This is a genomic window from Bacillus sp. FJAT-50079 (genome assembly GCF_018343515.1).
In the GTDB taxonomy this organism is placed as follows: domain Bacteria; phylum Bacillota; class Bacilli; order Bacillales; family Bacillaceae_C; genus Lederbergia.
Map to the genome: position 1 here is coordinate 1 of NZ_JAGYPD010000009.1, position 115,343 is coordinate 115,343.

Annotated in this window: 117 protein-coding genes, 2 rRNA genes, 4 pseudogenes and 2 other annotated features (1 of these 125 running past the window's edge); of the genes and pseudogenes, 115 read left to right on the top strand and 8 right to left on the bottom strand. The window is 40.2% G+C overall.

Annotated features, from left to right (window positions below; genetic code table 11):
- Both KHA95_RS20835 and rrf read left to right on the top strand, forming a co-directional pair.
- Nucleotides 1–2,932: ribosomal RNA gene (locus KHA95_RS20835) — 23S ribosomal RNA — on the top strand.
- Nucleotides 2,933–3,063: 131 nt separating this feature from the next.
- Nucleotides 3,064–3,179 (top strand): 5S ribosomal RNA (rrf, locus tag KHA95_RS20840).
- A 353-nt stretch (nucleotides 3,180–3,532) separates the two neighbouring features.
- Here the strand turns inward: rrf and KHA95_RS20845 are convergent.
- A complete protein-coding gene (locus KHA95_RS20845) occupies nucleotides 3,533–3,964 on the bottom strand; it encodes a GNAT family N-acetyltransferase (RefSeq protein WP_213139505.1) in 432 nt (143 codons plus the stop codon).
- 237 nt (nucleotides 3,965–4,201) lie between these two features.
- Between KHA95_RS20845 and KHA95_RS20850 the strand changes: the two genes are divergently transcribed.
- From KHA95_RS20850 to rpsI (KHA95_RS23415), 69 genes are all read left to right on the top strand, one after another.
- Nucleotides 4,202–4,663, top strand: coding sequence for a CtsR family transcriptional regulator (locus KHA95_RS20850; protein WP_213139623.1), 462 nt, complete (start codon nucleotides 4,202–4,204; stop codon nucleotides 4,661–4,663).
- Nucleotides 4,664–4,680: 17 nt separating this feature from the next.
- The gene (mcsA, locus tag KHA95_RS20855; RefSeq protein WP_213139506.1) at nucleotides 4,681–5,226 is read left to right on the top strand and encodes a protein-arginine kinase activator protein McsA; all 546 of its coding nucleotides are present in this window, start codon (nucleotides 4,681–4,683) and stop codon (nucleotides 5,224–5,226) included.
- The gene (gene mcsB, locus KHA95_RS20860) at nucleotides 5,223–6,296 is read left to right on the top strand and encodes a protein-arginine kinase McsB (protein WP_213139507.1); all 1,074 of its coding nucleotides are present in this window, start codon (nucleotides 5,223–5,225) and stop codon (nucleotides 6,294–6,296) included. The genes mcsA and mcsB overlap by 4 nt, the downstream gene beginning before the upstream one ends.
- Nucleotides 6,297–6,307: 11 nt before the next feature.
- Complete coding sequence (gene clpC / locus KHA95_RS20865; protein ID WP_213139508.1) at nucleotides 6,308–8,746, top strand: ATP-dependent protease ATP-binding subunit ClpC; 2,439 nt, start codon at nucleotides 6,308–6,310, stop codon at nucleotides 8,744–8,746.
- A 205-nt stretch (nucleotides 8,747–8,951) separates the two neighbouring features.
- Entirely contained in the window at nucleotides 8,952–10,328 is a 1,377-nt protein-coding gene (gene radA / locus KHA95_RS20870; RefSeq protein ID WP_213139509.1) for a DNA repair protein RadA, read from the top strand.
- Between the two features lie 188 nt (nucleotides 10,329–10,516).
- The gene (locus KHA95_RS20875; protein WP_213139510.1) at nucleotides 10,517–11,608 is read left to right on the top strand and encodes a PIN/TRAM domain-containing protein; all 1,092 of its coding nucleotides are present in this window, start codon (nucleotides 10,517–10,519) and stop codon (nucleotides 11,606–11,608) included.
- A 19-nt stretch (nucleotides 11,609–11,627) separates the two neighbouring features.
- Nucleotides 11,628–12,317 carry a 2-C-methyl-D-erythritol 4-phosphate cytidylyltransferase gene (gene ispD, locus KHA95_RS20880; RefSeq protein ID WP_213139511.1) on the top strand — a complete coding sequence of 230 codons (690 nt, stop codon included), beginning with the start codon at nucleotides 11,628–11,630 and terminating at the stop codon, nucleotides 12,315–12,317.
- 18 nt (nucleotides 12,318–12,335) lie between these two features.
- Nucleotides 12,336–12,815, top strand: a complete 480-nt coding sequence (gene ispF, locus KHA95_RS20885) for a 2-C-methyl-D-erythritol 2,4-cyclodiphosphate synthase (protein ID WP_213139512.1) — start codon at nucleotides 12,336–12,338, stop codon at nucleotides 12,813–12,815.
- Nucleotides 12,816–12,892: 77 nt separating this feature from the next.
- On the top strand, nucleotides 12,893–14,350 hold the full coding sequence (gene gltX / locus KHA95_RS20890) for a glutamate--tRNA ligase (RefSeq protein WP_213139513.1): 1,458 nt from the start codon (nucleotides 12,893–12,895) through the stop codon (nucleotides 14,348–14,350).
- A gap of 133 nt (nucleotides 14,351–14,483) precedes the next feature.
- Nucleotides 14,484–14,720: a binding site (T-box leader), on the top strand.
- A gap of 151 nt (nucleotides 14,721–14,871) precedes the next feature.
- Nucleotides 14,872–15,525, top strand: a complete 654-nt coding sequence (gene cysE, locus KHA95_RS20895; protein WP_213139514.1) for a serine O-acetyltransferase — start codon at nucleotides 14,872–14,874, stop codon at nucleotides 15,523–15,525.
- Nucleotides 15,522–16,928: a cysteine--tRNA ligase gene (gene cysS / locus KHA95_RS20900; RefSeq protein ID WP_213139515.1), complete on the top strand. Its 1,407-nt coding sequence runs from the start codon at nucleotides 15,522–15,524 to the stop codon at nucleotides 16,926–16,928. The genes cysE and cysS overlap by 4 nt, the downstream gene beginning before the upstream one ends.
- Nucleotides 16,925–17,347 (top strand): Mini-ribonuclease 3, encoded by a 423-nt coding sequence (locus tag KHA95_RS20905; protein ID WP_213139516.1) that lies wholly within the window; start codon nucleotides 16,925–16,927, stop codon nucleotides 17,345–17,347. Before cysS ends, KHA95_RS20905 begins: the two co-directional genes overlap by 4 nt.
- Nucleotides 17,344–18,087, top strand: coding sequence for a 23S rRNA (guanosine(2251)-2'-O)-methyltransferase RlmB (gene rlmB / locus KHA95_RS20910; RefSeq protein WP_213139517.1), 744 nt, complete (start codon nucleotides 17,344–17,346; stop codon nucleotides 18,085–18,087). Before KHA95_RS20905 ends, rlmB begins: the two co-directional genes overlap by 4 nt.
- Before the next feature lie 4 nt (nucleotides 18,088–18,091).
- Nucleotides 18,092–18,601 (top strand): NYN domain-containing protein, encoded by a 510-nt coding sequence (locus KHA95_RS20915; RefSeq protein WP_213139518.1) that lies wholly within the window; start codon nucleotides 18,092–18,094, stop codon nucleotides 18,599–18,601.
- Nucleotides 18,602–18,671: 70 nt separating this feature from the next.
- The gene (sigH, locus tag KHA95_RS20920) at nucleotides 18,672–19,322 is read left to right on the top strand and encodes an RNA polymerase sporulation sigma factor SigH (RefSeq protein WP_481748465.1); all 651 of its coding nucleotides are present in this window, start codon (nucleotides 18,672–18,674) and stop codon (nucleotides 19,320–19,322) included.
- A gap of 97 nt (nucleotides 19,323–19,419) precedes the next feature.
- Entirely contained in the window at nucleotides 19,420–19,569 is a 150-nt protein-coding gene (rpmG, locus tag KHA95_RS20925) for a 50S ribosomal protein L33 (RefSeq protein WP_213139519.1), read from the top strand.
- A gap of 53 nt (nucleotides 19,570–19,622) precedes the next feature.
- Nucleotides 19,623–19,808 carry a preprotein translocase subunit SecE gene (gene secE / locus KHA95_RS20930; RefSeq protein WP_213139520.1) on the top strand — a complete coding sequence of 62 codons (186 nt, stop codon included), beginning with the start codon at nucleotides 19,623–19,625 and terminating at the stop codon, nucleotides 19,806–19,808.
- 199 nt (nucleotides 19,809–20,007) lie between these two features.
- Nucleotides 20,008–20,541 carry a transcription termination/antitermination protein NusG gene (nusG, locus tag KHA95_RS20935; RefSeq protein WP_213139625.1) on the top strand — a complete coding sequence of 178 codons (534 nt, stop codon included), beginning with the start codon at nucleotides 20,008–20,010 and terminating at the stop codon, nucleotides 20,539–20,541.
- A gap of 146 nt (nucleotides 20,542–20,687) precedes the next feature.
- Nucleotides 20,688–21,113, top strand: a complete 426-nt coding sequence (gene rplK, locus KHA95_RS20940) for a 50S ribosomal protein L11 (RefSeq protein WP_213139521.1) — start codon at nucleotides 20,688–20,690, stop codon at nucleotides 21,111–21,113.
- Between the two features lie 113 nt (nucleotides 21,114–21,226).
- Nucleotides 21,227–21,919 carry a 50S ribosomal protein L1 gene (gene rplA / locus KHA95_RS20945; protein ID WP_213139522.1) on the top strand — a complete coding sequence of 231 codons (693 nt, stop codon included), beginning with the start codon at nucleotides 21,227–21,229 and terminating at the stop codon, nucleotides 21,917–21,919.
- A gap of 51 nt (nucleotides 21,920–21,970) precedes the next feature.
- Nucleotides 21,971–22,119: a sequence feature (ribosomal protein L10 leader region), on the top strand.
- A 36-nt stretch (nucleotides 22,120–22,155) separates the two neighbouring features.
- A complete protein-coding gene (gene rplJ / locus KHA95_RS20950; protein ID WP_213139523.1) occupies nucleotides 22,156–22,656 on the top strand; it encodes a 50S ribosomal protein L10 in 501 nt (166 codons plus the stop codon).
- Nucleotides 22,657–22,740: 84 nt separating this feature from the next.
- Nucleotides 22,741–23,106 (top strand): 50S ribosomal protein L7/L12, encoded by a 366-nt coding sequence (gene rplL, locus KHA95_RS20955; protein ID WP_213139524.1) that lies wholly within the window; start codon nucleotides 22,741–22,743, stop codon nucleotides 23,104–23,106.
- A gap of 108 nt (nucleotides 23,107–23,214) precedes the next feature.
- Nucleotides 23,215–23,817, top strand: a complete 603-nt coding sequence (locus KHA95_RS20960; protein ID WP_213139525.1) for a class I SAM-dependent methyltransferase — start codon at nucleotides 23,215–23,217, stop codon at nucleotides 23,815–23,817.
- A 244-nt stretch (nucleotides 23,818–24,061) separates the two neighbouring features.
- Nucleotides 24,062–27,616 (top strand): DNA-directed RNA polymerase subunit beta, encoded by a 3,555-nt coding sequence (gene rpoB, locus KHA95_RS20965; RefSeq protein ID WP_213139526.1) that lies wholly within the window; start codon nucleotides 24,062–24,064, stop codon nucleotides 27,614–27,616.
- 52 nt (nucleotides 27,617–27,668) lie between these two features.
- Nucleotides 27,669–31,268: a DNA-directed RNA polymerase subunit beta' gene (rpoC, locus tag KHA95_RS20970; protein ID WP_213139527.1), complete on the top strand. Its 3,600-nt coding sequence runs from the start codon at nucleotides 27,669–27,671 to the stop codon at nucleotides 31,266–31,268.
- A 188-nt stretch (nucleotides 31,269–31,456) separates the two neighbouring features.
- Nucleotides 31,457–31,705, top strand: coding sequence for a 50S ribosomal protein L7ae-like protein (locus KHA95_RS20975; protein WP_213139528.1), 249 nt, complete (start codon nucleotides 31,457–31,459; stop codon nucleotides 31,703–31,705).
- A 100-nt stretch (nucleotides 31,706–31,805) separates the two neighbouring features.
- Complete coding sequence (rpsL, locus tag KHA95_RS20980) at nucleotides 31,806–32,225, top strand: 30S ribosomal protein S12 (protein ID WP_213139529.1); 420 nt, start codon at nucleotides 31,806–31,808, stop codon at nucleotides 32,223–32,225.
- A gap of 48 nt (nucleotides 32,226–32,273) precedes the next feature.
- Nucleotides 32,274–32,744: a 30S ribosomal protein S7 gene (rpsG, locus tag KHA95_RS20985; protein WP_213139530.1), complete on the top strand. Its 471-nt coding sequence runs from the start codon at nucleotides 32,274–32,276 to the stop codon at nucleotides 32,742–32,744.
- Between the two features lie 51 nt (nucleotides 32,745–32,795).
- The gene (fusA, locus tag KHA95_RS20990; RefSeq protein ID WP_213139531.1) at nucleotides 32,796–34,874 is read left to right on the top strand and encodes an elongation factor G; all 2,079 of its coding nucleotides are present in this window, start codon (nucleotides 32,796–32,798) and stop codon (nucleotides 34,872–34,874) included.
- Nucleotides 34,875–35,003: 129 nt separating this feature from the next.
- Complete coding sequence (tuf, locus tag KHA95_RS20995) at nucleotides 35,004–36,191, top strand: elongation factor Tu (protein ID WP_213139532.1); 1,188 nt, start codon at nucleotides 35,004–35,006, stop codon at nucleotides 36,189–36,191.
- A gap of 351 nt (nucleotides 36,192–36,542) precedes the next feature.
- On the top strand, nucleotides 36,543–36,851 hold the full coding sequence (gene rpsJ / locus KHA95_RS21000) for a 30S ribosomal protein S10 (protein WP_044747018.1): 309 nt from the start codon (nucleotides 36,543–36,545) through the stop codon (nucleotides 36,849–36,851).
- A gap of 35 nt (nucleotides 36,852–36,886) precedes the next feature.
- On the top strand, nucleotides 36,887–37,516 hold the full coding sequence (gene rplC / locus KHA95_RS21005) for a 50S ribosomal protein L3 (RefSeq protein WP_213139533.1): 630 nt from the start codon (nucleotides 36,887–36,889) through the stop codon (nucleotides 37,514–37,516).
- A 28-nt stretch (nucleotides 37,517–37,544) separates the two neighbouring features.
- Nucleotides 37,545–38,168 (top strand): 50S ribosomal protein L4, encoded by a 624-nt coding sequence (gene rplD / locus KHA95_RS21010; protein ID WP_213139534.1) that lies wholly within the window; start codon nucleotides 37,545–37,547, stop codon nucleotides 38,166–38,168.
- Nucleotides 38,168–38,452 (top strand): 50S ribosomal protein L23, encoded by a 285-nt coding sequence (gene rplW / locus KHA95_RS21015; protein ID WP_249317162.1) that lies wholly within the window; start codon nucleotides 38,168–38,170, stop codon nucleotides 38,450–38,452. Before rplD ends, rplW begins: the two co-directional genes overlap by 1 nt.
- A gap of 37 nt (nucleotides 38,453–38,489) precedes the next feature.
- Nucleotides 38,490–39,323 (top strand): 50S ribosomal protein L2, encoded by an 834-nt coding sequence (gene rplB, locus KHA95_RS21020; protein ID WP_213139535.1) that lies wholly within the window; start codon nucleotides 38,490–38,492, stop codon nucleotides 39,321–39,323.
- Nucleotides 39,324–39,380: 57 nt separating this feature from the next.
- Nucleotides 39,381–39,659 carry a 30S ribosomal protein S19 gene (gene rpsS, locus KHA95_RS21025; RefSeq protein WP_213139536.1) on the top strand — a complete coding sequence of 93 codons (279 nt, stop codon included), beginning with the start codon at nucleotides 39,381–39,383 and terminating at the stop codon, nucleotides 39,657–39,659.
- 18 nt (nucleotides 39,660–39,677) lie between these two features.
- The gene (rplV, locus tag KHA95_RS21030; protein ID WP_213139537.1) at nucleotides 39,678–40,019 is read left to right on the top strand and encodes a 50S ribosomal protein L22; all 342 of its coding nucleotides are present in this window, start codon (nucleotides 39,678–39,680) and stop codon (nucleotides 40,017–40,019) included.
- Nucleotides 40,020–40,022: 3 nt separating this feature from the next.
- A complete protein-coding gene (gene rpsC, locus KHA95_RS21035) occupies nucleotides 40,023–40,679 on the top strand; it encodes a 30S ribosomal protein S3 (protein WP_213139538.1) in 657 nt (218 codons plus the stop codon).
- Between the two features lie 2 nt (nucleotides 40,680–40,681).
- Nucleotides 40,682–41,116 (top strand): 50S ribosomal protein L16, encoded by a 435-nt coding sequence (rplP, locus tag KHA95_RS21040; RefSeq protein ID WP_213139539.1) that lies wholly within the window; start codon nucleotides 40,682–40,684, stop codon nucleotides 41,114–41,116.
- Nucleotides 41,106–41,309 (top strand): 50S ribosomal protein L29, encoded by a 204-nt coding sequence (gene rpmC / locus KHA95_RS21045; RefSeq protein ID WP_213139540.1) that lies wholly within the window; start codon nucleotides 41,106–41,108, stop codon nucleotides 41,307–41,309. The genes rplP and rpmC overlap by 11 nt, the downstream gene beginning before the upstream one ends.
- Before the next feature lie 20 nt (nucleotides 41,310–41,329).
- Nucleotides 41,330–41,593, top strand: a complete 264-nt coding sequence (gene rpsQ / locus KHA95_RS21050) for a 30S ribosomal protein S17 (RefSeq protein ID WP_213139541.1) — start codon at nucleotides 41,330–41,332, stop codon at nucleotides 41,591–41,593.
- 42 nt (nucleotides 41,594–41,635) lie between these two features.
- Nucleotides 41,636–42,004 carry a 50S ribosomal protein L14 gene (gene rplN / locus KHA95_RS21055; RefSeq protein WP_213139542.1) on the top strand — a complete coding sequence of 123 codons (369 nt, stop codon included), beginning with the start codon at nucleotides 41,636–41,638 and terminating at the stop codon, nucleotides 42,002–42,004.
- Between the two features lie 37 nt (nucleotides 42,005–42,041).
- Nucleotides 42,042–42,353, top strand: a complete 312-nt coding sequence (gene rplX, locus KHA95_RS21060; protein WP_213139543.1) for a 50S ribosomal protein L24 — start codon at nucleotides 42,042–42,044, stop codon at nucleotides 42,351–42,353.
- A gap of 26 nt (nucleotides 42,354–42,379) precedes the next feature.
- A complete protein-coding gene (gene rplE, locus KHA95_RS21065) occupies nucleotides 42,380–42,919 on the top strand; it encodes a 50S ribosomal protein L5 (protein WP_213139544.1) in 540 nt (179 codons plus the stop codon).
- Between the two features lie 24 nt (nucleotides 42,920–42,943).
- Complete coding sequence (locus tag KHA95_RS21070) at nucleotides 42,944–43,129, top strand: type Z 30S ribosomal protein S14 (protein WP_213139545.1); 186 nt, start codon at nucleotides 42,944–42,946, stop codon at nucleotides 43,127–43,129.
- 29 nt (nucleotides 43,130–43,158) lie between these two features.
- On the top strand, nucleotides 43,159–43,557 hold the full coding sequence (gene rpsH / locus KHA95_RS21075; protein ID WP_213139546.1) for a 30S ribosomal protein S8: 399 nt from the start codon (nucleotides 43,159–43,161) through the stop codon (nucleotides 43,555–43,557).
- Between the two features lie 30 nt (nucleotides 43,558–43,587).
- Complete coding sequence (gene rplF / locus KHA95_RS21080) at nucleotides 43,588–44,124, top strand: 50S ribosomal protein L6 (protein ID WP_213139547.1); 537 nt, start codon at nucleotides 43,588–43,590, stop codon at nucleotides 44,122–44,124.
- Between the two features lie 32 nt (nucleotides 44,125–44,156).
- Nucleotides 44,157–44,519 (top strand): 50S ribosomal protein L18, encoded by a 363-nt coding sequence (gene rplR, locus KHA95_RS21085; RefSeq protein ID WP_213139548.1) that lies wholly within the window; start codon nucleotides 44,157–44,159, stop codon nucleotides 44,517–44,519.
- A gap of 23 nt (nucleotides 44,520–44,542) precedes the next feature.
- Nucleotides 44,543–45,043, top strand: coding sequence for a 30S ribosomal protein S5 (gene rpsE, locus KHA95_RS21090; protein WP_213139549.1), 501 nt, complete (start codon nucleotides 44,543–44,545; stop codon nucleotides 45,041–45,043).
- Between the two features lie 13 nt (nucleotides 45,044–45,056).
- A complete protein-coding gene (gene rpmD / locus KHA95_RS21095) occupies nucleotides 45,057–45,239 on the top strand; it encodes a 50S ribosomal protein L30 (RefSeq protein WP_213139550.1) in 183 nt (60 codons plus the stop codon).
- A 28-nt stretch (nucleotides 45,240–45,267) separates the two neighbouring features.
- Nucleotides 45,268–45,708, top strand: coding sequence for a 50S ribosomal protein L15 (gene rplO / locus KHA95_RS21100; protein ID WP_213139551.1), 441 nt, complete (start codon nucleotides 45,268–45,270; stop codon nucleotides 45,706–45,708).
- Nucleotides 45,708–47,000 (top strand): preprotein translocase subunit SecY, encoded by a 1,293-nt coding sequence (gene secY, locus KHA95_RS21105; protein WP_213139552.1) that lies wholly within the window; start codon nucleotides 45,708–45,710, stop codon nucleotides 46,998–47,000. Before rplO ends, secY begins: the two co-directional genes overlap by 1 nt.
- A gap of 65 nt (nucleotides 47,001–47,065) precedes the next feature.
- Nucleotides 47,066–47,716: an adenylate kinase gene (locus KHA95_RS21110; RefSeq protein WP_213139553.1), complete on the top strand. Its 651-nt coding sequence runs from the start codon at nucleotides 47,066–47,068 to the stop codon at nucleotides 47,714–47,716.
- Nucleotides 47,716–48,462 carry a type I methionyl aminopeptidase gene (gene map / locus KHA95_RS21115; protein WP_213139554.1) on the top strand — a complete coding sequence of 249 codons (747 nt, stop codon included), beginning with the start codon at nucleotides 47,716–47,718 and terminating at the stop codon, nucleotides 48,460–48,462. Before KHA95_RS21110 ends, map begins: the two co-directional genes overlap by 1 nt.
- Before the next feature lie 15 nt (nucleotides 48,463–48,477).
- On the top strand, nucleotides 48,478–48,789 hold the full coding sequence (locus tag KHA95_RS21120; protein WP_213139555.1) for a KOW domain-containing RNA-binding protein: 312 nt from the start codon (nucleotides 48,478–48,480) through the stop codon (nucleotides 48,787–48,789).
- Nucleotides 48,789–49,007 (top strand): translation initiation factor IF-1, encoded by a 219-nt coding sequence (gene infA, locus KHA95_RS21125; protein WP_018708754.1) that lies wholly within the window; start codon nucleotides 48,789–48,791, stop codon nucleotides 49,005–49,007. The genes KHA95_RS21120 and infA overlap by 1 nt, the downstream gene beginning before the upstream one ends.
- 36 nt (nucleotides 49,008–49,043) lie before the next feature.
- Nucleotides 49,044–49,157, top strand: a complete 114-nt coding sequence (gene rpmJ / locus KHA95_RS21130; RefSeq protein ID WP_016205879.1) for a 50S ribosomal protein L36 — start codon at nucleotides 49,044–49,046, stop codon at nucleotides 49,155–49,157.
- A gap of 20 nt (nucleotides 49,158–49,177) precedes the next feature.
- Entirely contained in the window at nucleotides 49,178–49,543 is a 366-nt protein-coding gene (gene rpsM, locus KHA95_RS21135) for a 30S ribosomal protein S13 (protein ID WP_213139556.1), read from the top strand.
- Between the two features lie 25 nt (nucleotides 49,544–49,568).
- The gene (gene rpsK, locus KHA95_RS21140; protein ID WP_213139557.1) at nucleotides 49,569–49,958 is read left to right on the top strand and encodes a 30S ribosomal protein S11; all 390 of its coding nucleotides are present in this window, start codon (nucleotides 49,569–49,571) and stop codon (nucleotides 49,956–49,958) included.
- A 184-nt stretch (nucleotides 49,959–50,142) separates the two neighbouring features.
- The gene (locus tag KHA95_RS21145) at nucleotides 50,143–51,087 is read left to right on the top strand and encodes a DNA-directed RNA polymerase subunit alpha (RefSeq protein ID WP_213139558.1); all 945 of its coding nucleotides are present in this window, start codon (nucleotides 50,143–50,145) and stop codon (nucleotides 51,085–51,087) included.
- A 40-nt stretch (nucleotides 51,088–51,127) separates the two neighbouring features.
- Nucleotides 51,128–51,490 carry a 50S ribosomal protein L17 gene (gene rplQ / locus KHA95_RS21150; RefSeq protein WP_213139559.1) on the top strand — a complete coding sequence of 121 codons (363 nt, stop codon included), beginning with the start codon at nucleotides 51,128–51,130 and terminating at the stop codon, nucleotides 51,488–51,490.
- A 457-nt stretch (nucleotides 51,491–51,947) separates the two neighbouring features.
- On the top strand, nucleotides 51,948–52,823 hold the full coding sequence (locus tag KHA95_RS21155; RefSeq protein ID WP_213139560.1) for an energy-coupling factor ABC transporter ATP-binding protein: 876 nt from the start codon (nucleotides 51,948–51,950) through the stop codon (nucleotides 52,821–52,823).
- Nucleotides 52,799–53,668, top strand: a complete 870-nt coding sequence (locus KHA95_RS21160) for an energy-coupling factor ABC transporter ATP-binding protein (protein ID WP_213139561.1) — start codon at nucleotides 52,799–52,801, stop codon at nucleotides 53,666–53,668. The genes KHA95_RS21155 and KHA95_RS21160 overlap by 25 nt, the downstream gene beginning before the upstream one ends.
- The gene (locus tag KHA95_RS21165; RefSeq protein WP_213139562.1) at nucleotides 53,665–54,462 is read left to right on the top strand and encodes an energy-coupling factor transporter transmembrane component T family protein; all 798 of its coding nucleotides are present in this window, start codon (nucleotides 53,665–53,667) and stop codon (nucleotides 54,460–54,462) included. The genes KHA95_RS21160 and KHA95_RS21165 overlap by 4 nt, the downstream gene beginning before the upstream one ends.
- A 17-nt stretch (nucleotides 54,463–54,479) precedes the next feature.
- Nucleotides 54,480–55,223, top strand: a complete 744-nt coding sequence (gene truA / locus KHA95_RS21170) for a tRNA pseudouridine(38-40) synthase TruA (protein WP_213139563.1) — start codon at nucleotides 54,480–54,482, stop codon at nucleotides 55,221–55,223.
- A gap of 150 nt (nucleotides 55,224–55,373) precedes the next feature.
- A complete protein-coding gene (gene rplM, locus KHA95_RS21175) occupies nucleotides 55,374–55,811 on the top strand; it encodes a 50S ribosomal protein L13 (protein ID WP_213139564.1) in 438 nt (145 codons plus the stop codon).
- A 19-nt stretch (nucleotides 55,812–55,830) separates the two neighbouring features.
- Nucleotides 55,831–56,223, top strand: a complete 393-nt coding sequence (gene rpsI, locus KHA95_RS21180) for a 30S ribosomal protein S9 (RefSeq protein ID WP_213139565.1) — start codon at nucleotides 55,831–55,833, stop codon at nucleotides 56,221–56,223.
- Nucleotides 56,224–57,088: 865 nt separating this feature from the next.
- Nucleotides 57,089–60,220: a hybrid sensor histidine kinase/response regulator gene (locus KHA95_RS21185; RefSeq protein ID WP_213139566.1), complete on the top strand. Its 3,132-nt coding sequence runs from the start codon at nucleotides 57,089–57,091 to the stop codon at nucleotides 60,218–60,220.
- Nucleotides 60,221–60,309: 89 nt separating this feature from the next.
- Entirely contained in the window at nucleotides 60,310–60,378 is a 69-nt protein-coding gene (gene rpsI, locus KHA95_RS23415) for a 30S ribosomal protein S9 (protein ID WP_481748469.1), read from the top strand.
- A gap of 635 nt (nucleotides 60,379–61,013) precedes the next feature.
- On the opposite strand, the gene KHA95_RS21190 is transcribed toward rpsI (KHA95_RS23415), so the two are convergent.
- The gene (locus KHA95_RS21190) at nucleotides 61,014–61,730 is read right to left on the bottom strand and encodes a dihydropteridine reductase (RefSeq protein WP_213139567.1); all 717 of its coding nucleotides are present in this window, start codon (nucleotides 61,728–61,730) and stop codon (nucleotides 61,014–61,016) included.
- Between the two features lie 987 nt (nucleotides 61,731–62,717).
- Between KHA95_RS21190 and KHA95_RS21195 the strand changes: the two genes are divergently transcribed.
- From KHA95_RS21195 to KHA95_RS21265, 16 genes and pseudogenes are all read left to right on the top strand, one after another.
- Nucleotides 62,718–64,121 carry a sigma-54 interaction domain-containing protein gene (locus tag KHA95_RS21195; protein WP_213139568.1) on the top strand — a complete coding sequence of 468 codons (1,404 nt, stop codon included), beginning with the start codon at nucleotides 62,718–62,720 and terminating at the stop codon, nucleotides 64,119–64,121.
- A 247-nt stretch (nucleotides 64,122–64,368) separates the two neighbouring features.
- Complete coding sequence (locus KHA95_RS21200; protein WP_213139569.1) at nucleotides 64,369–65,562, top strand: iron-containing alcohol dehydrogenase; 1,194 nt, start codon at nucleotides 64,369–64,371, stop codon at nucleotides 65,560–65,562.
- A gap of 12 nt (nucleotides 65,563–65,574) precedes the next feature.
- A complete protein-coding gene (locus KHA95_RS21205; protein ID WP_213139570.1) occupies nucleotides 65,575–67,035 on the top strand; it encodes a CoA-acylating methylmalonate-semialdehyde dehydrogenase in 1,461 nt (486 codons plus the stop codon).
- A 108-nt stretch (nucleotides 67,036–67,143) separates the two neighbouring features.
- A complete protein-coding gene (locus tag KHA95_RS21210; protein ID WP_213139571.1) occupies nucleotides 67,144–67,590 on the top strand; it encodes a 3-isopropylmalate dehydratase small subunit in 447 nt (148 codons plus the stop codon).
- The gene (locus tag KHA95_RS21215; protein WP_213139572.1) at nucleotides 67,578–68,600 is read left to right on the top strand and encodes a ketopantoate reductase family protein; all 1,023 of its coding nucleotides are present in this window, start codon (nucleotides 67,578–67,580) and stop codon (nucleotides 68,598–68,600) included. Before KHA95_RS21210 ends, KHA95_RS21215 begins: the two co-directional genes overlap by 13 nt.
- 27 nt (nucleotides 68,601–68,627) lie before the next feature.
- A complete protein-coding gene (locus KHA95_RS21220; protein ID WP_213139573.1) occupies nucleotides 68,628–69,893 on the top strand; it encodes a 3-isopropylmalate dehydratase large subunit in 1,266 nt (421 codons plus the stop codon).
- A 25-nt stretch (nucleotides 69,894–69,918) separates the two neighbouring features.
- Complete coding sequence (locus tag KHA95_RS21225) at nucleotides 69,919–70,692, top strand: N-acyl homoserine lactonase family protein (protein WP_213139574.1); 774 nt, start codon at nucleotides 69,919–69,921, stop codon at nucleotides 70,690–70,692.
- Nucleotides 70,693–70,751: 59 nt separating this feature from the next.
- Nucleotides 70,752–71,987: an ABC transporter substrate-binding protein gene (locus KHA95_RS21230; protein WP_213139575.1), complete on the top strand. Its 1,236-nt coding sequence runs from the start codon at nucleotides 70,752–70,754 to the stop codon at nucleotides 71,985–71,987.
- Nucleotides 71,988–72,093: 106 nt separating this feature from the next.
- Nucleotides 72,094–73,092: a branched-chain amino acid ABC transporter permease gene (locus KHA95_RS21235; protein WP_213139576.1), complete on the top strand. Its 999-nt coding sequence runs from the start codon at nucleotides 72,094–72,096 to the stop codon at nucleotides 73,090–73,092.
- A 21-nt stretch (nucleotides 73,093–73,113) separates the two neighbouring features.
- Entirely contained in the window at nucleotides 73,114–73,905 is a 792-nt protein-coding gene (locus KHA95_RS21240) for an ABC transporter ATP-binding protein (RefSeq protein ID WP_213139627.1), read from the top strand.
- Nucleotides 73,883–74,596 carry an ABC transporter ATP-binding protein gene (locus tag KHA95_RS21245; protein WP_213139577.1) on the top strand — a complete coding sequence of 238 codons (714 nt, stop codon included), beginning with the start codon at nucleotides 73,883–73,885 and terminating at the stop codon, nucleotides 74,594–74,596. Before KHA95_RS21240 ends, KHA95_RS21245 begins: the two co-directional genes overlap by 23 nt.
- 60 nt (nucleotides 74,597–74,656) lie before the next feature.
- On the top strand, nucleotides 74,657–75,532 hold the full coding sequence (locus KHA95_RS21250; RefSeq protein WP_213139578.1) for a branched-chain amino acid ABC transporter permease: 876 nt from the start codon (nucleotides 74,657–74,659) through the stop codon (nucleotides 75,530–75,532).
- Nucleotides 75,533–75,562: 30 nt separating this feature from the next.
- Nucleotides 75,563–76,342 (top strand): fumarylacetoacetate hydrolase family protein, encoded by a 780-nt coding sequence (locus KHA95_RS21255; protein ID WP_213139579.1) that lies wholly within the window; start codon nucleotides 75,563–75,565, stop codon nucleotides 76,340–76,342.
- 260 nt (nucleotides 76,343–76,602) lie between these two features.
- A pseudogene (gene rpsI, locus KHA95_RS23420) lies at nucleotides 76,603–76,662 on the top strand (30S ribosomal protein S9); the annotation flags it as partial.
- 567 nt (nucleotides 76,663–77,229) lie between these two features.
- Nucleotides 77,230–77,384: pseudogene (locus tag KHA95_RS21260) on the top strand (YwbE family protein).
- A gap of 16 nt (nucleotides 77,385–77,400) precedes the next feature.
- On the top strand, nucleotides 77,401–77,877 hold the full coding sequence (locus tag KHA95_RS21265; RefSeq protein WP_213139580.1) for a hypothetical protein: 477 nt from the start codon (nucleotides 77,401–77,403) through the stop codon (nucleotides 77,875–77,877).
- Nucleotides 77,878–78,113: 236 nt separating this feature from the next.
- On the opposite strand, the pseudogene KHA95_RS23045 reads toward KHA95_RS21265, so the two are convergent.
- Nucleotides 78,114–78,305, bottom strand: a pseudogene (locus tag KHA95_RS23045) (YhgE/Pip domain-containing protein); the annotation flags it as partial.
- 184 nt (nucleotides 78,306–78,489) lie between these two features.
- Between KHA95_RS23045 and KHA95_RS21270 the strand changes: the two are divergent.
- Complete coding sequence (locus tag KHA95_RS21270; RefSeq protein WP_213139581.1) at nucleotides 78,490–79,233, top strand: pirin family protein; 744 nt, start codon at nucleotides 78,490–78,492, stop codon at nucleotides 79,231–79,233.
- Between the two features lie 107 nt (nucleotides 79,234–79,340).
- Here the strand turns inward: KHA95_RS21270 and KHA95_RS21275 are convergent, their stop codons facing one another.
- Nucleotides 79,341–79,646 (bottom strand): monooxygenase, encoded by a 306-nt coding sequence (locus KHA95_RS21275; RefSeq protein ID WP_213139582.1) that lies wholly within the window; start codon nucleotides 79,644–79,646, stop codon nucleotides 79,341–79,343.
- Between the two features lie 427 nt (nucleotides 79,647–80,073).
- Here KHA95_RS21275 and adhE point away from each other — a divergent pair, with 427 nt between their 5' ends.
- From adhE to tnpB, 4 genes are all read left to right on the top strand, one after another.
- Nucleotides 80,074–82,677: a bifunctional acetaldehyde-CoA/alcohol dehydrogenase gene (adhE, locus tag KHA95_RS21280; RefSeq protein ID WP_213139583.1), complete on the top strand. Its 2,604-nt coding sequence runs from the start codon at nucleotides 80,074–80,076 to the stop codon at nucleotides 82,675–82,677.
- A 223-nt stretch (nucleotides 82,678–82,900) separates the two neighbouring features.
- Nucleotides 82,901–83,212, top strand: a complete 312-nt coding sequence (locus tag KHA95_RS21285) for a KGG domain-containing protein (RefSeq protein ID WP_481748466.1) — start codon at nucleotides 82,901–82,903, stop codon at nucleotides 83,210–83,212.
- A 174-nt stretch (nucleotides 83,213–83,386) separates the two neighbouring features.
- Nucleotides 83,387–83,947, top strand: a complete 561-nt coding sequence (locus tag KHA95_RS21290) for an integrase (protein WP_213139585.1) — start codon at nucleotides 83,387–83,389, stop codon at nucleotides 83,945–83,947.
- 868 nt (nucleotides 83,948–84,815) lie between these two features.
- Nucleotides 84,816–85,955 carry an IS200/IS605 family element RNA-guided endonuclease TnpB gene (gene tnpB, locus KHA95_RS21295; RefSeq protein WP_213139586.1) on the top strand — a complete coding sequence of 380 codons (1,140 nt, stop codon included), beginning with the start codon at nucleotides 84,816–84,818 and terminating at the stop codon, nucleotides 85,953–85,955.
- A gap of 345 nt (nucleotides 85,956–86,300) precedes the next feature.
- Here tnpB and KHA95_RS21300 read toward each other — a convergent pair whose 3' ends face one another.
- Nucleotides 86,301–86,615 carry a KGG domain-containing protein gene (locus tag KHA95_RS21300; RefSeq protein ID WP_213139587.1) on the bottom strand — a complete coding sequence of 105 codons (315 nt, stop codon included), beginning with the start codon at nucleotides 86,613–86,615 and terminating at the stop codon, nucleotides 86,301–86,303.
- A 434-nt stretch (nucleotides 86,616–87,049) separates the two neighbouring features.
- Here KHA95_RS21300 and KHA95_RS21305 point away from each other — a divergent pair, with 434 nt between their 5' ends.
- From KHA95_RS21305 to KHA95_RS21345, 9 genes are all read left to right on the top strand, one after another.
- A complete protein-coding gene (locus tag KHA95_RS21305) occupies nucleotides 87,050–87,562 on the top strand; it encodes a ribonuclease H-like YkuK family protein (protein ID WP_213139628.1) in 513 nt (170 codons plus the stop codon).
- Between the two features lie 227 nt (nucleotides 87,563–87,789).
- Complete coding sequence (locus KHA95_RS21310) at nucleotides 87,790–88,203, top strand: BlaI/MecI/CopY family transcriptional regulator (RefSeq protein WP_213139588.1); 414 nt, start codon at nucleotides 87,790–87,792, stop codon at nucleotides 88,201–88,203.
- 3 nt (nucleotides 88,204–88,206) lie between these two features.
- Entirely contained in the window at nucleotides 88,207–89,055 is an 849-nt protein-coding gene (locus KHA95_RS21315; RefSeq protein WP_213139589.1) for a M56 family metallopeptidase, read from the top strand.
- A gap of 44 nt (nucleotides 89,056–89,099) precedes the next feature.
- Nucleotides 89,100–89,753 (top strand): DsbA family protein, encoded by a 654-nt coding sequence (locus tag KHA95_RS21320; RefSeq protein ID WP_481748467.1) that lies wholly within the window; start codon nucleotides 89,100–89,102, stop codon nucleotides 89,751–89,753.
- Nucleotides 89,746–90,147, top strand: a complete 402-nt coding sequence (locus KHA95_RS21325) for a disulfide oxidoreductase (RefSeq protein ID WP_213139629.1) — start codon at nucleotides 89,746–89,748, stop codon at nucleotides 90,145–90,147. Before KHA95_RS21320 ends, KHA95_RS21325 begins: the two co-directional genes overlap by 8 nt.
- 296 nt (nucleotides 90,148–90,443) lie before the next feature.
- Nucleotides 90,444–90,680 (top strand): heterocycloanthracin/sonorensin family bacteriocin, encoded by a 237-nt coding sequence (locus tag KHA95_RS21330; protein WP_213139591.1) that lies wholly within the window; start codon nucleotides 90,444–90,446, stop codon nucleotides 90,678–90,680.
- Nucleotides 90,681–90,873: 193 nt separating this feature from the next.
- The gene (locus KHA95_RS21335; RefSeq protein WP_213139592.1) at nucleotides 90,874–92,811 is read left to right on the top strand and encodes a putative thiazole-containing bacteriocin maturation protein; all 1,938 of its coding nucleotides are present in this window, start codon (nucleotides 90,874–90,876) and stop codon (nucleotides 92,809–92,811) included.
- Nucleotides 92,811–94,751 (top strand): TOMM precursor leader peptide-binding protein, encoded by a 1,941-nt coding sequence (locus KHA95_RS21340; RefSeq protein ID WP_213139593.1) that lies wholly within the window; start codon nucleotides 92,811–92,813, stop codon nucleotides 94,749–94,751. Before KHA95_RS21335 ends, KHA95_RS21340 begins: the two co-directional genes overlap by 1 nt.
- Nucleotides 94,752–94,773: 22 nt before the next feature.
- Nucleotides 94,774–96,357, top strand: coding sequence for a SagB family peptide dehydrogenase (locus KHA95_RS21345; protein ID WP_213139594.1), 1,584 nt, complete (start codon nucleotides 94,774–94,776; stop codon nucleotides 96,355–96,357).
- An 881-nt stretch (nucleotides 96,358–97,238) separates the two neighbouring features.
- Here KHA95_RS21345 and KHA95_RS21350 read toward each other — a convergent pair.
- The gene (locus KHA95_RS21350) at nucleotides 97,239–98,147 is read right to left on the bottom strand and encodes a nuclease-related domain-containing protein (protein ID WP_213139595.1); all 909 of its coding nucleotides are present in this window, start codon (nucleotides 98,145–98,147) and stop codon (nucleotides 97,239–97,241) included.
- Between the two features lie 263 nt (nucleotides 98,148–98,410).
- On the opposite strand from KHA95_RS21350, the gene KHA95_RS21355 reads away from it, so the two are divergent.
- From KHA95_RS21355 to KHA95_RS21395, 9 genes are all read left to right on the top strand, one after another.
- Nucleotides 98,411–99,349 (top strand): ring-cleaving dioxygenase, encoded by a 939-nt coding sequence (locus KHA95_RS21355; protein ID WP_213139596.1) that lies wholly within the window; start codon nucleotides 98,411–98,413, stop codon nucleotides 99,347–99,349.
- A 21-nt stretch (nucleotides 99,350–99,370) separates the two neighbouring features.
- Nucleotides 99,371–99,979: a flavin reductase family protein gene (locus KHA95_RS21360; RefSeq protein ID WP_213139597.1), complete on the top strand. Its 609-nt coding sequence runs from the start codon at nucleotides 99,371–99,373 to the stop codon at nucleotides 99,977–99,979.
- 158 nt (nucleotides 99,980–100,137) lie between these two features.
- Entirely contained in the window at nucleotides 100,138–101,412 is a 1,275-nt protein-coding gene (locus tag KHA95_RS21365) for a diguanylate cyclase domain-containing protein (protein ID WP_213139598.1), read from the top strand.
- Between the two features lie 324 nt (nucleotides 101,413–101,736).
- Nucleotides 101,737–102,348 (top strand): NAD(P)H:quinone oxidoreductase, encoded by a 612-nt coding sequence (gene wrbA, locus KHA95_RS21370; protein WP_213139599.1) that lies wholly within the window; start codon nucleotides 101,737–101,739, stop codon nucleotides 102,346–102,348.
- Between the two features lie 273 nt (nucleotides 102,349–102,621).
- Nucleotides 102,622–103,617, top strand: a complete 996-nt coding sequence (locus KHA95_RS21375; RefSeq protein WP_213139600.1) for a TRAP transporter substrate-binding protein — start codon at nucleotides 102,622–102,624, stop codon at nucleotides 103,615–103,617.
- A gap of 32 nt (nucleotides 103,618–103,649) precedes the next feature.
- Complete coding sequence (locus KHA95_RS21380; protein WP_213139601.1) at nucleotides 103,650–104,138, top strand: TRAP transporter small permease; 489 nt, start codon at nucleotides 103,650–103,652, stop codon at nucleotides 104,136–104,138.
- 15 nt (nucleotides 104,139–104,153) lie between these two features.
- Complete coding sequence (locus KHA95_RS21385) at nucleotides 104,154–105,434, top strand: TRAP transporter large permease (RefSeq protein WP_213139602.1); 1,281 nt, start codon at nucleotides 104,154–104,156, stop codon at nucleotides 105,432–105,434.
- A 124-nt stretch (nucleotides 105,435–105,558) separates the two neighbouring features.
- Complete coding sequence (locus tag KHA95_RS21390; RefSeq protein ID WP_213139603.1) at nucleotides 105,559–106,710, top strand: acyl-CoA dehydrogenase family protein; 1,152 nt, start codon at nucleotides 105,559–105,561, stop codon at nucleotides 106,708–106,710.
- A gap of 242 nt (nucleotides 106,711–106,952) precedes the next feature.
- Nucleotides 106,953–107,990 (top strand): metal ABC transporter solute-binding protein, Zn/Mn family, encoded by a 1,038-nt coding sequence (locus KHA95_RS21395; RefSeq protein WP_213139604.1) that lies wholly within the window; start codon nucleotides 106,953–106,955, stop codon nucleotides 107,988–107,990.
- Between the two features lie 135 nt (nucleotides 107,991–108,125).
- On the opposite strand, the gene KHA95_RS21400 is transcribed toward KHA95_RS21395, so the two are convergent.
- The gene (locus KHA95_RS21400) at nucleotides 108,126–108,665 is read right to left on the bottom strand and encodes a CPBP family intramembrane glutamic endopeptidase (RefSeq protein ID WP_249317165.1); all 540 of its coding nucleotides are present in this window, start codon (nucleotides 108,663–108,665) and stop codon (nucleotides 108,126–108,128) included.
- Nucleotides 108,666–109,083: 418 nt separating this feature from the next.
- On the opposite strand from KHA95_RS21400, the gene treP reads away from it, so the two are divergent.
- The 5 genes and pseudogenes from treP (at nucleotide 109,084) to KHA95_RS23430 (ending at nucleotide 115,160) form a co-directional block, all read left to right on the top strand.
- Nucleotides 109,084–110,520 carry a PTS system trehalose-specific EIIBC component gene (gene treP, locus KHA95_RS21405; RefSeq protein WP_213139605.1) on the top strand — a complete coding sequence of 479 codons (1,437 nt, stop codon included), beginning with the start codon at nucleotides 109,084–109,086 and terminating at the stop codon, nucleotides 110,518–110,520.
- A 76-nt stretch (nucleotides 110,521–110,596) separates the two neighbouring features.
- Nucleotides 110,597–112,279, top strand: a complete 1,683-nt coding sequence (treC, locus tag KHA95_RS21410; protein WP_213139606.1) for an alpha,alpha-phosphotrehalase — start codon at nucleotides 110,597–110,599, stop codon at nucleotides 112,277–112,279.
- A 14-nt stretch (nucleotides 112,280–112,293) separates the two neighbouring features.
- Nucleotides 112,294–113,010: a trehalose operon repressor gene (treR, locus tag KHA95_RS21415; RefSeq protein WP_213139607.1), complete on the top strand. Its 717-nt coding sequence runs from the start codon at nucleotides 112,294–112,296 to the stop codon at nucleotides 113,008–113,010.
- A gap of 1,046 nt (nucleotides 113,011–114,056) precedes the next feature.
- Nucleotides 114,057–114,221 (top strand): annotated as a pseudogene (locus KHA95_RS23425) (HAMP domain-containing protein); the annotation flags it as partial.
- A gap of 120 nt (nucleotides 114,222–114,341) precedes the next feature.
- Complete coding sequence (locus KHA95_RS23430; protein ID WP_481748470.1) at nucleotides 114,342–115,160, top strand: methyl-accepting chemotaxis protein; 819 nt, start codon at nucleotides 114,342–114,344, stop codon at nucleotides 115,158–115,160.
- A gap of 84 nt (nucleotides 115,161–115,244) precedes the next feature.
- Here KHA95_RS23430 and pflA read toward each other — a convergent pair whose 3' ends face one another.
- A protein-coding gene (gene pflA / locus KHA95_RS21425; RefSeq protein ID WP_213139609.1) for a pyruvate formate-lyase-activating protein crosses the window boundary here: on the bottom strand, nucleotides 115,245–115,343 show its final stretch. 639 nt of this gene lie beyond the right edge of the window; only the last 99 of its 738 coding nucleotides appear in the window; its start codon lies beyond the right edge, outside the window; its stop codon occupies nucleotides 115,245–115,247.

Here is a 115,343-nt window from a genome sequence, read left to right on the forward strand (position 1 = left end):
GATTAAGTTAATAAGGGCGCACGGCGGATGCCTTGGCACTAGGAGCCGATGAAGGACGGGACTAACACCGATATGCTTCGGGGAGCTGTAAGCAAGCGTTGATCCGGAGATTTCCGAATGGGGAAACCCACTGCTCGTAATGGAGTAGTATCCATTTCTGAATACATAGGAAATGGAAGGCAGACCCGGGGAACTGAAACATCTAAGTACCCGGAGGAAGAGAAAGAAACATCGATTCCCTAAGTAGCGGCGAGCGAAACGGGAAGAGCCCAAACCAAGAGGCTTGCCTCTTGGGGTTGTAGGACACTCTACACGGAGTTACAAAGGAACGAAGTAGATGAAGCGGTCTGGAAAGACCCGCCAGAGAAGGTAACAGCCCTGTATTCGAAACTTCGTTCCCTCCAGAGTGGATCCTGAGTACGGCGGGACACGTGAAATCCCGTCGGAAGCAGGGAGGACCATCTCCCAAGGCTAAATACTCCCTAGTGACCGATAGTGAACCAGTACCGTGAGGGAAAGGTGAAAAGCACCCCGGAAGGGGAGTGAAAAAGATCCTGAAACCGTGTGCCTACAAGTAGTCAGAGCACATTCATGTGTGATGGCGTGCCTTTTGTAGAATGAACCGGCGAGTTGCGATTTCATGCAAGGTTAAGTTGAAGAGACGGAGCCGCAGCGAAAGCGAGTCTGAATAGGGCGAATAAGTATGAGGTCGCAGACCCGAAACCAGGTGATCTACCCATGTCCAGGGTGAAGGTAAGGTAACACTTACTGGAGGCCCGAACCCACGTACGTTGAAAAGTGCGGGGATGAGGTGTGGGTAGCGGTGAAATTCCAATCGAACCTGGAGATAGCTGGTTCTCTCCGAAATAGCTTTAGGGCTAGCCTCAAGGTAAGAGTGTTGGAGGTAGAGCACTGTTTGGACTAGGGGCCCTCATCGGGTTACCGAATTCAGACAAACTCCGAATGCCAATTACTTGTCCTTGGGAGTCAGACTGCGAGTGATAAGATCCGTAGTCGAGAGGGAAACAACCCAGACCGCCAGCTAAGGTCCCAAAGTATACGTTAAGTGGAAAAGGATGTGGAGTTGCTTAGACAACCAGGATGTTGGCTTAGAAGCAGCCACCATTTAAAGAGTGCGTAATAGCTCACTGGTCGAGTGACTCTGCGCCGAAAATGTACCGGGGCTAAACGTATCACCGAAGCTGCGGATTGACACCTTCTGGTGTCAATGGTAGGAGAGCGTTCTAAGGGCTGTGAAGCCAGATCGTAAGGACTGGTGGAGCGCTTAGAAGTGAGAATGCCGGTATGAGTAGCGAAAGAAGGGTGAGAATCCCTTCCACCGAATGCCTAAGGTTTCCTGAGGAAGGCTCGTCCGCTCAGGGTTAGTCGGGGCCTAAGCCGAGGCCGAAAGGCGTAGGCGATGGACAACAGGTTGATATTCCTGTACCACCTAATTTCCGTTTGAGTAATGGGGGGACGCAGGAGGATAGGGTAAGCGCGCTGCTGGATTAGCGCGTCCAAGCAGGTAGGCTGGGAGTGAGGCAAATCCTTACTCCTAAGGCTGAACTGTGATGGCGAGGGAAATATAGTACCGAAGTTCCTGATTCCACACTGCCAAGAAAAGCCTCTAGCGAGGAAATGGGTGCCCGTACCGCAAACCGACACAGGTAGGCGAGGAGAGAATCCTAAGGTGATCGAGAGAACTCTCGTTAAGGAACTCGGCAAAATGACCCCGTAACTTCGGGAGAAGGGGTGCTCCCGCGAGTGAAAGCTTGCGGAAGCCGCAGTGAATAGGCCCAGGCGACTGTTTAGCAAAAACACAGGTCTCTGCGAAGCCGTAAGGCGAAGTATAGGGGCTGACGCCTGCCCGGTGCTGGAAGGTTAAGAGGAGCGCTTAGACTTCGGTCGAAGGTGCGAATTGAAGCCCCAGTAAACGGCGGCCGTAACTATAACGGTCCTAAGGTAGCGAAATTCCTTGTCGGGTAAGTTCCGACCCGCACGAAAGGCGCAACGATCTGGGCACTGTCTCAACGAGAGACTCGGTGAAATTATAGTACCTGTGAAGATGCAGGTTACCCGCGACAGGACGGAAAGACCCCGTGGAGCTTTACTGCAGCCTGATATTGAATGTTGGTGCAGCTTGTACAGGATAGGTAGGAGCCTTGGAAACCGGAGCGCCAGCTTCGGTGGAGGCATTGGTGGGATACTACCCTTGCTGTATTGACATTCTAACCCGCAGCCGTGATCCGGCTGGGAGACAGTGTCTGGCAGGCAGTTTGACTGGGGCGGTCGCCTCCTAAAATGTAACGGAGGCGCCCAAAGGTTCCCTCAGAATGGTTGGAAATCATTCGCAGAGTGTAAAGGCACAAGGGAGCTTGACTGCGAGACCTACAAGTCGAGCAGGGACGAAAGTCGGGCTTAGTGATCCGGTGGTTCCGCATGGAAGGGCCATCGCTCAACGGATAAAAGCTACCCCGGGGATAACAGGCTTATCTCCCCCAAGAGTTCACATCGACGGGGAGGTTTGGCACCTCGATGTCGGCTCATCGCATCCTGGGGCTGTAGTCGGTCCCAAGGGTTGGGCTGTTCGCCCATTAAAGCGGTACGCGAGCTGGGTTCAGAACGTCGTGAGACAGTTCGGTCCCTATCCGTCGTGGGCGCAGGAAATTTGAGAGGAGCTGTCCTTAGTACGAGAGGACCGGGATGGACGCACCGCTGGTGTACCAGTTGTTCCGCCAGGAGCATCGCTGGGTAGCTATGTGCGGACGGGATAAGTGCTGAAAGCATCTAAGCATGAAGCCCCCCTCAAGATGAGATTTCCCATAGCGCAAGCTAGTAAGATCCCTGAAAGATGATCAGGTTGATAGGTCCGGTGTGGAAGTGTGGTGACACATGGAGCTGACGGATACTAATCGATCGAGGACTTAATCAATTTATTACATGGTTTACCTTCTCATTTATCTAGTTTTGAGAGAACGAACATTTTCTCAAGCAGAAAAGGATCTTCTGTTAAGATCGCTCACGTCCTGTGAGCAACACAGAAGCCAGTACATCCTGTATAAGTCTGGTGGCGATAGCGAAGAGGTCACACCCGTTCCCATCTCGAACACGGCAGTTAAGCTCTTCAGCGCCGATGGTAGTTGGGGGTTTCCCCCTGCAAGAGTAGGACGTTGCCAGGCAAGCAAAAAGACATTCTCAAAAGAGGGTGTCTTTTTTGATTCTTTCCTTTATCTATGTCGAAGACATAAAAAAACACGACAGAAGTGAGGATTAGGACGAGGAACCAAGGGAGCGAGACTCGGAATGGGCGATGCCCGTAAGAATCGAGCGAAAGTGACGAAGAGATTCGCCGGTTATCTTGATCCGCAGCACGAATACGGCAGGTTAAGCTCGAGCGCCGATGGTAGTTGGGGGGATTCTCCCTGCAAGAGTAGGGGCGTTCCCAGGCAAAAGCACCCATGAATAAAAGTGCTTTTTTGAATGGAAAATCGGTACTCGACTTGTTTAAATGCATAGAATACTCTAAATCGCTTTAGATTAGACTTTTAGCAAATCCAATACTTCTTTCTACATAGCCTCGACTTGTGTAAAATTTATGTGCATTCGTTCTTTCTGGTCGCTTTCCACTGTTTAATATAATTCCAATAGCCCCAATATTCTTAGCCCAACTTTCAGCTTCTTCTAATAATTTATTACCTATCCCTTTATTTCGATAATCTGTATGGACAACAAGGGCTACTATCCGAACATAGATCCCATCCCATTCATAATAATGACCTTTAACTAAGCCAACCATTCCGACCATTTTATTATCATAAGAAGCTAATAGAGTATGATAATCTGGATTTGCTTTAATATGAGTAAACCGTTTAATCATATTTTCAGTTTTAGTTGGATAACCAAGATGGAACATTAGTGTAGTTAATTCATGGATGTCATCCATTGTTGCTACTCTAATTTTCATTATTAACACTCCCCCAATTGCTTTTCTTTTTTATTCAATTTGTGTTATTGATTTCCTTCACTTCATCTAGTTCGTTTTTTTATCGAGGCATAAATTTTTTTTATAGGTTTGATCTTTGGTAGCAATGGTTAATATTAAATATAATAAATTCATCTAATTGCAACAATCATCTATTTTCATGTATAATTAAAGTCAAATATAGTCAAAGTCAAGCGTTATGTAAGGAGGTGCTTGATGATGCGGAATATATCCGATATTATTGAAAATTATTTAAAAAAAGTGATTGAATTAAGTGAAGGCGAGATTGTAGAGATTAAGAGAAGTGAAATGGCAGATAAATTCCAATGTGTTCCCTCACAAATTAATTATGTTATAAATACCCGTTTTACGATGGAAAGAGGTTATATGGTTGAGAGTAAGCGGGGTGGAGGGGGGTATATTCGGATTACAAGGGTGAGGATTCATGATAAAGCCCATTTAATCGATCAATTAAAGGTACTAATAGGGAATAAAATTAGTCAATCCAATGCTCAAGATGTCATTGTTAGGTTACATGAAGAAGGCATGGTCACTGAAAGAGAAGCGAAGTTAATGTTAAGTGTCATCGATCGTTCTGTTCTCTATATTGACTTGCCTGACCGCGATGTATTGAGGGCACGGATGTTAAGAGCGATGCTTCAAGCGATTAAATATGAATAAAAGGAAAGGTGAAGTCGATGATCTGCCAAGATTGTAATGAAAGACCGGCTACCTTACATTTTACAAAGGTGGTAAACGGGGAGAAGTCTGTCATTCATCTTTGCGAAAGATGTGCGCAAGAAAAAGGAGAATTTTTTATGTTTGATGGAGCCGCCAATTTTTCGGTTAATGATTTGCTTGCCGGTTTATTAAATATAGATCCAGTACATCAAAAGCAATCTCACCATTCTAGCGCTCAGGAAATTATTCAATGTGATAAGTGTAAAATGACTTTTCAACAGTTTATTAAGATTGGCCGCTTTGGTTGTGCTCATTGCTATACCTCCTTTAAAGGGCATTTAACTCCACTTTTAAAGAGATTGCATAGCGGAAATATTACACATGGTGGCAAGGTTCCAGAAAGAATTGGAGGCTCTATCCATGTGAAGAAGAAGATCGAGCAACTCCGGGCTGAGTTGAATTCATTAGTTACACGGGAAGAATTTGAAAAGGCGGCGGATGTACGGGATCAAATTCGCTCCCTCGAAAGTAATTTAGCGAGTGGGGAGGGAAATAACATATGAGTCTGGAAAAATTTCTAAATAAGGCTGTTAGCTCTTGGATGTGTGGGGACGGACCAGATTCTGATATTATTCTTAGTTCAAGAATTCGCTTAGCTAGAAATTTTCGTGATTATAAATTTCCAACTGTGTTTACAAATGAAGAAGCGAAAGAAATTATTAATAAGGTAAATGATTTGGTGGAGTCTAATGCTTTTGAGCAATACGGGCCAATGGAGTTTTTACAAATTGAAGAGTTAAAATCATTACAGAAAAGGGTACTCGTGGAAAAGCATTTGATCAGTCCTCGACTTGCAGATCATGCATCACATAGTGCGGTTCTTCTATCGGAAAATGAAGATATTAGTATTATGATTAATGAAGAGGATCATATAAGGATTCAATGCTTATTTCCGGGGTTGCAAATAAAAGAGGCTTTGGAGAGAGCGAGTGAGATCGATGATATTTTAGAAAAGCATGCTGACTATGCTTTTGAAGAAGACCTCGGTTATTTAACAAGTTGTCCAACAAATGTAGGAACTGGACTTAGAGCTTCGGTAATGGTTCATTTACCAGCTTTAATTTTAACACGACAAATGAATCGGATTATTCCAGCAATTAATCAATTAGGTCTTGTTGTTCGGGGAATTTATGGCGAAGGTAGCGAGGCATTGGGTAATATTTTCCAAATATCCAATCAGATTACGCTTGGTAAATCTGAAGAGGATATTGTTAATGATCTATCGAGTGTTGTTCAGCAAATTATTGCTCAGGAGCGTTCTGCGCGCGAGGCACTCGTGAAGACGTCTAACATACAATTAGAAGATAGAGTGTTTCGTTCGTATGGAATTTTGACCAATAGCCGAATTATTGAAACAAAAGAGGCCTCAGAATGTTTATCTGACGTCAGATTGGGAATAGATGCAGGATATATAAAACATTTATCGAAAAATATATTAAATGAATTAATGATTTTGACACAACCAGGATTTTTACAGCAGTATGCAGGTGGACCACTCCGGCCTGCCGAACGCGATATAAAAAGAGCGACATTTATTCGCGAACGTTTGCAACTTGAAGAGAGAGAGAGTTAGGAGGAGATCGTATGATGTTTGGACGTTTTACTGAAAGGGCACAGAAGGTATTGGCGTTGTCACAAGAAGAAGCAGTCCGTCTTGGTCATAGCAATATAGGGACGGAGCATATATTATTAGGCCTTGTTCGAGAAGGCGAGGGAATTGCGGCAAAGGCCTTATATGGTCTAGGCCTTGGTCCTGAAAAAATTCAAAAAGAAGTAGAAGATTTAATCGGCCGTGGAAAAGATAAAGCAGAATCGATTCATTATACACCGAGGGCGAAAAAGGTGATTGAGCTTTCGATGGATGAGGCAAGAAAGCTAGGTCATTCTTATGTAGGTACTGAGCATGTTCTTTTAGGGTTAATCCGAGAAGGTGAGGGTGTTGCGGCACGAGTACTTACCAATCTTGGCGTTGGCTTAAATAAAGCAAGACAGCAAGTGCTGCAGCTATTGGGAAGCAATGAGGCAAGTCTAAATGCAAGTGGAAATGGCTCCACTGGTGCAAGTACACCGACGCTTGATAGCCTTGCGAGAGATCTAACGGCGATTGCGAAGGAAGGAAGCCTTGACCCTGTTATCGGCAGGAATAAGGAAATACAAAGGGTAATTGAAGTGTTAAGCAGACGGACGAAAAATAATCCGGTCTTAATCGGAGAACCGGGTGTTGGTAAAACAGCGATTGCAGAAGGGCTCGCTCAACAGATCATTAACAATGAGGTCCCTGAAACATTAAGGGACAAACGGGTAATGACTCTAGATATGGGGACGGTTGTTGCTGGTACGAAATATCGCGGTGAGTTTGAAGATCGATTGAAAAAGGTAATGGATGAAATCAGACAGGCAGGAAATATTATCCTGTTCATTGATGAGCTTCATACATTAATCGGTGCGGGTGGAGCAGAAGGAGCGATTGATGCTTCCAATATTTTAAAACCATCACTAGCTCGTGGAGAATTGCAATGCATTGGTGCAACCACACTTGATGAGTATCGCAAATATATTGAAAAAGACGCAGCACTTGAACGTCGTTTCCAACCGATTCAAGTTGATGAACCGACAATGGATGAATCGATTCAAATATTAAAAGGACTTCGTGATCGCTATGAAGCCCATCATCGAGTATCGATTACAGATGATGCAATTGAGGCAGCAGTAAAATTATCTGATCGTTATATTTCGGACCGATTTTTGCCAGATAAAGCAATTGATTTAATTGATGAAGCAGGCTCGAAAGTAAGGTTGCGCTCTTATACGACACCTCCAAATTTAAAGGAATTGGAAGTGAAGTTGGAGTCGGTTCGTAAGGAAAAAGATGCAGCAGTCCAAAGTCAAGAGTTTGAAAAAGCAGCCTCATTACGTGACTCTGAACAACGACTTCGTGAAGAGTTAGAAGAAACAAAGAAAACATGGAAAGAGAAGCAAGGACAAGAGAACACAGAAGTAACAGTTGAGGACATTGCAACGGTTGTTGCAAGTTGGACTGGAATTCCTGTCTCTAAGCTTGCCTCGACTGAAACGGAAAGATTGCTTAAGCTTGAAGAAATATTACATTCTCGCGTGATTGGTCAAGAAGAAGCAGTCAAGTCGATCGCAAAAGCGGTGCGCCGTGCACGTGCTGGTCTTAAGGATCCTAAACGCCCAATCGGCTCATTTATCTTCCTTGGTCCTACGGGTGTTGGGAAGACGGAACTTGGTAGAGCGCTCGCGGAAGCAATGTTTGGTGATGAAGATGCCATGATCCGCATTGACATGTCTGAGTATATGGAAAAACATTCAACATCAAGACTCGTTGGATCACCACCAGGATATGTAGGATATGAAGAGGGCGGTCAATTGACAGAAAAAGTACGCCGTAAACCTTATTCGGTTATTTTACTTGATGAAATTGAAAAGGCTCATCCAGATGTTTTCAATATTTTACTTCAAGTACTTGAAGATGGTCGCTTAACTGATTCTAAAGGACGAACGGTTGATTTCCGCAATACTGTATTGATTTTAACGTCCAATGTAGGTGCCGAGGCATTGCGTACGAACAAATATGTTGGATTCAGTATTCAAGATGGAAAACAGGATTATAAAGATATGAAGGGGAAAGTGATGGAAGAATTGAAAAAGGCTTTCCGGCCGGAATTTTTAAACCGGATCGATGAAACGATCGTCTTCCATGCGCTTGAAAAACCTCATTTGAAAGAAATTGTTTCATTGATGGCAGATGAACTTGTGAAACGCTTGAAAGAGCAAGAGATGGATCTTGACTTTACAGAGGCAGCCAAGGAAAAAATTGCTGAGGAAGGCTATGATCCTGAGTATGGAGCAAGACCATTAAGAAGAGCGTTGCAAAAGTTTGTAGAAGATCGTTTATCTGAGGAATTACTAAAAGGAACGATTGCAACCGGGCAGCATGTACTAATTGATGTTGAAGATGGACAATTTACGGTGAAAGCGACGGAACAATCTGTCTCATAATAAATAAAGTTAACGGGGTTCGTGGATTTCTAGCCGCGTAACCCCGTTTCTACATAATTTTCCTTTGTAAGTTAGAAAGGAGTTGGTCAAGCTTTAAACGCCCAGCGACAACGCATTTTCCTAAAATGCTTTTATTGCGTGCTATACGATGGAAGGCCGCATGTTGAAAACCGGGCGCGAGTTTTAATGTGTTAGGGGGAAGAATATGTCTAAGAAAAAAACAAAATTTATGTGTCAAGCATGTGGCTATGAGTCTCCGAAATGGATGGGGCGATGTCCGGGTTGTGGTGAGTGGAATCAAATGATCGAGGAAGTTTCGATTATTGGAAAGCAACCGAAAAGATCCTTTCAGCATTCGGCACCAGGGGTTGCCTCGAAAGCGGCTCCTATCACGATGATTAAAACAGAGCAAGAACCACGGGTAACAACGGAAATGAAAGAGTTAAATCGGGTGCTTGGTGGTGGAGTCGTTCCCGGCTCACTTGTTTTAATTGGAGGGGATCCAGGAATTGGGAAATCGACACTACTTTTACAAGTATCAGCCCAATTAGCGGTAGCAAATCGAAAAGTACTGTACATTTCTGGTGAAGAGTCTGTCAAACAAACAAAATTAAGAGCTAATCGTCTTCATGTCTCCTCCCAATCATTGTATATTTACGCTGAAACTAATTTGGAATCCATTCATCATACGATCGGTGAATTATCCCCTGATTTTGTCGTTGTTGATTCCATTCAGACGGTTTACCATCCAGAGGTTACTTCAGCTCCAGGCAGTGTATCGCAAGTGCGTGAATGTACAGCTGAGTTAATGCGGATTGCAAAAACGAAAGGAATTGCAATTTTTATCGTTGGTCATGTAACTAAAGAAGGGGCGATTGCTGGTCCACGTCTTTTAGAGCATATGGTTGATACGGTACTTTATTTCGAAGGAGAGCGACACCATACGTATCGAATATTAAGGGCTGTAAAAAACCGTTTTGGCTCAACGAATGAAATGGGGATATTTGAAATGAGGGAGGCGGGCTTGGAAGAAGTAGCAAATCCGTCGGAAATCTTCCTTGAGGAAAGGTCAAAAGGTGCCGCAGGATCGACCGTTGTTGCATCTATGGAAGGAACGCGTCCCGTGCTTGTTGAAATTCAAGCGCTCATTTCTCCGACAAGCTATGGAAACCCAAGGAGAATGGCGACAGGGGTTGATCATAATCGAGTGTCATTGTTAATGGCTGTACTAGAAAAACGAGTTGGGATGTTGTTACAAAACCAAGATGCGTATTTAAAAGTAGCCGGAGGAGTTAAACTTGATGAACCGGCAATTGATCTAGCCGTAGCGGTCAGCATTGCTTCAAGCTTTCGTGATAAACCGACAAGAGCAACGGATTGTATTATTGGTGAAGTTGGACTAACAGGCGAAGTTCGACGTGTTTCTAGAATTGAACAGCGAGTGCAAGAAGCAGCAAAGCTCGGCTTTGAAAGGGTAGTTATTCCCGCTAATAATATTGGCGGTTGGAAAATCCCTGACGGCATCGAAGTAATAGGAGTAGATACAGTTAGTGAAGCATTGCAACAAGTGTTTTTACCTTGATAAGTGACTTGTTTTAAAATTGACTTTACGTGTATTTGTTGCTACGTTTTAGGAAAGAGTTAAAGAGTAAATGTTATATCGGAATAATATTTTTTCCTTTATTTGTTTAAATTTATAATTTTTTGCTTTTCATACGTTATAAAATGCGTTTCATGTTTATAATTACTAATAAGGAGGTGGTGGAATCAATGTTAAAAAGGATTGTGCAAGCGTGTTTTCTTCTGCTCGGAGGTACGCTTGGCATTTTTCTCATTCCCGAATTATTGAAGTTAGTAACGCTTGACGGTATTATTTGGGTAAATAACCCGTATGTTTCTGCTATTATAGGTGCTATTATCTTTTATTTCCTTACTTTTTGGGCTGTTGATTACATTGTAAACATCGTAAAATGGTTGGAGGACTTGCTTATTAAGGCACCCGTAACAGATATTATCTTTGGCAGCCTCGGTCTTACGTTTGGACTTATCCTTGCTTTTTTGGCTGGACTTGCTATTAATCAAATGGAAATACCAATCCTAAATACATTTGTTCCAATCTTATTAACTTTATTGCTCGGTTATCTTGGATTCCAAGTAGGCTTTAAGAAAAGAGATGAACTCACCAATTTATTTTCAATTAATCGTGCAGGAAAGAAGCGAATGGAAGGGCTAGAGGAAGAACAGAAGCCTGTTAAAAGCTTAAAAATTCTCGACACGAGTGTGATTATAGACGGAAGAATCGCAGATATTTGTCAAACGGGATTTCTTGATGGCATTATTGTTATTCCTCAGTTTGTATTAGAAGAGCTTCAACATATCGCAGATTCCTCTGATGCGTTAAAGAGAAATCGTGGGCGAAGAGGGCTTGATATATTAAACAGAATTCAAAAAGAGATCGATATTGAAGTTGAAATGTATGAAGGCGATTTTGAAGATATCCAAGAGGTGGATTCTAAACTTGTGAAGTTAGCGAAGATTACAAATGGAATTGTCGTGACAAATGATTATAATTTAAATAAAGTATGCGAATTCCAAAATGTAAGTGTGCTGAATATTAATGATTTGGCTAATGCAGTCAAACCTGTCGTTCTTCCAGGCGAAGAATTAAATGTTCAAGTGATCAAAGATGGAAAAGAATATAATCAAGGCGTTGCGTACTTGGATGATGGAACGATGATCGTCGTTGAAGAAGGACGAAATTATATTGGAAAAAGAATAGATGTGATCGTTACAAGTGTTCTTCAAACATCAGCCGGGCGAATGATTTTTGCCAAGCCCAAATTATTAGAGAAAGCTTTATAAGATAAGGGGATAAAGGAAAATGAATTACCAAGTGATTATTCCGGCTGCCGGATCTGGGAAAAGAATGGGAGCTGGATTTAATAAAGTGTTTTTAAAGTTGGATTCCCGGCCAGTGATTCTTCATACGTTAGACGTTTTTGGACTAGATCCGGCATGTAAACAAATCATCTTGGTGATCCAGCGCAGTGAAAGAGATGCTTTTGCTGAGCTGTTGCAAGAGGTTCGTTATTTATCAAAGATCAAGCTCGTTGATGGAGGGGCTGAGCGGCAATATAGTGTGTATAATGGGCTAGATGCGGCACATGAATGTGAAATCATTCTCGTACATGATGGCGCCCGCCCGTTTATTCAATCGAGCATAATTGAAAACTTAGTGACCGCAGCTGCTGAGAGTGGAGCTGCAATTGCAGCTGTTCCAGTAAAAGATACGATTAAAAGAGCAGTCGATTTAGAAGTGGTCGAGACAGTGAATCGATCAGGCTTGTGGCAAGTGCAAACTCCACAAGCTTTTCGCTTTTCTATTTTGAAAGAAGCTCATGAAAAGGCTGTAATTGACCAATTTCTAGGTACTGATGAAGCTTCTTTAATAGAGAGAATGGGGCAACGGGTAGCAATCGTTGAAAGTGACTACGACAATATTAAATTAACAACAAAGGAAGATATTTATTTTGCTGAGGCGATTATTGCCAAACGTCGGCGGGACCAATAGCTGGGAGGAGTAAAGAAAATGTTGAGAATTGGACAAGGGTTTGATGTGCATAAATTTGCCGAAAATCGGCCGTTAATTATTGGTGGAGTTGAAATTCCATATGAAAAAGGATTGATTGGTCATTCCGATGCAGATGTCCTACTTCATACAGTGACTGATGCTTGTCTTGGAGCGATTGGGGAAGGAGATATTGGTCGTCATTTTCCTGATACAGATCCGGAGTTTAAAGATGCAGATTCAGCAAAATTACTTATACACGTATGGGAGCTTGTAAAAGAAAAAGGCTATGAACTTGTAAATATTGATTGTACAATTATGGCACAAAAGCCTAAAATGGCCCCACATATTGAGAAGATAAGAGGGCGAATTGCCCAACTGCTTGATGCAAATATCGATCAAGTGAATGTAAAGGCAACAACAACAGAAAAGCTCGGCTTTGTAGGAAGAGAAGAAGGGATTGCCTCTCAAGCGGTCGTGCTACTCCAAAAAAAAGCTTAATGTCGCCCACTTTATCGATTTGCGATACTATTGTAAAATAGAGAGAATAAATTGGAGATATTTGAGGAGGATGGACAATGTCTAAAGATATTCGTGTACGTTATGCGCCAAGTCCAACCGGGCATTTACATATCGGTAACGCAAGGACTGCGCTTTTCAATTATTTATTTGCCCGTAACTTAGGCGGAACATTTGTTATTAGAATTGAGGATACGGATCAAAAACGTAATATCGAGGGTGGCGAGCAAAGCCAGCTTCAATATTTACAATGGCTTGGAATTGATTGGGATGAAAGTATTGATAAAGGTGGAGAATATGGCCCATACCGTCAATCGGAGCGAATAGATATTTATAAAAAGTATTATGAAGAGCTACTTGAACGCGGTTTAGCATATAAATGTTACTGCACGGAAGAGGAGCTTAATGATGAACGTGAGGCACAGGCAGCACGTGGAGAAATGCCGCGTTATTCTGGGAAATGTGCCAACCTTTCAAAAGAAGAACAAGAGCGCTTAGAAGCGGAAGGTAGACAGCCAAGTATTCGCTTTAAAGTTCCTCAAGGGAAAGTGTACACGTTCGACGATATCGTCAAAGGTGAGGTTTCTTTTGAGTCCGATGGCATCGGTGATTTTGTCATTGTGAAAAAGGATGGTTTTCCTACGTATAATTTCGCGGTCGCCATCGATGATCATCTTATGAAAATTAGTCATATTTTACGTGGAGATGACCATATTTCTAATACGCCGAGACAGCTCATGATTTTCGAAGCATTTGGATGGGAAGCTCCGGTTTATGGACATATGACGCTCATCGTGAATGAAAGCCGTAAGAAATTAAGTAAGCGTGATGAGTCGATTATTCAATTTATCGAACAATATGCTGAGCTTGGATATTTACCAGAAGCATTATTTAACTTTATCGCTTTACTCGGATGGTCTCCAGAAGGGGAAGAAGAGATTTTCTCTAAAGAAGAATTCATTCAAATTTTCGATGCTAATCGTCTATCGAAGTCACCTGCTTTATTCGACCAACAAAAGCTTGCTTGGACGAATAATCAATATATGAAAAAGCTTGACCTCGATAAAATCGTTGAATTAGCCTTACCACATCTCATTAAAGCGGGGTGTGTGAATGAGGAAATGAGCGATGAAGAAAAAGCGTGGGCAAGAAATCTAATCGCCCTTTATCAAGAACAGATGAGTTTCGGTGCGGAAATTGTACAATTATCGGATCAGTTCTTTAAGGAAGATATTGACTATAACGAAGAGGCAAAAGCGGTATTAGAGGAAGAGCAAGTACCTGAAGTGATTCGTGCTTTCTACGATGAGGTAGACGCATTGGAGCCATTTGATGCCGGCGGTGTGAAAAAGGCGATTAAATTGGTTCAGAAAGCGACTGGCCAAAAAGGGAAAAAACTTTTCATGCCAATCCGCGTTGCTGTAACTGGGCAAACTCAAGGACCTGAGTTACCAAATGCGATTGAATTACTTGGGAAAGAAAAAGTAAAAAGCCGTCTTGAACGATTAAAAGGTTAACATTTATAAAAAAATGTAATATATTAAGGTTATCAAAATAAGTGTAGATGTTCAAAATGAAAATAAAAGGATAGAGAACTTCAAAATGTAGCGAAATTCCGATGTGCCCTTTTATTTGATAGTTGAACAGCCTCTATAAGCGTTGACAAGGAAAAGTAAAAAAACGGTGCCAATCAGAGAGAGTCGCCATAGGCTGAGAGCGATTCAGGCCTCCCGTTTTTTGAAGTGCCCCTTTGAGCTCCTGCCCGAACGGCTTTAAACCAATTAGGCGTAGGCGGAACCTTACCGTTATGAAGGTGAGTTGGGATGTTGTGCATCTAATTTGTGCATAATCCAAACAGAGTGGAACCGCGCCATAGGCGTCTCTGATTTTTTCAGAGACGCTTTTTGTTTTTTAAAAATAGAATTAGCGGAGGTCACCAAAAGTATGGATTTACGTTACCATCTATCCCATTTTCCCCTCATCGAACGTGTAGGAAATGGCACTTCTTTATTGAAAATATGAGGAGAGGAACATTCATATGTTCAAAACGATGAAAGAGGATATTGAGACGGTTTTTGATCAAGATCCGGCTGCACGCAGTAATTTTGAAGTCATTCTTACTTATTCAGGATTGCACGCAATATGGGCGCACCGAATTGCCCATTTTTTTTACAAAAGAAAGATGCTTTTTCTTGCTAGATTGATTTCCCAAGTGAACCGCTTTTTTACCGGCATTGAAATTCATCCAGGAGCAAAAATAGGTAGGCGCTTTTTTATCGACCATGGAATGGGTGTAGTCATTGGCGAAACATGTGAAATTGGGAATGATGTTACTGTATATCAAGGGGTTACACTTGGAGGTACAGGAAAAGAAAAAGGCAAGCGACATCCGACGATCAAAGATGGAGCACTAATTGCGACAGGTGCCAAAGTGTTGGGCAATATAACAATTGGGGAAAACTCCAAAGTCGGCGCCGGTTCAGTCGTACTTAAAGATGTTCCGGAAAACTCGACCGTTGTTGGAATCCCCGGGAGAATTGTTATTCAAAATGGTGTGAAGATGAAAAGGGATTTAAATCATAGTGACTTGCCGGATCCGATTTCGGATCGATGCACAGAGATTGAAAAGCGAGTCTCCATGCTTCAAAAGGAACTCGATCGGTTGAAAAATGAAAGGAGTGAAGGGCAATGACAATTAAGATTTACAATACATTAACGCGGCAAAAAGAAACGTTTATTCCTTTGGAAGAAGGCAAAGTGAAAATGTATGCCTGCGGCCCGACTGTTTATAACTATATTCATATTGGTAACGCAAGACCAGCAATCGTTTTTGATACGGTTAGAAGATATTTTGAGTATCGTGGCTATGATGTTAACTATGTTTCTAACTTTACTGATGTCGATGACAAACTCATCCATGCCGCAGAGGAGCTTGGTACGAATGTACCGGCTGTTGCGGAACGATTTATAAAAGCCTTTTTTGATGATGTAGGAGCTCTTGGGTGTAGACGGGCAAATACTCATCCGCGTGTGACAGAGAATATCGATGAGATCATCGAATTTATCAAAACATTAATCGAAAATGGGTTTGCATACGAATCGTCTGGAGATGTTTATTATCGAACGCGGAAATTTTCCGATTACGGCAAGCTCTCGCAGCAATCAATTGATGAATTAAAAGTAGGAGCACGGATTCAAGTAGGTGAGAAGAAGGAAGATGCACTTGATTTTGCCTTATGGAAAGCGGCTAAGGAAGGCGAAATTTCTTGGAATAGCCCGTGGGGAGAAGGAAGACCAGGATGGCATATTGAATGCTCAGCGATGGCGCAGAAATATTTAGGAAACACCATTGATATTCATGCTGGCGGACAAGATTTAACGTTCCCACACCATGAAAATGAAATTGCACAAACAGAAGCAGCAACAGGTAAACCATTTGCTCGCTACTGGATGCATAATGGCTATATTAATATTGATAATGAAAAAATGTCAAAATCACTTGGGAATTTTGTACTTGTGAAAGATATTATTAAGCATCATGACCCTCAAGTGTTACGGTTTTTCATGCTAGCTGTGCATTACCGCAACCCAATTAACTATACGGAAGAATTACTGGGGAATGCGGCAGCGGGCTTAGAACGAATGAAAACATCATTCCAAAATTTAAAACACCGTTTCGAATCAAGTGCTAATTTAACCGAAAATAATGATGAATGGCTACAAAAAATTGCTGAGCTCAAAGAAGAGTTTGTTAAAAAGATGGATGATGATTTTAATACAGCAGACGGAATTTCTGTCTTATTCGAGCTATCGAAACAGGCGAACTATTATTTGATGGAGAAAAACACTTCAACGGAAGTTATTGAAGCCTTTATGAGTGCAATGAAGGAGTTATTCGATGTTCTCGGTTTGGAAATTGAACAAGTGGATTTATTGGATGAGGAAATTGACCAATTGATTGAACAACGTTTACAAGCAAGGAAGAATCGTGACTTTGCGAAGGCGGATCAAATTAGGGATCATTTAAAGGAATTAAATATTATTTTGGAGGATACACCGCAAGGAACAAGATGGAAACGAGGATCTAAGGCATGAGCTTGTTAAAGCAGCAAGTCGATTTTAAACAGCTTAATAGTCTGGCTCTCGCATATATGGGTGATGCCATTTACGATGTCTATATTCGGCATCACCTCCTAGCAAGTGGAAAAACAAAGCCAAACCGTCTTCATCGTGAAGCGACACGTTATGTTTCTGCAAAAGCGCAGGCACGCATTTTAAAAAAGCTAGTTGAAGACGGAATTCTGAATGACGAAGAAATGGCGGTAATGAAACGCGGTAGAAATGCAAAGTCCGGAACAATACCGAAAAATACAGATGTGCAAACATATAGGCATAGCACAGCGTTCGAGGCAGTACTCGGCTCTATGTATTTAGGAAAAGATATCGAAAGGCTTGAAGAAATTATCGAGATGGCGATTAAACTTGTCGAGGACGTGGGAGGGACAACAGCATGAGTCAAGAGTGGATTGCCGGTAAAAATCCAGTAATTGAAGCGTTGAAATCTGATCGGGATATAAACAAAATTTGGATTGCCGAAGGATCAAAAAAAGGGCAAATGCAAGTCGTAACAAAGCTTGCAAAAGAACGGAATATCCTCGTTCAATTTGTACCAAAGCAAAAAATCGACCAAATGACCGAAGAAAATCATCAAGGGGTCATTGCTCAAGTAGCAGCATACCAATATGCGGAAATTGATGATCTATTTGATCGAGCTGCTGAAAAGGGTGAGGATCCTTTTTTCCTTATACTTGATGAATTAGAGGACCCTCATAATTTAGGTTCAATTTTAAGAACGGCTGATGCAGCAGGTGTTCACGGAATCATTATACCGAAAAGACGAGCGGTCGGATTAACGGCGACCGTTGCGAAGCTTTCGACAGGGGCAATTGAATATATTCCTGTTGCAAGGGTGACAAATCTAGCAAGGGTAATGGATGAATTAAAGCAACGTGGAGTCTGGATATTCGGTACAGATGCAAAGGAAAGTCAAGACTATCGCCAAATGGATGCGAGTCTTCCGCTTGCTATCGTTATTGGTAGCGAAGGGAAAGGGATGGGGCGGCTCATTCGAGAAAAATGTGATTTTCTCATTCATTTGCCAATGTCAGGACATGTCACATCATTAAATGCTTCAGTGGCAGCAGCTTTACTTATGTATGAGGTTCATCGTAAACGCCGCCCGCTAGAAGGATAGATATATGGATATTTTGCTAGTTGACGGCTATAACATGATTGGTGCCTGGCCAGAGCTTATCCGCTTAAGGGATCATGATTTAGCTGCTGCTCGTGATCGTTTAATTGAAATTCTTGCTGACTATCAAGGCTATACTGGGTTTAAAGTGATTATTGTTTTTGATGCCTATGAAGTAAAAGGAATTGAAAAGAAGTATAAAAACCATAAAGTAGATGTTATTTTTACGAAAGCGGAAGAGACTGCAGACGAACGGATTGAAAAGCTAGCGATTGAATTAAATACGAGGAGGACGCAAGTGTATGTGGCAACGTCTGATTATACGGAACAATGGGCTATTTTTGGACAAGGTGCATTAAGAATTTCCGCCAGAGAATTACTGATTGAAATTAAGGCTGTCGACCGGAAAATCGAGAGTCGCCTTGAAAAGTCGAGAGAAAAGGCACCTGTTTCTAAGATTCCATTGAGTGAAGAAGTAGCTGAAATTTTCGAAAAATGGCGTCGCGGTCAGAAATGACTGGTTGACGCTTGAAAATTCTGTCATGTATAATTAGCTATATCTATTGCTTGTGAGGGCGGGGATAAGAGTGATCTCAAATATCAGATTAGAGAACGATATCAGATATGATTTATTGGAAGATGAAGAACTGATCGATCTTGTTCATGAAGGGGAAAGCGATGCACTTGATTATCTCATTAAAAAATACCGCAATTTTGTTCGCGCAAAGGCGCGTTCTTATTTTCTAATCGGAGCCGATCGAGAAGATATCGTTCAAGAAGGTATGATTGGCTTATATAAAGCAATTCGAGATTATCGTGGCGATAAGCTTGCTTCTTTCAAAGCCTTTGCTGAACTTTGTATTACGAGACAAATTATTACTGCGATTAAAACGGCAACTCGCCAAAAACATATTCCTCTTAATTCATATGTCTCCTTGGACAAGCCCATTTATGATGAAGAATCCGACCGAACGTTAATGGACGTAATCTCCGGAGCGAAAATTTTAGACCCTGAAGAGCTATTGATTAACCGTGAAAAATTTAGCAGCATGGAAGGGAAGATGGTTGAGCTATTAAGTGATCTTGAAAGAGAAGTTTTATCACTTTATTTAGATGGTCGTTCTTATCAAGAAATATCCGAGATATTAAACCGTCATGTGAAGTCAATTGATAATGCTTTGCAACGGGTGAAGCGCAAGCTTGAACGTTATATGGAACTTAAGGAGTTTAGAAGGTAACGGCAATCTTGTATTGACAGAAATTAGGTTCCGTGTTATTTTTTATAGGATATTCGAACTAAGTCGAATGTAGATCGGAAAAGAGCAGGTGTAAAGAGTGAAAGGAAAACTAAAACTAGCCTGCGAGGATTGCGGGTCGCTCAATTATTCAACAAATCGAGGGAAAATAACGCATTCCGGGCGCTTAGAACTGAAGAAGTTTTGCAAGCGCTGTAACTCGCACACGATACACAAAGAGACAAAATAATACATGTTTAATATATAATTAAAGATATTTACATGTTGGAGGTACGTACATTCATGTCAAGCTTAACCCAATTTTTCCGCAATGTAAGCTCAGAAATGAGAAAAGTAAGTTGGCCAAAGCGAAAAGAACTTACTGGATATACAATCACTGTCTTAATGACAGTTATTATTTTAGCTTTGTTTTTTGCTATTGTAGATTTAGGCGTTTCTAAAGTGATCCGTCTTATTTTAAATTTATAGGTATGATTTTAGTACAATCTGCTTATTATTCACCTATGAGCTTGTATAGTATGCATGTAAGCATGGTATAATAGAATTATATATACGAGAAATGTAAAGAGCCCGGTTCATCGGGTTTTTTCATTTGGCTAATAAAAAGCAGCATTGTTTTATTAGATACGGAAATGAATGGGAGGGAAGGGCAACTATGTCCTATGAAATGGAAAAAAATTGGTATGTCGTTCATACGTATTCTGGATATGAAAATAAAGTAAAAGCAAACCTAGAAAAACGTGTTGAATCAATGGGGATGCAAGACAAAATCTTCCGAGTGATCGTTCCAGAAGAGGAAGAGATGGATGTTAAGAATGGTAAGCAGAAGACGGTAAAAAGAAAAGTATTCCCTGGTTATGTATTAGTAGAAATTATTATGACGGATGACTCTTGGTATGTCGTGCGCAATACACCTGGAGTCACAGGATTCGTTGGTTCATCAGGTTCGGGGTCAAAACCAACCCCATTACTCCCGGATGAAATTTCATTTATTCTTAAGCGTATGGGAATGGACGAAAAACGGACGGACGTTGATTTTGAAATCGGTGAAACAGTGACAGTGAAAGAAGGGCCATTCGCAAATTTCACAGGCAATGTGGAAGAGATGGATCTTGATAAAGGAAAAGTAAAGGTGTTAGTTAATATGTTTGGCCGTGAAACACCTGTTGAACTTGACTTTAGCCAAATAGATAAAATATAATTTGAAAAAACTTGAAATCTTTGACGAGAAATGTTAATATTTTTAGGTCGGTATGTCTTGGAATAGGCTACTGTATGATGTAAACATAAGTTGAGTGGGAGGGGAAAACCCTATTACCACATCACGGACTTAAGGAGGTGTGTCTCGTGGCTAAAAAAGTAATTAAACTTGTAAAATTACAAATTCCTGCTGGAAAAGCGAACCCGGCTCCACCAGTTGGACCAGCGCTAGGTCAAGCAGGTGTAAATATCATGGGATTCTGTAAGGAGTTTAACGCTCGGACAGCAGATCAAGCTGGCTTGATTATCCCGGTTGAAATTACGGTATTTGAAGATCGTTCTTTTACATTCATCACAAAAACTCCACCAGCAGCAGTTCTACTTAAGAAAGCAGCTGGCATCGAGTCTGGTTCTGGTGAACCGAATAAAAAAGCGGTTGCGGTTGTTAAACGCGATAAAGTACGTGAAATCGCAGAGTTGAAAATGCCGGATCTAAACGCAGCAAGCGTTGAAGCGGCTATGTTAATGGTTGAAGGTACTGCGCGCAGCATGGGTATTACAATCGAAGACTAATCCCTTGCGCAAAAAAGAAAGTTGTTTTGTTGGAGGGAGGCCGCGGTTATACTGGCCTTCCTTTATTCGTGGGAGGTTATTCCGCTAAAACCACATTACAGGAGGAAATAATAATGGCTAAAAAAGGTAAGAAGTACGTAGAAGCTTTAAAATTAGTTGATCGTTCAAAAGCTTATTCAATTAATGAAGCGATTGAACTTGTTAAGAAAACAGATTACGCTAAGTTCGATGCTACTGTTGAAGCAGCATTCCGTCTTGGTGTAGATCCTAAAAAAGCAGATCAACAAATCCGTGGAGCAGTTGTATTACCGAATGGTACAGGTAAAACTCAGCGTGTATTAGTTTTCGCAAAAGGTGAAAAATTAAAAGAAGCTGAGGCAGCTGGCGCGGACTATGTAGGAGATTCAGAATACATTAATAAAATCAACCAAGGTTGGTTTGATTTTGACGTGATCGTTGCTACACCTGATATGATGGGTGAAGTTGGTAAATTAGGTCGTGTTCTAGGGCCGAAAGGATTAATGCCTAACCCGAAAACAGGTACAGTTACATTTGATGTAACGAAAGCAGTAAACGAGATTAAAGCGGGTAAAGTTGAGTATCGTTTAGATAAAGCGGGTATCATCCATGTGCCGATCGGAAAGATTTCTTTCGACGACAACAAATTGGTTGAAAACTTCAGCACTGTAATGGATACACTTGTGAAAGCAAAACCTGCTGCAGCTAAAGGGACTTTCATGAAGAGTGTTACTGTAACATCTACAATGGGTCCTGGTGTAAAAGTTGATCCGTCATCCGCTATCTAAAAAAACGATTGACAGCTTGAGGAATTTTTGATAAAATTCTACTCGTTGTAAAAAATGAATACATTTGTACCGTAGACAGCAGGGGCTTTACGCTTAATATCCTGCCGAGGTCATTGCGATATATAAAAGATAATCGAACTGATCGATTAAGCGCATGAAACCTCCATGTCTATTTGTATGGAGGTTTTTTGTATGCGGGTATAAATGTCCATTTTAAAAAAATTGGAGGTGTAAAGATGAGCAAAGTAATTGAGCGTAAAATGCAAGTAGTTGACGAAATCGCAGAAAAGCTTAAAACGAGCGTTTCAACAGTAGTAGTTGATTACCGTGGGTTGAACGTTGCCCAAGTTACTGAACTTCGTAAACAGCTTCGTGAAGCTGGCATTGAATTCAAAGTATATAAAAACTCAATGACACGCCGTGCGGCTGAAGCATCTAACCTTTCAGCTCTTAATGAGGTATTGACTGGTCCAAATGCGATTGCTTTTAGTACTGAAGATGTTGTAGCACCAGCTAAAATCTTGAATGACTTCGCAAAAGCGAATGAAGCACTTGAAATTAAAGCAGGTGTAATCGAAGGAAACGTTGCAACAGTTGAAGAAGTAAAGGCATTAGCTACACTTCCTTCACGCGAAGGCTTGCTTTCAATGTTGCTTAGCGTTCTTCAAGCTCCAGTTCGCAACCTTGCTCTTGCTACAAAAGCAGTTGCAGACCAAAAAGAAGAACAAGGCGCATAATAAACTCGTAAGAAATGTTTGTCGATTAACGGCATGCTTGAATTAAATACGAAATTAAAAAACATTATAACGGAGGAAAATAACATGACTAAAGAACAAATCATCGAAGCTGTCAAAGAAATGACAGTTCTTGAATTAAACGATCTTGTAAAAGCAATTGAAGAAGAATTTGGCGTAACTGCTGCTGCTCCAGTAGCTGTTGTTGGCGGAGCTGCTGGTGGCGAAGCTGCTGCTGAGCAAACTGAATTTGATGTTGTATTAGCTAACGCTGGTTCATCAAAAATCAAAGTTATCAAAGTTGTTCGCGAAATTACAGGCCTTGGCTTGAAAGAAGCAAAAGAGCTTGTTGACAATGCTCCAAAAGCAATCAAAGAAGGTGCTTCTAAAGAAGAAGCTGAAGAAATTCAAGCTAAACTTGAAGAAGTTGGAGCTAGCGTAGAAGTTAAGTAATCCAATTGCTCATAAAAAGCTCGCTGCTTATAAGGCGAGCTTTTTTTCGGTAAAGAAAGTTTCGCGCCTAGTTACTTTCTTTTCGTTAAACGATGGAGGTTGTTGCGCATGGCAGATCATTATTATACGCGTAATCCTGAAGTCGCAAGTGAACCTACGTTTTGGAATGCAGAATTGAGAAATCACTCATTGCGCTTTAAAACGGATCAAGGCGTCTTCTCGAAAAAAGAAGTAGATTTTGGCTCACGCTTTTTAATTGAAACATTCGAATTGCCTCAAGTGGAAGGTCCGGTCCTTGATGTTGGTTGCGGCTACGGTCCAATTGGTATAAGTCTAGCGAAAAGCTTTCCGGATCGGCATTTTCATATGATTGATGTAAATGAAAGAGCGCTGCGTCTTGCTAAGGAAAATGCGACGATCAATCAAACGGATAACGTATTGATCTATGAAAGTGATCGGCTTCTCGAAGTGGCAGAAAAGAAATTTGCTGCAATCGTGACGAATCCGCCGATCAGAGCGGGCAAGTCAATTGTTCATGATATTTTTGAACAAAGCTACAATCATCTTGTTGCGAACGGAGAGCTTTTCGTCGTTATTCAGAAAAAGCAAGGAGCGCCATCTGCGAAGGCGAAAATGGAGGAAATCTTTGGTTTTGCCGAAGTGATGGGAAAGCGCAAAGGCTATTATATTTTAAGAAGTATTAAACGTTGACTAATTAGAATGCTTGTGGTAGCATTGTAAAATGCTAATATAGTGTTTTCCTGACGATCCAAAACTGCATGCTGAAGTATGGAATTTGGATAAAATGGAAAAGATTATAATATAATAATTATTTATGTAGGAAATGTGGTTTTCAAGTAAAACCCTTTTTCTTTTTGTCTTATGATTTTTCAGCTAAATGGGTAAAACCAAAAGGCTGATTTCATTAAAACGCTTGATTTGAGGGGTGAATCAGTTGACAGGTCAACTAGTTCAGTACGGACGGCACCGCCAGCGCAGGAGCTTTGCGCGTATTAGTGAAGTATTGGAGCTGCCGAACCTTATCGAAATCCAATCTTCTTCGTACCAATGGTTTCTTGATGAGGGCTTAAAGGAAATGTTCCAGGATATCTCCCCAATTGAAGATTTTGCCGGAAATCTTTCATTGGACTTTATTGATTATAGTCTCGGCGAACCAAAATATTCTGTTGAAGAGTCAAAAGAGCGAGATGCTACTTATTCTGCTCCTCTTCGTGTGAAGTTGCGCCTTGTAAACAAAGAAACTGGTGAGGTAAAAGACCAGGACGTGTTTATGGGGGATTTCCCGCTAATGACAGAAATGGGAACCTTTATAATAAACGGAGCAGAACGGGTAATTGTATCTCAGCTCGTTCGTTCACCGAGCGTTTATTATAGTGGTAAACTCGATAAAAACGGAAGAAAAGGCTTTACTGCAACGGTTATTCCTAATCGTGGAGCCTGGCTGGAATATGAAACAGATGCTAAAGATGTAGTTTACGTGCGCATCGATCGTACAAGAAAGTTACCGATTACGGTTCTTTTGCGTGCACTAGGTTTCGGTTCTGATCAAGAAATCATCGATTTAATCGGTGACAACGAATACCTTCAAAATACTCTCGAAAAAGATAACACAGAGAGTGTTGAAAAAGCTTTATTGGAAATATACGAGCGACTTCGCCCAGGTGAACCACCGACAGTAGAGAATGCGAAAAGTCTTCTATTGTCACGCTTCTTTGATCCGAAAAGATATGATCTTGCAAGCGTTGGACGTTATAAGCTGAATAAAAAACTTCATATTAAAAATCGTCTTTTCGGTCAACGTTTAGCAGAAACACTCGCTGATCCTGAAACGGGTGAAATTATTGCTGAAGCGGGCGTTACCCTTGATCGACGTACGTTAGATAAGATTATTCCTTATCTCGAGAAAGGAACTGGATTCAAAACATACCCGCAACATGGTGGAGTGTTAGATGGAGATATCGTCGTTCAGTCAATAAAAATTTACGCACCTCATGATGACAATGAGAAAGTCATCAACGTAATTGGAAATGCGTATGTTGAAGATGAAATTAAAAACATCACACCAGCAGATATTATTGCATCAATTAGTTATTTCTTTGATTTGCTGCATGATGTTGGAGACACAGATGATATTGACCATCTTGGAAATCGTCGTCTGCGTTCTGTGGGTGAATTGTTGCAAAACCAATTCCGCATCGGTTTGTCGCGAATGGAGCGTGTTGTTCGTGAACGTATGTCCATCCAAGACATTAATACAATTACTCCGCAACAATTAATTAATATTCGTCCAGTTATTGCGTCAATCAAAGAGTTCTTTGGAAGTTCTCAATTATCGCAATTCATGGACCAGACAAATCCGCTTGCTGAATTAACGCATAAGCGCCGTTTATCTGCACTCGGTCCTGGTGGATTAACACGTGAGCGTGCTGGCTTCGAAGTGCGTGACGTTCACTATTCTCACTATGGGCGTATGTGTCCAATTGAAACACCTGAGGGTCCGAACATTGGATTGATTAACTCCTTATCATCATTTGCAAAAGTCAATCGATTTGGCTTTATTGAAACTCCGTATCGACGGGTTGATCCTGAAACAGGATTAGTAACGACTCAAATCGACTACTTGACCGCCGATGAAGAAGATAATTATGTTGTTGCACAAGCGAATGCTCCTTTATCGGAGGAAGGTGCCTTCTTAAATGATGAAGTAATTGCCCGTTTCCGCGGTGAGAACACAGTTGTTGGAAGAGATCGTGTGGACTATATGGATGTTTCGCCTAAACAAGTTGTTTCGGCTGCGACAGCATGTATTCCGTTTTTAGAGAACGATGACTCCAACCGTGCCTTGATGGGAGCGAACATGCAACGACAAGCTGTTCCGTTGTTGCAACCTGAAGCACCGCTTGTTGGAACTGGAATGGAGCATGTATCAGCAAAAGATTCAGGTGCGGCAGTCATTTGTAAACACGATGGAATCGTAGAGTACGTTGAATCCCGTGAAGTATGGATACGTAGAATTGTCATGGTTGATGGACAAGAAGTGAAAGGCGATCTTGATAAATATCGCTTACAAAAGTTCGTGCGCTCAAACCAAGGGACATGCTACAATCAACGTCCAATTGTAAATGTTGGAGACCGTGTATCAAAAGGAGAAATTATTGGTGACGGCCCTTCGATGGATAAAGGTGAGCTTGCACTTGGAAGAAACGTGTTAATCGGATTTATGACTTGGGAAGGATTTAACTATGAAGATGCGATCATCATGAGTGAGCGTCTAGTTAAAGATGATGTGTATACTTCCATCCATATTGAAGAATATGAATCTGAGGCAAGAGATACAAAGCTTGGCCCAGAAGAAATGACACGTGATATTCCAAACGTTGGGGAAGACGCATTGCGCAACCTCGATGAACGTGGAATTATTCGAATCGGTGCAGAAGTAAAGGATGGAGATTTGTTAGTTGGTAAAGTAACTCCTAAAGGGGTAACAGAGCTAACTGCTGAAGAACGTCTCCTTCATGCGATCTTTGGAGAAAAAGCACGAGAAGTTCGTGATACATCATTGCGTGTACCGCATGGTGGTGGCGGAATTGTTCTCGATGTAAAAGTGTTTAACCGTGAAGATGGTGATGAACTACCGCCAGGAGTAAACCAACTTGTCCGTGTGTACATCGTTCAAAAGCGGAAAATTTCCGAAGGGGATAAGATGGCTGGACGTCACGGAAATAAAGGGGTTATCTCAAGAATTTTACCTGAGGAAGATATGCCATACATGCCGGATGGTACGCCGATTGATGTTATGTTAAACCCGCTTGGGGTACCTTCACGTATGAATATCGGTCAGGTGTTAGAAATGCACTTAGGGATGGCTGCAAGACATTTAGGTCTTCACATGGCGTCTCCAGTATTTGATGGAGCAACGGAAGAAGATGTTTGGGAAACGATTGAAGAAGCCGGTATGGATAACGATGCAAAAACAGTTCTTTATGATGGAAGAACGGGTGAGCCATTTGATAACCGTGTTTCAGTAGGAATTATGTATATGCTGAAACTTGCACATATGGTTGATGACAAATTGCACGCGAGATCAACGGGACCTTACTCACTCGTAACGCAACAGCCACTCGGAGGTAAAGCCCAGTTTGGTGGTCAGCGTTTTGGGGAGATGGAAGTATGGGCGCTTGAGGCATATGGTGCTGCATATACACTTCAAGAAATTCTAACTGTTAAATCGGATGATGTCGTCGGTCGTGTGAAAACATATGAAGCGATCGTTAAAGGTGAGAATGTACCAGAACCAGGTGTACCAGAGTCATTTAAAGTATTAATTAAAGAGTTACAAAGTCTTGGCATGGATGTGAAAATCCTTTCTGACGATGAACAGGAAATTGAAATGCGGGATTTGGAAGATGATGATGATGCACATCAGGCTGATACATTAAATATTGCGCCTGATACGAAAGTAGAAGAAACTGCTGCTTCAAAAGAATAAAAATGTTAAGCAACTAGGGTAGAACCTGTAGACGGAAAGGGAGGTAGGCCCCTTGCTGGATGTAAACAATTTTGAGTATATGAAAATCGGTCTTGCTTCACCGGATAAGATTCGTTCTTGGTCTTTCGGTGAAGTAAAGAAGCCCGAAACAATTAACTACCGGACGTTGAAGCCGGAAAAAGATGGGTTGTTCTGCGAGCGTATTTTCGGTCCTACAAAAGACTGGGAATGTCATTGCGGAAAGTATAAACGTGTTAGATATAAAGGTGTCGTTTGTGACCGTTGTGGAGTAGAAGTAACTCGTTCAAAGGTTCGTCGTGAGCGAATGGGGCATATTGAATTAGCTGCCCCTGTTTCACATATTTGGTACTTCAAAGGAATACCGAGCCGAATGGGGCTTCTTCTTGATATGTCCCCGCGTGCCTTGGAAGAAATTATTTATTTTGCATCCTATGTTGTAACAGATATCGGTGATACGACGTTGGATAAAAAGCAACTTTTATCTGAAAGAGAATTTCGCGCGTACCGTGAAAAGTATGGGACGAAATTCCAAGCTTCAATGGGAGCAGAGGCAATTAAAAAGCTTCTCCAAGACATTGATCTTGATAAAGAGGTAGACCAGCTTAAAGAAGAATTAAAAACAGCGCAAGGTCAGCGTCGTACTCGTGCGATTAGACGACTTGAAGTGCTTGAAGCGTTCCGGCACTCTGGCAATCATCCAGATTGGATGGTTCTCGATGTGTTGCCAGTTATACCACCGGAATTGCGACCAATGGTTCAACTAGAAGGTGGACGCTTTGCTACTTCGGATCTTAACGATTTATACCGCCGTGTAATTAACAGAAACAATCGTTTGAAAAGATTATTGGATCTTGGTGCGCCAAGCATTATCGTTCAAAACGAAAAGCGGATGCTCCAGGAAGCTGTCGATGCATTGATCGATAACGGCCGTAGAGGACGTCCAGTAACAGGACCAGGAAACCGTCCGTTAAAGTCACTTTCACATATGCTGAAAGGGAAGCAAGGACGCTTCCGTCAAAACTTGCTTGGGAAACGTGTTGACTATTCAGGACGTTCGGTTATCGTTGTAGGTCCGAACTTGAAAATGTATCAATGCGGTCTTCCGAAAGAGATGGCACTTGAGTTATTTAAACCTTTTGTTATGAAGGAACTAGTCGAAAAAGGACTTGCACATAACATTAAAAGTGCAAAAAGGAAGATAGAACGTGTGCAACCGGAAGTATGGGATGTACTTGAGGATGTTATTCGTGAACACCCAGTTCTACTTAATCGGGCACCGACTCTTCATAGACTAGGTATTCAGGCGTTTGAACCAACGCTTGTGGAAGGAAGAGCGATTCGTCTTCATCCACTTGTTTGTACGGCTTATAACGCTGACTTCGATGGTGACCAAATGGCTGTTCACGTTCCACTATCGGCGGAAGCGCAAGCAGAAGCTCGCTTGCTTATGCTAGCTGCACAAAACATTCTGAACCCGAGGGATGGTAAGCCGGTTGTAACACCATCACAGGATATGGTCCTTGGAAACTATTACTTAACACTTGAGCGTGAAGGCGCAGATGGCGAAGGAATGGTTTTCAAAGATACAAATGAAGCACTTTTAGCATATCAAAGTGGATATGTACACTTGCATACTCGAATCGCAATCCATGCAGGTTCACTGAAAAATGAACGTTTCACTGATGAGCAACGGAGAATGTTGTTAGTAACAACGGTTGGAAAATTAATTTTCAACGAAATTTTACCACCTTCATTCCCGTACATTAATGAACCGACAAATTTTAATTTGGAAATAAATACTCCGGATAAATACTTTATTGAGCCATCTGTTCAAGTGAGTGAGTTTATTAAATCACAGCCACTTGTAGATCCATTTAAAAAGAAAATCCTTGGAAATATTATTTCTGAGATCTTCAAAAGATTCCATATTACAGAAACATCGAAAATGCTGGATCGAATGAAAAATCTTGGATTTAAATATTCAACGAAGGCTGGAATTACCGTAGGTGTTTCCGATATCGTTGTATTAGGTGAAAAGGAAACCATTTTAAATGAAGCACAAGATAAAGTAGATAACGTCATGAAGCAGTTTAAACGTGGTTTGATTACAGAAGAAGAACGCTATGATCGCGTTATTTCGATCTGGAGTGCTGCGAAGGATGTTATTCAAGAACGATTGATGAAAACATTGGATCACTTGAATCCAATCTATATGATGAGTGATTCAGGTGCCCGTGGTAACGCATCGAACTTTACACAGCTTGCTGGTATGCGTGGTTTGATGGCCAACCCGGCTGGTAGAATTATCGAATTGCCGATCAAGTCTAGTTTCCGTGAAGGGCTAACCGTTCTAGAATACTTTATTTCTACTCACGGTGCTCGTAAAGGACTGGCTGATACAGCGTTAAAAACGGCTGACTCTGGTTATTTAACAAGAAGGCTGGTTGACGTTGCTCAAGATGTTATCGTTAGAGAAGATGATTGTGGAACAGACAAAGGCTTACTCGTTGCACCGTTGAAAGATGGCACAGAAGTCATTGAGACGTTAGAAGAACGTTTGATTGGTCGCTATGCTAGAAAGAAACTCGTTCACCCTGAAACGAAAGAAGTGCTTGTTTCCGAGAATCAACTGATCGACGAAGATACAGCGAAAGATATTGTCAACGCTGGAGTTGAAAAAGTATGGATTCGCTCTGCGTTTACTTGTAACACACGTCATGGCGTATGTAAAAAATGCTACGGCCGCAATCTAGCAACGGGTACGGTTGTTGATGTAGGTGAAGCAGTTGGAATCATCGCTGCTCAGTCCATCGGTGAGCCGGGTACTCAGTTAACGATGCGTACATTCCATACGGGTGGGGTAGCTGGAGACGATATTACCCAAGGTCTTCCGCGTATTCAAGAGTTGTTTGAGGCTCGTAATCCGAAAGGGCAAGCGATCATTACTGAAATCAGTGGTGTCGTCACTTCCATTTCTGAAGGCCGCGATCGTCAGCATGAGATTGTCGTTCAAGGTGACATTGAATCACGCACATATAATGCTCCATATACAGCTCGTTTAAAAGTGGCTGTAAATGATGAAGTGAAACGTGGTCAAGAGTTGACTGAAGGATCTGTTGATCCGAAGGAACTTCTGAAAGTATTGGATGTTGCAGCGGTTCAGGAATACTTGTTGCTTGAAGTTCAGAAAGTATATCGTATGCAAGGGGTTGAGATTGGCGATAAACACGTAGAAGTAATGGTTCGTCAAATGCTTCGCAAAGTACGTGTAACCGATGCTGGAACTACGGATGTATTGCCAGGAACATTGCTCGATATCCATCAATTTACAGATGCAAATGAAAAAGCGTTACTTTCAGGTGAACAGCCAGCTACTGGCCGCCCTGTTCTACTTGGAATTACAAAAGCATCGTTGGAAACAGATTCATTCTTGTCAGCTGCTTCCTTCCAAGAAACGACGCGAGTACTTACAGATGCGGCAATTAAAGGTAAGCGTGATGAGTTGCTCGGTCTGAAGGAAAATGTCATTATTGGTAAGCTTGTTCCAGCAGGAACAGGAATGCAACGTTATCGCAAAGCAGTTGCAGTCACAGCTGGAGAAGAAGAATCAGTGGTTGAATCTGCGGAGTAAGACGTGATTCACGTCCATATATATTAAAATGTTTTCGATAAATGGGAAAAGCGCCGGCAGTTTTGCCGGCGTGCCATTTTCTTGATTTTTTAAAAAAAGTTCTTGTTTTTGTTGACTTTAAAAAAATCAGATGTTAATATATTCAAGGTGCTCCTATCATTAACCTGTTACTTTGGAGGATATGAAAATTGTCTTATGAAAAAGTTTTGCAGGCTTCGAATGTAATCGTAGGAACAAAGCAAACAATAAGAGCTCTTAAATCAGGGCATGTGCTAGAAGTCGTCGTGGCTTCGGATGCCGATCCGCGAATTACAGATAGTATTATTCAACTAGCGAATGACATGGATGTCCCTGTCACTATGGTTGACTCTATGAAAAAGCTAGGCAAAGCATGCGGGATTGATGTGAGAGCAACAACGGTTGCCATAATCCAATAAAGGTGTTTTTGCAAGGATTCTTGCGAGAACTTGTTTTTTTACCTTGAAAAGAACCACCTGGATGTGTGGGCTTAAGAAAAGAGCGAAGGGAGGAACAAAAATGCCTACAATTAATCAATTAGTACGCAAACCGAGAAAGTCAAAAGTAACTACTTCTGACTCTCCAGCACTAAACAAAGGGTATAACAGCTTCAAAAAAGCAAACACAAACGTATCTTCACCACAAAAACGCGGTGTTTGTACTCGTGTTGGTACAATGACTCCGAAGAAGCCGAACTCAGCACTTCGTAAATATGCGCGTGTTCGTTTGACAAACGGAATCGAAGTAACTGCTTATATCCCTGGTATTGGTCATAACTTACAAGAGCACAGTGCTGTGCTTATCCGCGGAGGTCGTGTAAAAGACTTACCGGGTGTACGTTATCATATCGTTCGTGGTGCACTTGATACTGCTGGTGTTGAGAACCGCAAACAAAGTCGTTCTAAATACGGTACAAAACGTCCAAAAGACAAAAAATAATAAAACAACATTGAAACATAATTGTTTCGTTTGAAAGGAGGCAATCTGATGCCACGTAAAGGACCTGTTGCAAAAAGAGATGTTTTACCAGATCCGATTCACAATTCTAAACTCGTTACTCGTCTGATTAACAAGTTGATGGTAGACGGAAAAAGAGGTAAAGCACAGTCTATTCTTTATTCAGCATTCGATCTTATCCAAGAGCGTTCTGGCAAAGACGCAATGGAAGTATTTGATCAAGCTCTAAAAAACATTATGCCTGTACTTGAAGTTAAAGCTCGCCGTGTGGGTGGTGCAAACTATCAAGTTCCAGTTGAAGTGCGCCCAGAGCGCCGCTCTACCCTTGGTTTACGCTGGTTAGTAAACTATGCGCGTCTTCGCGGAGAAAAAACAATGGAAGAGCGTCTTGCTAATGAAATTTTAGATGCTGCTAACAATACTGGAGCGTCTGTTAAGAAACGTGAGGAAACTCACAAAATGGCGGAAGCGAACAAAGCATTCGCACATTATCGCTGGTAAGATCATTAATAGATTGATTATTACACTTATCCCAGGAAGGAGAAATACGAAATGGCTAGAGAGTTCTCCTTAGAAAAGACACGTAATATCGGGATCATGGCACATATTGATGCTGGTAAAACAACGACTACCGAACGTATTCTTTTCTATACAGGGCGCATCCATAAAATTGGTGAAACCCATGAAGGTGCATCACAGATGGACTGGATGGAGCAAGAGCAGGAGCGCGGAATTACCATTACATCAGCAGCTACAACTGCACAATGGAAAGGTCACCGTGTTAACATCATCGATACTCCAGGACACGTAGACTTCACAGTTGAAGTTGAACGTTCACTAAGAGTACTAGATGGTGCTGTTACAGTCCTTGATGCTCAATCAGGTGTTGAACCACAAACTGAAACAGTTTGGCGCCAAGCTACAACATACGGTGTTCCACGGATTGTATTCGTTAATAAAATGGATAAAATCGGTGCGGATTTCCTTTACTCAGTTAAAACGTTGCATGAGCGTCTACAAGCAAATGCTCATCCAGTTCAACTACCTATCGGTGCAGAAGACACGTTCAGAGGTATGGTAGATTTAGTAGAAATGAAAGCATGGTTCTATGAAGGCGATGCAGCTCTTGATGCAGTAGAAGGAGAAATTCCTGAAGAGCTACAAGACCAAGCTGAAGAGCTTCGTGGGAACTTAATTGAAGCAGTTGCGGATTTTGATGAAGAGTTAATGATGAAATACCTTGAAGGTGAAGAAATCACTAACGAAGAACTAAAAGCTGCTATTCGTGAAGCAACACTGAAAGTGGAATTCTTCCCAGTGTTATGCGGAACTGCTTTCAAAAACAAAGGTGTTCAAAAGGTGCTTGACGCGGTAATTGATTACTTGCCGGCTCCAACGGACATCGCTGCAATGAATGGAACGGTTCCAGGTACAGACGAGGAAACAACTCGTCCGGCTGATGACAGTGCACCATTCTCTGCACTTGCATTTAAAGTTATGACTGACCCTTACGTTGGACGCCTTACGTTCTTCCGTGTGTATTCTGGAACATTACAATCCGGTTCATACGTACAGAACTCAACAAAAGGCAAACGTGAGCGTGTTGGGCGTATTCTTCAAATGCACGCCAACCACCGCGAGGAAATCTCTGTTGTACACAGTGGAGATATTGCGGCAGCAGTTGGTTTAAAAGATACAGGAACGGGTGACACATTATGTGACGAAAAGGAATTGGTTATCCTTGAGTCAATGGAATTCCCAGAGCCTGTAATCTCAGTAGCGATTGAACCAAAATCAAAAGCTGACCAAGATAAAATGGGTGCTGCGCTTGCTAAACTTCAAGAAGAGGACCCAACGTTCCGTGCAGAAACAAACCCTGAAACGGGTCAAGTGGTTATCTCAGGTATGGGTGAGCTTCACCTTGATATCCTTGTAGACCGCATGAAGCGTGAGTTTAAAGTTGAAGCAAACGTTGGAGCTCCACAAGTTTCTTACCGTGAAACTTTCCGTTCTGCCGCTGAAGTTGAAGGGAAATTCATCCGTCAATCAGGTGGACGTGGACAATTCGGACATGTTTGGATCGAATTTTCTCCAAATGAAGAAGGAAAAGGCTTCGAGTTCCAAAATGCGATTGTCGGTGGGGTTGTTCCGCGTGAATACGTACCTGCTGTACAAGCTGGGCTTGAAGATGCAATGGCGAACGGCGTAATTGCTGGCTATCCATTAATCGACGTCAAAGCAAAACTTTATGATGGTTCATACCATGATGTGGATTCGAGTGAAATGGCGTTTAAGATCGCTGCTTCAATGGCACTTAAAAATGCGGTTAAAAAATGTAACCCAGTTTTACTTGAACCATTAATGAAAGTAGAAGTTGTTATGCCAGAAGAATACCTTGGCGATATCATGGGTGATATTACATCACGTCGTGGTCGTGTTGAAGGTATGGAGGCACGTGGAAATGCACAAGTTGTAAAAGCGTTTGTTCCACTTGCTGAAATGTTTGGTTATGCAACATCCCTACGTTCTAATACACAAGGTCGTGGAACATATTCAATGCACTTCGACCACTACGAAGAAGTACCAAAATCAATTGCCGAAGAAATTATTAAAAAGAATAACGGTGAATGATTGATTTTATACAACGAATCAAGTATAACTACTTATAGATAAGTATCGGGTGGCTTAAAAGTAAAGGAAGCTTTGCTTTTAAGCCACCAATAATACTAAAGATTTTTTAAATTAAAGGAGGATTTTCAAATGGGTAAGGAAAAATTTGATCGTTCCAAGGAACATGCGAATATCGGTACATTAGGTCACGTTGACCATGGTAAAACTACTTTGACTGCTGCTATTGCAACTGTTTTATCAAAAAAACTAGGTGGAGAAGCTAAATCTTACGACCAAGTTGATAACGCGCCAGAAGAAAAAGAGCGTGGAATTACAATCAGTACTTCTCACATCGAATACGAAACTGAAAAACGTCACTATGCACACGTTGACTGCCCAGGTCACGCTGACTATGTTAAAAACATGATCACTGGTGCTGCTCAAATGGACGGAGCAATTCTTGTTGTTTCTGCTGCTGACGGCCCAATGCCACAAACTCGTGAGCACATCTTGCTTTCTCGTCAAGTAGGTGTTCCATACTTCGTAGTATTCATGAACAAATGTGACATGGTTGACGACGAAGAACTTCTTGAATTAGTAGAAATGGAGATCCGTGATCTTCTTTCAGAATATGAATTCCCTGGTGATGATATTCCTGTTATTAAAGGTTCAGCTCTTAAAGCACTTGAAGGTGAGCCTGAGTGGGAAGAAAAAATCATCGAATTGATGGATCAAGTTGATGAGTACATCCCACAACCAACACGTGAAACTGACAAGCCGTTCATGATGCCAGTAGAGGACGTATTCTCAATCACTGGACGTGGAACAGTTGCTACTGGACGCGTTGAGCGTGGACAAGTTAAAGTCGGTGAGGAAGTTGAAATCATCGGTCTTGCAGAAGAGTCTAGAAAAGTAGTTGTTACTGGAGTAGAAATGTTCCGTAAACTTCTTGACTATGCTGAAGCTGGTGACAACATCGGTGCATTACTTCGTGGTGTTGCTCGTGAAGAAATTCAACGTGGTCAAGTACTAGCTAAGCCAGGTACAATTACTCCACATACACAATTTAAAGCGGAAGTTTATGTTCTTTCAAAAGACGAAGGTGGACGTCATACTCCATTCTTCACTAACTACCGCCCACAATTCTACTTCCGTACAACAGACGTTACAGGAATCTGTAACCTTCCTGAAGGAGTAGAAATGGTAATGCCTGGAGACAACGTTGAAATGACAGTTGAACTTATTTCTCCAATCGCGATTGAAGAAGGAACTAAATTCTCAATCCGTGAAGGTGGACGTACAGTTGGAGCTGGCGTTGTAGCTACAATCCAAAAATAAGATCATTTTTCTAAAGCAAATGGATTTCGATCCATTTGCTTTTCTTATGTTTTCGAAAGTTGCTTTTCTACGATAGTATGTATCCTCTCGTAATTATTATTTTCTGAATTCGTCCAAGCCCTTGATTTCATGCGCTTCGGTCTGTATAATCATAGAGGTGCGAAAATATGAAGAAATGATGTATAAATTATTGCATCTGCATTATATTTTCTGTATAATAGACAACGTTGGTCTTTGACTGCAATGAAGTGGAAGGTTGCTGACACACCCGGCCGCTTTGCCATGGCGAGTGTGTGGGAAATTTCCATGGAGTATGTCTATTTTAAAAATAGGCGAAAAGGAGGGAAAGTAATGGCAAAACAAAAGATTCGTATTAGATTGAAGGCTTATGATCATAGAATTCTTGATCAATCAGCAGAGAAAATTGTTGAAACAGCAAAACGTTCAGGTGCAAATGTTTCGGGGCCGATTCCGTTGCCAACCGAGAAAAGTGTTTACACAATCCTTCGTGCGGTGCACAAATATAAGGATTCACGTGAGCAGTTTGAAATGCGCACACATAAACGTCTAATCGATATCATCAATCCTACACCACAAACTGTAGATTCGTTGATGAGATTGGATCTGCCATCAGGCGTTGACATTGAAATTAAACTTTAATAAATAAAAGATGATATTTTTAGGAGGTGTGACTCATGACCAAAGGAATCTTAGGAAGAAAAATTGGAATGACGCAAGTGTTCTCTGAAAACGGCGAATTAATTCCCGTAACAGTAATCGAAGCTGCTCCAAACGTTATTCTTCAAAAGAAAACAGTTGAAACGGATGGATACGAAGCTATTCAATTAGGTTTTGAAGATAAGCGTGAAAAGCTTGCTACTAAACCTGCAAAAGGACATGTTGCGAAAGCAAGTACTGCTCCTAAGCGCTTCATCCGTGAATTTGACGGAGTAAATGTAAATGAGTACGAAGTTGGTCAAGAAGTCAAAGTTGATATTTTCGCGGAAGGCGACATAGTGGATGTTTCTGGAATCTCTAAAGGGAAAGGATTCCAAGGTGTTATTAAGCGCCACGGACAATCGCGTGGACCAATGTCTCACGGTTCTCGTTACCATCGTAGACCGGGATCAATGGGCCCAGTAGATCCAGCACGTGTATTTAAAGGTAAAGCATTACCAGGACGTATGGGTGGGGAAAGAATTACGATTCAAAACTTACCGATCGTTAAGGTTGATGCAGAACGTAATCTGATCTTAGTAAAAGGAAATGTACCTGGACCTAAGAAAGCATTACTTGAAATTAAAACAGGAATTAAAGTGAAATAAGAAAAGATTGAGAAAGGAGGAAATAGGAATGCCCAAAGTAGCATTATACAACCAAGCAGGCTCTAAGGTTGGAGAAGTAGACCTTAATGAATCTGTGTTCGGTATTGAACCAAATAACGCAGTGTTGTTTGATGCAATCGTAATGCAGCAAGCTTCACTTAGACAAGGAACGGCTAAAGTAAAAACTCGCTCGGAAGTTCGCGGCGGCGGACGCAAACCATGGCGTCAAAAAGGAACAGGACGTGCACGTCAAGGTTCTATTCGTTCACCACAATGGGTTGGCGGTGGAACAGTATTCGGACCAGTTCCGCGCAGCTACGCTTACAAACTACCGAAGAAAGTTCGTCGTTTAGCTATTAAATCAGCACTTTCAGCGAAGGTGTTAGAGGAAAGTGTATTAGTATTAGAAGCATTATCATTTGAAACACCGAAAACGAAAGAATTTGCAAATGTGCTTGCGAATCTTCCAGTTGGTAAGAAAGCACTTATCGTTACAGATGCTCTAGATGAGAACGTAGCGTTATCTGCAAGAAACATTCCAGGAGTGACAGTGATTGATGCGAACAGCCTTAACGTATTAGACGTTGTTGGCCACAATACACTGATCATGACGAAAGCCGCAGTTGAAAAAGTAGAGGAGGTGCTTGGATAATGGATGTACGTGATGTCATTAAGCGCCCCGTTATCACAGAACGATCTATGGAGCTGACGGCTGAGAAAAAATATACGTTCGAAGTAGACGTTAAGGCGAACAAAACGCAAGTTAAAGATGCTGTTGAAAGCATTTTTGGAGTGAAAGTCGCAAAAGTAAACGTCTTGAACTATAAAGGCAAATTTAAGCGTATGGGCCGTTTTGGCGGTTATACGAACAAACGCCGTAAAGCAGTCGTAACTTTAACACAAGACAGCAAAGAAATTGAATTCTTTGAGGTTTAATAAATTAAGTAATTAATAAAGTAGAGGAGGGAAAAAAATGGCGATCAAAAAATACAAACCTACCTCCAACGGACGTCGTAATATGACAAGCTTAGATTTTTCGGATATCACAACTGATAAACCGGAAAAAACGTTGCTTGCTCCTATTCACAAAAAAGGTGGCCGTAACAATCAAGGTAGGACAACAGTTCGTCATCGCGGCGGCGGTCATAAGCGTCAATACCGTATTATTGATTTCAAACGAATTAAAGATGGTATACCAGGACGCGTTGCTACAATCGAATATGATCCAAACCGTTCAGCAAATATCGCTCTTATTCATTACCATGATGGTGAGAAACGATATATCTTAGCACCGAAAAACTTAAAAGTAGGTATGGAAGTTATGTCAGGTCCAGAAGCTGACATTAAAGTAGGTAATGCACTTCCACTTGCAAATATTCCAGTAGGTACAGTTGTACACAACATCGAGTTGAAACCAGGAAAAGGTGGACAATTAGTTCGCTCAGCAGGAACATCTGCACAAGTTCTTGGTAAAGAAGGTACAAAATATGTACTTGTTCGCTTAAACTCTGGTGAAGTTCGTATGATTCTTGCTACTTGCCGCGCAACAGTAGGTCAAGTTGGAAATGAACAACACGAATTAGTTACAATCGGTAAAGCAGGTCGTTCACGTTGGTTGGGCAAACGTTCGCACGTACGTGGATCTGTCATGAACCCGAACGATCATCCACACGGTGGTGGGGAAGGACGTACACCAATTGGTCGTAAGTCACCTGTTACACCATGGGGTAAACCAACACTTGGTTACAAAACACGCAAGAAAACGAACAAGTCGGATAAATTTATCGTGCGTCGTCGTAAAAAATAACGCGATTGTTCTACGGTTCACTGGGACCGTAGTTCAGTCACGAAGGGAGGATCAACCATGGGTCGCAGCCTAAAAAAAGGGCCTTTTGTAGATGAGCACTTAATGAGCAAAGTTGAAAAGCTGAATGAAGGTGACAAGAAACAAGTAATTAAAACTTGGTCACGTCGTTCAACGATTTTCCCAGCATTCATCGGACATACGATTGCAGTCTACGATGGTCGTAAACACGTACCGGTATACATCAGTGAAGATATGGTCGGGCATAAGCTTGGTGAATTTGCACCAACACGCACATACAAAGGCCATGCAGCAGATGATAGAAAAACAAAACGCTAATGAGAGGAGGGCATCCTGATGCAAGCAAAAGCTGTTGCAAGAACAGTTCGTATTGCTCCTCGTAAAGCACGCTTAGTAGTCGATCTTATTCGAGGAAAGCAAGTGGGAGAAGCAGTTGCGATTTTAAAGCTTACACCGAAAGCTGCATCCCCAATCGTGGAAAAATTATTGAATTCTGCAGTTGCTAACGCAGAACATAATTATGATATGGACGTAAACAATTTACTGGTAGCAGAAGCATTTGTTGACGAAGGTCCAACAATGAAACGCTTCCGTCCGCGCGCACAAGGCCGTGCTAGCCAGATCAATAAACGCACAAGCCACATTACAATTGTGGTATCAGAAAAGAAGGAGGGATAATTCGTGGGTCAAAAAGTAAATCCAATCGGTATGCGTATCGGAGTTATTCGTGACTGGGAGTCAAGATGGTACGCTGAAAAAGATTACGCAACTTTATTGCATGAAGACATTAAAGTTCGTGAATATATTGCACAACGACTTGCGGATGCTTCTGTTTCAAAGGTTGAAATTGAGCGTGCTGCAAACCGCATCAATATCACAGTCCACACAGCTAAGCCTGGTATGGTTATCGGTAAAGGTGGAAGTGAAGTTGAAGCACTTCGTAAAGCGTTGAACCAACTTACGAACAAACGTGTTCACATTAATATTATTGAAATCAAAAGAGCGGATCTTGATGCTAAATTAGTAGCTGAAAACATCGCTCGTCAACTAGAAAACCGTGTATCGTTCCGTCGTGCTCAAAAGCAAGCGATCCAACGTACAATGCGTGCTGGTGCGCTAGGTATCAAAACACAAGTATCTGGACGTCTTGGTGGAGCGGATATTGCTCGTGCGGAACATTACAGCGAAGGAACAGTTCCACTTCATACACTTCGCGCTGACATTGATTATGCACATGCTGAAGCAGACACAACTTACGGCAAGCTCGGCGTTAAAGTATGGATTTATCGTGGAGAGGTCCTTCCAGAAAAGAAAAAATCTGTGGAAGGAGGAAAATAAACATGTTAATGCCTAAACGCGTTAAATATCGCCGCGAACATCGCGGAAAAATGCGTGGTCGTGCAAAAGGCGGCACAGAAGTATCATTTGGTGAATTCGGATTGCAAGCTGTTGAAGCTGCATGGATTACGAATCGTCAAATTGAAGCTGCAAGGATTGCAATGACTCGTTACATGAAACGTGGCGGTAAAGTTTGGATTAAAATTTTCCCTCACAAACCATATACAGCAAAACCTCTTGAAGTACGAATGGGTTCTGGTAAAGGTGCTCCTGAGGGATGGGTAGCAGTAGTAAAACCTGGAAAGGTTATGTTTGAAGTTGCAGGTGTATCTGAAGAGGTTGCACGTGAAGCACTTCGTCTTGCAATGCACAAACTTCCAATTAAATGTAAGTTTGTAAAACGAGAAGAAATTGGTGGTGAACGTAATGAAGGCTAAAGAAATCCGTGATTTGACCACTGCCGAAATTGAACAAAATGTAAAATCATTGAAGGAAGAACTCTTCAACCTTCGTTTCCAATTAGCAACAGGGCAACTTGAAAATACTGCCCGCCTTCGCGAAGTTCGTAAAGGGATTGCTCGTGCGAAAACAATCATTCGTGAGAGAGAGCTCGAAGTTAACAATCGATAATTGAGAGGAGGTTTGCGAAAATGAGTGAACGCAACCAGCGTAAAGTTTATACAGGACGCGTTGTTTCCGACAAAATGGATAAAACCGTTACTGTAATGGTTGAAACTTACAAGAAGCATTCATTGTACGGCAAACGCGTAAAGTACTCTAAAAAATTCAAAGCTCATGATGAGCAAAACGAAGCAAAAATTGGTGATATCGTACGTATCATGGAGACTCGTCCATTATCAGCAACAAAGCGTTTTCGTTTATTAGAGGTAGTAGAGAAAGCAGTTATTATCTAATTATAGATTCGGATTCATACTTTCCGAAGGGAGGTAAACGTAATGATCCAACAGGAGTCACGTTTAAAAGTTGCAGATAACTCTGGAGCTCGTGAAGTATTAACAATTAAAGTTCTCGGTGGTTCTGGACGCAAAACAGCGAACATCGGTGACGTTATCGTCTGCACAGTGAAACAAGCAACACCAGGCGGCGTTGTCAAAAAAGGCGATATTGTTAAAGCAGTAATTGTAAGAACAAAGAGCGGTGCACGTCGTGTAGATGGTTCTTACATTAAATTCGATGAAAATGCATGTGTTATCATTCGTGATGATAAAGCACCTCGAGGAACTCGTATCTTCGGACCTGTTGCTCGCGAACTTCGTGATAACAACTTCATGAAAATCGTATCTTTAGCACCAGAAGTTCTTTAATAAATTTAGATTCATCCATTCAAGGAGGTGCGACTCAATGCATGTCAAAAAAGGTGATAAAGTAATGGTCATCTCCGGTAAAGACAAAGGGAAAACAGGTACTATTTTAGCTGCATTCCCGAAAAAAGACCGGGTAATTGTTGAAGGTGTGAACATCGTTAAAAAACATTCAAAACCTTCTCAAGACAATCCACAAGGTGGCATTAACAGCCAAGAGGCAGCAATTCACGTTTCTAACGTAATGCCGCTTGATCCTAAAACAAATGAGCCAACTCGAGTTGGTTATAAAGAAGTAGATGGCAAAAAAGTACGTGTAGCTAAAAAATCTGGTGAAGTATTAGATAAATAGTCTTTAGAAGAAGGGAGGTACACGATATGAACCGCCTAAAGGAAAAATTTCAAAAAGAGATTACTCCTGCTCTCGTGAGCAAATTTAATTATAAATCTGTGATGCAAGTACCTAAACTTGAAAAAATCGTTATTAACATGGGTGTTGGTGATGCAGTTCAAAACGCGAAAGTCTTAGACAACGCTGTTGAAGAACTAGCACAAATCACAGGACAAAAACCAGTTGTAACAAGAGCTAAAAATTCAATTGCAGGATTCCGCTTGCGTGAAGGTATGCCGATTGGTGCAAAAGTAACCCTTCGCGGTGAGCGTATGTATGAGTTCTTTGATAAATTAGTTTCTGTATCACTACCGCGTGTACGTGACTTCCGTGGAATTTCTACAAGAGCGTTCGACGGACGTGGAAACTATACATTAGGTATTAAAGAACAGCTCATCTTCCCTGAGATTGATTATGATAAAGTGAGCAAAGTTCGTGGAATGGACATCGTTATTGTAACAACTGCGAACACAGACGAAGAAGCTCGTGAATTATTAACTGCATTTGGAATGCCGTTCCAAAAGTAATCGCTAAATAAGGGAGGCGAAAACGTGGCTAAAAAATCAATGATCGTTAAACAGAAACGTACTCCAAAGTTTAAAGTACAAGCTTATACACGCTGCGAACGTTGCGGACGTCCACACTCCGTCATTCGTAAATTTAAACTTTGCAGAATTTGTTTCCGTGAACTTGCATACAAGGGTCAAATTCCTGGCGTAAGAAAAGCCAGCTGGTAAGACCGAAACTGGGAAGGAGGTAATGATAAATGGTTATGACTGATCCAATTGCAGATTTGTTAACTCGTATCCGCAACGCAAACATCGTCCGTCATGAAAAGCTGGAATTACCGGCTTCAAACATTAAGAAAGAAATCGCTGAAATCCTTAAACGTGAAGGTTTCATTCGTGACGTTGAATATATTGAAGATAACAAACAAGGTATCATTCGTATTTTCTTGAAATACGGAGCTAATAACGAGCGTGTTATTACAGGCCTTAAACGCATCAGTAAACCTGGTCTGCGTGTATACGCAAAAGCAAACGAAGTTCCAAAAGTACTTAACGGCTTAGGAATCGCACTAGTTTCTACTTCTCAAGGCGTATTGTCTGATAAAGAAGCAAGAGCGAAACAAGTTGGCGGCGAAGTGCTCGCTTACGTTTGGTAATATTTTTCTGAAGAACGGAGGTGCAACAAAATGTCTCGTATTGGGAAAAAACCGATCGAAATTCCTGCTGGCGTAACAGTGACACTGAACGAAAATACTGTAACTGTTAAAGGCCCAAAAGGTGAATTGACAAATACTTTTAGTCCAGATATGACAATTCAAATTGAAGATAATGTGATTACAGTTACTCGTCCATCTGATGCTAAAGAACATCGTTCTATCCACGGAACTACACGTTCTTTAATCGCTAATATGGTTGAGGGTGTATCTAAAGGATACGAAAAAACACTAGAACTCATTGGTGTTGGTTATCGTGCGCAAAAACAAGGAACTAAACTTGTATTAAACGTAGGGTACTCACATCCAGTTGAATTCGAACCGGAAGATGGCGTAGAAGTTGATGTTCCGGCAAACACAAAAATCATTGTCAAAGGTTACAACAAAGAAAAAGTTGGCGCTTTGGCTTCGAATATTCGTGCAGTACGTCCACCAGAGCCTTATAAAGGTAAAGGAATTCGTTACGAAGGTGAATTGGTTAGACGTAAAGAAGGTAAAACAGGTAAATAATGCCGCGTAGGCACTGAAAGGAGTGACTCGTAATGATCACTAAACAAGATAAGAACAAAGTGCGCAAAAAAAGACATGCACGTGTGCGTTCTAAATTAAGCGGAACTGAAATGCGTCCACGTTTAAATGTGTACAGATCCAATAAAAACATCTATGCTCAATTGATTGATGATGAAAATGGTGTAACATTGGCAAATGCTTCTACACTTGACAAGGAATTGAACATCGAGTCTGCTGGCAATGTTGAAGCGGCTCAAAAAGTTGGCGAAATAATTGCAAAAAGAGCGGTTGAAAAAGGCGTGAAATCTGTTGTGTTTGACCGCGGCGGATATTTGTATCACGGACGTGTAAAAGCTTTAGCTGATGCAGCTCGTGAAAACGGCCTTGAATTTTAATCGAAAAAGGAGGGACAGATTACATGCGTCACATTGATGCTAACAAACTTGAACTAGAAGAACGTGTAGTTACAGTAAATCGTGTAGCGAAAGTTGTAAAAGGTGGACGTCGTTTCCGCTTTACAGCACTTGTTGTTGTTGGAGATAAAAACGGTCATGTTGGTTTTGGTACTGGAAAAGCACAGGAAGTTCCAGATGCAATTCGCAAAGCGATTGAAGATGCTAAGAAAAATCTAATTTCCGTTCCTATTGTTGGAACAACAATTCCACACGATATTATCGGTCGTTTCGGCGGCGGGCAAGTTTTACTAAAACCAGCAAGCACGGGATCTGGAGTTATCGCAGGTGGACCTGTTCGTGCGGTACTTGAACTAGCAGGGATTGCTGATATTACATCTAAATCACTTGGCTCAAGCACACCAATCAATATGGTACGTGCAACAATTGAAGGAATTAAAAACTTAAAACGCGCTGAAGACGTTGCAAAATTACGTAATAAAACAGTAGAAGAACTGTTAGGTTAAGGAGGGACTCTTAATGGCGAAGAAATTAGCAATTACCCTCACTAAAAGTGTTATTGGCCGTACTGAAGGTCAACGTGAAACAGTGAAAGCTTTAGGATTAAGCAAATTGCATCAAACGGTTGAACATGATGACAACCCTGCAATCCGTGGGATGATTAATAAAGTTTCCCATCTTATCACTGTAAAAGAGCAATAAGAGACATAAAAATAAGGAGGTGCCAACAATGAAACTTCATGAGCTAAAACCTGCTGAAGGTTCACGTAAAGAGCGCAACCGTGTTGGCCGAGGTATCGGTTCAGGTAATGGTAAAACTGCCGGTAAAGGTCACAAAGGTCAAAACGCTCGTTCGGGCGGTGGTGTACGCTTAGGATTTGAAGGTGGTCAAACTCCTTTGTTCCAACGTTTACCTAAACGTGGCTTTACGAACATTCACCGTAAAGAATTTGCAGTAGTTAATCTTGATGCCTTAAATCGCTTTGAAGACGGTACAGAAGTAACACCAGAACTTCTCATTGAAACAGGTGTTGTTCGCAAAGAGAAAGCTGGAATCAAAATTCTTGCTAACGGCAACATCGAGAAAAAATTAACTGTAAAAGCTAATAAATTCTCCTCTGCTGCAAAAGAAGCAATTGAGGCTGCCGGCGGTAAAACTGAGGTGATTTAATGTTTGCGACGATCTCCAATTTTATGCGCATAGGTGATATAAGGAGAAAGATATTATTCACCTTACTAATGCTAATTGTATTTCGGATTGGAGCATTTATACCGGTACCTAGTGTAGATGCAAATGTTCTCAAAATGCAGGATCAAGCGAGTTTATTTGGATTCTTGAATATTTTTGGTGGGGGCGCACTCCAGAACTTCTCCATTTTTGCCATGGGTATCATGCCGTATATTACAGCTTCGATTATCGTGCAGCTATTACAAATGGATGTTGTACCAAAATTTACTGAGTGGTCGAAACAAGGTGAAGCAGGTCGTCGTAAGCTAGCACAGTTTACTCGTTACTTTACTATTGTTCTCGCAGTGATTCAGGCATTGGGAATGTCTTACGGATTTAACCGAATGACAGGTTTGCAACTCATTAAAAATCCCGGTTTTGGCACATATATTACGATCGCCATTGTGCTTACAGCAGGAACTGCCTTCCTGATGTGGCTTGGTGAGGAAATAACAGCTAAAGGTGTCGGTAACGGAATTTCCATCATTATTTTTGCTGGAATTGTTGCAGGCATTCCAAATGCGGTAAACCAGGTTTATGCCCAGCAGTTCGAAGGTGCGGGAGAAGCTTTATTCCTTCGCATTATCGTTATGCTGCTTATCCTCCTTGCAATTGTTGCGATTGTTGTCGGAGTTGTTTTCGTACAGCAGGCACTACGCAAAATTCCAATCCAATACGCGAAGCGCATGGATGGACGCAATACAGTGGGCGGGCAATCAACACACTTGCCGTTAAAAGTGAATGCGGCTGGAGTTATTCCCGTCATTTTCGCGAGCGCATTTATGGTGACCCCGCAAACAATCACTACATTTTTTGGTTCGGGCGAAGTAGCTAGTACCATTCAATATATTTTTGATCATACGAAGCCAATTGGAATGATCATTTTCGTAGCATTGATTATTGCTTTCACATATTTCTATGCTTTTGTTCAGGTGAATCCGGAACAAGTAGCAGAAAACTTAAAGAAGCAAGGCGGATATATTCCAGGAATTCGTCCTGGTAATAATACGCAGGAGTATTTAACCCGGGTATTATACCGTCTAACCTTTGTAGGTGCTCTTTTCCTAGCGGGTATTTCGATCCTGCCGGTGTTTTTCATTAAGTTTGCCGGGTTGCCAGAGGCAGCACAAATTGGCGGAACAGGCTTATTGATTGTCGTCGGAGTTGCATTGGATACAATGAAACAATTGGAAGCTCAGCTAGTGAAACGTCATTATAAAGGCTTCATTAAATAATCAAGATGGTTTTAGGAACAAGTCGTTTGTTCCTGAATCCATTTAGAGGCTCGGGGGCGTTACGAATGAATTTAGTACTAATGGGCCTTCCCGGTGCTGGTAAAGGCACACAGGCCGAAAAGATTGTAGAAAAATATTCGATTCCACATATTTCTACTGGAGATATGTTTCGTGCAGCGATGAAAGAAGGCACAGAGCTTGGCTTAAAAGCGAAGTCATTTATGGATCAAGGTGAGCTTGTTCCAGACGAAGTGACAATTGGAATTGTTCGCGAACGTTTGAGCAAAGAAGATTGTAAGCACGGCTTTTTGCTTGATGGTTTTCCAAGAACCGTTGCTCAGGCAGAGGCACTGGAAAACATCCTTGCGGAATTGGAAAGAAAAATTGACTATGTCATTAATATCGATGTTGATCAAGAGATATTAATGGAACGTCTTACAGGTCGCCGCATTTGTAAAGAGTGTGGTGCAACGTACCATCTTGTCTTTAATCCGCCATCTAATGAAGGGGTTTGTGATCGCTGTAACGGCGAATTGTATCAACGCCCTGATGACAACGCGGAAACGGTTAAAAACCGTTTAGACGTAAATGTGAAACAAACACAACCATTGTTAGATTTTTATAGCGAAAAAGGCTATTTGAAAAACATCAATGGACAACAGCATATCGATCAAGTTTTTGCTAATATTGACACGCTGTTGGAAGGATTGAAATAATGATTATTTCAAAAACGCCTCGTGAAATAGAAATCATGCGCGAGGCAGGGAGAATTGTAGCTTTGACGCATCAGGAGCTACAAAAGTATATTCAGCCTGGGATTTCTACGAGAGAATTGGATGCAATTGCTGAAAATTTTATCAAGAAGCATGATGCCTCACCATCTTTTAAAGGGTATAATGGTTTCCGTGGGAGTGTTTGTGCTTCTGTAAACGAGGAACTTGTTCACGGTATTCCCGGAGATCGTATCCTTAAAGACGGAGATATTATCAGCCTTGATATCGGGGCCCATTACAACGGCTATCATGGAGATTCGGCTTGGACATATCCAGTCGGAACGATTGATGAAGATACACAAAAGCTTTTAGATGTCACAGAAAAGTCTCTCTATCTTGGCTTGGAGGAAGCAAACCCGGGTGAACGTCTATCTAACATTTCTCACGCGATTCAAACATTTGTTGAGTCCCAGGGCTTTTCAATTGTTCGTGAATATGTCGGTCATGGCATTGGCCAAAACCTACATGAGGATCCGCAAATTCCTCATTATGGTCCGCCAAACAAAGGACCACGTTTACGACCTGGCATGGTTCTTTGCATCGAACCAATGGTAAATGCAGGCAGCCGCTATGTAAGAACGTTGGCAGATAATTGGACCGTCGTTACAGTGGACGGGAAAATGTGTGCACACTTCGAACATACCGTTGCGATTACAGAAACAGGTTACGAGATTTTAACAAGAATTTGAGTGCAGGTGATCTAATTGACAGAGTCTGATTCGACTCCCCACATAGGTCAAATCGTTCTTATTAAGAAGGGGCGAGACGCAGGACAATTCGCAGTTATTATTCGGCAGATGGATGAACGGTTCGTCCTTATCGCGGATGGTGATAAAAGAAAATATGACAATCCGAAGAAAAAGAACATCCAACATCTTGATTATTGCAACTATGTTTCTCCTGAAGTTCGAAGCAGTATTTTAGAATCCGGCCGTGTCACGAACAGAAAGTTACGATGGGCACTTGGAGAGTTTGCAGATAAAGCTATGGATGATATAGAAGGGAGACAAAATTAATGGCTAAAGAAGATGTAATTGAAGTCGAAGGTAAAGTTGTTGATACTTTGCCAAACGCTATGTTTAAGGTAGAATTAGAAAATGGTCATACGGTGCTTGCTCACGTTTCGGGTAAAATCCGCATGCATTTTATTCGCATTTTGCCTGGCGACAGAGTAACAGTTGAATTATCTCCATATGATTTAACACGCGGAAGAATCACTTATCGTTTTAAATAAACATTGCACTCCGGACTACTAAGGAGGTTATACGAAATGAAAGTAAGACCATCAGTTAAGCCGATTTGCGAAAAATGTAAAATTATTCGTAGAAAAGGCAAAGTCATGGTTATTTGTGAAAACCCAAAACATAAACAAAAACAAGGATAAAAAGGAGGTGCGTTTATACAATGGCACGTATTGCTGGTGTAGACATTCCACGTGAAAAACGTGTAGTAATTTCTTTAACATACATTTTTGGAATTGGAAGAAGCACAGCTTCGAAAGTTCTAGCTGAAGCGGGTGTTGCAGAAGACACACGTGTTCGCGACTTAACAGATGAGGAATTGGATAAAATCCGTGGAATCATCGATAACTTAAAAGTTGAAGGGGATTTACGTCGTGATATTTCCTTTAACATTAAACGCCTAATGGAAATCGGTTCATACCGCGGGCTTCGTCACCGTCGTGGACTTCCTGTGCGTGGACAAAACACGAAGAACAATGCACGTACTCGTAAAGGTCCTCGCAGAGCGATCGCAGGTAAGAAAAAATAATAAGTAAAGGAGGTTGCTTTCTAACATGGCACGTAAAACTAACACTCGTAAACGTCGTGTGAGAAAAAATATTGAAACAGGTATTGCACACATTCGTTCTACATTTAACAATACAATCGTAACAATTACTGATTCTCAAGGGAACGCTCTTTCTTGGTCATCAGCTGGAGCTCTAGGTTTCAAAGGTTCACGTAAATCGACTCCATTTGCTGCACAAATGGCTGCAGAAACAGCTGCTAAAACTTCGATGGAACATGGCTTAAAATCACTTGAAGTAACGGTGAAAGGCCCTGGTGCTGGACGTGAAGCTGCAATCCGTGCTTTACAAGCTGCAGGACTTGAAGTTACAGCTATCAGAGACGTAACACCTGTTCCTCATAACGGATGTCGTCCACCAAAACGTCGTCGTGTATAATCGTTCTGTATAATTTATGTATTACTTGGGCATACTTTGGTAATATGTGAATTTATGTACGTACGAATCAATTCTTCATCCAGTTGTTACACAAGTGGGAATGAAACATGGGGAATTTCGGAAAGGAACTATCCGCTAGGAATCCGTTCCGATGTTTCGACGTTTTGAAGGAGGGTATATTTGAATGATCGAAATTGAAAAACCAAAAATTGAAACGATTGAGATCAGCGATGATGCTAAATACGGAAAATTCGTCGTAGAGCCATTAGAACGTGGTTATGGTACTACTCTAGGTAACTCCTTACGTCGTATTTTATTATCATCACTACCTGGTGCAGCTGTTACATCGATCCAAGTGGAAGGTGTTCAGCATGAGTTTTCAACGGTTGAAGGTGTCGTTGAAGATGTTACAAATATCATCCTTAACATCAAGAAGCTAGCTTTAAAAGTTTATTCCGATGAGGAAAAAACATTAGAGATTGATGTACAAGGGGAAGGTGTCGTTAAAGCCTCTGACATTATGCATGATAGTGATGTAGAGATTCTAAATCCAGATTTGCATATTGCTACATTAGGTGAAAATGCAAACTTCCGTGTACGGATGTCGGCTAAACGTGGTCGTGGTTACACACCGGCTGATCTAAACAAACGTGATGATTTGCCAATTGGTGTTATACCAATCGATTCGATTTATACTCCTGTATCACGTGTCAATTATCAAGTTGAAAATACACGAGTGGGTCAAATGACAAACTACGATAAGCTTTCACTTGATGTATGGACAGATGGGAGCATCGGTCCGAAGGAAGCTATTTCCTTAGGAGCAAAGATCTTGACTGAGCATTTGAACATTTTCGTTGGTTTAACGGATGAAGCTCAAAATGCTGAAATCATGGTCGAAAAAGAAGAAGATCAAAAAGAAAAAGTCCTTGAAATGACAATTGAAGAGCTAGATCTTTCTGTTCGTTCTTATAACTGCTTAAAACGTGCTGGAATCAACACGGTCCAAGAACTGGCTAACAAGACGGAAGAGGACATGATGAAGGTTCGTAACTTAGGGAGAAAATCTTTAGAAGAAGTAAAAGCGAAGCTCGATGACCTTGGCCTTTCTCTTCGTAAAGATGACTGATCTTGACTTATAAACAATATCAACAAAGGAGGGAAACTTGATGTCTTACAGAAAACTAGGACGTACGAGCTCTCAACGTAAAGCGATGCTTCGTGATTTAACAACAGATCTAATCATCAGCGAGCGCATCGAAACGACTGAAGCACGCGCTAAAGAACTTCGCTCGGTTGTAGAAAAAATGATTACTCTTGGAAAACGCGGTGATTTACACGCACGCCGTCAAGCTGCTTCATTTATCCGTAAAGAAGTAGCAAATGCGGAAACAAACCAAGATGCACTTCAAAAACTATTTGCTGACATTGCTCCTCGTTATGCTGAGCGCCAAGGTGGATACACTCGTATCATGAAGCTTGGACCTCGTCGTGGTGACGGTGCACCAATGGTAGTAATTGAGTTAGTGTAATATGCTTAAAAAGTTGAAAGGGCAGGGCATCTAGTTGTCTATTGCCCTTTTCTTCAAATTTAGGAAACGTATTTGGGGGCTTGCAAGCGGTTAAGCTGACCTCACGCTTCCTACGGTAAAAGTCATAAGCGAGCGTTACGATAGGCAACATTAGAGTGTCCTGTCTAGCTCCAAGCGCCTCCTTCCTCTATTTTAAGAGTTATATCCCGATGGGGAGTGGAAACTACATGCCCGGTTTCATGGAGTGAGGCGCGGGCTTTTTTCTTTTTGTAGGTTATGTTCGAAAAGTTCAGTTAAATAATAAATGTGTTTCAACACATGGAACAAAAAATCTCTAATTCTATATGCGAAATGCGTGATTGCTAGGAAGCATTTCTTGTGCATACGCTTTGCTAATAAAGTTGTGATTTTCGAGCTTCTTGCTCGTTTTTGAACACAAAAAATATAAAGTAAAAAAATGGGCAGTAATAAACTCCTTAGAGGAGGAATTAGATTGGCAACTCCTGTAATCACCATTGACAATATTTCCTTCAGATATGAGGGCCAGGAAACAGAAGCGCTGAAAGATGTCTCTTTCAATGTTGCAGAAGGTGAATGGCTGGCAATTGTCGGACATAACGGCTCTGGCAAATCAACACTTGCTAAAATTTTGAACGGCCTTCAATTTCCTAAAAAGGGTGCTGTCACAATTCAGGGAATTTCATTAACTGAAGAGACAATTTGGGATATCCGCAAATTGGTCGGAATGGTTTTTCAAAGCCCTGACAATCAGTTTGTAGGAGCGACAGTTCAAGATGATGTGGCTTTTGGGCTAGAGAATAACGGAATCCCTTACGAAGAAATGACAATCAGAGTAAAGGACGCCCTTAAACGTGTTCATATGTCTGAATTTCTTGATCAAGAGCCACACCATCTTTCCGGCGGACAAAAACAACGAGTGGCATTGGCTGGTGTCATCGCTTTACGACCAAAGGTCATCATCTTGGATGAAGCAACTTCAATGTTAGATCCGCTAGGGAGAGAAGAGGTTATTAAGACGGTAAAAGAAGTAAAGGATGAGCAAGGGTTAACGGTTATTTCGATTACACATGATCTTGAGGAAGCGGCTCAAGCTGATCGAGTGATTGTAATGAACAAAGGTCAGGTGTTTACAGAAGGCACGCCTGAACAAATTTTTGAGCTTGAAGAAGACTTAATTAAGCTTGGACTGGACATACCCTTTCCTATTAAAATGGCAAATGCATTACAGGATCGGGGATTAGGTCTCTCAAAAAGATATTTGACAGATGAAGAGTTGGTGAATGAGCTATGGACATTGCACTTCAACAAGTAGAATATAAATATCAAGCGAACACTCCATTTGAGCGACTGGCGATTCAAAATGTAAACTTATCGATTCCTCACGGTATGTTCATGGCGTTAATCGGTCATACAGGCTCAGGGAAATCAACTGTTCTTCAACACTTAAATGCCTTACTCATACCGACAAAAGGTCGAGTCGTTCTAGGTGATCGAATCATTGGTGCGGAAAAAAAGGAAAAAAATCTAAAGTCCGTTCGTCAAAAGGTGGGGATCGTTTTTCAATTTCCTGAACACCAACTTTTCGATGAAACGGTGGAAAAAGATATTTGTTTTGGGCCAATGAATTTTGGCGTTTCGGAGGAAGAGGCGAAGAATCGCGCTAGACAATTAATCATTGATGTCGGTTTACCTGAGGAAGTTTTGCAAAAATCACCTTTTGAATTATCGGGTGGACAAATGCGACGAGTTGCTATTGCAGGTGTGTTGGCGATGGAACCAGATGTACTTGTATTAGATGAACCAACTGCCGGGCTTGATCCGAGGGGTAGGACAGAAATTATGGATATGTTTTACCGTCTCCATAAAGAAAAGGGATTATCAACGATCCTTGTCACACATAGTATGGAAGATGCCGCAAAATACGCCGATGAAATCGTCATTATGCATCATGGCCAAGTGAAAAAGACAGGAGATCCACGCTCAATCTTTTCCAATCCCGAGAAGTTGTTAGAACTCGGACTTGATGTACCTGAAGTAGTTAAATTTCAATATATGCTTGAAAGCAAGTTAAACAGAAAGTTAGACAAAACATGTTTATCAATCGACGAACTAAGTGATGCTTTAAAGGAACTAAAGGATCGAGGTGAGTCATCATGATGGAAAAGATGATCTTTGGACGTTATATACCAGGACATTCATTCGTCCATCTACTTGACCCTCGCTCAAAATTACTATTTGTATTTGGCTTTATTTGTATTGTTTTTCTAGCAAATAATTTGTATACGTATGGATTGCTTTTATTATTTGTCATGTTTATCATCTTGCTATCGAAGATGAACATTCTTTTTTTATTTAAAGGGTTACGCCCAGTCCTTTATTTAATTATCTTTACGTTTATTCTTCAGCTTTTCTTTAATAGAGAGGGAGAATTACTATTTTCATTTGGCTTTATTTCGATTTATGAAGAGGGCCTGCGGCAAGCCATTTTTATTTCCTTACGGTTTTTCTTGCTCGTATTTGTCACATCGCTTTTGACGTTAACAACAACACCGATTACATTGACAGATGGTCTGGAAACCCTTTTAAACCCGTTGAAACGAGTTAGATTTCCTGTCCACGAGCTGGCGTTAATGATGTCGATCTCATTGCGTTTTATTCCAACATTAATGGATGAAACAGATAAAATCATTAAGGCACAAACAGCAAGAGGAGTAGAGTTTACAAGCGGTCCAGTGAAGGAGCGATTTAAGGCGGTCATCCCTTTGCTGATTCCTCTTTTCGTTAGCTCCTTTAAACGTGCAGAAGAGCTTGCAACGGCAATGGAGGCAAGAGGGTACCGTGGGGGAGAAGGAAGAACGAAGTACCGAATTCTTAAATGGCGACTGCAAGATTCAATGGCCATTGGCTCGCTGCTTTTACTCGCTGTACTATTAATTGTATTAAGAACATAGATGAGAGTTGATAGCAAATGAACCGTTATAAAGGGATCGTTGCCTACGACGGATCAGGCTATGCCGGTTTCCAAATTCAAACGAATGACAAGACGATTCAAGGAATGCTGGAGCATGCCTTAAAGAAAATGCATAAAGGGACGGAAATAAAAGTAATTAGTTCCGGAAGAACCGATGCAGGAGTGCATGCCCATGGACAAGCATTTCACTTTGATTCACCGCTTGAACTTCCGTCCGATAGATGGGTAAGAGCGGTTAACGGCTTGCTTCCCCATGATATTGCGATTCAATCTGTGGAGAAGGTTGAAGCAAGCTTTCATGCCCGTTATGATGTCACTGGCAAGACATATAAATACTTTTTGTTCACAGGAAAGATTAGGGATCCGTTTAACCGAAATTTCACAACCTATTATCCGTATCGGCTAAATATCGAACTAATGCGAGCGGCTGCTCAGTACTTCGTTGGGACGCATGATTTTACAAGCTTCTGTTCCGCAAAAACAACGAAAGAGAATAAAATAAGGACGATTACGGCGCTTACGATTGAACAACAGAATGATAACATCATTTTTACATTTACAGGTAATGGCTTTCTATACAATATGGTGAGAATTATCGTTGGCACCCTGCTTAATGTCGGGAATGGCAAGGTGAAGCCAACGGACATCCCAGCTATTATGGAGGCCTGTGATCGAAAACGGGCAAGCAAAACGGCTCCTGCCACTGGGCTATATTTATGGGAAGTGTACTATGACAACTAAACCTGGCGTTTAAATATTTTCTTGACTTTTCTTGTAAAAAGTTATAAAATATCCTATGGTATTGTTTTTAACCCCACGATAAGCCCCGGAAACTTATTGTGATGAAAATAAATACGAACTTGAAACTTTATATATTTGGGAGGGTAACAAATGCGTACTACGTATATGGCTAAAGCCAGCGAAATCGACCGTAAATGGTTTGTGGTAGACGCTGAAGGCAAAACACTTGGCCGTCTTTCAACTGAAGTTGCTTCCATCTTGCGCGGTAAACATAAACCAACTTACACACCGCATGTAGATACAGGCGATCATGTAATTATTGTCAACGCTGAAAAAATCGAACTTACTGGTAAAAAACTAACTGATAAAATTTACTACCGTCACACAGGTCATGTTGGTGGTATTAAAAGCAGAACTGCATTAGAAATGCGTACGAATTATCCAGAAAAAATGCTTGAGCTTGCAATCAAAGGCATGCTTCCTAAAGGTTCTTTAGGTCGTCAAATGTTCAGAAAGCTACATGTTTATGCAGGCGCTGAGCATCCACATCAAGCACAAAAACCGCAAACTTACGAGCTTCGCGGGTAATTAAAAGGAGGGCATTATATTGGCACAAGTTCAATACTATGGTACAGGTCGCCGTAAAAGCTCTGTTGCCCGTGTACGTTTAGTACCAGGCGAAGGCCGTATCATTATTAACGATCGTGAAGTAGAAGAATACATTCCATTCGCAGCTTTACGCGAAGTAATCAAACAACCACTAGTAGCAACTGAAACAGTAGGAAGCTACAATGTGTTAGTTAACGTAAAAGGCGGCGGCTACACAGGACAAGCAGGAGCAATCCGTCACGGAATCTCTCGTGCATTGCTTGAAGTAGATCCAGAATACCGCGGCACACTTAAGCGTGAAGGACTTCTTACACGTGACCCTAGAATGAAGGAACGTAAGAAGTACGGTCTTAAAGGCGCACGTCGTGCACCACAGTTCTCAAAACGTTAATATCGTTGTTATATCAACGTTTACAGCCTGTTTGGAAGTCAATTCCAAGCAGGCTTTTTTATTTAAAAAGGTACAAAAAATGAATAGTGACTGGAGTTAGAATTCACTTCCCACTGTTGGGAGGTTCACTATTTGTGTCTTTTAGATATTCAATTAATAAATGGTTTATATGATCGTCCCTTCTTTCTGTAAGGGGAGTATAGGTGTCCATTGTTGCTATTCTTGCATGTCCCCAATCTCATCTGAATATCTTTCATTCGAGCGCCAGCTGCAAACAGCATAGAAGCATGTGTATGTCTTAATCCATGAACTTTAATATTTTCTATCTTAAACTTTTTACATACTGAATCTAATAATTCATATCGATATGCTAAGCGAAATGGTTTTTAGTTAATCCTCGGAAACAAAAAATGTTCAATTTCAGGATTCCCATGATCATTTCTTAAGTCTTTGTTAATTAGTTTCTTTAATAAATTTGACAACACTATTATACTCTTCTACTTGGCTTCAATTATTTTTTTACAGATAATTAGGTTTATAAAAAGTTGAGATGATATGATGAAAAAATTTGTTCAATTATTTGTTGATAAGTGTTCCAGTTCTAAGTGTATCTGGTGATTACAAACAAAGGAAAGTAATTCAGATGGTAAGAAGAAAAGATTGAGATTCTTGAGTCTGCTGTTACACATGGCTTGATTACAGTAGTTGCTAATCATACAGAGGGCGCTTGATACTAAACATTCATAGCATTAATTGATCTAGATAAATTCATAGATGTTAAGACATTAATAATTATTAACGTGAAATTATCAGTTGAATGTGTGAAAATGGAAATGAATTGTTCAAAGAGGGGACAAGAGCAGAAATGGTTAGCCAAAATATACATTTGAAAAAAAGACATATTTTATTAATGGTGGGATTATTATTAATCATTTTATCGGGCTCCCGTATGCTCTGGATGAACGCCTTCCAAGATCTCTCACATACGCAAATTAAAAAGGGGCAGTTGGATTTACGGGATTGGTATGCAGATGATGGTGGAGTGCTTTTACTTGATGGAGAATGGGAGTTTTACCCTTCACAATGGTTGGTTGATGGTGAGCAGCAATCTAGTTTAGACGGAAAAATGCGAAAGTTTGTTCAAGTTCCAGGCAGGTGGAACGAGAATTTTCATGATAAAGAATCAACCCCGTATGGATTTGGTTCTTATCGATTACGAATATATGTAAATCCGGAAGAGAAGATGAATTATAGTGTGTATGTATCAAGCGTACGGAGCTCTTCGGAAGTATATGTCAACGGGAGATTATTAGCTCGGTCTGGGCGGGTTGGTGAATCAGAAGATGGATACGTTGCAAAAAATCTGCCGTATTCAACAACCTTCACTGCAGATGAAAATGGTGTCATTGAGATTGTGATTCAAGCGGCAAATTTTAAAGATGTTCGCCGAAGCGGAATTATTCGTTCGATTAAATTTGGTTCAGAGGCAGCGATGTCCAAGGAAAGAAACTTGTCCTTATCCATGCAGGTTTTAGCTTCAGTTATATTTTTGATGCATTCTATTTATGCCCTTGTGCTATTTTTCCTTGGGAATCGTGAAAAAAGGTTATTATATTTTTCTTTACTAATACTTTGCGTAACATTCATGAACTTAATCAGTAACGATGAAAAATTATTCCACTTATTATTTAATATTGGGTATGAATGGGATTTTCGGATCGCGAATGCGATAATTCCAATTGCTTGCTATGCATTGTTACAGTGCCTAGATCATCGTAATCTCCCTTATTGGCGTAGGATTAGTTCAGTCTATTTAATTATCAATATCATAATGGCAGCCATTACGTTGTTTTTATCCCCAGAGCAAATAATTATGTTGTTTCCTGTTTATTATCTTTTGGCTGGTATTGCAATTGTTATCACAATGCTTACGATTATCAAGAAGTTATTTTGTGATATAAGCGGGAATGTGTTATTACTATTTTCTATTATAGCCATCAGCCATCATTTTATTTGGATAATCTATTGGAGAGAAGCTGGAATAAGTGTTGTTCATTACCCATTCGATCTGATTATTTCTGTTGGTTGTTTTGCATCTATATGGTTTAAAGCTTATTTTAATATGCATATTGAAACAGAGAAGCTTGCTGCAAAATTACAAAAAGTTAATGAGCATAAGGATCAATTTTTAGCAAACACCTCACATGAATTTAAAAACCCGCTCCACGGAATCATTAACATGTCTCAATCTGTTTTAGCTAGAGAAAAACATTTGATACAGAAAAAAAGTGTCGATGAACTTGAAATGGTTTTAACAGTTGGCCAGCGGATGACACTGCTATTAAATGATTTACTTGATGCAGCTAGCCTACGGGAAGGTAATCCACGCTTGCAAAAAAAGGTCATTGCGATTCAGCCCGTTGTGACTGGAGTGCTGGATATGCTGCAATTCATCGTTGAAATCAAGCCGGTGAAAATTGTTAATCAAGTTCCGGATGATTTTCCTCCAGTGATTGCAGACGAGAATCGAGTCATTCAAATCGTTTATAATTTGCTTCATAATGCTGTGAAATACACGAATGAAGGGGATATTTACATTCAAGCAATGGTGAAGGATGAAAGAGCATTTATTACCATATCCGATACGGGGATTGGTATGGATGAGGATTTGCTTCAGCGGCTGTTTCGCCCTTATGAGCAAGCTTCTGATGTGACAATGATTGAAGATGGTTTTGGATTAGGCTTAAGTATAAGTAAACAATTGATTGAGCTGCATGGCGGAAATTTAGAAGTATCCTCAGCCCTAGGGAAAGGATCGAAGTTTACCTTTTCGTTAATGCTGGCTTCAGAGGATGAATACGGGGAGATTGGGAATGCAGCATCAATGAAATTTCAACACTCCACATTCCAGATGATGCCTGTTAATCATTTAATCGAGTCTGCAATCGATTTGGAAAAAGTGGAAGTCTTGACTACTGTAGATCAATCCATATTAATGGAGACCGATTCCGAACGCCTGCCCATACTAATCGTTGATGATGACCCGGTAAACCTGCAGGTACTTCAATCGATCCTACCAGTTGAACAATATGATATCACTGCTGTATCGAGCGGTAAAGAGGCGCTTGATATATTGGATGAAAAGGAATGGAATTTAGTTATTTCTGATATCATGATGCCACAGATGTCCGGATATGAATTGACTAAATTGATTCGTAATCGTTATACTCTCACGGAGCTTCCTATCCTGCTACTTACTGCAAGGAGTGAACCCAAGGATATACAAGCTGGTTTTTTAGCAGGGGCCAATGACTATGTGACGAAGCCTGTTGAAATGCTGGAGTTAAGATCAAGAGTAAGGGCACTTACGATTGTAAAGAAAGTTGTGCGAGAACAATTGCAATTAGAAGCTGCATGGTTACAAGCACAAATTCAGCCACACTTTTTATTCAATACATTAAATTCCATTATCGCTTTAAGTGAAATTGATTTAGATAAGATGAGTAATCTGCTAAATGAACTTAGCGAATTTTTAAGAAATAAATTTCAGTTTCAATATATTAATGAGCTGGTCCCGATCAAAGATGAACTAAATATCGTGCGATCGTATCTTAATATTGAACAGGTACGTTTCGGGGATAGATTAGAGGTGGTTTGGGAGACGGATGTATACAATGATGTGAATATTCCTTTCCTAACGATCCAACCGTTAGTAGAAAATGCTATAAGACACGGTATTATGCGACGCATTAGTGGTGGAAAAATTGTCATTAAGGTTTCCGTTCAAGGAGGGTATGCTAAGATTTCAGTTGAAGACGATGGCGTCGGAATGGATGAAGCCCAATTGCAAAGCTTATTAGAAAGAAAGTCAGGAAGACGAATGGGTGTTGGATTAATTAATACGAATCAGCGACTAAAACGGCACTTTGGAACAGGACTAGAAATTAAAAGTACACCAGATTTAGGAACAGTAGTATCCTTTATAGTGAGTATTTAGTATTTGGTTGCTATCATTAAAATGATGCTGTAAATAGGGTATAGAATATATAACAAAAAGTCCTTGTATACTTATGAGGGCTTTTTTTATTGTTTAAAAGAGAACGTAAGAAGTACGGACTTAAAGGCGCACGTCGTGCACCGCAGTTCTCAAAATGATAAGAACCCTGTTATATCAAAGTTTACACCCATTTAGACATTATGTTCAAATGGGCGTTTTTGTATAAAAAACAGTCGAAAAATCGAAAGTAAATGTAATTTTTCCGAAAAAAATTAATCCTTTCTATTAAGGTCCATTTTAACGCTATTTTTTTGGCGTGACCTGTATGGTTTATGACTGAGTTTTCTTTCTGCCCGTCATTTTCTCCTCCCCCTCCGATATCTTTGTTTAGTAACTTGCCATCGTTGTAATGATCTGTTCACATCCTAAATACTTGCTGAATGTCTTCCCTTGCTCTTAATACAAGTAGCATAGAAGCGTGTGTTACTGTGAACCTAATATTCTTCACTTTGAATTCCTACCAGCGAATGTAGATATTCATTCTTATATCGAACTAAATTGTTTTTTTATCGTATGGATGAGGAAACATAAACTTTTTGAGGTTGGGGTTATCGTTTTATTCTCTCAAACGCCAATTTAGTTTACGAAGAAGAGGATAAAGAATATACTTAGAGCTTTTAAAGCTCAATCTGTATAAAAATTAAAGGCACAGAATTAAATCTGCACCTTTTAATGTTACACCGTTTTTTTATTCCATAATCGAACATCTTACCAAGAAAATATTTTGTCTCGCTTAAATTGACATATTAAATGATAAAAACTCAGGCAGCTGTCGTTCATGCTTGTCGAGCATAATTTGTTCTGGCTTGATGCCTTGCTCACGCAGTACTTCAATGTTCTGCACGAGGAACTCGTCGCTGCCGACAACATAGAAGAGTCCATCCTTGTCCGCAGCAAGATTTTTCACTTCTTCATAGTAGTCTTTACGGTTATCGACGAACTGTGATGTAAACTTCTTGTCAGGTGCGGATTCAAAAATATTAGTGAATAAGAAATCTTTTGATGAATCGATGTTCAGGGAATGAATTTGATTGACGTTGTCAGCACGTTCAAAATACTCAAGTACAAGCGGTCTGAAAGTTGCCAGGCCGACACCTGATGATAGCAAGTAAACATTTTTGTCTTCTCTTTTTAGAGGTACATTCGTATGAGTTTTAAATATTGCAACTTCATTGCCGACTTCAAGATTTCTTAAAATTGCTTTAAACTCAGAGCACTGTTCTTTAATGCGTGTTGTAATGCCGATTGAATTTTCATGCGGTAAAGTGGAAATTGACATATGGCGAATCAGGCTGCGGTTTGGCTTATCCCCAGCATTAAAACCTTCTAGTGCGAAGTGGGTGTGGGAACCTTCTTCCCACGTAAAGCCTTCCGGACAGTCGAGTAAGTACGTTTTAACCTGAGGCGTTTCATCAATAATCTTATTTATTTTAGTCCAATATATTTGCATCATATATTCTCCTTAATCAATTATATGTGTTGTTACTATATAGTATATAACAATTGATAACAATTCTCAATTAAATGGATTGGATATTTCAGATAATTTATGTGATTTAAATTTACTACGATTTAGAAAGGAGTCTTGAATCTGAATTATTCATAGTTCCAAATTAAAAATCAGAATAAATCTTCCACATCAAAAAGACAAAGGATAAAATGAATCTTCTTGTCTTAAAAGTAAACCAAAGCAATTCCTTAAAAACGTGCTTACGGGAATAGCATCAGCTGAAGACTCGGCAAAGAAGCGATAGTTACCATCAGCGACTGTTATATGACCTGCTTTGTGTTTATGGAGGGGGTGTCAAAGTATTTTTTATCTTGGAAATTACACAATAGGCAATAAATTAATTCTAATCGGTTGACTATTGGTATTGTGTTTCTTTGATCATGTCAATTATGTCTAACATCTGCTCAAAAGTGGCTTAACAAGTGTTAAGAAATAGCTAGTTTCTTTTGCACTAAGCGGAATTTTTAACATTCAAAGATGCGGGTAGAGTTATCCGAAATTTTAAATTATTTCCTAGACAGAATTTTACTGATCTATTATATTAATAAATAATGAAGGGGGGAATTGTGTCGAAAAATAGGACTTAACACTTAATGTAAAATTGAATCGATGAATTGAAATGAATTTTCAGTGATCTATTAAGTTAAATTAGTTATACAGCCAGCAGATAATAGCAAATCGCCCAAACTTTAATAAGATCCCTTAGATACATCGATGGAAATACGATTTCCAATTATACAGGATGGGGAAATACTACAGGATTATACATAGATGAAGTGCATGGTTGATAGAAGGGACACAAATTTTTAATCCTAATTGTCCGCAATGACGGTTTATCGAAAGCGAAGCTGTTGAAGAAATTCATAAATTGTAAGCGAGTAGCAATGATAAATGAAGCTTTTTTAAGTTACATTATGGAGGGATCTTGTGACAGATTTTCGTTCTTTAGTAAATATTTTGTCCAAAGTGATCGATCAGGCTTACGAGGGTATAGCTGTCGTGGATAAAGATGGCTATATTATTTATTTTAATGAGACTTATTGCCGTATTAAGGGAATTAAAAAAGAAGATGCCATTAAAAGGCATTGTACAGAGGTGATTGAAAATACGAGGCTACATATTGTTCTTCAGACAGGTGTACCTGAAAGAGGCAAGCTACAAACGATCGCGGGACAAGAAATGATCGTACATCGAATCCCGATTTGGGAGAATAATAAGGTAATTGCGGCGATCGGGATGCTTGTGTTTGAGGGAGTATCTGAACTTCATGAAATATTACAACGGATTGAAAATGAACGCAAGCAGGGAGTTGCTAATAACGATACTTTATCCATGAAACAAAATGAAAGTGCTTACTTTGGGTTTGAAAAAATAATTGGAAAAAGTGAAGCAATTGTAGAGACCAAGCGACTCGCCCGCAGATCAGCCAAAACATTGGCTACTGTGCTCATTACCGGTGAGAGCGGGACGGGAAAAGAATTGTTTGCAAAGGCGATCCATAGTGCCAGTCCCTATCATAAAGGTAAAATTTTGAGCATAAATTGCGCAGCAATTCCTGAACATCTTTTGGAGGCGGAATTGTTTGGTTATGATGAAGGTGCTTTTACAGGGGCTAAAAAGGGTGGCAAGCCTGGAATGTTCGAGTTAGCCAATAATGGAACCTTATTTTTGGATGAAATTGGTGATATGCCGCTTCTGACGCAATCTAAAATTTTGCGGGTATTACAGGAAAAGGAGGTTGTCCGAGTTGGTGGAGTAAAGGCATATCCAATCAACACTCGCTTTATAGCTGCTACGAATAAAGACCTTCTTGAAATGGTGAAGCAGAGGCAATTTCGAGAGGATTTATATTATCGGCTAAACATTATTCCAATTCGACTGCCACCATTGCGTGAGCGCAAAGGAGATATTCCGCTTCTGCTTTCTCATTTGGTCGAGGAGGTTGTACGACGAAATCGACTGGAGCCGAAGCAATTTACAGCTCAGACGCTTACTCGATTTATTCAATACGATTGGCCTGGAAATGTACGTGAAATGATGAATGTTGTAGAACAACTTATAAGTCTTGTGGAGGGAAGAAGTGTCACACCGGAGGATTTACCAAGCGAGTTTGCATATCTTGATGATGCCATAATAACAAAATCGAAAGTATCTTATATGCATAAGTTTCAGTCTATCCAATCTGAGCAAGATAATCTTGAAAATGATCATGACCTGATTTTACAGGTATTGAGAGAGGAGAAAGGGAATAAAACAAAGGCTGCAAAACGATTAGGAATCCATCGATCAACGCTTTATGAAAAATTGAAGAAGATAAATCTGGTGGATTAGTACTGAGCTAGATGATTCATCGCTGTGTAAGAATTTCTGTAATCAGCAACATTTGGCAGTATTTCCGACAGTAGAGACACTAGCTATCCGACATTTTTATCCGACAGTCACCCGACAATGATCCGACACCTTCCAGCAACAATGTTGCTGGAAGGTGTTTTTTAGTGTCTAAAAAGTTGGCACAAATCTTGCAATATTATACTTACAAGAGCTTAAAACTGAATATTTACAAAAAGGTGGATGATTCATGCAGCAGATTTATCGATTTCAACCACTACAAACCGTTTTTTATGGTAACGGTTCTATTAGGAAGCTAGGTGAGTTGGCACGAAAATATGGAACAAAAGCAATGATCATCAGTGACAGCATAATGGAGGGATTAGGATATGTAAATGAATGCAAAGAGATTCTAGATAGAGTGAATATTCGTTCCTCATTATATTTAGGAGTGAATTCGGAACCTACCGATCACTATGTGAAAGAATCTTTAGCGCAATTAATAGAAGAGAAGTGTGATTTGGTTATATCCATCGGGGGTGGCAGTTGTATTGACACAGCTAAGGCGATTTCGATTCTTGCCACGAATCCGGGGTATATTGGTGAGTTTATTGGGTCAGCAAGAATTGCTGAGCAAACACCACTTCCGCATATTGCGATTCCGACAACGGCAGGCACAGGCTCTGAGGCTACAGATGTAACTGTTATTTCAGCAATGAAGACCGATGTAAAAATGATGATTAAACAGCCGGCCTTTTTACCAGTTGCTGCAATCGTTGACCCATTACTAACGATGTCTGCACCCAAAAGTGTAACGGCCGCAACTGGGTTAGATGCGTTGACCCATGCAATTGAGGCTTATATTTCCACCAAAGCACAGCCGTTAACAGATATGTTTGCAATTGCTGCTATGGAAAATATCATTCCGGCGATTAAAACGGTGTATAAAAATGGCGATGATCATGATGCAAGGGGAAAAATGGCGCTAGGGTCGATGCTCGCAGGTATTGCATTTTCCAATTCGTCGGTTTGTCTTGTACATGGAATGTCTAGACCAATTGGCGCATTGTTCCACGTCCCACATGGAATGTCCAATGCGATGCTACTTCCAGTTGTTCTAGAATACAGCATGGAGCATTGTATTGATCGTTTGGCAGTCATAGGGAAAATGTTTGCGGATGAGGATGCTAGAGGAGTGGTTAGAGATTTTGCAAATCTGGCAGTGGAAAAAATAAAGGAGTTGACGGCGTATTTAAACATTCCAAATCCGAAGGAATGGGGAATTGAAGATAGCGTTTACCAACAGGCGTTACCAAAGATGGCACGGGATGCGTTGGCTAGCGGCAGTCCGCAAAATAATCCGCGGGTTCCGACTACGGAAGAGATCATCGAATTGTATAAGCTTTGTTATTCCTATAATTTTACTAAAAAGGTCAACAATTAAGGAGGGAAAACGGTGGTTACAGCTACGGAGCAACAACTGCAAAATTTTATTAATGGTAATTGGATAAGTGCGGAATCTGAGGAAAAGGAGCCTGTATTTAATCCCGCGACAGGAGAGGTATTGGCCTATGTTCCGCTTTCAAGCAAAAGTGATGTAGATGCTGCGGTACACGCGGCAAAAGAGGCATTTAAGACTTGGAGCCAAACGCCGGTTCCTAGGAGAGCAAGAATTTTGTTCAAATATCATCAGCTCATCTTGGAGCATTATGAGGATCTGGCAAAGCTGATCACAAAGGAAAATGGAAAAAATCTAGAGGAAGCAAGAGGAGAAGTGCTTCGTGGTCTGGAATGTGTTGAATTTGCCGCAGGTGCCCCGACCTTGATGATGGGCTCCGTATTGCCGGATATTGCGACAAAAATGGAGTCTGCCATGTATCACTATCCGATTGGGGTTGTAGGGGGAATCACCCCATTTAACTTTCCGATGATGGTACCTTGTTGGATGTTTCCGTTAGCGATAGCATGTGGAAATACATTCGTACTCAAGCCTTCCGAGCGTACACCTCTATTGGCGGCAAGATTAGTAGATCTATTTATGGAAGCGGGTCTTCCTAAAGGTGTGCTGAATCTCGTCAATGGCGGCCACGATGTAGTTAATGGCTTGTTAGAGCATGGCGAGGTAAAAGCAATTTCATTCGTAGGTTCACAACCTGTTGCCGAATATGTATATAAAACGGCCGCGGCTTATGGTAAACGTGTACAGGCCTTGGCTGGTGCTAAAAATCACTCGATCGTACTTAAGGACTGCAATCTTGACAAGGCAGTGCAAGGTATTTTAACTGCTGCCTTCGGAAGCGCGGGCGAGCGATGTATGGCGAGTTCCGTTGTTACGGTTGAAGAAAGCATAGCGGATTTATTTGTAGAAAAGCTTGTGGATGAAGCCGACAAGTTGAAGATAGGTAATGGACTCAAAGAAGATGTATTTCTTGGACCGGTTATTCGACAAACGCATCTGGAACGGACAAAAAGATATATCGAAATTGGTGTAGAAGAGAAAGCTGAGCTAATCCGTGATGGAAGGAAAGATGTACAGGAGGATGAACAAGGCTATTTCCTCGGACCGACAATCTTTGATCATGTTAACCCTGAAATGAAAATTTGGCAGGATGAAATTTTTGCACCAGTGCTTAGCATCGTGCGTGTAAAAAACTTAGATGAAGCCATTCAGATTGCTAATAAATCAGATTTTGCAAATGGAGCAGTTATTTATACAGAGAGCGGTAAGGCAGTGCGCCAATTTAGAGAGACGATCGATGCGGGCATGCTTGGTGTTAATGTTAACATTCCTGCCCCAATGGCGTTTTTCCCATTCTCCGGTTGGAAGAAATCATTTTACGGTGACTTGCATGCGAATGGAAAAGACGGAGTGAAATTTTACACACGTAAGAAGATGATCACGAGCCGCTGGTTGTAAATAAATCTGGGAAGGTAGGGATAAAATTTGATTCGTGAGGGTAGATGTTGGAAAGTCAGCAACGAGGTGCCGATCGACGGTGCATTGTTAGAGCTGAAGTATGTTCACATGAGACTTAATGATCCGGATGAAATCGCAAAGCATGTCCTTGCAGCCATCAAGCCCGAATTTAGTAAGGAGTGTCAGCCAGGGGATATCTTGATTGCTGGAACGCGTTTTGGACACGGTAATCCGCATGCACAGGCCTTCAAAGGGATGTATGCATTAGGCATTGGAGTTGCTGCGGAATGGATGACTCGCGGTGCATATCGGAATTGTGTGATTGCAGGTGTCCCTTTTTTACCGGAATGTCCAGGCATTACAGAGTTATGCTCTGAAGGGGATCGTATTAGAATCGATTATTCTACCGGTTTGTTTGAGAACCTGACGACAGGTGCTTCAGCAAGTTATCAGCCCATTCCAGCGAAATTAAGAGAAATGATTCAGCTAGGAGGTTCAGGGAAGTATTGGACACAAAAGTTACAAACAGGGGGGACTGATGAGTGGAAATTTTAGTCATGGGTGCGGGTACAGTTGGTAGTATTATCGGGGGATATCTCACAGGTAGCGGATACAATGTGTTACTTGCTGATGGTTGGCAAGTCAATGTAGAAGTTCTGAATCAGAAGGGCCTAAAGGTATCTGGGACACGGGGAGAGCATTCCTTTCCGGTAAAGGCTGTTCTTTATGAAGAGCTCAAGGGGCTGAATAGAAAATTCGACCTGATATTTATTAGTGTGAAATCATATGATACCGCCGCATCTTTGGAAGCCATCCGCCCATTAATGGGACCGGAAACGATTGTAATCTCTACACAAAATGGGATTAATGAAGAGATGATTGCAGCTACAATTGGATCACAACATGTAATCGGTGCGGTGACTGAAATGAGCGGCTTTATGGGAGCACCTGGGGAAGTAGTGGAGACACGCATGGGTGGAGGTTTTGTCATTGGTGAGCTAGATGGACAAATGACATCCCGCGTCAATGATATTGCTTCTATTATGGCGGGAACAGGTCAAATTCAAATATCAGAAAATGTGTTAGGGCTGTTGTGGTCTAAGCTTCTCTGGAACAGTATGATGAATCCAGTTACAGCAATTAGCGGGTTGGGCACTGGTCGAATTCTACAAAATGATCTATTTCGAAAAATTGCACTAGAGATAGGCAAGGAAGGTTATACCGTCAGTAATAAAAGGAATATCCATTTAGAACCATTGACACTAATGGGGATCGACCCGAGAAGATTTAATCCGGGGCGACCGAAGGACGTGCAGTTAGAGTACGAATCGCTCAAGCAACTGCCGGAGCCCCTCGATAAAATGCCGTCCATGGCCCAAGATATTAAAAACGGTCGAAAAACTGAGATCGATTTTATTAATGGCTTTATCGTCGAAGCTGGAAAAATATTACGAATTCCAACACCGATTAATGAAGAGGTTGTCAGCATCATGCATGAGGTGGAATCGAAACGTCTAGTTCCCTCCACTCAAATATTGGATCAGTTGGCTAGCAAGTATTTGTAACGATTTTCTATAAAGGAGGTATTGTGAGTGGGAAAAGGACAAACATTGGCGCAAAAGATATTGGCAAGGCATGTAGACCGGGAAAGAGTAGAAATTGGAGAGGTTATTTTTCCGAAATTTGATTTCTACATTTGTCAAGAAATGCCTTTCCCTGAATTTTGGAAGGAAACCGAAAGTATGGGAGTTACAGAATTGGCAAATCCGGATCGCATGATTATTGTAGCAGACCATGAGGTACCTGTTCTAAGCATGAAAGGTCGAAATCGTTGGACACGAACGTTAGAGTTAATTGATCAATTGCGGATCAAACATGTGTTTAAACCAGGAAATGCAGGCATCCAACATTTGCTATTGCCAGAAAAAGGATTCATTTTGCCGGGCCATCTGACTTGTAGTTTTGATGTACATGCGCTCAATTTCGGCGCATTAGGCTGCTATCCCTTCACCGCCGTTTATGAATTTCCCGCAGTCATGGCGACAGGGACAATTTGGTTGACCGTTCCTGAAACGATCTTGGTTCATTTAGATGGTAAGCTTCCTTATGGTTGCGGCATTCGTGATTTGGCGTTGTGTGTGATCGGAATGATCGATGCGAAAATGGCCGATTCCCGTGCTATTCAGTTTACAGGTAGCGGTGTATCAGAGCTATCAGTAAATGAGCGGATGATCTTATGTGGTGTAATGACCGAGCTTGGTGTGGAAACAACATTGATTGAGCCTGATGAAAAGGTGTTTGACTACGTGGAAAAAGTCGCCGTAGAGCCATTTGTGCCACTGTATGGGGACAAGGATGCTAGTTATGCAGCCGAATATCATATTGATCTCGGTGAGCTGGAACCAATGATTGCGAAGCCGCCAAACCCGGACAATGTCGTACCGCTTCATGAGGTGGCAGGGCTCAATATCAACTCCGCATATATTGGTAGCTGCCAATCAGGTACGATCGAAGAGCTACGTGCCGCTGCCGAAATTTTAAAGGGACGCAAGGTTCATCCGGATGTCCCCTTGCTGATTGTTCCAAGCACACAAGAGACCTATCGACAGGCCGCAGAAGAGGGCCTGGTCGAAGTATTTGCAGCTGCAAATGCGATGATGCTTGGTCCAACCTGTTCGCCTTGCTTCGGTATGGTATTCCAAATGGAGAAAGGGGAGGTGCGCATTACGACGGCAACGCGTAATGATCGCGGTCGAATGGGTAGTCTAGAATCAGATATTTATTTGGCGGGTGCAAGTGTAGTCGCTGCCTCGGCAGTTATGGGAAAAGTTACAGATCCACAAGAGCTAATGGTATAGCGGTTACAACGAAGGGGGAGATCGTATGGCATTAGAAATTAGAATTATAAATACGGGCGATGTAGAGCTAGATGCAAGCCGCAATGTTTTTGGCCACAATCCTGGCACACTTACTAAGGTTCCGGTCTATTCATTCCTTATTTTAGGCGGAGAGAAGCCGATTCTTGTTGATACTGGATTCCATAGTCCGGAAGTCATGGCTCCACGAGGCTGTAAGGCATATCAAACGGAGGAACAAAAGCTGATAAATCAATTGCAGAAATATGGGCTTAAACCAAGCGATATCGGATACCTTATCCATACACATTGCCATATTGACCATACTGGTAGGGATATTGATTTTCCCGATTCTGTTATTGTTATGCAACGTAGGGAAATGGAAACATCTGTAACAGGGCTAATGGGGGGGGTCTATCGCTATGAAGATATCGCTTATCTTTTGAAGAGAGTGTACCAACCAGGTTCAGTTTGGATGCTTGATGGCGACTTAAGCGGGCCGCAAACGATTATCCCAGGCGTGAAATGTGTGTTTGCCCGCGGGCATAGCGAGGGCAGCCAATTCATCTATGTGGAAACTTCCAAAGGCACTGCTGTCATCTGTGGAGATGTAATTTATAATATTGAACTTCAAACCCAGCATTATCGCAAAATTACAGGAAATTATTGGCCAAGCGGTAATCATGTCTGGACGAAGAAGGATGAGGTTGCTGCGATTGCCAAACTTGTTGAAGACGCAGATTATCTACTTCCATCTCATGATTATGCCGTCATGGAGAAATACGGGGATCGAATTATATAACCCTATCTATATAGCAATTCAAATTACTATAACTTTAGACTATTGGGAGGTCGCCTGAAATGGAAAATTTAAAGTCGAAAAAATCAAACATATTATTGTTAGCGCTTTCCTTGGTGTTGTCGCTAGTACTGGGTGCGTGCGACGGTAGCAGCTCGAACGGCAATTCCTCCTCTAACTCGGGCAATAATGGAGATGGCTCTTCCTCTGCGGCAGAAGAATTAAAAATCGGCGTTGTAGCTCCCCTTTCCGGAGCAGGTGCGGCTTGGGGGATTGCAGTCCAAGCTGGCGCGGAGATTGCCGCAGATGAGATCAATGAACAAGGAGGTCTGGAGGTTAATGGGGTGACTCATAAAGTCAAAGTCATTCCATACGATTCCGAATATACGGCGCAAGGTGTAGTAACAGCTACAAACCGTCTCGTCAATATCGACAAAGTTAACTTTATTGTCGGTCCAATTGAGTCATCCGGTATTGTACCAATGCAAGAAGTAACGGAGCCAAATAAAGTCATCATTATGTCAGATACATTTACACCGAAGGCATTGTCTCCTGAGAAGCCGTTCACGTTTCGCGTTGAGCCAACAGCAGAAGAAATGGCAGGACCGATGATTCGCTGGATGAAAGAAAATTATTCCGAGCTAAAAACCGTAGCAATTATCTCACCTAACGATGAAACAGGTTGGGATATGGAAGAACAAATTAATCAAGCGTATGTTGCGGAAGGCTATGAAATTGTTGATTCCATTTTCTATGAAAGGGGTACGCAAGATTTCAGCACAATTTTATCTAAACTTATCCAAATGCAGCCAGACATTCTTGAACTTGGTGGGTCGTCCCCAGGAGACTCGTCCCTCATAGTAAAGCAAATTAAAGAGCTTGGATTCAAGGGGCAACTTGTAAAAATTGGCGGTGAGGCGACGAAGGAAATTCTTCAGGTTACTGGTCCAGAGGCTCTCGAGGGATTTTTGCACTATACGCCTACAGATCCGAACGAGCCTGGAATCGCCGAATTGACTGCTAAATTTGAAGCAAAGTACAACGGTGTAATGCCTGGTACAACAACTTACTTTTACGATGGTACACATTTGTTGTTCCAAGCAATCAAAGAGGCAGGAACTACAACAGATACAGAAGGAGTTGCACAAGCACTTCGTAAAATTGAAACGTTCGAAGGTGTGCTAGGCAAAAGCTTTTGGACTGGTATGGATTCTTATGGTATCAACCAGCAATTAATGACCTCTATATACGTTGGCTTGTTTGAAAATGGCCAAGTCACGGCAGTGCAAGTTCAATAATATGGCCGGGTCAGAGCCTCTCAATTATAATTACGTGGCTCTGTTCACCCTTATTAAAAGAAAAAGCACTTACTTGATGAACGGCTTGAATTGACCAAAGAAGGTGATGACACTGAGCAAAAAAAGAATTGCATTGATTTTAGCTTTTGTATCCATCTTGATCATTACGATTCTCCCAAATATTACTCATAGTAGCTTTTATACGTATCTATCTATTTTGATATTTATAAATATTATTGGTGCTGTTAGTTTGAATTTGATTATTAAAATGGGCCAGGTTTCCATCTCGCATGCAGCCTTTATGGCGATCGGTGGATATTTAACTGCAATTTTAGCCACACGTACTAGCCTTCCATTTATTGTTACCTTTATTATAACAGGCATTGTTGCTGTGATAATCGGGTTGTTAGTTGGAAGAGTCTTTCTTCGCTTACGGGGTGACTATTTTATCCTTGGTACGTTTGCATTCGGAGAATTTGTTACGCAAGTTATTATTAATAATAAGAAATATTTGGGTGGAGCTAACGGGATCACCGGCATACCGGCACCTAGAATGCCATTTGCATCGTTACCATTTACTGAACAAATTCAGTATTACTATTTAGCATTGATTGTCATGGTGATCATTCTTGTACTGGTATTCATGATTTATCGCTCACCAGTTGGCAGAATCCTGGATTCAATGAAGGAATCAGAGGATCTGACGCAGTCATTGGGGATCAATACCGTATTTTATAAAGTATTTATCTATGCAGTGGGTGGTGGCATGGTAGCTCTTGGCGGCAGTATTTTTGCATACTTCATGCACTACGTTTCACCTTTTGATTTTCGCTTTACAGAGGCGACCGGTTTTATTTTAATGAATGTAATTGGGGGACGCTTTTCACTTTTAGGACCAATTATTGGCGCAGTGTTAATCACTCCGTTGCCGGAGTTCTTCCGTCAGTTCGTACAATACCAAGTATTCTTATACGGGGCAGTCGTTGTCTTGTTTGTATTGTACATGCCAAGAGGGATTGTTGGACTTTTTGAGAGGAAAAGGAAAAAAACGACAGTGTCCAAGATCCAGGCTGCTTCTATTACATCAGGTAGTAACAAACAATAATTGGAGGTGCAATCAGCTGGTATGAGAGATCAAGGAATTTTACTGGAAGTTAACGGTATTACGAAGACATTCAAGGGCTTAACAGCGATAGACAGCGTATCTTTTAAGGTGAAAAAAGGTGAAATTGCCGGTCTGATTGGGCCGAACGGAGCCGGAAAAACAACAATGTTTAACATCATTACTGGGGGACTGAAGCCGGATACCGGATCGGTTATTTTCAAAGGTTCAAATATAGCAAATCTTTCACCGCATATAATTGTACGTAAAGGTATTGGAAGAACATTTCAGTCAACGCTGGCTTTCTCTAATGAAACCGTCTTGGAAAATATGACAAGGGCATGCATGTTTCATGAGGACATGCCACTGTTTAAGACGATTTTTGGTTTTAAGCAATCGAAATCATTGGTTGAAAAAAGTGTGAAAAAGGCGCTAGAACTATTAAAGTTTGTGGGACTCGAAGAATATCAGGACGAGGTCATAAAAGAACTTCCCTTCGGACATCAGCGGATGTTAAGCATCACGTTAGCGTTGGCATCCAATCCACAAATCATTTTGTTGGACGAGCCGGTGGGTGGTATGAATGAAGAGGAACGATCGCAGATGAAAGAGTTGATCAGGAGTCTAAAAGACAAGGGATTGACGATTCTGCTGATTGAACACGATGTTCGTTTTGTCATGTCTTTGTGCGACAACATTACGGTTGTCAGTTACGGAAAAAAGATTGCAGACGGAAACCCAGCAGAAATTCAATCGAATCCTGAAGTTATTAAAGCCTATCTCGGAGGTAGCTATGACTCTACTGCAAACGAATAACTTGTTTACTAGTTACAACGCCGTACAAGCGTTGAAGGGGATTTCGATCAAGGTCAATCAGGGACAATGTGTCTGTGTGATTGGCCGTAACGGATCTGGTAAAACGACTTTAGCCAAAGTACTCATGGGGCTGAAAAAAGCAGATAGCGGAGATATTATTTGGAAAGACAAATCAATTTTAAATGAGGAGCCCCACTTGGCCATAAGAAGGGGAATGGCGTTAGTTCCAGAAAATAGACGACTGTTTCCTGAGATGACGGTTGAAGATAATTTACTCATTGGCGCCTATGCTCGTCATAAGACAATTAATATCAAGGAGGAATTGGAACGGGTGCTTGAAATGTTTCCGATTTTGAAGGAGCGCTTCAAGCAACATGCATCCAACCTTAGTGGCGGCGAGCAGCAAATGTTGGCATTTGGACGTGCGTTAATGAGCAATCCAGAGCTATTGATTTTAGATGAGCCTTCCTTAGGTTTGGCTCCAATCATTATTAAAGAGATTGAATCTATTATTGAAAAAATTAACTCTCGGGGAGTTTCTGTATTACTAGTTGAGCAGAGTGCTATTATGGCGTTAAGCCTTTCATCTTATGGTTATGTATTTGAAAATGCGCAAGTAGTATATGAAGGACCGTCCGAAGAGTTGGCTCAAGATAAGCGGATTATTGACGCTTACATTGGTGGAGTGTAGGCATCTTGAAGAATTTGATATAGGTTAAGAAGACTTAGGTAGGAGGTAGGTTGCACGCTTATGGAACAACTTTTGGCTCAAGCTACTGTGAATGGTTTGTCATCCGGTATTTTTTATGTGTTGATCGCGCTCGGATTTACACTTATTTTTAGTATCCAGCGGATCATTAACTTTGCCCATGGTGAATTTTACACGATTGGTGGCTACTTGTACTATGTTTTCACTGTGCAAATAGGGCTTCCGATTTACATCAGTATTTTGTTTGCGGTAGCAGGCGGTATGATTCTGGGTGGATTTATCTCTAGATTCTACATTGAAAAAATTAAAGGTGACCCGTTGAATAACCTAATCGGGACGCTCGGCCTATCTCTCGTACTATCAAGCTTATTACTGATCATTTTTGGAGCAATGGCGATACCTCGTACACCAGTAATCGGTGAAGGTGTGACGTTTGATCTTGGATTTGTTGTCATTACCCGTACTAAAGTATATTTGATGCTTATTTCCTTTTTGGCAACAGCATTCTTCATGTGGATTATCATGAAAACATGGACAGGAAAAGCGCTGCGGGCAATAACTCAGGATCCGGAGATGGCTCTTGTACATGGCATTCAAGTAAAACGGTACAATACACTTGGTTTTGCGATCGGCTGTGGATTGCCTGCATTGGCGGGTGCACTGCTCGGTCCTATGTATTTGATCTATCCTTACTCAGGTGAGCAGGCGCTTCTTTACTCCTTTATCGTCGTAATTCTAGGCGGTCTTGGCAGTATTCCAGGAGCGATTGTCGGCGGACTCTTGATGGGCCTGCTTGAGGCGTACACAACTGTATTTATTAGCCCTCAATTCAGTAGCCTAATCGGTTTCTTCGTCATTATCTTGCTGCTCGTATTTAGACCACAAGGCTTATTTGGTGTAAGCGTCCGCAGATATTGAGTTAATAATCAATCGAAAGGTGGGGAGGATATGAAATTTCTGCGTTTTTTATATAAAGATAAACCTTCATATGGCATTGTGCAGGGTGATGAAGTTGTTCGAATTGAAGGCTCCATTTATTCTAGTTATGAAATGACGGAAGATGCATTTGCACTGTCCAACATAAAAGTGCTAGCACCCGTAATTCCAAACAAGGTTGTTGCGATCGGCCTGAATTATAAAAGGCATGCAGAGGAGGTAAATATGCCTTTGCCCACGCAACCTCGTGTATTTCTTCCTTCGGTGTCGGCCATTATTGGCACAGAGGATACGATAGAGTTAGTGCATCCAGAGCATAAAAATGAGCATGAGGGTGAACTAGCAGTAATTATCGGCAAGCGAGCTTACCATGTATCCGAAGAGGCTGCGCTTGAATATGTACTTGGCTTTACGTGTTGCAACGACATATCCGATCGAAATATCCAGTTAGAGGATGGAAAGCCTGCACGGGCTAAATCATTCCCTACGTATAAGCCGCTTGGACCTGTGATTGAGACGAATTTGAATCCTGATCATTTACAAATACAAGTAAGAGTCAATGGGCAGCTAAAGCAAGATTCTAATTCCAACGATATGATTTTCTCGGTTCGTCATTTAATCTCTTATATTTCACATCAAATGGTGTTGGAACCGGGAGACGTTATTATTACAGGAACACCGTCAGGCGTCTCTCCACTTACCGAAGGGGATCTTGTTGAGGTTGAAATTGAAGGTATTGGTGTATTGAGGAATCAAGTTGTTTTTAAAAATAATGGTGATAGCCCAAAATAAATGATAGTAAGTCAACAGCTATTAAAACTATTCAAATTACCTAAAAAGAGTGCTGTTTTGCAATAAATAGGAAAGTATATAATTTTGGCTTTCTCACGGTTTTGTGGTGGGCTTTAATTACACAAACCAGTAGAGTAGACCAATTGTAATCTATTACTTGATATAAGCATCTTGATACAAATTTCTATATAAAAGCCGTTCATAAAATTCATATTTATGAACACCTGTACAATAAGGTAAACATCATGCCATAACATAAAGAACGTAAGAAATATGGTTTTAAGGGAGCTCGTCGTGTACCGCAATTCTCAAAACGCTAAACCCCTTGGTACCATTAGGTTTTAGCCTGTTTGGAACTCGATTCCAAGCAGGTTTTTTCATCGTTTAGGAAATTATAAAATATTCGTTTGTGAATAACTTTTTAAAGAAGCGATTTACGTCTAGCTCCAGGCGTTAGTGCTTTTGTTCTTAAAAAAAGGTACAAAAAAATGGATAGTGACTGGAATTATTTTAATTACATTCACTACCGTTTCTATCGGGGGTCACTATTCGTTGGTTTTAAATATTTGATTAGAAGAAGTTTTAAATGCTTGTCACTTTTTTCCGACAGATGAGTATAGGTATCCATGGTTGTTGCTAATCTTGCATGCCCTAATCTCCTCTAAATATCTTTCATTCGGGCGCCAGCTACATAGAAGCCTAAGCCCATGAACTTTGATACAATGGTACAGAGAGACAGGTACATTATCCCAAAGTATGGTAGGACAACTAACCAAGTGTAATTTGGACTGATGACTCTAGAGGTCATCTGTTTTTTTGAAGATAAATTATAAAATGTAAGGTAAACTATATAAACAAATAAATAATGGAAGGATTTTTCGTGATGAATGGGCAGAATCGTGCTAAAGAAGGATCAACGAACCGGTATACTGACAAAAGGAATTGTCAAAAGTATTTTAACAAAGTCTAGCTTTCAACGACAGGGGATTAAGGTCGATTAGAGGATGGACAAGTTGGCCGCGCAAAAGAAATATTACAATAGAAATGAGGACATACATATGTTATCGTTCGAGGAAAAACTTAAGATTATTGAATCATTCCCGGAGCTTCAACGCAAGGATGTATCTTTAAAAAGAGTAAACTTTCATTATAACGACAGTGTCTTTGATAAAAAAATTGTCGTTCAGCATCTTCATCCAAATGGCAATGGTTTTGTATATGCCGGAAACCTTCAAAACTATGAGGTGAATGAAAAAGGATTTGTAAATATCCGTGATTTCTCTGAAGCTGATTTACGAAGAATCGTGAATGAATCTATACAATCTCTTTCAGCCAATTCTCCTCTAGCGAGGGAAAATGCCATCATTGGGGAAGGACAAGAAAAACGCTGGGTGAATGATGAGGGTCAAACACTGCTCCTCGTACTTGAGGACGAATGGTGGAATGTCTACTCCGGCTTAAACCTAGAAGCTGCATTCGGTTCCTATGATGAAGCCGAGGACTATCTCTTTGAAGAAGGCTTTAGACTACAATAAAGGAGTGCCTCGAGTCCAAGAGCTGCCCAGGTAGGACAGAGGGACAGGCCGACTGTCCCTCAAATGATCAAGGATGGAAATGAAGTATAGAAGCTTGCTTTTACGCCAATTCAAAAAGCCATAATCACCGTTATCAATTCAAAAGAAAAACCATTTCCCTTGTAGGGAGACGGTTTACTCTCTCATTTATTTAAAACGTTTGCTTCAGTGATTTGTTCCTTTACCGTTTTGCGTTTTCAAGCAGTACCAAGATGGACGAACATACTTACTATACCAACCCATACAAGGACAGAAACAGGAGTGTTCCATGTTAATTCTTTCCCAAAGAAGAACAATTCTCAAAGCCCTTCTACCATAAATCGCATTGGCAACCAGGAGTAAATCCAATCTTGGTAAAACGAAGACATCATTTCAAGTGCCAATGCCACTTTGCTTGAATATGTACTTATATTAATTTCTATTACCCAAAATTCCACTTTAAACTTGTTATAAAAAGACGTCTTCTGTTATTCCACAATCAGGCCTTGGCGGACTCAAGACATTCATCTGTAAGTTGCACTATAAACAGAAATAATTGATAAAGTATTAGAAGGGGCGAAAGGAGACCTTTTCATGATACAAAAATTAACAGCCGACAATCATAAACAACCATTTAAAGGGCCATTTACTATTACTCGAATTCAACCCGGTGCCATATTTATAGGGGAAAAGGGGGATACTGCGTTTGGCCCTTTAAGTATTATTGATCATGCCTTAATGAAAAAGGGAGTAACAATAAAAATGCATGAGCATGTGAATGACGAGATTCTCAGTTATATTTGGCAAGGCACGATGTATCATAAAGACTCGACTGGTTTAGAAGTAGCAGTATCTCCTGGAAACCTAATGATGATGAATGCGGGATACAGCTTTTGGCATGAAGAAAAGGTGAAAAAGGATCAGGTAGAAATGCTTCAAATTTTTATCCGACCAAGGGAAAAGGATCTTGAACCAATTATACAGTTTCATGAAAAAGCTGTTGCGAATCGGGAGTGGTATTTAATGGTGGGACCAGAAGACAGTCATGCTCCACTCCACGTAAGACAAAATGTGTATATTTTAGATGCCCATCCAAAAAAGGGAGATAAACTAAAAGTCCCTGTATATCAAGGGCTCCAACCATTTTTATATGTTGTGGATGGAGAAATTAGTATTAATGATTTAAAGCTGAAAAAGCAGGAGGCAATAATTGACTTGGATCATCCCCTTCCTCCTATTACAGCAACGGAAGACTCAAGCGTTGTACTATTTTTTGTTGACATGAAGGCGACCATGTCGATGTTAGGCACAGTCAGTGGAAATAGGAAAATCCAATAAGAACCAGACTTTATATTAAATAGAACAGGAGTAGCGATTTAAGCTACTCACTTTTCCATTTAATAAGCGATGGTATTAAACATTCATAATAAATTTTACGGATTCCTTTACTTTATCGGACCTTTAGTAATCTCGGTAAGTTTGGAATTAATAGCAAAGACTTTTGCGTTGATGTCTGTGACTCCAAAGCTAGCTAGTCTTTTAGAGTGCATATCTAAATATTTTTCAGCTGTTTCTGTTGTTTCGAACATGTAAATTCCACCAGCTTCATTTGTTTCCGGATTTTCAGTCCAAATTTTCCATATGAATCCATCTTCTTCATTGATACTCTTGGCTAAATCAGTAAACGCCTCCGCCATTTCATCCCCAAAAGGCCCATTCATTTTAAAATCTACTTGTAAAACATATGACATGTTTCATTTCCCCTTTTATTTTGTCGTTGTAAAATATAATTCCCCCATAATTTCCGATTTATCGAGAAAGTTCAAATACTAATCTATAAAAATCTGTAAATAAGGGAATAAGAACGTAAAAATGGTCTTAAAGGTGTTCGTCGTGTGCCACCTTTCTTAAAACGTTAGTTTATTCTAGTCAAAACTCCCAGACATTGTTTTGGGGTCTTTTTCTTCTTATCTGGTACTTGGGCTTCGAAAGTAATATGCAAGAACTAAGGGTGAGAAAAATAATAAAAATAAATAAAAAATACTTGTGAAACACTTCACAAATTCGATGTGCTCATATATAATGATATTTAAGTTAGCAACATTTCTTTTTTTTATCATCACTTGTGAAAATATTCACAAGTGAAAAAGGCAATAAAAAAGTATAGGAGGGATTCACATGGCTTTAGCAGAAAAGGTTTTGGATGAAAAGAAAAGTGTGTCGTCGATGATTAATGTCTTAGTAGAGAAAGGGCGGAAGGCGTTAAAAGAGTTTCAAAAGTTGGATCAAAAAGCAGTAGATGAAATTGTGAAGGCGATGGCTGTCGCTGGTCTTGATCAACATATGCCGCTCGCGAAATTGGCGGTAGAAGAAACAAAACGTGGAGTATATGAGGATAAAATTATTAAAAACCTGTTTGCGACTGAATATATTTATAACAATATTAAGTACGATAAAACCGTTGGGATCATTCATGAAAATGAGCGAGATGGCATCATAGAAATCGCAGAACCAGTCGGAGTGATTGCTGGAGTTACGCCTGTGACGAATCCGACATCGACGACTATGTTTAAAGCTCTAATTGCAATGAAAACACGCAATCCCATTATTTTTGCCTTTCATCCATCCGCACAAAAATGCAGTAGTGAATCGGCAAGAGTCGTCAGAGATGCCGCGGTCAAAGCGGGTGCACCAGAAAACTGTATTCAATGGATTGAAGTCCCTTCTGTGGAAGCGACAAGGCAATTGATGAATCATGAAAAGGTGAGCCTAATTCTTGCAACAGGTGGAGCTGGAATGGTGAAATCCGCGTACAGCTCAGGAAAGCCAGCTCTTGGTGTTGGACCTGGTAACGTTCCTTGTTATATTGAAAAGACGGCTAACATTAAACGTGCTGTTACTGATTTAATATTATCGAAAACATTTGATAATGGAATGATCTGTGCTTCTGAACAAGGAGTTATCATCGATAAAGAAATTTATGATGAAGTGAAAAATGAATTGATTCATCATAATTGCTATTTTTTGAATAAGGAAGAAATTAAAAAGCTAGAAAAATTAGTTATTAATGAAAACGCATGTGCGGTCAATCCTGAAATTGTTGGAATGCCCGCCGCTAAAATTGCTCAATTGGCAGGCGTAAATGTGCATGAGGACACAAAAATTTTGATTGCTGAGATAGCAGGGGTTGGTCCAGAATTTCCTTTATCACGTGAAAAATTAAGTCCGGTTCTTGCATGTTTTAAAGTGAGTTCCCTTGAGGAAGGATTGACAAGAGCGGAGGAAATGCTTGAATTTGGAGGAACTGGTCATTCAGCTGTTATCCACACAACAAATGATGAGGTAATCCATGAATTTGGCCACAGGATGAAAGCGGGACGTGTCATTGTCAATGCACCATCTTCACAAGGAGCCATTGGTGACATCTATAATGCGTACTTACCATCATTGACGCTTGGATGCGGCACGTATGGTGGAAATTCAGTATCTACGAACGTAGGAGCGACACATTTGATGAATATAAAGACGGTAGCAACTAGAAATAACAATATGCAATGGTTCAAAGTGCCACCTAAAGTTTATTTTGAAAAAGAATCGATCCAATACTTGGAAAAGATGCCCGATATAAGTAAAGCTTTGATTGTGACAGATAAAGGTATGGTTGATTTAGGATATGTGGATAAACTACTTTACTATTTACGAAGACGCCAAAACTACGTACACTGTGAAATTTTTTCAGAAGTGGAGCCAGACCCAAGTTTTGAAACGGTGATGAAAGGTGCAGAAATGATGCACCATTTCCAACCGGATGTCATTATCGCACTTGGTGGGGGATCTCCAATGGATGCGGCTAAAGGAATGTGGTTGTTCTATGAATATCCAGAAGCAGACTTTCATGGTTTGAAACAAAAGTTTTTAGATATTAGAAAAAGAATCGTGAAATATCCAAAGCTCGGGCGGAAAGCACAGTTCGTAGCGATTCCCACAACATCTGGTACAGGTTCTGAGGTGACATCTTTTTCAGTCATTACAGATAAAGAAACAAATATTAAATATCCATTGGCAGATTATGAATTAACTCCGGACGTAGCAATCATTGATCCACAATTCGTTATGACGGTTCCAAAACATGTAACAGCCGATACGGGAATGGACGTTTTGACGCACGCGATTGAAGCGTATGTCTCCGTCATGGCCAACGATTATACAGATGCGCTTGCAATGAAAGCTATACAGCTCGTATTTGAATATTTACCAAAAGCCTACCATAAAGGCAGCAATGAACTTGCTCGTGAGAAAATGCATAACGCTTCAACCATTGCGGGGATGGCATTTGCGAACGCCTTCCTTGGAATCAACCATAGCCTGGCCCATAAGCTTGGAGCTGAATTCGGAATTGCCCATGGAAGATCTAACACGATTCTTATGCCCCATGTCATTCGATATAATGCAACAAAGCCAACAAAGTTTGCAGCATTCCCGAAATATGAACGCTATAAAGCGGACGAACGCTATGCAGAAATCGCCAAAGTACTAGGGTTGCCAGCCCGGACAACAGAAGAAGGGGTTGAAAGCCTTGTTCAGGCGATCATTGAAATGGCACTCGAACTGGATATTCCAATGAGCATCGAAGCAAACGGCGTTACGAAAGAAGATTTTGAAAGGAAAGTCGATTACTTGGCGGAACGTGCCTTTGAAGATCAATGTACAACGGCAAATCCAAAACTTCCGCTCATTACCGAACTAGCGGAGATTTATCGGCAAGCTTTTAACGGAGTGTAATTGTCGCTTGATAGGTGATTGTAAATAAACGTATACAAAGGGGAAAGGTGGAGATCTAAACGTGTCGTTTATCTCCACCTTCTTTTAAATTGATGTATATTATTCACTATACCACTTTATTCCCATTCTTAGCGGAGGATGTTTTAAAGTGAATGAGATGGGAATATAGCTAATAAGCTTGTCGACGAGCTGATAGGAATTAAATTCAAGGAGGATGTTATTCTTGGCTAACCGAAACAAACGCGACCATCAAAACGATAATGGTAAAATGACTGTGGAAGAAGCAGGCCGCAAAGGTGGAGAAGCTACCGCTCGTAATCACGACCGAGAATTCTTTGAAGAGATTGGCAGAAAAGGCGGAGAAGCGACTGCTGAAAACCATGATCAGGAATTTTACGAGGAAATTGGTCGCAAGGGTGGAGAAGCCCGTGCAAACCAAAGTCGCGATCATGATGACAATAAAATGAGTCGTCAAGAAGCGGGACGTAAAGGCGGAGAGGCACGGGCTAGACAACGAAAAGATAATAATAAATAATGGGCGTAATCCACTTATAATATAACCTATAAGATACCTTTGAATCGAATGAAGCGATTCAAGGGTATCTTTCTGTATGCTTGTCTATTTCGTGAATAATTCTCACTTTCCATTGTATATTGTGCAAACCAAGTATATATTAAGAATAGAAAAAAAAGGAAAAGGAAAGTGAGAATGAAAACATATGCAGCTTCTGCTAGTTTGCAGCTGTTGATTTTGTCTGTAATGGAAAAGGTTTATATGGATATACCGGTTAAAGAAGACAATTGTGGTATCAATATGAGCTATAATTTTGTGAGTAAAACGATTGGTTATGATCCTAAACGATTAGTATCCGCACATCAAGAAATGGCTCCTTTTTGTTCGTTGCAAACATATGTAAAGACGATTACTTTACACGAACTGGGGCATGCGCTGGATCAGAAAGCACTGGATGCCTCTTTAACGAGGACGTTAGAAATATTTACGATGAAGAAAAATTATTCTATGCGTCAAATTTTTAGCAAGCCTGAGTTGTTTGCAATGTTAATAGAGGAACATGAGATGAATATAGCCTTTGAGGAAACTGCATGGGTTAATGCAGCCGCATTAAATGAACGGTTTCATATAGTAAATTTTGATGATTTTGAAGTCATTAGGAAAATGAGTTTAGCTACTTATAAAAAATTATACTTAGAAGCCGTGAAGCTCTGTGAGAAATTATTAAGCGTCCAAAAAGTTGATCCCGTCGCATAGATGGCCGTTCGCAAAGCCACTGAAAAACATACATTTTAATATAACTTTCTAGGCGACATGTTGTTCAAAATTGAACAATAGTCGCCTTTTATTTATTTTCTCAAAAATAATATGTAACTAATTCCGTAACTTTCTTTGTTCTTCAATGTATTTTTAATGGGAAATATATTGCCTTAGCCTGACCAAAAATTATTCTCTAAGTTAATTAATTTTAATTCCTTGTTTTCGATTTACCACTGTAAAAATGAATTCGCCGGTTCGACTGGCACATCGGCTACTCCTGAATGATGCACTGGCTTCCCTCTATTGATTGTTTCAATTGACGCGAGGCCTAGTATTTTCTGGATGATGTTTCGTGTGACCTAAAGAGTGCGAGCATTCAAATATTAAACGAGATACAGCCGAATATTGATTTTAAAAATCATCATCTTAGCTTATCCGAAGCAACTCAACAAACGCTTACTCGCAAAAGCGGTTGGGTTCAATTAATCGATTTAAACGGAAAAGTAGTAGATGCATATGGAACAAGCAATCAGCCGACGCATTATTCCGTGCAAGATCTTATTTTATTATCACAAGATCAGCAGGATTTGACGGCTACGTATTTTGATCAGGAAACAAGGCAATTCATCATTGTGGGGACATACGTACGAATGCACACACAAGCTTAGAAGAAAGTCTATATAAAACGATCAATCATAGTCTGTTCATTATTTTTATCGGATTTTCGACAGAAGACTCCTACTTCAAGGAATGTGAAGGGCGTAGCCCAATGAGTAAGTGGGAGATGAATGGCGTTAACGATAGTCAAAATTCACATCATTGTGTTAAAATAGAAACAAACGTTCTTTGAGGTGAGGTGAAAACAATGTTAGTCAATAAAGCATATACATTTCGCATCTATCCAAACAAAGAACAAGAAATACTGATTGCTAAAACAATCGGGTGTTCCTGTTTTGTGTTCAATCACTTCTTGGCAAGGTGGAACATGGCTTATAAAGAAACCGGAAAAGGATTAACGTATAACACTTGCTCTTCCCAGCTAACACAGCTTAAAAAGGAATTCGTATGGTTACAAGAAGTTGACAGCATTGCGCTTCAGTCCTCGCTCAAAAACTTAGCAGATTCATATACTCGATTTTTTAAGAAACAGAATAAAGCCCCACGCTTTAAGTCTAAAAAGAACAAGGTTCAATCGTATACAACTAAGCATACAAACAATAATATCTCCATCATTGGCAACAAAATCAAGTTACCCAAACTTGGGCCCGTTACGTTTGCCAAAAGTCGTGGAGTAGAAGGGCGTATCCTCAGCGCTACAATAAGGAGGAACCCAAGCGGGAAATACTTTGTATCTATCCTTGCAGAAACAGAAGTACAAGAAATATCAAAAACGGGCTCCTCTGTTGGTGTAAAAGACTTTGCCATTCTTTCAACTGGTGAGGTATTTAGCAACCCCAAATGGTTTCGCACGTTGGAAAGAAAGTTGGCTGCTGCACAGCGTGTTCTTTCCAGACGCCAGCAGTTGGCTTTGAAACGGAAATGCAAACTAAGCGAAGCAAAGAATTATCAAAAACAAATGCGTAAAGTCGCTCGTATTCATGAGAAAATCACGAATGCAAGAACAGACTACTTGCAAAAAATTTCTACCGAAATCATTAAAAACCACGATGTCATCGGTATTGAAGATTTGCAAGTATCGAATATGTTAAAAAATCGCAAATTAGCAAAAGTGATTAGCGAAGCTTCTTGGTCACAATTCAGAACAATGCTAGAGTACAAAGCAAAATGGTATGGCAAACAAGTCATTGCTGTATCAAAGACCTTCGCTAGTTCCCAATTGTGTTCAAGTTGCGGATACCAAAACAAAGACGTTAAGAATCTTAGCCTTCATGAGTGGAACTGCCCCTCCTGTGGCGCAAATCATGACCGGGATATGAACGCAAGCATAAACCTTAAAAATGAAGCGATAAAACTTCTAACCGCAGGAACTGCGGGGATAGCCTAATCAAAAACTGGCGGATACGCGAGTGTTCTTAGGAATCTCCCACTTCAAACAACCCGTAAGGGTGTTAAGTGGCGAGTAGTTCAACTTCCTTGACCGGTATTTTGTAAACTTTATGGAACACAGACAAAATCAACTTTAGAATACTGACGGAAGACATATATATTGTCATTCTCATTTTCCTTTAAATCTTTATTTTAAATTAAAAAATATGCGATTTAATAATAAACAATAGATGTGAAAATGATTCATAGAATGGATGAGAATAGCAAATAAAAGGTGCTCTTGAATCATTTCATTGATTCAAAAGCACCTTTTATATCAAGCTATATAGTGAACGATACTAGGTTATTTGTCGTTATTTTTACGTTGTCTTGCACGAGCTTCTCCGCCTTTGCGGCCAGCTTCTTCTTTACTCATTTTGCCATCATTGCCGTTGTCATTGTGGCTTTGTTCTGCTCGTGCTTCCCCGCCTTTTTGGCCAATTTCTTCGTAGAATTCATGACCATGGTTTTCAGCAGTGGCTTCTCCACCTTTTCTTCCAATCTCTTCATAGAATTCGCGGTCATGATTCCGAGCGGTTGCTTCCCCGCCCTTACGTCCAGCTTCTTCCAGCGACATCTTACCATTATTATTTTGGTCACGATTTTTACGGTTAGCCATTATAGTAAATCCTCCTAGTTTGTTTTACATTAGCTCGTCGACAAGCTTAGTGGTAATATTCCCCCTATATTCATCCTAAAACACATACGGTTAAGAATCGGTAAAAAGGATCACAAGTTTACACAAATATCCAATTTTTTATGTTATTGAACTACTACTTTAATATGAATTCAACGACTTGCTATGTATTGAGAGAACAGCCAAACAAGGCTGTTATTTTTTTATGAACATACTTATACAGAAATTAGAGTGGGTATAAAGGGAATTCACAATATCAATAACATGCTCGTTGCAACTTAATATACTAATTATATGCAGGAAGATTGGCTTAACTTTAAAAGGCTCGTTTACTTTTTGTAATGTTTGAGTTGACCGAATTCTATCCTAATATAATGTGGTGATATCAGGTGGAAACCGATTTTGTAAGTCAATATATGTTTCAAAATTTACAGGAGAGGAATTTAACGTTTGAGCAGGTGTTTGAGCGAATCCTCCGGTTTATGAATAGGGAACCTTCCGGGAATTATCGGCTAATGGTTGGGACCGATTCACAAGTTCATTGCAAGAAGACGGTTTTTATTACCGGTATTGTAATTCAAAATGAGGGGAAGGGGGCGTGGGCCTGTATTCGAAAGGCAATTGTCCCCCGAAAAATGCTTCAATTACATGAGCGGATATCTTACGAAACCTCATTAACTGAAACAATTGTTTCAATGTTTACGCCAGAGCGGAAAAATCAAATGATTGATATTGTACTTCCAAATATTTATCGAGGCGCGACTTTCACGATGGAAGGTCATTTGGATATTGGGGCTGGAAAAAGAAATAAAACACGGGAATATGTAAAAGAAATGGTAACACGGCTAGAATCAATAGGAATTGAGCCAAAGATTAAGCCGGATGCATTTGTAGCATCTAGCTATGCAAATCGTTATACAAAAAGATAAAACGGAAATCGCTTAAATGTAAATAATGCTCATTTTAAAATCGGCTTTTTAAAGTCGATTTTTTGATTTTAGGAGTTTTCAAAGCTGATACTTGCGATCGACGTTAAACACTAATAAAGGCAATAACTTGAATCAAGGAAACAACGAAAAAATAGAATCATTTATATTCCGATGATTGACTTGAAAAAGAAATGGAACTACAATGTGTAGTGTGGGGGTGATGGGTGATGAAGATTAGAAAGTTTAAAATAAATGAAAGTGGCTTGAATCGTTTTTTTGGACCCCTTGAGGCAAAAATTATGGACATCTTATGGAACGGGGAAGAAATGACGATTAAAGATGTTCAACTTGTTCTTGAACGAGAGAAATTGACCAATTTCAACACGGTCATGACGGTCATGAATCGATTAGTTGAAAAGGGGATTCTTCAAAAAAGAGCAGAAGGAAGATCATCTTTATATAAACCGATACAATCGAGAGCGGAATTTATAAATAGGCAGTCAAAAGAAATGACAAATGAACTGATGGATGAATTCGGCACTGTTGTCATTAGTCATATGCTTGACGCACTTGAAGATGCGGATGATGATCTTGTCGCTAAGCTCGAGGATAAAATTAAAGAATTGAAAAAGGATATGTAATCTATGTCTAAACGTCAATCATCTCTTATATTTGTCCTATCACTTGTCATTTCAGGGATTATTTTGCTTCAGATGGGTTTTTACGTTCTTTCCATATTGGCAGGCTGGAACATGAAGTTCAATCTCATTGCCGTATGTCACAGTTGGTTAAAAGCAATTGGGCTTTCTTCCCTTAAATATGTACTTGATGGGCTTGTTATTTATACGTTGTTATTATTATTATGGAAAATTGGCTCGCAATTCATTCAAACCGCGAGAATGAAAAGACGATTTCAGCCGTACAAAGAGGCCAATCTTACGACGGAATTGAGTCAAACATACGGAAGCGGAAAAGAGGAAATACTCGTTCTTTCACATCCTACTCCAATGGCGTTCACGATGGGATTTGTTAATCCTAGAATCATTGTTACAACAGGCTTAATCCACTTTTTAACACAAGAGGAATTAAAAGCAGTCATTTCACATGAGATGTATCATAAAAAAAATCGTGACCCATTAAAAGTCTTTTTACTATCATTGAGTTCATCAATGATGTGGTATATTCCCATTCAAAAGTGGTTTCATCAACAATATCAAGTTATTCAAGAAGTACTGGCGGATGAATATGCGATTAAGCAACAGGAGACATCTGTAAACTTAGGCAGTGCCCTTTTAAAAATGCTGAAATTAGGAAGACAGGAAAAAATGCCTTTTACGTATGTGTCGTTTGCCGCAACATCTGTCAATTATCGGATTGAATATATGCTGAATCCGCTTAAGGGTATCCAATTACGGCTTCCATTAAAAATATTATTCATATCATTAACGATCTTTAGTCTGATTTGTGGACTATTTATTTACGCGCTTGCGTAAATTTTTTACACTATTACACTACATAATGTAGTTTTGGATGAGGAGTGTTGATTTTGTCAAAGAAAATATTTTGGTTCATCGGAATACTTGCTATTTGTATCATCGGGATTATTGTATTAAAAAGTGTTCAACAAGAATCGGCTGTTATTGATTATGAAGGGCAGCCATTTTTAGGCGAAGCGTCCGCGCCGGTTGAAATTATTGAATTTGGAGATTATAAATGCCCGCACTGTAAAGTTTTTAATGAAAGCATTGTTCCTATCATTAACGAAGAATTAATTCAAACGGGGAAAGCAAAGTTTTACTTTATGAATTATTCATTTATTAGCCCAGATTCAACGTCATCCGCACAATTTGCCGAAACGGTTTATCAAGAACTTGGAAATGAAACATTCTGGGATTTTCATCAATTATTGTTTGCGAATCAAATGACAGAAGCTGGAGAAATGAATCTGTTCACGGATGATTTTCTGGAAGCTGTTTTGGCTGAAGTGGCTAGTCCTGAAGAGACGGAACAAGTGATGATTGCTTATCGTGAAGGGAAAGGGAATGATGCCTTGAAGAAGGATTTGGCGACAGCAAATAGCTTAGGGATTTCATCCACACCATCCATCTATATCGACGGAAAGCTATTTAAAGGTGGAAGCACGGATGAATTAATTGAAATGGTGGAAGAAGCGATGACGAGTGATAAATAAACCCCTTTTACTGGCATGGGTCACAGCGATTATAGCAATGGCGGGAAGTTTATTTTTTAGTGAGCGGATGGGGTTTATTCCTTGTACCCTTTGCTGGTATCAACGGATCTTAATGTATCCCCTTGTTATTTTTCTAGGAATCGCCTTTTATCGGAATGATAAGGGGATTTATAAGTATGTTTTGCCAGTGTCAGCCATGGGCATGATGGTTTCTGCTTATCATTATGCGTTGCAAAAAATCCCTTCATTCAATGAGTTTAGTGCATGTACAAGCGGAGTGCCATGTTCAGGTCAATATATTAATTGGTTTGGCTTCGTTACCATTCCTTTCTTAGCACTTATCGGTTTTACCATTATCACATTGATGATGGTCATACTTCTGAAACGCAAGTAAAGTTTAGTACAGGTATTAAAAATACACTTTAAAGTCGCTTGGCGTATATCATGATTTTCTATATTAAAGCTCCTGGACCATTTGGTTTGGGGTCTTTTTTTATGTTTAGCCGCTTGACCGCAATCTTCTAAAAATTCATCGAAAAGCGACTGTTCCTATATTAAAAAACAAACAATGTGAAATAGGCTCTTACATCAGTAACAACCACCTAAGAGCATCATATTGTGTTGAGGAGAGTCACATTTAACTCTCGTGTCCGTTTAGCATTGATTATTAAATATAAAGGGGAGGTTCAAATGCAGTATTACCAAAATGAATTGCAAACATTAGGAATGGATAATTACCAAGTAGGTGAATTAGTTCCTATGGATTATACGAACCAATATACGGTTCAGTTTGATAGTAGGCAATGTGGTGGTCGTTGCGGCGGTCGTTGTGGCGGTTTTCGTTGTGGTGGCGGTTGTTTTCGCTGTGGCGGTTTTCGCTGTGGTGGTTGCTTTGGCTGTTTTGGTTGTTTTGGATTTTTTATTTAAGTCTAGGAAAAATAGATTGTCTTATGAAAGGAAATTGCCTCTACACGGTCTTCGGCAGGGGATTTCCTTTCCTTTTCGCCCAATCTCGCTTCAGTGTCGAGCGCTCTCGCTTCTTATTTATCATAGTGGACAGGTAAGAGTACATAAAATAATAATGTTGAATTCGTAACAATGAGGATGAAGGAGGGAATAAATGTCAAAATTAAGTCCATCCACTCGTCTGAAGGTGAAGAGGGATACATTTTTTCTCCCGGACCCAAAGAGTGGTGTATATTTTCGAAATAACTTAAGTTCATTCCGAATGGAAGGCAATACCATTTATCAATGGATTGAAAAATTAATACCAATGTTTGATGGCGAGAAATCATTAGAAGACTTAACAAAGGGATTAACGCCACCATATCAGAACAGGGTTTATGAGATCGGAGAAACGTTGCACAAGAATGGCTTTGTTCGGGATGTAAGCAGAGATACCCCCCATCAATTAAATCGTCCCATTCTTGAAAAATATGCTTCTCAAATTGAGTTTATAGAGAACTTTGTGGAATCTGGCGCGTATCGTTTTCAAAAATACCGTGAAGCGAAAGTTCTTGCCATTGGCTCGGGTTCCTTTCTCGTTTCATTGGCTTCAGCGTTAATCGAATCAGGGCTGCCTAAAATAAATGTCATGGTTACAGATACCGTTCCTACAAATAGACAGCGGTTGAATGAGATCGTTCAAAATGCCAGAAGGACGGAGCTTGACTCCGAAATCGTAGAGGTCTCCTTTCAACAGGAGGCAGGGGAAGAATTTTGGAGGGAAGCTGTACAACCGTATGATTGGATTTTATACGTGTCGCAGTCCGGAAATGTAAATGAACTAAAGGATCTTAACTTCGTTTGCAAAGAGGAGAGGAAATCATTTATTCCCGCCATATGCTTTCAGCAAGTCGGACTCTCAGGTCCATTATTTCATCCGGAATCGGAGGGGTGCTGGGATTCGGCGTGGCGCCGAATCCATCAAGCTGCTTTTCAATCAGAAGAGCGTTCTCAGCCATTCTCTTCAACAACGGGATCGATTTTGGCGAATGTCGCCGTGTTTGAAATGTTTAAGAATGCTACGGGAATTGCTGATTCAAATCAAAGCAATCAAATTTACCTGCTTGATCTTGAAACGCTGGAAGGTGAATGGTTGTCTTTTATCACACATCCGTTGATTACATCTAAGAGTTTTACGCCCCAACTTGTTGAAGATCTTGATGCAAGGCTTAAAAAGGGTGCGGTCAGAGATCGTCCACCGAATGACCTTTTGGAATATTTCAGTCAACTAACTTCCGAAAAGACGGGAATTTTCCATACGTGGACGGAACGAAGTTTATCACAGCTTCCACTTGCTCAGTGTTATGTTCAAGCGGTTAATCCGATCTCTGAGGGACCGGCAGAGCTTTTACCAGAGGTTGTCTGTGCGGGCTTCACACATGAGGATGCAAAAAGAGAGGCGGGACTGACTGGGATTGAAATGTATGCTACTCAAATGATCGATTCCTTGGAGTTTAAAAATGGGAATCATATAGCTGGAGGATTTATTGGCATCGGTGCAGGCGAAACAATTGAAGAGGCTGTTTGCCGGGGGCTGCAAGTTTATTTAAATGAAGAATTGGCGAAAAGAAAGAGCGATCAACTGAATACGATTTATATGCCGTTAGAATTAAATAAAGATAGGCGATGCAAATATTTTTTTAATGCCCTGACTAATTTGAGTGGTTCACCGACAATCGGCCTGAAAGAGAATCTGCTAGGCTTCCCCGTGATAGGGGTAAGATCAAATGGACGCTGGTATTCTAGTGTAGGTTTAAATATTACCTTAGGCATGCGAAATGCATTGGAACAAGCGCTTTTAGATACGCAAGGTCAAGTAAATTCCATATTGAGGAAAGAAATGGATCCAATCGTTTTTATTCATAAAACGGAAACCAAACTTGAAGTCCCCTCTTGTGATGAAGTGACACAAATGCAGCTATTACAATCCGCTATTCAGACATTAAGACAAAATAGCAAACGATTATTCGTTTATGATCTTACATTCGAACCTTTTATGAAAGAGGAAATGGCCGGGGTGTTTGGTGTGCAGATACGAGAGGGTGAATCCTAATGACTGCTCATATTCTAATTAACGGACAGGGTGTATTGGCAGATTTTGTCTATGATCAATTGTCCCGCAGTTGTCCCGTCAAGCGTCAAAGCAAGTTAGAAGATGTGCCTGAAGATACAAAATTAGCTCTTGTGCTGCATGATGCTTGGTATCCATCTGTTCATCAAAAAGCGGATGAAAGTTTCCAAACTGCACGTATTCCTTGGTTTCGAGGTTTTGCTTCGTTTGGCGAAGGAATCATCGGTCCGCTCAAACGCCCTGATACACCGGGGTGTTCTCGCTGTGCGGACATACGGCGCATAATAGCTGGAGCTGATAGTCGGGAAATGTGGGAGTTTCAGATGAAAATGGCAGCAGAAGAAAGCCGGTGGCAAGATGCGTGGGCGTCACGAACGGGATTATCGTACATGGCAAATTTGGTATGTAACGAAGTACAGAGGTTTCTTCAAGGAGAGCCAAGTAATTTGGAAGAAAGAATTTTTATTACGAACCTGAGAACATTAACAAATTCAAGTCATTTTTTCTTGCCGGATCCATCGTGCCCAATATGCAGTCAAATACCAGATGATACAGAAGAACTAGCTCAAATTAAATTGGAATCTAGCCCGAAAATTAGCGGTGATGGTTATCGCTGCCGTTCGATAGATGAATTTAAAGCAGTGTTAGTCAAGGATTATCTCGATGAACGTACTGGAATTATGAATGGGAAAGTACAGGATTTCACGTTGCCGTTTGCGGATGTATTAGTCAACATGCCGTTGTTTGGAGCGGATGAAGGAGTAGCTGGAAGGTCTAATTCTTATGAGATGAGTGAGCAGACGGCCATTTTGGAAGGCTTGGAGAGATATTGCGGAATTGGGCCCCGTGGAAAACGGACAGTCGTTCGTAATTGTTATCGTCAATTGGAGAATAACGCACTAAATCCTATACGAGTAGGCTTACATGAAAAGGAGCAATATGAAAAGCCCCATTTTCCGTTTATACCGTTTCATCCTGATCGGCCAATGAATTGGGTCTGGGGCTATTCGTTTTTATCTGAACGTCCTATTTTGGTTCCGGAGTTACTCGCCTATTACAGTTTGGGCTATGGAGAGGGATTTGTTTATGAAACCTCAAATGGATGTGCGCTGGGAGGTAGTTTAGAAGAGGCTATTTTTCACGGCATTATGGAGGTTGTTGAGCGAGACTCATTTTTGTTAACCTGGTATGCTCAGCTTCCCCTTCCGCGCCTTGATCTTAGTTCCGCCCACGACAAAGAACTGCAGCTGATGGTCGATCGGTTACACGAAGTGACGGGGTATGACCTTTATTTTTATAACTCAACGATGGAACATGGAATTCCGAGCGTTTGGGGTATAGCAAAAAACAGAAGGTCAAAGGGATTAAACCTCATTTGCGCAGCCGGGGCCAACCCTGATCCAATTAGCGCTGTAAAAAACACGATCTATGAGCTTGCAGGAACGATGGCTAGGCAAGACGAAAAGCTGAAGGAAAACCGCCAGAAATATGAAGGGATGCTACAAGATCCGTTCACTGTGCGTACGATGGAAGACCATGGACTGCTTTACGGTCTGCCAGAAGCGGAGGAACGATTGAACTTTTTATTGGATGGCGATCGTCCATTACGTACATTTGCCGAGGAATTTAAGCAACCGCCAACAAATATTGATTTGAAAGATGATCTTGAAGATATTCTTCAGAAATTCCGCCAGTTAAATCTTGAGGTTATAGTGGTAGATCAAACAACACCTATCACCAAACGGAACGGATTATTTTGTGTAAAAGTATTGATTCCCGGAATGTTACCGATGACATTCGGGCATCATCTTATCCGTGTGAAAGGGTTGGGGAGGGTACTTACAGTACCAATGGAGCTAGGATTTACGAAGGGACCGTTAACGTATGATCAGCTAAATCCCCATCCCCATCCGTTCCCATAATGGCAGAATAGGAGGTTAAATATTGGAGCTGGAAACATTTTTGCATTATCTGCATTTTGACACGGAAAAAGTAACTCCGCCGGATTGGGAGGTGGATTGGGAAGACGCCCCACTCCCCTATAAACTGTATCGCGGTTTACCAATGGTCCCACTTACCGCAGATGTGCCTTTAACATTTGAGAAAAGGGAGGCGCATCTAAAGCCTAGTCTGGTGGAGCTTGGTCATTTTTTATGGTATGTTTTCGGGCTTACTCAATACACTCAATCGGCTCTAATCGAGGAAACGAATGAAGAAGCTGTGAGCTTTATTCAATCTAAGCGCAGGTTTGTTCCATCTGGAGGGGCACTGTATCCTAATGAACTATATGTATATATAAATGTTGAAGAAGCTCCACAGGGCATTTACCATTATGATGCGGCGCATCATCGCCTTGTATTGGTGCGAGAAGGAGATTACGATTCCTACTTAGCTAGAAGTCTTAAAAATGGCAATCATACTTCTAGCTGTTTTTGCACTGTTTTTATTTCGACGGTTTTTTGGAAAAACTTCTATAAATATAATAACTTTTCTTACAGGCTCCAAGGGCTAGATGCAGGCGTGTTAATTGGGCAATCGTTAGAAGTGGCCGATCAGATGGGGTTCTCTTCACGGGTATGCTACCAATTTCTTGATCGGGCGATCAATCATTTGCTTGGGTTGTCTGAACAGGATGAAAGTGTATATGCGGCTATCTCCTTATCTACAAACGCATTTCCCGATTATGTAGAAAACGATCATAACAGAAGTGAAGATGCTTCAGCGCTTAAATTGTGCGGGGAATTACCATTATTGCAACATGTTTCTTATAACCGTTCAAAAAGAGTTATTCCATACCCGCTGCTGAAAAAAATGAATGAAGCGTCGATGATTGAAACAACAAAGTCATTTGTGAAGCTAAAAAATAATCATCGTGCGAAACATTCGTTAGGTACTGAAATGATTATGCTCCCGTTTGAGGAAGGCTTTTCGTACGATCTTGCCTCTGTTTGCAGGGAGAGACATTCGCCTGATATCGATTTTATGATCGGAAAAGTGAGCCAAACACAACTATCTACTTTGTTAAAAGAGACATTTTCTTACTCGTATCAGAATGACCTTGACGAAACATATGGGAATATAGAGAGCCGTATGTCTTTATATGGAAGTTTTTATAATGTGGAGGGGGTTCCAAACGGTGCCTACTCGTATGACAATAACACCCATACTCTCCGAACGATAAACAAAGGGGATTACCGGGAATTATTACAAAGTGGTTTAACAATGCCTAATGTGAACCTGTATCAAGTTCCACTTTGCTTACATGTCGTTGGAGAAGGAGATTATCTTAGAGAAGAATTGGGATATAGAGGGTATCGCATTCAGCAGATGGAAGCGGGCATTCTCGTGCAACGACTGCTTTTGGTATCATGTGCTTTAGGGATGGGAGGGCATCCGCTGCTAGGATTTGACGTGAACAATTGTGATGAACTTTACAGGATTGATTCGAAAGGAAGAACTTGTTTGATTCAAATTCCGATAGGTCCATACCGACCACGTGCCTGGTTAAAAGGGAGTTTGCAAAGCTAGGTCTAGGCAACTTAAGCCTCCGGCGTATGGTACAGATTTTGGGAGAACTTTTCTAGTGAGCTCGAAAAATCTGGACACAATTACGCCGGAGCAATGATTAATAATATCGACTCCCCCTGTGCCAGTGAAAAAAGAGAAAAGGGTAATTCGAACTTCCTTCGATTTCCCCTGTGCCAGTGAAAAAAGAGAAAAGGGTAACTCGAACCTCCTTCGATTTCCCCTGTGCCAGTGAAAAAAGAGAAAAGGGTAACTCGAACCTCCTTCGATTTCCCCTGTGCCAGTGAAAAGAGAGAAAGGGGTAACTCGAGCTGCCTTCGCATGCCCTTGTGATAGTGAAAAAAGAGAAAAGGGTAACTCGAGCTGCCTTCGAATGCCCTTGTGTTAGTAAAAAAAGAGAAAAGGGTAACTCGAACCGTCTTCGATTTCCCCTGTGCCAGTGAAAAGAGAGAAAAGGGTAACTCGAGCTGCCTTCGAATGCCCTTGTGTTAGTGAAAAGAGAGAAAAGGGTAACTCGAACCTCCTTCGATTTCCCCTGTGCCAGTGAAAAGAGAGAAAAGGGTAACTCGAGCTGCCTTCGAATGCCCTTGTGATAGTGAAAAAAGAGAAAAGGGTAATTCGAACCGCCTTCGAATGCCCCTGTGCCAGTGAAAATAGAGAAAAGGGTAATTCGAACTTCCTTCGATTTCCCTTGTGCCAGTGAAAAGAAAGAGAAAGGTAATTCGAACCTCCTTCGATTTCCCCTGTGCCAGTGAAAAGAGAGAAAAGGGTAACTCGAACTTGTCCCGAATTCTCGCTCTACAAAAAAGTGATATAGGGAGAAGTGAATATATTAGTAGAGCCCTATTTTGGCAACATATATCATTCCAAATGTTTGTAAAATGCTATACAAAATATCTATGTTCCCTTTCTCCAATAGGCCTTAAATTTTGGGATAGAATTCTTCTAATCTTCTTTTTAGAAGAAATAATATTGCACCATTCATGAATACAATTTGTCCTGATTTTTCTATTAGGAAAAAGGAGCCTGAATTCCTCGACATTCCTTAGAACTGCCGAATCAATATTTTCAACGCGACCACATTGATTACACACTAATTTCCTTTCGCTAACTTTAAAATGAAAAGAATGGCAAGCCTCACAGATGATCCCCTTTCGCAATTGATTATATTCATAAGGGGGCAGTCGGATAAATGGAGATTCCGGTTGATGCATTGAGATTAAAAGATCAGCTATCCTCTTGTGATGATCGTTTAAATTTGATGGGATCTCATTTAATGTTTTTAAAAAAAGATTGATTTGTGTAGGAAATATAAAAGATGGGTTCACAGGGGCTTGATACAAAGTGAACTTGGGGTTTATAAAGATAATGGATCCGTCAATGTCTAAATGGATGTTAAGGCTTTTAAGGAGAGAGCGGAGCAGTAAATGACTGCGTTTTAACTGATTCAATGGATTGGGCATTTTGTGGTCAGACATCACTCGTTGAAATTCTTCTTCACCGTATATATAGTCACCTTCATAATTTTTTACATCTAACGGGAAAATGACGCTTTCGGAAATAATTAATGTATCAATTTGGAAAATAGAGCGATTAAACTCGAGGCATAAATCATTTAATATATAGATTTTACTCTGAAGCTTTTCTGTTAATTGATCGAACATTACCTCTCCTTGATACCCCTTTTCAAGTTTCAATAAATGCCTTTTATCTTTTGAGGATAAATCCATCCGTATATTCAAACATCTTAAAATGCTTAATTCATCTGACAAAACACGAGGTTTCATTAGCATAGATTAACATCAACTCCTGTTACATATTTAATGATCTTACCGAGAAAGCTAACTGTATTATACAATATTTCACCTCGCCATTGATAGAAAATTTTGATATATTACAAACGGTTAAAACGGATTTCTTGAAAAATAGTTGACAAGATAAAATTTTGGTTATACAATTACTCTGAATTCAAGATAATTTTAAATCTATTTTTTTGCTCAAGTATCTTTAATTAAGAATAAATGAATTATCATATTATAAATAGGAGGAAATCGTGATGGATAAAAAAACATTAGGAATTCACCACATTACGGCAATTGTAGGTCATCCGCAAGAAAATGTAGACTTTTATAGCGGAGTTCTAGGTTTGCGTTTAGTGAAAAGAACAGTAAATTTTGATGATCCAGGTACGTACCATCTTTATTTTGGCGATGAAGGTGGTAATCCAGGGACGATTATTACATTCTTTCCATGGGTAGGAGCACATCAAGGGGTAATTGGCGACGGTCAAGTAGGAGTAACAAGTTATGCTGTTCCTCAAGGGGCGCTCGGATTTTGGGAGGATCGATTAGAGAAGTTTCAAATTTCTTTTACAAAAAATGAACGCTTTGGGGAGTTATATTTACAATTTGATGACCCACATGGCCTTCATTTGGAAATAGTTGAACGAGAAGAGGGAGAGATTAATCCTTGGACGTTTGGAGAAATCACCCCAGTAGTCGCAATCAAAGGCTTTGGCGGTGCAACTTTATTTTCCAGCCAGCCAAATAAAACAGCTGAATTGTTAGAACAGGTAATAGGGCTTGAACTCATTGGCCAAGAAGGGGAATATATTCGTTTTCGTTCTTTAGCTGACATTGGAAATATCATCGATTTAAAAGTAAATCCTGTTGGAGTAGGTCAAATGGGTGTTGGCACGGTTCATCATATCGCATGGAGAGCAATCGATGATTATGACCAACTAGAATGGCAAAAACATGTTGCTGAGCATGGTTATGGTGTCACACCTGTTCAAGATCGAAATTATTTTAATGCGATTTATTTTAGAGAACAGGGCCAGATTTTATTTGAAATTGCTACGGATCCTCCTGGATTTGCCCATGATGAATCACATGAGACAATGGGAGAAAAGCTAATGTTGCCTGCACAGTATGAACAATATAGAGAACGACTTGAACAAAGTTTGATTCCGATTAAAGTGAAGGAATTAGATTAATTTCATAAAGGAATGATTTTGATGCTTTCTATTGATCCTAAGACTAATTCAGAAAGAGAAAATTATAAATTGTTAATTGGCAGCATTGTTCCAAGGCCAATTGCTTTCGTCACAACTTTAACTGAGGATGGCATCATCAACGGTGCTCCTTTTAGCTATTTTAATATTGTATCTTCGAACCCTCCGATGATTTCCTTATCGATTCAACGTTCTGGAGGAAAACAGAAAGATACAGCGAGAAACATTGTGCAGAAAAAAGAATTTGTCGTCCATATAGTTGATGAACAAAATGTAGAAAAAATCAACGAAACGGCTGCAAGTCTCCCGCCTAATGAGAGTGAAGTAGAACGGGCACAATTAACACAAGTTGAAAGTACAAAAATCGCAGTTCCAGGCGTGAAAGAAGCAAAAATCCGCATGGAATGTGTCCTAGAACAGTCGCTAGAATTAGGGGATAAAGATACACCTGGCTGTGACTTGATCATTGGAAAAGTGATTCAGTTTCATGTCGATAATGATATTTATGAAAACGGAAGAATCGATGCTAAACAATTGGCAGCTGTCAGTCGATTGGCTGGTGCTAATTATGCGAAAATCGGAGAGATTTTTGAAATAGAGCGACCTAAATAGAGTAAATTAAAGTAGCTAGTCAATGGTGTTATGCTTTTTAAGGGAGCTTGGGGATGACCTAGCTAATAATCAAGTTAAAGATGTTGTTTAAAAGCAAAAGGTTTTGTTTTAGGATTATAATTCAGTGTAAAACTGGCATGAGGAATTGGGTGGTCAGAGTGAATTCAATATATCAACCTACAATGATGGACAATGTATTGGACCTTATTTGGAACAATACAACAGATGCAATTTTTGCTATTGATTATCACGGAGCCGTCATTGATGCAAATCCGGCCTTTCAAAATATGCTTGGATGGCAGACCGAAGAATTAAATCGAATTGCATTTCCCTCATTCATCGTTCATATGACAAAAGAAGAGCATCAAACATTTTTAAGCCAATTGAAAAAGGGGCAGAGCTTTCCCTATCAAATTGTGAAAAGAAAGCATAAAGATGGTATGCTATTGGATATTTTAGCATCCTACTGGTCAGTAAATAATGAAAGAATTCTTGCAATTGGGATGTATAAAGACTTTACTGAACAAATCCATATTCAAAGAAAGCTGGAAGAGAGTGAATATTGTTATCGAACACTTGTAGAATATTTACCAGAAGCAATTGTCAAACAGCGAAACGATAAAATTGAATTTGCTAATTCATCAGCGATCAAATTATTTGGAAGGGATACACTTGAAGAGGTGATAGGGAATTCCGTGTGGGATTTCCTAGCAAGTGCTGGAAAAAGGAACATTCAGCATATTATTGAAACATTGTATGATGGTAATTACTTGAAAGAACCTGAAACGTTAGTTGATAAATTTTACAGGAGTGATGATAAAGAGGTTTATGCAGAAGTAAAGATCATTCCGATTGGGAGCAAAGAAAAACCGGATATTCAAATGGTTTTTCAGGATGTCACGGAACAGAAAAGACATGAACAACAACTGGAATATTTCGCATACCATGACCCTTTAACAGGCTTAAAAAACAGGCGAGTCTTTACAGAGATCGTTACGGAATCAATGGAAGCAGCTAAAAATAACCTGGAAAAAATTGCAATGATGTATATTGATATTGATGAGTTTAAATCAATCAATGATACTTATGGCCACGATGTAGGGGATCAATTACTTCAACAGTTTGCTGAAAGATTAAAGTCCAGTGTGCGTAAAGAGGATGTTCTATGTCGCGTTGGCGGAGATGAATTTCTTGTTTTATTGAAGGATATAAGTAAAGAGAAGGAAATTGTTGATATTGCAGAAAGAATGCTTTTGGTATTCCAAGAAGCTTATAAAATTGATGATTTTTCCCTTCACGTCACCTCAAGTATAGGCATAACGATTTTTCAAGATGATGGCTTAGATTACCAGTCATTCATATATCGCGCAGATCAAGCACTGTATCAAGCGAAAGAAAGAAGGAATCAATATATATTTTTTGATAAATATTAGAAAAGAAAAGCATATATCTTGAATTAAGGATGCATTAAATGATAATATCTAAATTGGAGATAAAAACAAGAAATAATATCGTTTTGAACGATTGGTCTTCTGACTATATTGATGTACTTTAGTCAGTCGGACTCCAATATCCTGAAATCAGGAAATATGAATTTAATATAGTAAATGAAATTTCTCATCTGAGGAATAATAAGAACAGTAAGACATTGGAAGTAATCTTTTCAATGGAGGTGGTTCTTAAAAAAACAAAGAAGTAGGTGTGGAAATATGGGATTTTTCAGCAAGTTATTTAAAAAATCAGAGGAGATGGAAAAGATGTCAAACGTTAAATTAGCAGTCGTTTTTTATAGCATGGGTGGAACAAACTATGAATTAGCAAAATGGGCGGAAGAAGGGGCAAAAGAAGCAGGTGCTGAGGTTAGAGTATTAAAAGTACAAGAATTAGCTCCAGAATCTGTGATTGAAGGAAATGAAGGCTGGAAAGCGACAGTTGAAGCAACAAAAGATGTTCCAGTTGCAACATCAGAAGATCTTGAATGGGCAGATGCAATTATCTTTAGCGTACCAACACGTTTCGGAAATATGCCATCACAAATGAAGCAGTTCCTTGATACTCAAGGTGGACTTTGGGCTAGCGGCAAGACAATCAATAAAGTAGTAAGTGCTATGACTTCTGCACAAAACCCACATGGTGGTCAAGAAGCTACATTATTATCGTTGTACACTTCCATGATGCACTGGGGTGCGATTATTGCCACTCCTGGCTACACTGATCCTGTCATTTTTGGAGCAGGCGGAAATCCATACGGAACAAGTGTAACAGTTGGTCAAGACGGTAAAATGATCGAAGATGTTCAAGCAGCGGTGAAGCATCAAGCGAAACGCACAGTTACTGTTGCAGAGTGGGTTAAAAAAGGAAATCAATAATTGATTTAGCTATAAAAAATGAGGTGGAGAAACGTTTTGTTTTTCCACCTCATTTATTTTTATTTGCCGCTCTCCAGTAATTTGGTCATTATTTATCCCTCCCTTTTGTAAGGGATTTCTGAAAGGGGCTCCAATTTGCTTGATTAATAAATTGCATTTGGTATACTAGTAAACTGTAAGTTTGTCTATTAAACAAATTAAGTGGGTGGTGGAGTAAAAGAAAAAATTTTAGGCATTATTCTATAATTAATTTTACTAAGAGGTGAATGTTTGATGAAAAGGAAAACGTTTTCGTTTGTTGCTATCCTTTGTCTGTTCGTTTTTCTTTTAGCAGCTTGTGGAAGAACATCTGATGGGGTGACTACTTTAAGACTTGCTGAGAACCAACCGGCTGATTTCCCAACTGCGATCGGAGTAAAAGAATTTGCTCGATTAATTGAGGAAAAAACTGATGGACGTTATAAAGTTGATGTGTATACGGGTGGGCAATTAGGCGATGAAAAAAGTGTGATTGAGCATTTACAGTTAGGATCGATTGATTTGGCGCGTGTAAACGGTACACCTTTAACGGAGTTTTCCGATGTTATTGGTGTTTTATCTTTGCCATTCTTGTTTGAAAGCGCTGAACAAAAATGGGATGTATGGAATGGTCCGATTGGACAAGAAATCTTGGATACTTTCGAAGGGGCTCGATTTGTCGGTCTAGCTTTTTATGATAATGGTGAAAGAAGCTTTTATAATTCTAAACGTCCGATTCGAACACCCGCGGATATGAAAGGGCTTAAGATTCGCGTACAACCTTCTGAGCTAGCGATTTCAATCGTGCAATCGTTAGGGGCTTCAGCTACTCCGATGGATTATGGAGAAGTATATTCTTCAATTCAAACTGGAGTTATTGATGGTGGGGAAAATAACCTACCAAGTTATTACTCATCTAACCATTATGGTGTGGCGAAACAATTCACGCTTGGCGGATATCAGAGTGTTCCTGAAGTCGTATTAGCTTCGGAAAAATTATGGAATTCATTAAGTGAACAAGACAAAATTGCTTTTAAAGAAGCCGCACAAGAGTCAGTAGCCGTTCAACGTGCTGCTTGGGACGAAATGGTTGAAGAGTCATTAAAAGAAGTAGCGGAAAATGGAAATGAATTAGTTGAACTTGAAGATATGGATGCTTGGAGAAAAGCGGTTGAACCTGTATATGAAAAGTATTCAGGGCAATATCAAGAGTGGATTGATCGAATTCATAAACAAATAGGGGTGCAATAAGTAAGCATCATTCAAGAGGGAGGGAATACGAAATGGAAGCGTTAAAAAAGATTAAATCTGCGATCGATAAATGTCTATTAGTTTTTTCGTTAACACTGTTGACGGCGATGGTTTTGATCATTATTTATCAAGTATTTTCGAGACAAGTATTTCACTACACGCCATCATGGTCAGAAGAGTTATCACGTGTACTTTTCGTCTGGGTAAGCTTCCTGGGCATTGCTTACGGATTTAAAGAAAAATTACATATCGCAGTAGGGCTTGTTGTAGATCGAATGCCAGAAAAGATTCAAGATACGATTGATTTTATTACGAAGCTTATTATCGTTGCTTACGGGCTTGTTTTGCTCGTTTACGGATGGAAATTTACTGTGATCATGGGTTATTCTACATTGCCAGGTCTTAAAATGCCATCAAGCTATTTATACGCAATTATTCCGATTACAGGCTTCTTTATTACAATTAATGGGATCGAATTATTATTTAAAAAAGGATTGCATCAAAATTTTGATGCAATGTAAGTTAGGGGTGAGGAAATGGGTATAACCATTTTATTTGCAAGCTTTATTATATTTTTAATTTTGCGCTTTCCGATTGCGCTTTCGTTAATATTATCTTCTTTAATTACCGGATTTTATTTAGATATTGACCCAGCAGCACTTGTCCAACGAATGGTTGGAGGCTTAAACTCATTCTCCCTATTGGCCATTCCATTCTTTATACTTGCGGGAGAGATTATGAACGAAGGTGGAATTTCACGACGCTTAATCGATCTTGCAAACGTATTAATTGGAAAAATCAGAGGCGGACTTGCATTAGTTAACGTAATGACGAGTACATTTTTTGGCGGAATTTCAGGATCAGCACTTGCTGATGCTTCTTCACTAGGGTCTGTATTAATTCCGATGATGAAAAAACAAGGATATGACGATGATTATTCCGTTGCTGTAACCGTTTCAGCGGCAACACAAGGGGTAATGATCCCGCCAAGTCATAATATGATTATTTATGCAACAGCTGCTGGTGGTGTATCTGTTGGTGCGCTCTTTATGGGTGGGCTTTTGCCTGGATTATTACTTGGTGCTGCCATTATGGCGTTAACGTATTTCCTTGCGGTCAAACGAAATTATCCAAAGGGAGAGGTAATTACGAGAGATCAAGTTCCTCGAATTCTTAGAGAAGGATTTTTAGGGCTCTTTACGGCGGTCATTATTATGGGTGGTATTTTAAGTGGTATTTTTACGGCTACTGAATCTGCTGCCATCGGTGCTCTTTATGCGTTCATTATTACATTCTTTGTCTATAAAGATATTAAAATCTCAAGAATGGGTATTATTTTAGTACGTACATTTAAAACATTAGCAATGGTTCTATTCTTAATTGGTGCATCATCTGCATTTGGTTGGTTATTAGCTGTATTAAAAGTACCAGCAATGGTATCAAATGCGCTATTAAGCATCTCACCTAATGATGCGGTTACATTATTGCTGATCATTATTATTCTATTGCTTTTAGGAATGGTCATGGATATGGCACCACTCATTTTAATTGCAACACCGATTTTATTACCGGTTGCAGTAAGTGCAGGAATGGACCCAGTTCATTTTGGTGTTACATTAATGTTAGCATTAGCGATTGGATTAGTTACTCCGCCAGTTGGGTCGGTTCTATTCGTCGGTTCTGCGATTGGAAAGATGTCGATCGAACGAGCAACAAGAGGAATGGTTCCGTTCTACGGCATATTAATCCTCGTCTTGTTATTAGTTACGTATATTCCAAGTCTATCGCTATATTTACCAAGTGTATTAGTAAAATAAATGAATGGCTCTCAACCGATGGTGCGGTTGGGGGTCATTTTTTATTCATTGACAGATTTCACCCACTTCGTTAACATTAAAACCAAGTCGGAAGATCGGAATTAGTGACAGGTGGAGGGATAAAATGATTCAGTTGTTTGTTAAGACAGAAGCTCAAGAACATTGGCTAAAAGCGTTGCAAGAGAAAGCAGGAGCATTTGAAAATAAACCGGCTGAGATCGATGAATTGTCGGCTTTTCCACATAAGAATATACAAGATTTGATTGAGATTGGCTATACGAGTACAACATTGCCAAAGACATATGGTGGTGCAGGATTTTCTGTGTATGATATGATTCTCCTCCAAGAAACATTGGCTCGTTTTGACGGAGCTACTGCCCTTTCGACTGGATGGAATCTCGGGGTGGTCGGAGAGATCTTTGAAAAAAAGCAATGGAGTAACGAGATCTTAAACATGTTTGCATCGGAAATATTAAATGGAGCATTAGTGAATCGCGCGGTTAGTGAAGCACAAACGGGAAGCCCGAGTCGCGGAGGACGCCCTAGTACAACAGCAGTCAAACAGGGAAACACGTGGGTCATTACTGGAAGAAAAAACTTTACAACAATGGCTCCTGCCCTTACTTATTTTCTCGTTTCTGCATGGATTGAAGAAATGCAAGGAATTGGCTTTTTTCTTGTTCATAAGGATGCGATGGGATTATCGATTGATGAAACATGGGATGTCATGTCAATGAGAGGGACGGGAAGCCATGATCTCGTTTTACAAAATGTAACGGTAGGCGAATCAATGCTTGTTGAACGACCGGGAGCGAGAGAAAAGGCCCCGCTCAATGGATGGATTCTTCACATCCCTGCTGTTTATCTTGGCATCGCACAAGCAGCAAGAGATTATACGATTGAATTTGCTAATGAGCATGCACCGAATAGTGTCAGCGGGCCGATTAGTCAATTAGCAAATGTTCAGCTGCTCATCGGTGAAATGGACTTAGAATTAATCAAAGCGAGGCATCTCCTATATAGTGTTGCGGAAATGTACGATGATCACTCAAGAAGGGGTTATCTTACGAATGAGCTTAGCGTTGCCAAGCATGCGGTCACAAATGCGGCGATTACGATTGTCGATAAAGCAATGCGAGTCGTTGGGGCGAAAAGTTTGCAGCGAAGCAATCCACTTCAACGATACTATCGCGATGTGCGAGCAGGCTTGCATAATCCACCGATGGATGATGTGACGATTAAACAGCTGGCATTGACAGCAATAAAAAATGAATAAAGAAACAAATATGGGATGGTAGTAAGTAAATATGCCATCCTTATTTATATTTAGAAATGCATGTAGACTTCTTTTACCCTCCTCAATGGCAGATGAAAATCTCAAACATATTTAATTCCTAAAATCCCTTTAACTGAAAAAAATTAAAAATAAAGTATTGCTTTTTTTATAAAAGTCTAGTAATCTAAGGTTTGTATTTTAAATCGTAATCATTCCTATTTAAAAAAGAAAGGATATAAAACATGCAAAGAAAACTTTTTTTATTACTCGCTGTTTTTATATTAGTCATAGCGGCAGGATGCCAAAAGAGCGAACCAAGCCAAGGGACAAAAGTAAGTGAAGATACAGCGTTAGATGTGTATACAACGGTTTATCCACTTCAATTCATTACGGAACGAATTGGTGGAGAGTATGTTGATGTAAAAACGGTTTATCCTCCAGGAGCGGATGAACATACGTATGAGCCAACACAAAGGGATATGATTAAGCTTGCAGATGCTGATTTATTTTTATACATTGGTCTGGGGCTTGAAAGTTTTGTAGGAAAAGCAGAAGAAACATTAAAAAATGAAAATGTATCTATGTTGTCAATGGGTGATACTCTTCCTATTGTGGAACATCATGATCACGCAGAAGACTCCGATGAAGAACACCATGATCATGCCGACCACGCAGATGCTTCTGTTGAAGAACATCATCATGATCATGAAAACGAAGCTGACCACGAAGATGAGCATGACCACGATCACGACCATGGCGATATAGATCCTCATGTGTGGATTGATCCTGTTCTCATGAAAGAATTAGCGAACAATGTGCTCGTTGCTTTGAGTGAGAAAATGCCGGAACAGAAACAAACGTTTGAAAAGAACTATCAGGTGCTTACAAAGGAACTGGAGGAACTTGATGGACAATTTCAGGAAGTGGTTGAACAGGCAAAACGAAAAACAATTATTGTTCCACATGCAGCATATGGATATTGGGAGCAAAGATATGGGATTGAACAATTGGCAATCTCAGGAATTTCATCTGCTAGTGAGCCATCACAAAAGAAATTGAAAAATATGATTGATCTCATCAAAGAAGAACAAGTTCCATACATTTTATACGAACAAAATATCAATTCAAAACTAGCGGACGTTGTGCGTGCAGAAACTGGAGCAGAAGCATTGCACATTCATAATTTAGCCGTTTTAACGGAAGATGACATTAAAAATCAAGACGACTACTTATCACTTATGAAAAGAAATATAGATGTTTTGAAAAAGGCACTTTATTAAAAGATAGGAAGTCATCTTAGGAAAACTACCTAAATAATAAGTAGTTCAGTTATTAAAATAAACAACAGATTAAATTGATACTCAATAGTAAATAGCACATAAAAAGGAAAGCCCTGGACTTCGGAGCTTTCCTTTTTATATTGGTATTTCGCTATTTTTGTTAGATATACATTCATTAGATTTCAAAGCACGAAACCATAAAAATACTGTATATATGATTAAAAGTAAAATGATTATGTAATTATAAATTGATGAATGGTTATTTTGCCCCATCATAATAAGTGTATTATTTAGACCATGAAATACAATCGTGACAAGAATAGACTGTTGGTTGACAATCAGTAAAGAAAATACCATCCCAATAAAAAAAGCATAGATGATTTGCAAAATGGTCGATTCAAGAGACTGCCCGCCAAGAAGTTGTAACGAGTGAGTGAGAGCAAAGAGCAAACTTGAAGTTAGAACGGCCAATTTAAATCCCCAAGACAAAAGAATTTTAAGCATAAATCCCCGAAAGAACATCTCCTCTATGAAAGCAACAATAATGATTTGTATCCCTAAGATTAAAAGTAATTGGTTAATGGAGGAAATGTCGATCCCATTGTTTCCAATAAACAAAAGGACTAAAACTAAAAATAATGGGGAACAGAGTAAAACAGTCTTTTTTAAGGACATGGGTTGATCTCTATAAAAGTAAATTCGCCATTTCTTCGTTTTTAATAGGTAAAAGAAAATCCCTACTGTTAAAGGTACAAGCCCAATATATTGCAAGAAAGTATGTGAAGGATTCACAAGTGCTACATAAGCTCCGTTTACTGTGAAGAAGAAAATAATTAATAACTCTAGACCTATTATCTTTAGAGAGATTTTAATTTATACCACCGTCCTTTTCTTATCTATTTCTATACTTATATTCGAGAGTCCTGCTTTTTAATAAAGTGTTTCGGAGGAATATTTAGATTAATTAGGCTAATGGAAAAAGTTATTAATTCAAAGTAAGTGGTTGACAAACATGTATATACAGGTTAATATGAAAACGTAATCAAAATATGTATATACAAGTTGAAGATTAACATAATAAGGGGGAAATAAAATGAGTAAATATACAGCTCCTGCAAAAGAATTACTCGAATATATTGGCGGAAGCGAAAACATTTCAGTTGTTACTCATTGTGTTACAAGAATGCGCTTCGTTTTAAACGATCCGCAGCAAGCGGACGTAGAAAAAATAGAAGGCATTAAGCTTGTAAAAGGAACGTTTACGCAAGCAGGGCAGTTCCAAGTCATCGTTGGAAATGAAGTATCAACTTTTTACAACGAATTTATTAAAATTGCCGGTGTCAGTGATACATCGAAGGATGAAGCGAAAGAAGCAGCAAAGCAAAACATGAGCTGGCTACAAAGAATGATTGCTCATCTTGCTGATATTTTTACACCACTCATCCCTGCACTTGTTGTTGGGGGTCTAATTTTAGGATTTAGAAATGTCATCGGCGACATTAAATTGCTCGAAGATGGCACAAAAACGCTTGTAGAAGTTTCGCAATTTTGGGCGGGAACCCATGCGTTTTTATGGCTGATTGGGGAAGCGATCTTCCACTTCTTGCCGGTTGGAATTACGTGGGCGATTGCTAGGAAGATGGGAGCGACACCAATTCTGGGAATCGTGCTCGGGCTCACCCTCGTTTCACCACAACTTCTTAATGCGTATGGAGTAGCGGAGGCGGATTCCATTCCGTTCTGGGATTTCGGATTTGCTAAGGTAGACATGATTGGTTATCAAGCACAAGTAATTCCAGCGATCTTAGCAGGCTTACTATTATCGTTCTTAGAATTGCGCTTACGTAAAATCATTCCAAATGCGATTTCAATGATCGTAGTACCATTTCTAGCACTTCTTCCAACAGTATTGATCGCTCATATCATTCTTGGACCGATCGGTTGGAAAATTGGATCTGTGATTTCAACAGTTGTTTATTCTGGATTGACATCAGCCTTTGGTTGGCTCTTTGCAGCAATCTTTGGTTTTGCTTATGCTCCGCTTGTTATTACAGGTCTACACCATATGACGAATGCGATTGATCTACAATTAATGAGTGAATTTCATGGCACGATGCTATGGCCAATGATCGCATTATCAAATATTGCTCAAGGCTCTGCGGTACTTGCGATGATTTATATTAACAGAAAAAATGAAGAAGAAAAACAAGTCTCCATCCCAGCGGCAATTTCTTGTTACTTGGGAGTAACGGAACCAGCGATGTTTGGAATTAACTTGAAATATGGATTCCCATTTTTGGCAGCGATGATCGGTTCTTTAGTAGCGGCAGTCATTTCAGTAGGAAGTGGTGTCATGGCTAACTCGATTGGGGTAGGAGGACTTCCTGGAATTCTTTCAATCCAGTCCCAACATTGGGCGATGTTTGCAATTACGATGGTTGTTGCGATTGTGATCCCGTTCCTTTTAACGGTTACGTTTTCGAAAATGAATATGGGAAAAGTATCGTTTAAAAGAGTTCGTGGAAATTAATCCATTTTAATAAAGGAGAGGAACAATTCATTGTTCCTCTTTTTCGATATACTTTAATGAAAGAAGGAGATTTATAATGACTCAACCATGGTGGAAAAAAGCGGTGGTATACCAAATTTATCCGAAAAGCTTTAAAGATACGACTGGCAATGGAACAGGAGATATCAATGGCATTATTCAAAAGCTCGATTATTTAAAAGAACTGGGTGTGGATGTCTTATGGTTGACACCAATTTATAAGTCACCACAGCATGATAATGGCTACGATATTAGTGATTACTATCAAATTTATGAACAATATGGAACGATGGAAGACTTTGAACGTTTACTTGAAGAAGCTCACCAGCGTAATATGAAAATTATTATGGATATTGTTGTGAATCATACTTCAACAGAACATGAATGGTTCCAGCAATCAAAATCATCGAAGGATAATCCATACCGTGATTTTTATATTTGGAAAGATGGACAACCGGATGAAGCACCAACGAATTGGCAGTCAAAATTTGGAGGATCGGCTTGGAAGTATGACGAACAAACAGGACAGCATTATTTACATTTATTCGATGTAAACCAAGCAGATTTAAATTGGGAAAATGACAAAGTAAGAGAATCCGTTTATGAAATGATGAAATTTTGGCTAGATAAAGGCGTTGATGGCTTCCGGTTAGACGTGATCAATCTAATTTCTAAAGATCAACGTTTCCCAAATGATGACGGCTCCGTTGCACCAGGAGATGGCCGGAAGTTTTATACTGATGGACCAAAGGTTCATGAATATATGCACGAAATGAACGAGAAGGTTTTTTCAAAATATGATATGATGACGGTTGGTGAAATGTCTTCAACGACAATTGATCATTGTATTAAATACACACGACCAGACCGAAAAGAACTTGATATGACATTTAATTTTCATCATTTAAAAGTCGATTATCCAAATGGGGAAAAGTGGACGAAAGCGAACTTTGATTTCCTTCAGTTAAAGGACATTTTATCTGAGTGGCAAGTAAAGATGACAGAAGGTGGAGGTTGGAACGCGCTGTTTTGGTGTAACCATGACCAGCCTAGAGTCGTTTCACGATTTGGTGATGATGGAAAATATCATCAGGAATCGGCCAAAATGCTTGCGACGACAATCCATATGATGAGAGGAACTCCGTATATATACCAAGGTGAAGAGTTTGGTATGACAGATCCTAAATTTGAGCGCATCGAGGATTACCGTGATGTGGAGTCACTTAATATGCATCAAATTAAAAAAGAAGAAGGTTTGCCTGAAGAAGAGATTATCGACATTCTCAAGCAAAAGTCCCGGGATAATTCCCGTACTCCTGTCCAATGGGATGATAGCGCAAATGCCGGATTTACGACAGGTACACCTTGGATTGGAACGGCAACAAACTATCCAATGATTAATGCGAAAAATGCCGTAGCCGACCAAAACTCGATTTTTTACCATTATCAAAAATTAATTCAACTTAGAAAAGACTATGGGATTGTCACGGATGGAGACTTTCAATTACTTTTACCAGATCACGAGGAAATTTTTGCGTATGTTCGAAGCAATGGCAATGAAAAATTACTTGTCATTAATAATTTTTATGATAAAGAAACACGCTTTACACTTCCTGAAGAGGTTGATCTATCGGAGTTTTCGGGTGAAATTTTACTTTCCAATTATTCGGATTCATCGACTATGTTTAACGAGTTCGTTTTAAGGCCGTATGAGTCAATTGTGTATTATTTTAAAAAATAATTGGGGATATGAGTATGTCAAGAAAGTACTTAATGATCCATAATGAGATTGTGAAACAAATTGAATTAGGAGAGATTGCGCCTAACACTCTTCTTCCCTCGGAAAATGAGTTAAAAGATCAATATGAAACGTCGAGGGAAACGATTCGAAAAGCGCTCAATTTATTAGCTCAAGAAGGGTATATTCAAAAAATTAGAGGCAAGGGCTCGATTGTAATTAAAAACACGAAGTTGGATTTCCCTGTTTCTGGTCTAGTAAGCTTTCATGAACTTGCCCAAAAAATGAATAAAAAGCCTAAAACGATCGTGACTGAGTGTGTGCTAACAAAGCCTGATGAATACATTCGTCAGCAGTTGAATGTAAAAATGAAGGACGAAGTTTGGAAAATTAGCCGTGTGAGAGAATTTGGCGGAGAAAAAGTGATCTTAGATAAAGATTATTTAAACAAAAAATTTGTGCCTACGATTACAAAAGAAATTTGTGAGCATTCCATTTATCATTATCTTGAAAATGAACTTCAATTAGCGATTAGCTATGCAAAAAAGGAAATCATTGTCGAGGAACCTACGGAAGAAGATCGGGAACTGCTTGATTTAGAGGGATTCTATAATGTTGTCGTCATTAAAAACTATGTATATCTTGATGATGCGAGTTTATTCCAGTATACCGAATCGAGGCATCGTCCTGATAAATTCCGCTTTGTTGACTTTGCAAGAAGAAATCAAGTTTAAACCAGCAGAAGACACCACTTCTAAAAGTGGTGGGATGAATGCGTATTGCCTTTTAACCTGTTATTAAAGTTAAGCTACCGGCGGAAATCATAGATTTTATAGAAGATTTTAGAGCGAGTTCTAAAAAATCTACAATATTACGCTTAGGTGTGGCTGATATGTGAGGTCGTCCATTGGTGAGAACCAGTCGGACGACCTTTTTTGACGTTCGATAAGCAGGCCTTTTAGTAATTAGCAATTATGTCGAGCGTTATTCCAATCCCTCCGTTAGGATGCGGCTAGAAGCGGTGAAATCATTGGAAGCCCTATCAGAACGGAATATTCCGTCTATGCCGAATTTCCTTTAATCGTAAAAAATTATGCCGATATTATAATTGTGACTGGTTGAACAAATGATTAGCTTTGCTGCTGCTAATCATCTTAAATACTAAAGAAATGAAGGGATAGGGATTAAGGTAATGAAAGGAATTTTTAGTTTTAAAACGGTGAAACAAAGGATGATAACGGGTTTTTCTGTCGTTATTATTCTAGTTATTTTACTAGGTGTCTATAATATTTCGGTTATTAATTCAAATAATAGAGACGCGCAAAATATATCAAACAGGGAGCTTCCATTATTGATTGCAACTGAGGGGCTCTCATATACAATGGCGAACAGAATTTCAACGGCTCGTGGGTATGTATTGTATGGTGGCGAGTATAAAGAACGCTTTGATGAATACACAGCACAGGCAAAGGAATATGAAGACATTGTTAAAGAGGTTGGAGTTACAGGGGAATTTGAGGAACTGCTACAAAAAACGATTAAATGGCGTGAATCGATCTATAAAGATGTGTTCAATCAGTATGATAAGGGAAATGTAGAGCTAGCACAACAAAATCTGGAGGATGCCGCTGAAGTGGTTCGTGAGCTGATGGCAAGCTATGACCAATTGGCACAAGATAATGCAGCTCGAATTACTAAAATAGAGCAAGACATCGTAGCAGGCGGTGAAGCTACATTTCGTCTCGTTGTCATTATTACAAGTTTAGTTATCATCCTTGGAATGGCAATCGCCCTTATTACTTCGAATGTTATTTCTAGGCCAATGAAAATTGTTATGGAGCGTATGAAGGCAATTGCAAATGGAGATTTAAGTGGTGAGCAGCTAGAAACGAAGTCAAGCGATGAGATTGGTCAAGTTGTGATCGCAACAAATGAAATGACGAAAAATATCCATGAGTTACTATCTCAAGTGAATATTGTTTCTGAATCTGTAAGCAGCCATAGTGAAGAGTTAACACAAACGACAAACGAAGTGAATGCTGCTTCACAACAAGTTGCTACAACAATGCAGGAATTGGCATCAGGTTCGGAGAGACAGGCTGTTAGCGCAAGCAACCTTTCTGAAATGATGGGAACTTTTGCAACAAGAGTAGAAGAAGCGAATGAAAATGGCGAAAAGATTCGTCAATTTTCTAGTTGGGTGCTTGAAATGACGGCTAAGGGCAGCGATTTGATGGATACGTCGAACAAACAAATGGTCCAAATAAATCGAATTGTAAAAGATGCAGTGAATAAAGTACAAGGATTGGATGTACAATCACAAGAAATTTCCAAATTAGTATCTGTCATTCAAGATATATCCGACCAAACGAATTTATTAGCACTGAATGCGGCGATCGAAGCAGCGAGAGCAGGAGAACACGGTCGCGGTTTTGCAGTCGTTGCTGATGAAGTAAGAAAGCTTGCTGAGCAAGTGTCCGTTTCTGTAACAGATATTACGGGTATTGTTGATAGCATTCAACGTGAATCAAATATGGTCACAGGCTCATTGAATGAAGGATATAAAGAAGTAGAACTTGGAACAGAGCAAATTAAAACGACAGGTGAAACATTTGCTGGGATCAGCTTGGCGATAAAAGAAATGACAATGAATATCCAAACAATTTCTGACCATTTATCCGAAGTGACGGGCCAAAGCCAAAATATGAATGGATCGATTGAAGAGATTGCGGCTATCTCTGAGCAATCAGCTGCTGGTGTAGAACAAACATCTGCTGCTGCTCAGGAAACGAGCAGTTCCATGGAGGAAGTGGCTGGAAGTGCGGAGCAACTTGCAAGTTTAGCAGAAGAACTGAACGGATTAGTTGGACGATTTAAATTATAAAGCCATTAAATAAATAAGCAGGTAAAGGAAAAATAACGTTTTTTCTTTACCTGCTTTAATATTTTGCTGAATAAACCTGTCTATTCATATCGCTAAAATCTGCTGTGCCCATTTTACTTTTTCATCCGTTGGTGTTTGAACGTCTTTTAGTGGATATTCGAGGCCAAGTGCCTCCCATTTATA

What these genes read in the sequence shown, in the direction of transcription:
- KHA95_RS20845 (WP_213139505.1), bottom strand. Translation starts at nt 3,964, where the DNA reads ATGAAAATTAGAGTAGCAACAATGGATGACATCCATGAATTAACTACA.
- KHA95_RS20850 (WP_213139623.1), top strand. Translation starts at nt 4,202, where the DNA reads ATGCGGAATATATCCGATATTATTGAAAATTATTTAAAAAAAGTGATT.
- mcsA (WP_213139506.1), top strand. Translation starts at nt 4,681, where the DNA reads ATGATCTGCCAAGATTGTAATGAAAGACCGGCTACCTTACATTTTACA.
- mcsB (WP_213139507.1), top strand. Translation starts at nt 5,223, where the DNA reads ATGAGTCTGGAAAAATTTCTAAATAAGGCTGTTAGCTCTTGGATGTGT.
- clpC (WP_213139508.1), top strand. Translation starts at nt 6,308, where the DNA reads ATGATGTTTGGACGTTTTACTGAAAGGGCACAGAAGGTATTGGCGTTG.
- radA (WP_213139509.1), top strand. Translation starts at nt 8,952, where the DNA reads ATGTCTAAGAAAAAAACAAAATTTATGTGTCAAGCATGTGGCTATGAG.
- KHA95_RS20875 (WP_213139510.1), top strand. Translation starts at nt 10,517, where the DNA reads ATGTTAAAAAGGATTGTGCAAGCGTGTTTTCTTCTGCTCGGAGGTACG.
- ispD (WP_213139511.1), top strand. Translation starts at nt 11,628, where the DNA reads ATGAATTACCAAGTGATTATTCCGGCTGCCGGATCTGGGAAAAGAATG.
- ispF (WP_213139512.1), top strand. Translation starts at nt 12,336, where the DNA reads ATGTTGAGAATTGGACAAGGGTTTGATGTGCATAAATTTGCCGAAAAT.
- gltX (WP_213139513.1), top strand. Translation starts at nt 12,893, where the DNA reads ATGTCTAAAGATATTCGTGTACGTTATGCGCCAAGTCCAACCGGGCAT.
- cysE (WP_213139514.1), top strand. Translation starts at nt 14,872, where the DNA reads ATGTTCAAAACGATGAAAGAGGATATTGAGACGGTTTTTGATCAAGAT.
- cysS (WP_213139515.1), top strand. Translation starts at nt 15,522, where the DNA reads ATGACAATTAAGATTTACAATACATTAACGCGGCAAAAAGAAACGTTT.
- KHA95_RS20905 (WP_213139516.1), top strand. Translation starts at nt 16,925, where the DNA reads ATGAGCTTGTTAAAGCAGCAAGTCGATTTTAAACAGCTTAATAGTCTG.
- rlmB (WP_213139517.1), top strand. Translation starts at nt 17,344, where the DNA reads ATGAGTCAAGAGTGGATTGCCGGTAAAAATCCAGTAATTGAAGCGTTG.
- KHA95_RS20915 (WP_213139518.1), top strand. Translation starts at nt 18,092, where the DNA reads ATGGATATTTTGCTAGTTGACGGCTATAACATGATTGGTGCCTGGCCA.
- secE (WP_213139520.1), top strand. Translation starts at nt 19,623, where the DNA reads ATGTCAAGCTTAACCCAATTTTTCCGCAATGTAAGCTCAGAAATGAGA.
- nusG (WP_213139625.1), top strand. Translation starts at nt 20,008, where the DNA reads ATGGAAAAAAATTGGTATGTCGTTCATACGTATTCTGGATATGAAAAT.
- rplA (WP_213139522.1), top strand. Translation starts at nt 21,227, where the DNA reads ATGGCTAAAAAAGGTAAGAAGTACGTAGAAGCTTTAAAATTAGTTGAT.
- rplJ (WP_213139523.1), top strand. Translation starts at nt 22,156, where the DNA reads ATGAGCAAAGTAATTGAGCGTAAAATGCAAGTAGTTGACGAAATCGCA.
- rplL (WP_213139524.1), top strand. Translation starts at nt 22,741, where the DNA reads ATGACTAAAGAACAAATCATCGAAGCTGTCAAAGAAATGACAGTTCTT.
- KHA95_RS20960 (WP_213139525.1), top strand. Translation starts at nt 23,215, where the DNA reads ATGGCAGATCATTATTATACGCGTAATCCTGAAGTCGCAAGTGAACCT.
- rpsL (WP_213139529.1), top strand. Translation starts at nt 31,806, where the DNA reads ATGCCTACAATTAATCAATTAGTACGCAAACCGAGAAAGTCAAAAGTA.
- rpsG (WP_213139530.1), top strand. Translation starts at nt 32,274, where the DNA reads ATGCCACGTAAAGGACCTGTTGCAAAAAGAGATGTTTTACCAGATCCG.
- fusA (WP_213139531.1), top strand. Translation starts at nt 32,796, where the DNA reads ATGGCTAGAGAGTTCTCCTTAGAAAAGACACGTAATATCGGGATCATG.
- tuf (WP_213139532.1), top strand. Translation starts at nt 35,004, where the DNA reads ATGGGTAAGGAAAAATTTGATCGTTCCAAGGAACATGCGAATATCGGT.
- rpsJ (WP_044747018.1), top strand. Translation starts at nt 36,543, where the DNA reads ATGGCAAAACAAAAGATTCGTATTAGATTGAAGGCTTATGATCATAGA.
- rplC (WP_213139533.1), top strand. Translation starts at nt 36,887, where the DNA reads ATGACCAAAGGAATCTTAGGAAGAAAAATTGGAATGACGCAAGTGTTC.
- rplD (WP_213139534.1), top strand. Translation starts at nt 37,545, where the DNA reads ATGCCCAAAGTAGCATTATACAACCAAGCAGGCTCTAAGGTTGGAGAA.
- rplW (WP_249317162.1), top strand. Translation starts at nt 38,168, where the DNA reads ATGGATGTACGTGATGTCATTAAGCGCCCCGTTATCACAGAACGATCT.
- rplB (WP_213139535.1), top strand. Translation starts at nt 38,490, where the DNA reads ATGGCGATCAAAAAATACAAACCTACCTCCAACGGACGTCGTAATATG.
- rpsS (WP_213139536.1), top strand. Translation starts at nt 39,381, where the DNA reads ATGGGTCGCAGCCTAAAAAAAGGGCCTTTTGTAGATGAGCACTTAATG.
- rplV (WP_213139537.1), top strand. Translation starts at nt 39,678, where the DNA reads ATGCAAGCAAAAGCTGTTGCAAGAACAGTTCGTATTGCTCCTCGTAAA.
- rplP (WP_213139539.1), top strand. Translation starts at nt 40,682, where the DNA reads ATGTTAATGCCTAAACGCGTTAAATATCGCCGCGAACATCGCGGAAAA.
- rpmC (WP_213139540.1), top strand. Translation starts at nt 41,106, where the DNA reads ATGAAGGCTAAAGAAATCCGTGATTTGACCACTGCCGAAATTGAACAA.
- rpsQ (WP_213139541.1), top strand. Translation starts at nt 41,330, where the DNA reads ATGAGTGAACGCAACCAGCGTAAAGTTTATACAGGACGCGTTGTTTCC.
- rplN (WP_213139542.1), top strand. Translation starts at nt 41,636, where the DNA reads ATGATCCAACAGGAGTCACGTTTAAAAGTTGCAGATAACTCTGGAGCT.
- rplX (WP_213139543.1), top strand. Translation starts at nt 42,042, where the DNA reads ATGCATGTCAAAAAAGGTGATAAAGTAATGGTCATCTCCGGTAAAGAC.
- rplE (WP_213139544.1), top strand. Translation starts at nt 42,380, where the DNA reads ATGAACCGCCTAAAGGAAAAATTTCAAAAAGAGATTACTCCTGCTCTC.
- rpsH (WP_213139546.1), top strand. Translation starts at nt 43,159, where the DNA reads ATGGTTATGACTGATCCAATTGCAGATTTGTTAACTCGTATCCGCAAC.
- rplF (WP_213139547.1), top strand. Translation starts at nt 43,588, where the DNA reads ATGTCTCGTATTGGGAAAAAACCGATCGAAATTCCTGCTGGCGTAACA.
- rplR (WP_213139548.1), top strand. Translation starts at nt 44,157, where the DNA reads ATGATCACTAAACAAGATAAGAACAAAGTGCGCAAAAAAAGACATGCA.
- rpsE (WP_213139549.1), top strand. Translation starts at nt 44,543, where the DNA reads ATGCGTCACATTGATGCTAACAAACTTGAACTAGAAGAACGTGTAGTT.
- rpmD (WP_213139550.1), top strand. Translation starts at nt 45,057, where the DNA reads ATGGCGAAGAAATTAGCAATTACCCTCACTAAAAGTGTTATTGGCCGT.
- rplO (WP_213139551.1), top strand. Translation starts at nt 45,268, where the DNA reads ATGAAACTTCATGAGCTAAAACCTGCTGAAGGTTCACGTAAAGAGCGC.
- secY (WP_213139552.1), top strand. Translation starts at nt 45,708, where the DNA reads ATGTTTGCGACGATCTCCAATTTTATGCGCATAGGTGATATAAGGAGA.
- KHA95_RS21110 (WP_213139553.1), top strand. Translation starts at nt 47,066, where the DNA reads ATGAATTTAGTACTAATGGGCCTTCCCGGTGCTGGTAAAGGCACACAG.
- map (WP_213139554.1), top strand. Translation starts at nt 47,716, where the DNA reads ATGATTATTTCAAAAACGCCTCGTGAAATAGAAATCATGCGCGAGGCA.
- infA (WP_018708754.1), top strand. Translation starts at nt 48,789, where the DNA reads ATGGCTAAAGAAGATGTAATTGAAGTCGAAGGTAAAGTTGTTGATACT.
- rpmJ (WP_016205879.1), top strand. Translation starts at nt 49,044, where the DNA reads ATGAAAGTAAGACCATCAGTTAAGCCGATTTGCGAAAAATGTAAAATT.
- rpsM (WP_213139556.1), top strand. Translation starts at nt 49,178, where the DNA reads ATGGCACGTATTGCTGGTGTAGACATTCCACGTGAAAAACGTGTAGTA.
- rpsK (WP_213139557.1), top strand. Translation starts at nt 49,569, where the DNA reads ATGGCACGTAAAACTAACACTCGTAAACGTCGTGTGAGAAAAAATATT.
- KHA95_RS21145 (WP_213139558.1), top strand. Translation starts at nt 50,143, where the DNA reads ATGATCGAAATTGAAAAACCAAAAATTGAAACGATTGAGATCAGCGAT.
- rplQ (WP_213139559.1), top strand. Translation starts at nt 51,128, where the DNA reads ATGTCTTACAGAAAACTAGGACGTACGAGCTCTCAACGTAAAGCGATG.
- KHA95_RS21155 (WP_213139560.1), top strand. Translation starts at nt 51,948, where the DNA reads ATGGGCAGTAATAAACTCCTTAGAGGAGGAATTAGATTGGCAACTCCT.
- KHA95_RS21160 (WP_213139561.1), top strand. Translation starts at nt 52,799, where the DNA reads ATGGACATTGCACTTCAACAAGTAGAATATAAATATCAAGCGAACACT.
- KHA95_RS21165 (WP_213139562.1), top strand. Translation starts at nt 53,665, where the DNA reads ATGATGGAAAAGATGATCTTTGGACGTTATATACCAGGACATTCATTC.
- truA (WP_213139563.1), top strand. Translation starts at nt 54,480, where the DNA reads ATGAACCGTTATAAAGGGATCGTTGCCTACGACGGATCAGGCTATGCC.
- rplM (WP_213139564.1), top strand. Translation starts at nt 55,374, where the DNA reads ATGCGTACTACGTATATGGCTAAAGCCAGCGAAATCGACCGTAAATGG.
- KHA95_RS21185 (WP_213139566.1), top strand. Translation starts at nt 57,089, where the DNA reads ATGGTTAGCCAAAATATACATTTGAAAAAAAGACATATTTTATTAATG.
- KHA95_RS21190 (WP_213139567.1), bottom strand. Translation starts at nt 61,730, where the DNA reads ATGCAAATATATTGGACTAAAATAAATAAGATTATTGATGAAACGCCT.
- KHA95_RS21200 (WP_213139569.1), top strand. Translation starts at nt 64,369, where the DNA reads ATGCAGCAGATTTATCGATTTCAACCACTACAAACCGTTTTTTATGGT.
- KHA95_RS21210 (WP_213139571.1), top strand. Translation starts at nt 67,144, where the DNA reads ATGAGACTTAATGATCCGGATGAAATCGCAAAGCATGTCCTTGCAGCC.
- KHA95_RS21225 (WP_213139574.1), top strand. Translation starts at nt 69,919, where the DNA reads ATGGCATTAGAAATTAGAATTATAAATACGGGCGATGTAGAGCTAGAT.
- KHA95_RS21230 (WP_213139575.1), top strand. Translation starts at nt 70,752, where the DNA reads ATGGAAAATTTAAAGTCGAAAAAATCAAACATATTATTGTTAGCGCTT.
- KHA95_RS21235 (WP_213139576.1), top strand. Translation starts at nt 72,094, where the DNA reads ATGACACTGAGCAAAAAAAGAATTGCATTGATTTTAGCTTTTGTATCC.
- KHA95_RS21240 (WP_213139627.1), top strand. Translation starts at nt 73,114, where the DNA reads ATGAGAGATCAAGGAATTTTACTGGAAGTTAACGGTATTACGAAGACA.
- KHA95_RS21245 (WP_213139577.1), top strand. Translation starts at nt 73,883, where the DNA reads ATGACTCTACTGCAAACGAATAACTTGTTTACTAGTTACAACGCCGTA.
- KHA95_RS21250 (WP_213139578.1), top strand. Translation starts at nt 74,657, where the DNA reads ATGGAACAACTTTTGGCTCAAGCTACTGTGAATGGTTTGTCATCCGGT.
- KHA95_RS21255 (WP_213139579.1), top strand. Translation starts at nt 75,563, where the DNA reads ATGAAATTTCTGCGTTTTTTATATAAAGATAAACCTTCATATGGCATT.
- KHA95_RS21265 (WP_213139580.1), top strand. Translation starts at nt 77,401, where the DNA reads ATGTTATCGTTCGAGGAAAAACTTAAGATTATTGAATCATTCCCGGAG.
- KHA95_RS21270 (WP_213139581.1), top strand. Translation starts at nt 78,490, where the DNA reads ATGATACAAAAATTAACAGCCGACAATCATAAACAACCATTTAAAGGG.
- KHA95_RS21275 (WP_213139582.1), bottom strand. Translation starts at nt 79,646, where the DNA reads ATGTCATATGTTTTACAAGTAGATTTTAAAATGAATGGGCCTTTTGGG.
- adhE (WP_213139583.1), top strand. Translation starts at nt 80,074, where the DNA reads ATGGCTTTAGCAGAAAAGGTTTTGGATGAAAAGAAAAGTGTGTCGTCG.
- KHA95_RS21290 (WP_213139585.1), top strand. Translation starts at nt 83,387, where the DNA reads ATGAAAACATATGCAGCTTCTGCTAGTTTGCAGCTGTTGATTTTGTCT.
- tnpB (WP_213139586.1), top strand. Translation starts at nt 84,816, where the DNA reads ATGTTAGTCAATAAAGCATATACATTTCGCATCTATCCAAACAAAGAA.
- KHA95_RS21300 (WP_213139587.1), bottom strand. Translation starts at nt 86,615, where the DNA reads ATGGCTAACCGTAAAAATCGTGACCAAAATAATAATGGTAAGATGTCG.
- KHA95_RS21305 (WP_213139628.1), top strand. Translation starts at nt 87,050, where the DNA reads ATGTTTCAAAATTTACAGGAGAGGAATTTAACGTTTGAGCAGGTGTTT.
- KHA95_RS21310 (WP_213139588.1), top strand. Translation starts at nt 87,790, where the DNA reads ATGAAGATTAGAAAGTTTAAAATAAATGAAAGTGGCTTGAATCGTTTT.
- KHA95_RS21315 (WP_213139589.1), top strand. Translation starts at nt 88,207, where the DNA reads ATGTCTAAACGTCAATCATCTCTTATATTTGTCCTATCACTTGTCATT.
- KHA95_RS21330 (WP_213139591.1), top strand. Translation starts at nt 90,444, where the DNA reads ATGCAGTATTACCAAAATGAATTGCAAACATTAGGAATGGATAATTAC.
- KHA95_RS21335 (WP_213139592.1), top strand. Translation starts at nt 90,874, where the DNA reads ATGTCAAAATTAAGTCCATCCACTCGTCTGAAGGTGAAGAGGGATACA.
- KHA95_RS21340 (WP_213139593.1), top strand. Translation starts at nt 92,811, where the DNA reads ATGACTGCTCATATTCTAATTAACGGACAGGGTGTATTGGCAGATTTT.
- KHA95_RS21350 (WP_213139595.1), bottom strand. Translation starts at nt 98,147, where the DNA reads ATGCTAATGAAACCTCGTGTTTTGTCAGATGAATTAAGCATTTTAAGA.
- KHA95_RS21355 (WP_213139596.1), top strand. Translation starts at nt 98,411, where the DNA reads ATGGATAAAAAAACATTAGGAATTCACCACATTACGGCAATTGTAGGT.
- KHA95_RS21360 (WP_213139597.1), top strand. Translation starts at nt 99,371, where the DNA reads ATGCTTTCTATTGATCCTAAGACTAATTCAGAAAGAGAAAATTATAAA.
- wrbA (WP_213139599.1), top strand. Translation starts at nt 101,737, where the DNA reads ATGTCAAACGTTAAATTAGCAGTCGTTTTTTATAGCATGGGTGGAACA.
- KHA95_RS21375 (WP_213139600.1), top strand. Translation starts at nt 102,622, where the DNA reads ATGAAAAGGAAAACGTTTTCGTTTGTTGCTATCCTTTGTCTGTTCGTT.
- KHA95_RS21380 (WP_213139601.1), top strand. Translation starts at nt 103,650, where the DNA reads ATGGAAGCGTTAAAAAAGATTAAATCTGCGATCGATAAATGTCTATTA.
- KHA95_RS21385 (WP_213139602.1), top strand. Translation starts at nt 104,154, where the DNA reads ATGGGTATAACCATTTTATTTGCAAGCTTTATTATATTTTTAATTTTG.
- KHA95_RS21390 (WP_213139603.1), top strand. Translation starts at nt 105,559, where the DNA reads ATGATTCAGTTGTTTGTTAAGACAGAAGCTCAAGAACATTGGCTAAAA.
- KHA95_RS21395 (WP_213139604.1), top strand. Translation starts at nt 106,953, where the DNA reads ATGCAAAGAAAACTTTTTTTATTACTCGCTGTTTTTATATTAGTCATA.
- KHA95_RS21400 (WP_249317165.1), bottom strand. Translation starts at nt 108,665, where the DNA reads ATGTCCTTAAAAAAGACTGTTTTACTCTGTTCCCCATTATTTTTAGTT.
- treP (WP_213139605.1), top strand. Translation starts at nt 109,084, where the DNA reads ATGAGTAAATATACAGCTCCTGCAAAAGAATTACTCGAATATATTGGC.
- treC (WP_213139606.1), top strand. Translation starts at nt 110,597, where the DNA reads ATGACTCAACCATGGTGGAAAAAAGCGGTGGTATACCAAATTTATCCG.
- treR (WP_213139607.1), top strand. Translation starts at nt 112,294, where the DNA reads ATGTCAAGAAAGTACTTAATGATCCATAATGAGATTGTGAAACAAATT.
- KHA95_RS23430 (WP_481748470.1), top strand. Translation starts at nt 114,342, where the DNA reads ATGCAGGAATTGGCATCAGGTTCGGAGAGACAGGCTGTTAGCGCAAGC.